The following is a 115,343-nucleotide window of genomic DNA, read 5'->3' as shown; positions in this document are numbered from 1 at the left end:
CGGTCGATCCGCATTGACGGACATTCGACGAGCATCCAGCTCGAGGTCACGTTCTGGGCCTTGCTCGACGAAATCGCCGAAAGCCAGAACCTGACGACGCCGAAATTCATCTCGAAGCTCTACGACGAAGCCATCGAGATCAACGGCGAGATCCCTAATTTCGCGTCGATGCTGCGCACCACTTGCGCACTCTATCTACGCGGCCACCGACCATCCATGGAGGAGGTGTTGAAGCGAGAGGCCGCCTAGCGCCCTTCCGTGGCGACTTCGAGCGCGAGCCGGCTCATGTCGGTGAAAAGCGCCTGGCGTTCGGAATAGTCGGTCTGTTCGCCGGTAAGCAGATTGTCGACGACGGTCAGCAGCGACAACGCCCTCGCGCCGAAATGGGCCGATATGCGATAGAGAGCGCTGGTTTCCATGTCTACCGCCAGCGCCCCGAGCGCCCTTGCGTCGGCATAACGGGCACGCGCTTCAGGATGGTAGAATATATCGGTGCAGGCTGTCAGGCCGGCGTGGTGGTCGATGCCAAGTGCGGCCGCCTTGGTCAATGCGCTAGCCAGCAGCGCCGGATCCGGGCCAACATCGGCTACGTAAAGGCCAAAAACTCGACCGCTCTCGGTATTTTCAGGCCGTGCCGATTGCGAGATCACAAGGCTGCGCAGCTTTGCCTCGGCGCTCAGGCTGCCGCAGGTACCGGTGCGGATCAGTGTTCGGACGCCATAAAAGTCAAGCAGTTCATGGGCGTAGATCAGGAAGGATGAAACGCCGATGCCCGTCGCCTGAATGCTGACAGGCTTGCCGCGAAACAAGCCGGTAAAGCCGAGAGCGCCGCGTCGGCGATTGACGCAGCGCGGCGCGTCCAGGAATGTCTGCGCCATCCACTCCGCGCGCTGCGGGTCGCCTGGCAACAAAACCGTGTCGGCGTAATCGCCCTTGCCTGCCTCGATGTGTGGCGTCAACAGCCGCTCCCCCAAGCCCGCCTGCTGTATTTTCAACAATCATGGCGTTGTTACGGCGTTGTGCAAGAGCGCGGCATTGGAAGCACCTAGGATTCAAGGACATCCTTGACGATCGTGGCCAGTTGCTTGAGCGAGAACGGCTTTGGCAGGAAGCCGAAATGCGCCTCCGCCGGCAGGTTCCTGGCGAAAGCGTCCTCGGCATAGCCGGAGACGAAAACGAACTTGATGTCCGGCTGGCGTTTGCGCAACTCTCCGAGCAGGGTCGGCCCGTCCATTTCCGGCATCACCACGTCGGAAACGACGATGTCGACCTTGCCGCCCAGCGCTTCGAACACTTCCAGCGCCTCGACGCCCGACGATGCCTCGTGAACGGTATAGCCGCGCGAAGTCAGTGCCCGCATGCCGCCCATGCGCACGGCATCCTCATCCTCGACCAGCAGGACCGTCGCCGACCCAGACAGATCCTTGGTGCTATCGGCCGGTTTGACTGCCGCTGCCGCCGGCGCTTCACCGGCTTCGGCTGCCGTTTTCGCTTCCACGATGTGACGCGGCAGGAAGATGCGGAAGGTGGACCCCTTGCCGACTTCGGAATCGCAGAAAATGAAACCGCCGGTCTGCTTGATGATGCCGTAGACCATGGACAGGCCAAGGCCCGTGCCCTTGCCGACCTCCTTGGTGGTGAAGAACGGCTCGAAGATCTTCTTCAGCACGTCGGGCGCGATGCCTGAGCCAGTATCCTCGACTTCGACCACCACATAGTCGGCGGCCGCGAGTTCGCGGTAGGGAAAGCTCTTGCATTCCTCGGCGGTCACGTTGCGGGTGCGCACGGTGAGATCGCCGCCCGCCGGCATCGCGTCGCGCGCGTTGACCGCCAGGTTGACCACCACTTGCTCGAACTGCCCGATATCGACCTTGACCGGCCACAGGTCGCGGCCGTGATCGACCTTGAGCTTGATGTCGTTGCCGACCAGCCGGGCAAGCAGCATCCTGAGATCGGCGAGCACGTCGGTGAGGTTCAGCACTTCCGGCCGCAGCGTCTGCTTGCGCGAGAAGGCCAGCAACTGCCTGACCAGGGAGGCCGCGCGATTGGCGTTCTGCTTGATGTTCATGATGTCGGGGAAGGACGGATCCGACGGCCGGTGATTGGTCAAAAGCAGGTCGGACGCCATGATGATGGCGGTCAGCACATTGTTGAAGTCGTGCGCGATGCCACCGGCGAGCTGGCCGACGGCCTGCATCTTCTGGCTTTGCGCCATCTGCCCTTCGAGCGCCTTCTGCTCGGTCGTCTCGACGGCGTAGACGATGGCCGCTTCCTCGGCCCCTTCGCCGCCGGTGCCATCGGCCACGGCGTTGACGTAGAAACGGATATGCCGCTCATCATTGCCGGGCAGCACGGTCTCGATCGGATCAATGTCGGCCTGCCGCTGCCGGGCTTTCTCGAAAGCCGCGGCAAAGGCCGGCCGGTCGCGGTCATGGATCACCGTGTCGAGCCGCACGCGGCGATCCACGGCATCGCGGTCGACGACCGAGGAAAACAGCGACAGGAACGGTGCGTTGGTGCGCAGGATGCGCCCGCTGGCATCGACACCGGCAATCGCCATCGGTGTCGAGTTGAAGAAGCGGGTGAAGCGCACTTCCGAGGCGCGCAGGTCGGCCGAGGCATCCTCGCCCTGTGTGCGGTTGAGCACGATGGTGCGGGTTGGCCCGCCGACGCCCTCACGGCTGGCCGAAACGCGATGCATGAAGCGCACCGGCAGCGCCTCGCCGGTCATCGTCGTCAAGTCGAGATCGATGACCGCATTGCGCGTCGTCCCGGGGTCCGCCTTGACGGAGCGCACCAGCGCCATGCCGTCGCCGGCAACAATATCGGGCAAGGCGACGGCGCCGGGGGTGAAGCTGGCGAGATCGATGCCCAGCCATCCGGCGAGCGTGGCGTTGATGTAGGTGACGCGGCCGTCCTGGTCGGCCGAAAAGAAGCCGGCCGGCGCGTGGTCGAGGTGGTCGATTGCCTTCTGCAGATCGAGGAAGAAACGCTCCTGCTCGGCCCGCTCTTGCGAAATGTCGGCGAGCTGCCAGGCCAGCATCGGCAGCCGCTGGCCCGGGACGCTGAACGCGCGGGCGCGTGCCCGGTACCAGCGCGCGCCCGGTTCGGCGCCGGGCCGGATCGATTGCGCGAGCCGGAACTCGCCGTCGCCCGGCTGCCCGTCACGCAAGCCGGACGCCAGCCGGTAAATGGTCACCGAGGCTTCGGGGACATCGGAGAGCAATCCTTCGACCGTCTTCAGGTCAGCGGCCGATGAGGCGCCGGTCATATCGGCATAGGCGCGGTTGGCGTAGACGACGCGACCCTTGGTGTCCGTGACCAGCAGGCCCTGCGACATCGAATCGACGAAGGCCTTGGACAGTTCGTCGCCCGTGGAGCGCGGTGTGATCTGCACGAAGCCGATCGCGGTCGCGAACAGAAAGCCGACACCGATCATCGCCAGTACGCCGAGCATGCCGAGCAGGAACGGATCGCCGAGGCGCTCGCGGAAAAGGCCGAAGACGATTGCGGCGCCCGTCAGGACGACGATGAAGATGATAAGCCGGGTGACCGCGCCCGGTCGCGTATTCTGGTCGACGATCGGTGCCGGATAGAAATCGCCGCGCGCTTCCTTGGCCATATGCCCCCTGCTCATGAAATCCGATGTTCCGACACCCGCCCCCAATGCATGTCGCCCAAAAATGACTTCGGTTTTGGGAAAACGACATGCATGAAAAACACGGACCTGAAACGCGTCGCATGAATCCGTTTCAGCGCGACGCGCTTTAGCCGGTTGAATCACATTCTCCTGGTCTGGAAAAGGCCCGGGCCGCAAATGTCGGATAAAAATGCTGTCGGCTGGCCTTCCCTGTGTTTCAAGCTGTTCACGATGAGTGAAGGCAACTTGCGGTAGCCAGTCGCAACGGTCTAGTGTCGCGTCCACTTTCCAAACCGATCGGGGGAAACCAATGCAGTGGCTGGATAGCGTGGCGGGTCCCGGTTATGCGGCGGCACTCCTGTGGACCTTCGCGGCGCTGATCCTGCTGGTCATCGTTCTCATCATCGTCAGGCTGGTGCGCAACCTGACCTTCGGCACGTTTGTCGCCGGCGGCCGCAACCGCAAGACGCGGCTCGCCGTCATGGACGCAACCGCCGTCGACAGCCATCGCCGACTGGTGCTGGTGCGACGCGACGACATCGAACATCTGCTTCTGATCGGCGGCCCGACCGACGTCGTTGTCGAACGCGACATCCGCCTCGCCGCGCCGCGCCGTCCGGCGTTGACCGGAGATGGCGGCCTGCAGCCTGTCCCGGCGGCCGCCACCCCGGCTGCGAAGCCTCGGTCGCCGCAGCCCGCTCCCGTGCCTCCGAGACAAGCACCCGCTCCGCAGCCGGTGGCCATGGCACAGCCTGCCCGCCAGCGTCCGGCGGCGCCACCACCGGCTCCGGCGCCCGCACCGAAACCAGCGGCGCAAACCTATCAATCGACCAATGTCACGCCGCTGCCTGCCTATGGCTCCGCCAACGTCAATGCCGCCAGGCACACGCCGCCACCGCCGACGCAGGACAGCATCGACGACACGCTGATGAAAGAACTCGAGGTTTCGCTCGACCAGCCCCGCTCCGGCGGCCCGGTGGGCAAACCGGCAGCCAAGGCGCCGCCCTCGCTCGACGATGAAATGACCAGGCTGTTGGGCGAACTTTCAAGCCAAAAGAGATGAACTGCGCCTAGGTCAAGAGATGAACTGTCGCCTGCCAGTGACTAGGCTGGCCGGCGTTCAAGCGTGTTCAAATCTATTGAAGGTGGCACGCATCGAACAAAAATGGCCGGATAACCGGCCATTTGGAAATCAATGCAAAGGCGGTCTATCAGTCGTCGCGATAGACTTTTTCACGGCGCTCATGCCGTTCTTGCGCTTCGATCGACAAGGTGGCGATCGGGCGCGCGTCGAGCCGCTTCAAGGCGATCGGCTCACCGGTTTCTTCGCAATAGCCGTAAGTGCCTTCATCGATGCGCTGCAGCGCCGAATCGATCTTTGAGATGAGTTTCCGCTGACGGTCGCGGGCCCTGAGCTCGATGGCGCGGTCGGTTTCCGAAGAGGCGCGGTCGGCGAGGTCGGGATGGTTGGCGTTTTCCTGCTGCAGGATTTCGAGGGTTTCGCGCGCCTCGCGCAAGATGTCATTTTTCCAGGTGACGAGCTTCTGGCGGAAGTAGGATTTCTGCCGTTCGTTCATGAACGGCTCGTCTTCGGAGGGTACGTAATCGGCGGTAACGATGTCGTTCATTCGACTCACCCAACAGCCCCAAATTTGGCGCCTATATATTCGCCACCAGACGCCTGCACAAGCGCAATCAGCCACCGACTCACGCAATTGTTAAAGTGCGTCTCCAGCCTTCTCCGGAGCGGCATAAATCTGTTTTGATGGCGAAAGTACGACGATCCTCGCCCATCGCCCTGCAAGTGATTCGCCGCGCTGAAGCACGCGCACCATTGTGCGTGCGGCTTTTCTCGTGGCTAATCGCGGCAGGACTTCAGCTCTCGGGCACCGTTGGAGGTTGGGTGAGCAGGCTTTATCTGTTGCGACACGCCAAGGCCGGTTGGGCCTTGCCAGGCATGCGTGATTTCGATCGTCCATTGGACGCATCCGGCCGCGCCGATGCCGAAAAAATGGGGACCGCGATGCGTTCCCGCTTCTATGTGCCGGACCTGACGCTGTGTTCCAACGCCAAACGCGCCAGGGAAACCCTCGAGGGTCTGGCCGGCCAGACCGACACAGGCAAGGTGCTGTTTTTCGATGCGCTCTACAGCGAGGACGCGGCCTGCTATCTCCGCCTCGTCCGGGATCATGGCGGGCCCGGTTCATTGCTGGTCATAGGGCACAACCCGATGACGGAGGATCTCGCCATGGCGGTTTCGGGCGATGGCGGCGAGGCGGAGCGGGCAATGCTCAATCACGGCTTTCCAACCTCGGGCCTTGCGGTCGTCCGTTTCCCCGGCGATCTGGCGAAAGCGACCCAGGGAGCGGGCTATCTCGAAGCGTTCCTGACACCGGCCGATCCCTGATGCCGATTTCCAGCGCCATTTCAAAGCCGGGTTCCAGCGCCTATATCGGGCGGACGCAAGCCCGAGAGATCATATTTTGGCATCATCGCTGACCACCTTCACCGACGAGGCAAGAATTGCCCTCGACACATTGTCGGGACGTGCCACCGGACTTTTTTCTCCATCGCTGCGTCTGGGTGTCACGGGTCTCTCCCGCGCCGGCAAGACCGTCTTCATCTCGGCCTTCGTCCACAATCTGATCCACGGTGGACGTCTGCCGCTGTTCGAGGCGCAGAAATCGGGGCGTATCGCGCGCGCCTTCCTCGAACAGCAGCCCGATGACGCCGTGCCGCGTTTTCAATACGAGGACCACATCGCCGCTTTGGTCAACGATCGCGTCTGGCCGGACTCGACCCGCGCCATTTCGGAACTGCGGCTGACGATCGAATATGAATCGGCTTCCGGCTGGAACCGCATGTTCTCGTCGGGCAAGCTGTCGGTCGACATCGTCGACTACCCCGGCGAATGGCTGCTCGACCTGCCGCTGCTCGGCAAATCCTTCGCCGATTTTTCGCGCGAAGCCCTCGAAATGGCCACGCTGCCGGTGCGCGAGGATCTTTCGCTGGCCTGGCGAGCGATCTCGGCGGAAATCGACCCGAATGCCGACGCCGAGGAAATGACGGCGCGCCGGCTGGCTGAAAGCTTCGCCGCCTATCTCAAGGCATGCAAGCTCGACGAACGGGCGCTTTCGACCTTGCCGCCCGGCCGTTTCCTGATGCCCGGCGATCTCGAAGGCTCGCCCGCGCTGACTTTCGCGCCGCTGGCCGGCCTGGGCGACAGGCGCGCGCGCAACGGCTCGTTGCACGCCATGATGGAACGGCGCTACGAGGCCTACAAGACGCATGTCGTCAAACCGTTCTTCCGCGAGCACATCACGCGCCTGGACCGCCAGATCGTGCTCATCGACGCCATGCAGGCGCTGAACGCCGGGCCTGGTGCCATGGCCGATCTGGAGCGCGCTGTCACCGAGATCCTCAGCTGTTTTCGCCCCGGCCGAGGCAGCTTCATAACCGACCTTTTCTCCCGGCGTATCGACCGCATCCTGGTCGCGGCGACCAAGGCCGATCATCTGCACCACGAAAGCCATGACCGGTTGCAGGCGATCGTGCGGCGCCTTGCCGACCGCGCCGTGGCGCGGGCGAATTTCACCGGCGCCGATGTCGACGTCGTCGCCATGGCGGCGGTGCGCGCCACCCGCGAAGGCACCGTCAAACAGGGGCGCGAGACATTGCCTGTTATCATCGGCACGCCGATCGCCGGCGAGAAGATCGATGGTGAAACATTCGACGGAAAGACGGAAACAGCTATATTTCCTGGTGATTTACCGGAGAACATTGACGCTGTTTTCGATCTTTCGGGGCCGGATCACAGGCAGGACTCCACGGACCCGGCAATCCGCTTCGTCCGGTTCCGTCCGCCGAAACTCGAACGCACGGCCGAAGGTGTCACGCTGTCGCTGCCGCATATCAGGCTCGACCGCGCCTTGCAGTTCCTGATCGGAGACCATCTGGCATGATCGCGCCCCGCAAACCGGCGGCATTCCGCATCGAGCCGGAAGCCGCGCCGAAACAAGACGCGCCACAGGCCCGCCAGGCCGAACCGTCGCGCAGACCGCGCTCCATGAAGGCCGATGTGGCGCTGGTCGTCCCGGCGGAGATCGACGTTTTCGACGAACCGGACGTTATTGCCGCCGAGCCGCCGCCATCGGTCGCCCCCAGAAGGCGCTCGGTTCTCGGCAGCATCTTCTTCGGCGCATTCGGCGTGCTGGTTTCGCTGGCTGTCGGCCTGTGGACCGACCAGTTGATACGCGATCTCTTTGCCCGCGCCGAATGGCTGGGCTGGCTGGCCGCCGGGATGGCGGCGATTGCGCTGCTGGCGCTGCTGGTAATCCTGATTCGCGAGTTCCTGGCCATCGCCCGCCTCGCCGAGGTCGAAAAGCTGCAGAAGCGCGCGCTCGATGCCATCGCGCGCGACGATCCGGAAGCGGCACGCGCGGTGGTCGACGAGTTGTCGGCCTTTGTCGGGGCCAAACCCGAGACCGCTGCCGGCCGGCGCGCGCTGGCTGAATTGCGCGGCGAGATTATCGACGGGGCCAATCTGGTGCGCCTGGCGGAGGCGGAAATCCTCGGCCCCCTTGATGTCAGGGCCAAGGTGATGATTCTCGAGGCCGCCAAGCGGGTCTCGCTGGTGACGGCGGTGAGCCCGCGCGCGCTGGTCGATGTCGCTTATGTCGTGTTTGAGGCCGGGCGCCTCATCCGCCGGCTGTCGGAACTCTATGGCGGACGGCCCGGAACGCTGGGTTTCTTCCGCCTGGCGCGCAGCGTACTGGCGCATCTGGCGGTCACCGGTTCGATCGCCATCGGCGACAGTTTCGTCCAGCAGATCGTCGGCCACGGCCTGGCGGCCCGCCTCTCGGCAAAGCTGGGCGAAGGCGTCGTCAACGGTATGATGACGGCGCGCATCGGTCTCGCCGCGATGGAGACGGCGCGCCCCCTGCCCTTCAGCGCTGCCAGGCGCCCGGGGCTGGGCGATTTCCTCGCAGCATTGACGTCGTTCGCAGCCAAGAAAGACGCCGAAACAGCCGGCTCCGGCAAATAGCGTCCAGCTCTTCGGGACGATGATCGGACTGCTGTTTCGAGGGCCCGCGGTGACGAAGCATTAACCAATCTTCTTCATGGTCGAACGGGTTTCAAACAGCCTCGTTGTTGCCGGGTGTCGTCGATGAAAAGCGTAATTCTGTCCAGCGTCCTGCCCCTGGCGACGGTGATCACAGCTGTCGTCGGCATTGCCTCGGCGGCCTCTGCCACGGAACCGGACAAGCAGTTTTTCCAGTCGGCCGAAGGCAAATGGGTTGGCCCGGGCGAAATCGTCGCCGGCAAGTACAAGGGCACGAAATTCAACTGCAGCTTCACCGGCTCCACGCCGGACGGCAAGATGGGCATGACACTGGACGGCGGTTGCCGGGTCGGCATGTTCACCCAGCCCATGTCGGCCAAGATCGAGCGCAAGGGCCGCGACTACAAGGGGTCCTTCATGGGTGGCGCTGCCGGCGCCGGCCTCGATATCATCGGCGGCAACGTCGTCGACGCCCACAAGGTGGTCTTCACCATCAACCGCAACCAATTGCGCGGTGTCATGCAGGCCCGCATTCCCGACGACAATTCCATGACCGTGACGGTTGCCGTGCGCGTTCAGGACCAGTTGGTGCCCGTCATCGGCATGAGCCTGAAGCGCGTCGATGCCGTCGAAGTCGGCTCCATCGCGCCGAACTGAGCGCACACCCTCGCCTCTATTTTTACGCTATTCCGGACGGAAAAACACTTTTCCTGGGATTTTCGAACCCCACAAAACAAAGAGGCGGCGGCCCATCGCCACCGCCTCCTTGGAAACGGACGAACCAGACGTCAGCCCTTGATCGCCTTGGTCAGCTCGTCATACGCCTTGCAGGCATCGGCCAGGGTCGTGGAACCCTGGTACTTGGTCGTCACCGCCTGAACCTTGGCGGTCAGGTCAGCCGCCTTGGACGGATCTTTGGTGATCGCCTCCTGCAGCGCGGCGGCCATGTCCTGCGCCTTCTTGGTCGCGATCTCGGTCGTGCATTCCGGCGCCTTCGAACAGGCCGAGCCGGCAAGCACCGCCAGCCCGGCGGCAACGAGCAAAAACTTCTTCATGTCAGTCATCTCCTCAAAAGGGTGCGACTTGATCGCCGCTCACCCCCAATGGCCGAAGCCGAGCGTGCTTAGCCTTCGATTGCGGCAACAAGCAACGCGCCCATGGCGTAAACTTGTGTAAAGAGCCTGCAACATTGCGGCGGTTCGAGTTCGATGTCAGCTGGAGCAAAGTTCAGCCGCGAGGCTGCAGCAGAGCGAGCACAGCTGTCGATGCAGCAAGGATGGCCGTAACGGTCAACGGCGCCGTGGCACCATAGGTGTCCACGACATAGCCACCGACAACCGCGCCGATCGTGATGGCAACCTGGAAAGAGACGACCATCAGGCTGCCCGCTGCTTCCAGCGCGTCAGGTGCCGCACGCGAGAGATTGGTTGGCAGCACCACCGGCCCCATGCCGAAGGCGAAGCCCCAAAGCGTGACGAATCCGAAGGCAACGCCAATGTGCACGCCCCAAAGCACCAAGGCCAGCGCCGCAACCGCCATTAGCGCCGCGGTGACCACGAGAGCCATGTGAATATTGGCATCGGCCATGCGGCCGCCGGCAATGTTGCCGATCACAGCGGCGATGCCAAACCCAAGCAGAGCCAGGGCAATTGGACCGGTTGCAAGCAGCGTGACGTGTTCGAGGAAGGGGCGCACATAGACAGAACCAGCAAAATGCCCCGTCATCAGCAAGACAATGGCCAGCATGCCGATCTGAATGCCGCGCCGCCGTGTAAGTCGAAACACGTCTGCAAGACTGTTGCTTGTTGTCGCCGGCAAGGTCGGCAGGCTGAGCAACTGCGCCAACATGGCCAATACGGCCAGCCCCGCTGTCATGGCCATGGCGCTGCGCCATCCCAGCCAGTCGCTGATCAACGCCCCCAAGGACGGCGCGGCAATGGTGGCGAGCGAGACGCCGAGAGTAACGATAGCCATGCCCCGGCCTGTCGCATTGGCGCCGACCAGCCTCGCCACGACGGCAACCGAAAGTGCCCAGAAAGCGCTGAGAGCGATCCCCAGCCCGGCCCGGCCCAACAACAACAGCCAGAAATTGGGTGCCAGCGCCGCAAGAATATTGGAAGCCACCGCCAAAGCCATGAGACCGACCAGCACCGTCTTGCGGTTCAGTCGGCCGATAAGAACATTGCTCAACATGGCCGTCACGGCGCCGACGGAAGCCGTGGCGGTGACGACCTGTCCGGCCGTTCCCTCACTGATACCGAGATCGCGCGCCATTGGCGTCAGCAGGCCTGCCGGCAGGAATTCGGCTGAGACCAGGGCAAAGCTGGTGGCCGCCAGTGAAATGACCGCAAACCAGGTGGCTACGCTCCACGCGGCTGGCGCGTCGGCATCAAGGCCAATCGCGGTGTCTTCAAGCTGTAATGTTGTGTCTGTCACGGAAAGATCTCCAAAGTTTGGAGATCTCCATAGACGACTCCCGTCGGATGATATGTATCTTAAAATCCGAAATTCATGTCTATTCGTCCGGGATTTGTGCGACGCACAATTCCCGGCGAGACATTGGTGATGCGCTTGAACGCGCGAGCGAAGGATGCCTCGGAATCATAGCCCAAACGAGTAGCGACCTCGGCAACCGACAAACCGCTCTGCCCCAACAACTCGCGGGCAAGCTGCATGCGCAGGCGAGCGAGATAGCGTGCGGCACCCTCGCCCAATACAGCGCTGAAACGCGCGGCGAAAATCGATCGCGATTGGCCTGCCACGCTTGCAAGGCTTCCCAGCGTCCAGTCGTGGCCGGGGTCTCGATGCATGGCTGCCAGTGCGCGGCCGATATGGGGATCGCGGATGGCTGCGAGCCAACCTGTGGTCGAGGCTCCGTTGCAATTGACCCAACAGCGGATGAGCCGGGCTGTCAGCAAATCCGCCATTCGCGACAAGATGGTGGCGCTGCCCATCTGCGGTTGCGCGGCCTCCGTCGTCATAGCCGCCAGCAAAGGACCAACGACCGGGTCATTGCCGGCCACGTCGCAACCCTTGATGACAGCCGGCATCAACGTGATCAATGGATGGAGCGCACAGGAGTCCAAGGCCATGGAGCCGCAGAAAAGGGTGCTTGTCGCGCCCGTTCCTTCCCGCACCACTTCGCAGACATTGCCCCCTAACTTGATCACCTGGCAGCCCTCGAGCGAGTCGCCCACCACGTCCGGCGCACTCGCCAGCCGATGGGCGATGCCCTGCGGCAGCAGCACCAGATCGCCATCGCGCAACTCTTGCCAGCCCTGCGCTTCGGTGTGAATCCAGCACGGACCCTGGCCGACAAAGTGAAAACGAAGCAGCGATTGTCGCGGAAATTCTATGCTCCATGGATGTCGGAGCTCGCAGCGGCCATAGTTGACGCCACTCAGGCGAAAATCTTGCAGGACCTCGCTGAGCGCATCCATCGGGATATGGGACGGCGAAGACGGCTGGGACGAACGGTCAAGCATGTAGCCGATATATACGCCGAACGTCCCGCAGACAAGGGGAGACCGTTGTTCCTCCGGGGGAGTCGCACCGACAGCACCCTACCTTTCCTGGCAGGCTTCCCGCCCTTGCCTCCCGCTCCCACTGCATGCAAGGAGTGCTATACGACAAAGGGACGGATCATGGCGGCAGAGGCAGCGGGCAGCGATCTCATTCAGGTGGTGGCATTGCTGGCGGCGGGCGTGGTGGCCGTCCCGATCTTCAAGCGCATGGGTCTCGGTTCGATTCTCGGTTACCTGGCCGCCGGCGTGGTGATCGGTCCGTTCGGCCTCGGCGTCTTTTCCGAATCGGGAGCCATCCTCCATGTCGCCGAACTCGGCGTGGTCATGTTCCTGTTCATCATCGGCCTGGAAATGCAGCCGTCGCGGCTTTGGGGCCTGCGCCGCGAGATCTTTGGGCTGGGCGCGCTTCAAGTCGGCGTCTGCGCGGTGCTCTTGACTGGTGTCGGCATGGCCGGAGGGTTTCCGATCGCGCAATCCTTCGTCGCCGGCGCCGGTTTCGTGCTGACCTCGACGGCCATCGTCATGCAGCTTCTGGAGGAGCGCGGCGAAATCGCCGCGCCCAAGGGCCAGCGCATCGTCTCCATCCTGCTGCTGGAGGACCTGGCCATCGTGCCGCTGCTCGCCTTGATCGCCTTCCTGGCGCCGGGCGGTGCCGGTACCAGCCTGTCGGAGCGGCTGACCGAGGTCGGCATCGGCCTCGCCGCGATCATCGGCCTAGTGGTAGCGGGACGCTACCTCCTCAACCCCTTCTTCCGCATCCTGGCGGATGCCCGTGCGCGCGAAGTGATGACGGCCGCGGCTCTGCTGGTCGTCCTCGGATCGGCGCTTGCCATGCAGCTCAGCGGCCTGTCAATGGCGATGGGCGCGTTCCTGGCCGGCGTGCTGCTCTCGGAATCGACCTTCCGCCATCAGCTTGAAGCCGACATCGAGCCGTTCCGCGGCATCCTGCTCGGCCTGTTCTTCCTGGCGGTCGGCATGTCGCTCGATCTGCATGTGGTGGCCGCGAACTGGAAGCTGATCGCCGTCTACGTCGTGGCCTACATGGTGATGAAGGCTTTCGGCATCTACATTGTCGCCCGCATCCTGAAATCAGGCCACCGCGAGGCACTGGAGCGCGCGGTCTTCATGGCGCAAGGCGGTGAATTCGCCTTTGTGCTCTATTCCGCGGCCGCCGCCGTCGGCATCATCGACGGCCAGGCAAACGCAACGCTGACCGCGATAGTCATCATCTCCATGGTGCTGACGCCGCTGGCGATCATCGCCTTGCGCTATTTCACGCCACGGGACGAGCAGTCGCTGGACGGCGTCGAAGTCGCCGACGGCCTGTCCGGCAGCGTGCTGATCATCGGCTTTGGCCGCTTCGGCCAGATCGCCAGCCAACCCCTGCTCTTGCGCGGCATCGACGTCTCGATCATCGACAACGATGTCGAGATGATCCAGGCGGCCGCCGATTTCGGCTTCAAGGTCTATTATGGCGACGGCACGCGGCTGGACATCCTGCACGCGGCCGGGGCCGGCCGGGCGCGGGCCGTGCTCATTTGTGTCGACAAGCCCGACGCTGCCATCCGCATCGCCGAACTTGTCAAGGCTGAGTTCCCCTTGCTTACGGTGCTGGCCCGTGCGTTCGACCGCGGCACGGCGCTGCAGCTCATCCGCGCCGGCGTCGATTATCAGCTGCGCGAAACCTTCGAATCGGCGCTCGTCTTTGGTGGCTCGACCCTCGAGGCGCTGGGCGTCGATCCCGAGGACGTCGCCGAAACGATCGAGGACGTCAGGCGCCGCGACACGGCCCGGTTCGAGACCCAGCTCGCCGAAGGCATCCGCTCGGGACAGCGTTTCCTGAAAGGCAATATCGGTACGCCGATCCCGACCCCACTCTCCACGCCCCGCCGTCCTGGCCAGGCGCTCAACGAGGAAACGGCCGGCGTCCTGCATAAATCCGAATCGGCGGATTGAGGGAGTTAGGCATGGAATTGGACAGCAGAGCCCTGTCGATCACCAAGTTCTGGCGCGACGCCGGCGAGGATGCCTGGTTCGAGAAGAACGACGCTTTCGATGCCGATTTCCGCGACCGCTTCCTCGATCTCCACTACGCCGCAGCGCGCCGTGAATGCGATGTCTGGTCAAGCCATGCCGAGGGCTCGCTGGCGCTGATGATCCTGCTCGACCAGTTCCCGCGCAATTGCTTTCGCGGCACCGGCCACATGTTTGCGACCGACCCACTGGCAAAGCATTTTGCGCAAAAAGCGGTCGATGCCGGCCACGATCTGGCATTGGAACCGGAAGTGCGTGTGTTCCTCTATTTGCCGTTCGAACATTCGGAAAATCTTGCGGACCAGGAGCGGTCGGTCGAACTTCATACCGCCAGGGCCGAGTTCAATCTGAAATACGCGCTGGAGCACCGCGACATCATCCAGCGCTTCGGCCGCTTTCCGCACCGCAACCGGATGCTTGGCCGCGAGACCACGGCCGAGGAAAAAGCATTCCTGGATGACGGTGGTTTCTCCGGCTGATCCGCGATTTAGCGCCGCCACCAGTCGCGGCCCGACGGCAGCCGCTCGATGCCGGCCGCATCGACCGCGCTCAGGCGATCAGCCACGCGTTTGCCGCCGACGGCAAGATCCGGCGCGATTTCGGCCAGCGGCGCCAGCACGAAGGCGCGCTCCAGCATGCGCGGGTGCGGCACTTCCAGGCCCGTTTCATGGATGATGCGGTCGCCGAACACCAGGATGTCGATGTCGATGAGGCGCGGCCCCCATCTCTCCTCACGCACACGTTTGAGCTTTCGCTCGGCATCGAGGCAGAGGTCGAGCAATGCCCGCGGCGACAGCCGCGTCGACAATTCGGCGGCCGCATTGAGGAAATCCGGCTGGTCGAGCTTGCCCCAGGGCGGCGTCCGGTAGAGCGAGGAGACGGCGGCCATGTCGGTATCGGGATCGGCGTCGAGCAGGCGCAACGCGGCTCCCATCGATGCCGCCGGATCGCCCAGATTGCCGCCGAGGCTCAGATAGACGGTGTTATTCGGGCCAGACAACGGTCACCTCGACATGATCGAGCACGCCAGGCACCGGCGCATTGGGCTTGCGAACGGTGACCTCGGCTTTCCGGATCTGGGGAAAGCGCCCGGTGAGAGCCTTCGCGACTTCCAGGGCCAGTGCCTCGATCAGGAAGCGCCGGTGTCCGGTGATGATCTCCTCGATGACGGTGAAGGCGACGCCGTAATTGACGGTTTCCCCGATGGCGTCATCGACGAGCGCGCGTCCCGGCTCGACGGTGAGCGAGGCATCGACATAGAAGCGCTGCCCCAGCGCTTCTTCCTCGTCCAGCACGCCGTGCCGGGCAAAGAAGGCGCAATTCTTCATGCGGATGACATACATGGCTCAGCGTTCCGATCCGGTTTCCCGCGCCAGCATAGCATCCGCCACCGCCAGCGCGTCCACGTTGATTGCGACATCATGGACGCGAAACAGATGCGCGCCCTTGAGCCGGAGAATGACGCTGGTCGCCGCCGTGCCGGCCGCCCGGTCGGCGGCGTCGCGGCCGGTGACGGTGCCGATGAAACGCTTTCGCGACGTACCGGCCATCAGCGGGAAGCCGAGCGCGCCAAGCTCGGCAAACCGTGCCATCAGATCGAGGTTTTCCTCCGCCGTCTCCTTGGCGAAGCCGAAGCCGGGGTCGAGCACGATATGGCCGTCGGCGACACCTTGCCCGCGCCCGATCTCAAGCGATTTTCCCAGGAACGCCAGTTGGTCGGCAATCACATCGGTCAGCTTGTCGCGATCCCGTCCAGTATGCATGATGACAAGCCCGGCGCCGGTTTCGGCCGCCATCCGCGCAATGTCGGGCTCACGCTGCAGACCCCAGACGTCGTTGACGATATGCGCACCGGCCTTGACGGCGAGCCGCGCGGTGTCGGCACGATAGGTGTCGACGGAAATCAGCACGTCGCCGACCTGCGCCAACGCCTCGATCACGGGCAGGATACGGGCCTGCTCCTCGCTGGCCGATATCGCGGCGGCGCCCGGGCGAGTCGATTCTCCGCCGACATCGATGACGGCAGCTCCTTCCCCGATCATGCGGCGCGCCTGGACGAGCGCGGGTTCAGGAGCATCAAACAAGCCGCCATCGGAGAAGCTGTCGGGTGTGACATTGAGGATGCCGACGACCACGGCCTTGCCGCCAAGCTCGAGATGGCGTCCATGCGCCAGTTGCCATCGCCCCGCCGTCATTGCGCTTCAACCATGGGCTCATCAACCAAGATGTCATCAACGATGTGTGATCCGCATTGGATCAATTCCGTTGCGCCGGCGAAGGCCGTAAAGCAAGGTGATTGAAGAGGCAACATGATGATACGATCCCTGCTCTGCGCACTGCTGCTTACCGCCGCCGTTCCGGCGAATGCGGCCAATCTGGTGAAGACATACAGCTATTTCGCCATTGGCGGCAGAACGCTGGAGGATATCGAGCAGCAACTTGCCAAACACGGGCCCCAGGTCAAAAGCACGGGGTCGCGCCACCCTGGCGCCACCCAGATGGCTTTCACGACACGCATCAGCTACGCCAGCCAGCCGGGCTCCTGCCGGATCGCCGACGCGGTCGTCACCGTCAAGGTCAAGGTGATCCTTCCGGAATGGCGCCGCCCGCGCAAAGCCGACGCCGATGTGCGGCTGTTCTGGGATACCTTGTCCGCCGACATCAAGCGCCATGAAGACCGCCATGTCGAGATCGCCCAGAACCACGGCCGCGCGCTGGAAGACGCCCTGAAGGCAGCTTATCCGCAGAAGGATTGCGATGCCGCAAAGGCCAAGGCCGCCGCGATCACTGCGGCCGAGCTTGCCAAACACGACAGGGACCAGGTGCGGTTCGACCGTGTCGAAGGCGCCAATTTCGAAAGCCGCATCCTGCGGCTGCTGCGTTACCGGATGGAGCGCATCGAGAGCGGCCAGTTGCGGCCGCCGGCCTGAATCTCCTCGCCGCCTCCGTTCGCCTGGATGCAAGCCAGCCGGGCGGAAGCGTAGTGCCAGCTTGGAGTTTTTTTCGAGCAACCGTCGAAATCGGCCTATACGGAACGACATATCCAGGGTTGCCAAGGGCACAATCCAGAAGCACGGGCATCACGATCGATCACGCCGCGGATGCACCAGACAAGCCCAATGGTGATGCGGCAGCGCAAAGCGCATGGACGAGAAGATTTATGGACCACGCTGTCGACAAGCAGGCCGTGGCGGCCGTGAGCGCGCCGCTGAGCGAAAGCGAAAAGAACGCCATTATTGGCGGCGTCCTCCTGTCGATGCTGCTGGCAGCCCTCGACCAGACCATCGTCGCGCCCGCCATGCCGACCATCGGGCGCTTGCTCGGCCATGCCGAATACCTGCCATGGATCGTCACCGGCTACCTCTTGACCGCAACCGCCGTGGCACCGCTCTACGGCAAGATTTCCGACGTCTATGGGCGTCGGCCAACCGTCTACGCGGCAATCCTCATCTTCCTTGCTGGATCGCTGGTCAGCGCACTGGCCCCCAACATGTTCGTCCTCATCCTGGGTCGCGCGATCCAGGGGGCCGGCGGCGGTGGTCTTTTCGCGCTGACGCAGACCGTGGTCGGAGACCTCGTCCCGCCGCGCGAGCGGGCGCGCTATGCGGCGTGGTTTTCCGGCACCTGGGCCGTTGCCAGCGTCGCCGGGCCGCTGCTGGGCGGCACCTTCGCTGAGCATCTGCACTGGTCTCTCATTTTCTGGATCAATATCCCGCTGGGCTTTCTTGCCATGGCGATCATCAACAAGCCGCTCAAGAAGCTGCCCATCGCGGCCAAGAACCACAGCATCGATGGCCTCGGCGCATTGCTGCTGATCGTGGCAACGGCGCTGTTGCTGCTGGCACTGAACTGGGGCGGCAGTGCCTATCCCTGGTTATCGCCGGAAGTCATCGGCGTCCTGGCGTGCTCCGCGCTGTTCTGGGGCGCCTTTGCCTTGCGGCTGATGCGGGCGGCCGAACCGCTCATCTCGCTCGAGGTGCTGGGCAACCCGATCGTCCTGGCCGGCACCCTGTCGATGTTCCTGCTCCAGGCCTCCAGCGTCGGCCTTGCCGTGTATCTGCCGGTCTATTTGCAGTCGATACTCGGCCTCACGGCCAGCGAGTCGGGCATTGCAATGCTTGGTCTTCTGCTTGGAACCGTGGGCGGCGCCGCTTCCAGCGGCCGCCTGATACCACGCTTCACCCACTACAAGCGCATCGCCATGGTCGGCGTCGTCTTCGCCATCCTGTGCACGGGCCTGCTGGCTTTTGTCGCCGGCCATGCATCGCTGCTTGTCGTCGAAGCCCTGACCATCTGTATCGGGCTGGGAACCGGCACGACATTTCCGGTAACCACCGTGTCCGTGCAGAACGCCGTCGACCGCATGCATCTTGGCGTAGCGACGGGGGTGCTTACCTTTCTGCGTTCGCTGGGCAGTGCATTGGGGGTGGCGATGCTCGGCGCGGTCGCCCTTGGCTTTGGGTTGCCGCTGGCCGGCGAAGGCGTTCAGGTGGCTGGACATGTCGTATCGGCCCAACCCTTCGTGATGATCTTTCTCGTCGCGGCCGGCACTCTGGGATTAGGCCTCGTCACGCTGACGCTGATGCCCGAGAAAGAACTTCGGGGCTACGTCGATGATCCGGCGCCGATCCTGGCGGAATAACTAGCCGGAAACGCCGAGCTTCTTTTGCAGGCTGGTGGACGAGGTCGTGTACTGGAACACGATACGCTCGCCGGGGCTGACGATGCGCTTGGCGGCCTGCGCCATCAGCGCCACCTCGTGAAAGCCCGACAGGATCAGCTTCAGCTTGCCCGGGTACCAGTTGATGTCGCCCACCGCGAAGATGCCGGGCACCGAGGTCTGGAACTTCTCGGTATCGACCGGTATCAGGTTCTCGTGGAGATTGAGCCCCCATTCCGCGATCGGGCCGAGCTTCATGGTCAGTCCGAAGAACGGCAGCATGCGGGTGCAAGGCACCTCGATGTCGCCATCCGGGCCGCCCTTGATGGTGGCCGATGACAACTGGCCATCGGCTCCGGTGAGCCCGGTCACCTGACCGACCCTGAATTCCAGCTGCTTCATCTCCTGCATGGCGTACATCTTGTTGACGCTGTCGGGCGCCGCGCGAAACTCGGCCCGCCGGTGAACCAGTGTCACGCTCTTTGCCATCGACTGCAGGTTCAGCGTCCAGTCGAGCGCCGAGTCGCCGCCGCCGACGATGACAAGGTCATGGCCGCGGAAATCCTCCATCCGGCGCACCGAATAGAAGACGCTCTTGCCCTCATAGGGTTCGATGCCCGGGATCGGCGGGCGCTTCGGCTGGAATGAGCCGCCGCCGGCGGCGATGACCACCACCTTGGCCTCGAATACCTCGTTCTCGTCCGTGGTGACGCGAAAGCCGCCGTCTTCCAGCTTCTCAAGGCTGGAGACCATGCGGTTATAGGTGAATTCAGGCTGGAACGGCGCGACCTGCTCGAGCAGCTTGTCGACGAGCCCTTGCGCCGAGATCGAGGGCCAGCCGGGAATGTCGTAGATCGGCTTTTCCGGATAGAGTTCCGCGCATTGGCCGCCGGGCTTGTCGAGGATGTCGATCAGGTGGCATTTCAGGTCCAACAGGCCGAGCTCGAACACGGCGAACAGGCCGACCGGCCCTGCCCCGACAATGAGGACGTCTGTGCTGATGATGCCGGTCATGATGCGCCTCGCTGCGAAAGTCCGGGCGAGACTGCATGACCAGCGGCCCGCTGCCAAGCGTCAGCGGCAAAAATCGCCCGTGCTGGCTTCAGCCCTGACGCTCGGGCACCCGGACGATCAGGCCGTCGAGCGCGTCGCGTACCTTGATCTGGCAGGACAGGCGCGAGTTCGGCTGGACGTCGTAGGCGAAGTCCAGCATGTCTTCCTCCATCGCCTCGGGCTCGCCGACTTCGGCCGTCCATGCCTCATCGACATAGACATGGCAGGTCGCGCAGGCGCAGGCGCCGCCGCACTCCGCCTCGATGCCCGGGACAGCGTTGCGGATGGCGTTCTCCATGACCGTCGAGCCGTTTTCGGCGTCCACGTCGAAATGTGTGCCGTCATGGGCGATGAAGGTCAGTTTGGTCATTTGTCACCTGAAGGGAGTTTCGCCCCGGACGAAGGGAGTTCGCCCGAGGGGAAGCGAGTTTCGCCCGAGATAATCACTCCGGCAAACAAGTCAACTGCCGTGCGAAAGCGGCGCTCCGTGACGTTTTTGTCGCAAACCTGGATCAGCGATTGATGGCGGCGATGAAGTCGCGCACTTCGTCGATCAGCCTGCCGAGCCGCTTGAGCGTCTGGGCGTCCTCCGGGCGATGCTCGATATCGGTGACGCAATCGGCGATGGCGAAGGCACCCACGCCACGGGCCGACCCTTTCAAACCATGAGCCAGCAGGAGCCGGTCCTTGATGTCGGCATCGACTATTTTGTCGCGTACCGACAGTGCCTGCTGTACAAACAGCGCCAGCACCTCTTGCTCGAGGGCGCGGTCGCCCATCGTTTGCCGGGCAAGGTGTGCCAAATCGACCGGTCGGGACTGCCTCGTTCCCGATACGTCGCCCCCCGGCATTGAGAAGGCAATGCCGCTTTCGCCACGCATGAACTCGAACTCCATTTTCTTCGGTCGCCTGAAAACCTAGGCGAATCCAGTGGACAACGGGTTAATGGATGGCCCGGAAAAATGTTGCGAAAGCGGCGCCCAAATCACGCTTCCGTTAACCTTATATTTAAAGTTTTACGTATCCCGCGGAATGCATGTTTTCTTTACCCCCCTGTGTCATTACGATACGAGGGTCCATTTTCAGCCTCCTGCGCGGGGGTAAGACAAGCACAATTATAAGCCCCCGCGGCAGCTAGTACAGGGTAGCGAAGGCATGGCGAAGAAACCAACAACGACCAGAACTCTCGACAGCGACGTAGCCAGGGAACTCGAAAAAGCGCTCGATCTCGACCTGAGCGGCGATACCGATAGCGGCGACCTCGATATCGCGGCCTCGATGGAAGATCTGGAAGCGCAGATATCACAGGCCGCCGACGAACTGGCACGCGAGGGACGCAATCAGCAGCCGGCGCCCGTCGTCAATCAGCCCCAGGCCGCGAAGCCCGCGCCAAACGCCAAGCCGGCCGAACTTCGCCCGGTCGAGACGCGCAATGGTGGCCAGCCCGCCGGCTTCGCGCCAGCCAACGACGATCGTCAGAAAAATTACAAGACCCTTCTGCACAGCCTGAACAGGCGCGCCTCCAACACCATTTACTGGGTCATCGCCTTTGTCTCGCTTGCCTGGATCGCGGGCGCCGGCGGACTGGCGAACCTGCTTTTTGGACCGAGCATCTGGCGGATCCGCACGCTGGACCAGTTCTTCGCCCGCCCCGAACTGATCGGCCTTGCCGTCGCGGCTATCGTGCCTGTCATCCTGTTCTGGGCCTTCGCGACGATGATTCGCCGCGCTCAGGACATGCGCATCGCCGCGCAATCGATGACGGAAGTGGCCTTCCGCCTGACCGAGCCGGAAAACATGGCCCAGGATCGCGTCATGATGATCGGCCAGGCCGTCCGCCGCGAGGTGGCTGCCATGGGCGAAGGCATCGAACGCACCCTTGCCCGTGCCGTCGAACTGGAGACGCTGGTCCACAGCGAGGTCAACCAGATCGAGCGCTCCTATTCGGAAAACGAAACCCGCATCAGGTCGCTGGTCGACGGATTGGGCAGCGAACGCGAAGCAGTGGTCACCCATGCCGAACGCGTCCGCGCCTCGATCTCCGGCGCGCACGAGACGCTGCGCGATGAAATCGGCGCGGCAAGCGACATCATCCGTGACAGCATCCTCAACGCGTCGACCAAACTGTCGATGACGATCACCAATTCCGGCGACACGCTGATCGACCGCATCAACGAAAGTTCGATGTCGATCTTCGATTCGGTGGAGGGCCGGCTCGACAACATTACCGACAGGCTTTCAACCTCCGGCGAGGCTTTCGCCAGCCTGCTCGACACCCGTATCGCCAAGCTGACGGACACCACGGACGGCTTGACCCGTTCGTTGACGGACCTGCTCGACGATCGCACCACCGGCATGGTGTCGCTGCTCGGCGGCGCCGCGCGCACCCTCAATTCCGAGTTCGAGGCCAGCCTCAACGGCATCGAACGCACCTTGGCCGAACGCGGCCAGGCGCTGATCAGTGAATTTCAGACCCGCGCCGAAGCGCTGGACACCGGCACCCAGAAGCTCAATGCCGCGCTGGAAGCCCGCGCCCGCCAGATCAACGAAACGCTAGTCGAGCGCGCGCGCGAAATCGCCCACACCTTCGCCGAGAGCAAGGACACGCTGTCGGCCATGATCGATCAGGGCAAGACCCAGATCGGCGCCGACATGGCCGACATCGTCACCTCGACTTCTTCCATGCTCGAAGCGCGCGCCAGCGATTTCGCCGGCCGCATGGAGGCAGCCCGCCACGTCGTGTCGCGCTCCTTCGACGCCGACATCCAGCGGCTCGCCGACGCGCGCGTCGGTATCGAAGAAGCCGTCGAAAACCATAGCCGCAAGCTCTCCGAGAGCCGCGAGCGCATGGCGGCAGCCATGCAGGCGGACCTGGAGAAATTCGACGAAGGCCGCGCCGGCATCGATGCGGCGGTGACCAACCAGGTGCAGAGGCTGGCCGAAGGCCGCAGCCTGATAGCGCGTGCGCTCGAAGAAGACCTGCGCAAGGTCAACGAATCGCGTGCGGCCATCGATGCGTCGCTCGGCAGCCACCTCGAAAGGCTGGAAGAAGGCCGCAACCGGCTCTCACTGGCTCTCAACGAAGACTCCGGAAAATTGGTGCAAGCTCGTACCATCATTGATGAAATGGTGGCCGGGCATGTTGGAAAACTGGCCGAAGGCCGCAACATTTTGTCGCGCGCCTTGGAGGCCGATCTCGGCAAATTGTCCGAGAGCCGCGCCGACATTGACGGCCTTGTCGCCGGCCAGGTCGAGAAAATCGCCGAGGGCCGCGCGGTGCTCGCCAAGGCGCTGGAAAACGACATTGCTGGTATCAAGAACCTCATCGAGGCGCATTCGGCGAAACTGGCCGAGGACCGCACGCAGCTTGGCCGTTCGCTCGAAAGCGACCTGTCGGGGATACGCGGGCTGATCGACAGCCATTCGGGACGCTTGGCGGAAGACCGCAGCCTGCTGTCGCAGACGCTGGAAGCCGACCTCGCCAAGCTGGCCGAAAGCCGCTCCAGCATCGACGGTCTGGTCGCCGGCCAGGTCGAGAAGCTCGCCGAGGGCCGCGACATCCTCAAGCGTGCGCTGGAATCCGACCTCAATACGATCAAGAACGTCATATCGAGCCAGTCGGACAGGCTGGCCGAGGATCGCGGGCAGCTCTCACGTGTTCTGGAAGCCGATCTGCAGAATGTGAACAGCGTCATCGCCGACCACATGAACAGGCTGGTTCAGGATCGCTCGACCTTGTCGAAGGCGCTGGAGGACGATCTCGCCAAGCTGGCCGAAAGCCGCTCCGGCATCGACGGTCTGGTCGCCGGCCAGGTCGAGAAGCTCGCCGAAGGGCGCGATATCCTGCGCCGCGCATTGGAAGCCGACCTCAGCACGGTCAGAAACACCGTTGCCGACCAGTCCCAGAAGCTGGTCGACGACCGCGCCCAGTTCGCCCGCGCGCTGGAGGCCGATCTCGAAACTGTCAACAGCCTTGTCAACAGCCACTCGGACCGACTTGCCCAAGAGCGATCGACACTGTCAAAGGCGCTTGAGGCCGATCTCGAGGCTGTCGGCAGCCACGTCAGCAGTCACGCGGAACGGCTTGTGCAGGAGCGTTCGACCTTGTCGAAGGCACTTGAGGCCGACCTTGAGACTGTCGGCACCCACGTCAACAATCATGCGGAACGGCTTGTGCAGGAGCGTTCGACCTTGTCGAAGGCTCTCGAGGACGATCTTGCCAAGCTGGCCGAAAGCCGCTCCAGCATCGACGGTCTGGTCGCCGGCCAGGTCGAGAAGCTTGCCGAAGGCCGCGATGTCCTCAAGCGTGCGCTGGAGGCAGACCTTGCCAAGCTGGCCGAAAGCCGCTCCAGCATCGACGGTCTGGTCGCCGGCCAGGTCGAGAAGCTCGCCGAAGGCCGCGACATTCTCAAGCGTGCTCTCGAAGCCGACCTGCAGAAGCTGACCGAAAGCCGCGGCGATATCGACGATATCATCGCCGGACATGTCGGCAAGTTGTCCGAAGGCCGCAACATGCTCAGCCGCGCGCTGGAAGATGATCTCGGCAAGCTCGCCGAGAGCCGCAAGGAGGTCGATCGTTCGCTGTCCGGCCACATCGACCAGATCGCGGCCAGGAGCACGGACATTTCCGCCGCGATCGCCGCCGATGTCGACAAGATCGAGCAGGCGTTCAGCCGCCAGACCGGCATCATCGAGGAACGCGCCGGCACCATGGAGCGCGCGCTCTCGACTGGTGTCGACAACGTCCGCAACGTGCTCGAGAAGAGCGCTGTCTTCGTCGCCGGCGCATTGCGCGAAAAGGTGTTGGAAGTCACCAGCACGCTGCACGAACAGGCCGGTGCGGCTTTCAGCGACGCCGATCGCAAGATCGCCGAGCGCGCCGAGCAGACGTCCGCCGCCCTGCTGGCCCGGGCCGAAGACATCGCCCGCACCTTCGAGGAGGCCGATCGTCGCCTCCACGCCCGTGCGGAGGATACGTCGAACGCCCTGCTCGCCCGCGCCGATGACACCTCCAGCTCGCTGCTGGCCCGTGCCCACGAAACCGCCGATCAACTCGCTGCCCGCGCCGGCGAGATCGCCGGCACCTTCGACATGGCCGACCAGAAGCTTGCCGCCCGCGCCCAGGAAACCGCCGATCAGCTGGCCGCCCGCGCAAGCGAGATTGCCGGCACGTTCGACGCGGCCGACCAGAAGCTGGTCGCCCGTGCCGTGGAAACGGCGCAGTCGCTGGCCGCCCGCGCCGGCGACATCCTGCGGAACTTCGAAAGCGCCGACCAGCGGCTCGGCATGCGCATCGGCGAATCCGCCGAGGCGCTCGCCGCCCGCGCGTCGGACCTCGGTCGTATCTTCGATGCCGCCGACCAGCATTTGGTCTCGCGCATCGCCGAGGGTTCGGACGCGCTGTCCAGCCGGGCATCCGAAATCGCCCGCATCTTCGACGACGCCGACCAGCGCCTGGTTTCGCGCATCGCCGACAGCACCTCGACGATCGGCGAGCATGCGCAGACCATTGTCGGCGCCTTTGCAAGCACCGAGCAGCGGGTCGCCGATCGCGCCCGCCAGACCGGTCAGGAGCTGGCCGTGCACGCCCGCGAAATCGAGCAGGCACTTGCTGGCGCCGACGAGCGTCTTGCATCGAGCGCGGCGGCAGCGGCCGCCCGTGTCGAAGAACAGATCGCTGGGGTCGAAAACCGGCTCGCCTACACCACCGAGACGATGGGCCAGAAGCTCAACGAGCAGGTGTCGAGTGCCGAGGCACAACTCGTATCGCGTGCCAATGTGATCGCGGAAACCTTTACCGCGGTCGGACAACATATCGGCCAGAGCACCAATGACGCGGCCAAGACGATCGGCGCCAACACCCGCGAGCTCAACACCATGCTCGCGGCGCGGTCGGCCGAGATGTCGAAGATCCTCGACGAAACCGCGCGGCCTTTGGTCGAGCGCTTCGCCCAGGGCGGCTCGGAACTGCAGAAGAGCATGGAAGAGGTCACGGAACGCGCGACCGAGAAGCTGCGCAGCGAGAATGCAGCCCTGGTCAACGCACTGGCCAGCCGCACCGCCGAAACCTTGTCGGCGGTCGAAGGCGCCCGCTCGTCGCTGTCCGACAGCGTCGCCGATCTGATCGGCCGCATGACCAAGTCCAGCTCGCAGCTCGGTCAGCTGATCGAGCAGGCCGCGGTCAACCTCGGCGAGGTCGACGAACGTCTGACCGGCAGCACGCAAAGCTTCGCGGCGACCACCGAAAAGGCGGCGCAGACCTTTGCCAGCTCGGCGCGTCTGGTCGATTCGAACACGACGAGGCTGACGGAACTGTCGTCGTCGACCTTGCGCGAAGTCGCCTCGATCGCCACTAAGTTCGATGAACACAGCCGCTTGCTGGCCAGCGCCTCGGACCTGTTGAGCTCGGCCCAGAGCAACCTCGAACACACGCTGGAAAGGCAGTCCTCACTTGAGGACCTCGCCGTCGGCCTGGTCAAGAAGTCGGAAGATCTCGAACGGGTCATGCGCTCGTTCGAAAATCTCGTCGGCCAGACCCTGCAGAACGCCGAGGGCAAGACGATGGAGTCCGCCGACAAGATCCGCAACGCCATCACCGACGTCGTCGATTCGGCAACCAAGCGTTTCGCCGATGCGACCGAGGAGATGCGGCGCACCGCGGGCTCGATCAAGAGTGAACTCGACCTCACCCGCGCCGAGCTCAAGAAGGGCGTCATCGAGATGCCGGAAGAGGCAAAGGAGTCGACATCGGCCATCCGCCGCGCGGTTTCCGAGCAGATCAACGCCTTGAAGGAGCTTTCGGACATCGTGGCGAAGTCCGGTCGTGGCGGCGACACTTCAGAACCGCGCCCCTTGCGTCCTGCGCCGCAGGCGCCGGCCGCACGCGCCGCCGAGCCGCCCCGTCGCGCCCCGGCACCGCAGGCGGACCTGCGCCCGCCACAGGCCCCACTGGGCGGCGCGGGACTGCGCGGCACGCTCGATCTGGAGCGCCCGGCTGAGGCAGCACCGCGCCAGCGTGCCACCGACGCCACTGCCCGCGCGCCGCAAGGCGGCTGGGTGCGCGATCTCTTGACCGCGGCGTCGAACGATGCCGAGCTCAGGCCGGCGGCTCCCCAGGCGCCAGCGGAAGCCCCGCGCGCGGCCCCTGCCCAGCGTTCGCCGGCACATGTCGTGGAATCGCTGAACTCGCTGTCCGTCGATATCGCGCGGGCCATCGACCACGATGCCTCGATCGAGCTGTGGAACCGCTACCGCCGCGGCGAGCGTGACGTGTTCACGCGCAGGCTCTACACGCTCAAGGGCCAGCAGACGTTCGACGAAATCCGCCGCAAGTACCAAGCGGAGGCCGAATTCCGCACCGCCGTCGACCGCTATTGCGACGATTTCGAGAAGCTGCTGAAAGATGTCTCGCGCAACGACCGTGACAACATCATGGCGCAGACCTATCTCACGTCGGACACCGGCAAGGTCTACACCATGCTGGCCCATGCCAGTGGCCGCCTGCATTAGGCGGTCGGTAAGATCAAAGACGAAGTGAAAGGCGGGAGGTTTCCCGCCTTTTTCAACCATCACATTGCGTAGCTGCCACGCGGCGGTAGTGAGAGCCCGCAATCAACGGCCGTGTTCGGAAGCCGCTTCGGGATGCGAATCACGGGTTAAATTGGCTAGGGGCAATCCAAGGCCTCGCTGGTCGAGCCACGAAACTTGGCGTCCGTTTTCGCGAGCTGACAACAGTTCGGCATGCGCCATTTGCATCGCGAGCAACAGCGCCTGCACCTCATCAATCCCGTAGGCTTTCCGGGAGCGCAGACCTTCCGTCCACCCTATTTCATATCGGCATTGGAAGTCGCCACCCTGCTCGGGTTCTGGCCGGAAGAAACAGCACGGTACCTCCCTACCGTCTACCAGGAACAGTCTTCGGACAAAATCGACAGCAGCCATGCCATAAACTCCTCAGAACAGCGGCGGCTTTTCTGGGGCGTCGCGCCTGGCGCTCAGATCACCGAATCGGTCCAGCGAACGATCTGCTTGGCCGCATCGCCGAAGGCCGCGTCGAGCGCGCCGACATAGGCCGGGTTGCCGCTGCCCGAAACGGGTGCCGATGCGGTGAAGCTCTTCGACGCCTTAACTTCGCCGTTGCGGTCGTTGAGCAAGCGCACGAACAGGTTGACCTCGGCATGTTCGCCGCCATTGACGCGCACTTCGAAGGAGCGAACCTCGACGATCACCTGATAGTCGATCGCCAGCCCCTCGCCCGGCTTGCCGACGCCGGCAAAGCTGCCCGAGCGCTGGAACGTCTCGGCCAGCCGCGCCTGCACGATCAGCGGCAGGCGGTCGGCCCATTGCGCGCCCTTCAGATACTGGATCGAGCCGTCGGAGGGTTTGATGACGATGTTCTGGCTGTCCAGTGCCTTCAGCGCCGAAGGCTGGGCGATCAGGATTTGCTTGCGGCTGTGGCCATGCGCGTCGACCGAGGGCGCCGACAATTCGAACGTGTCGAGCGGTGCCGGCTTGCCGCCGAGCGCCGCGCAGCCGGCAACCGCCAGGACAAGCAGCGCCGCAGCCGATTTCAACCCGCCCGTTCCAAGCCTACTCAATCTCACGCGTGATCCCCGTTATCCCCTGATCGCAAGATCAACCCGCATTCACGAGCACTGTTCTTGCGGCGGGCCGATGCCGAAGTCAACGCCGCGCCCTGCCGTCGAACTGCCGAACCTCGCCGTCGCCGCCCGAAAGGATGCGCTGCGGATTGCGGCTGAGATCGGTCACCGCCTCCTCGATGCGGTTGATCGAGCGGCGGCTATCCTGCACCAGCGCCTCGACATTCTGCAGTCCCTGGCCCGAGAAGCGCGCCAGATTGTCGGTGATGACCCCAAGCCGGGCATTCAGCGTATCGGCGACCTGCTTGAACGATTTCAGCGTATCCCTGGCGTCGGCCATCACGCCGTCGGCCTGGCCCGAGCCGAGCAGCTTGTCGACCTTGGCGAGAATGCCGTCGACCCGCACCGAGGCGTCGTTGAGCCGTTGCGCCAGCTGCCTGGCGTCCTTGATCGTCTGGTCGATGTCGTCAGCCCGATTGGCGATCTTGCCGGTCACCTCCGCGATATCGGCAGCCGCCTTGTTGGCGCTGTCGCTGGCCTTCTGGATGTTGGCGAGCGCTTGGCGCACCTGCGCCGGATCGATGCCGTCGAGCACGCCGTCCACCTTGGCCAGCGTGCCTTGCGTCTGCTTGGCGAAATCGTTGACCGATCCCACCGCCGTATCGACGTTCCTGATCACACCGTCCAGCTGCTGCGAGGTTTCCTTGAGGTTCCCCGTTACCGCATCGACATTGGCAACGATGCTCTTGATCTTGTCCTTGTCGACGGCATTGAGCAGGCCTTCCGCTGCCTTCAACGTGCCGTCGAGCTTGCCTGAAACGCCTTTCAGCTCATCGGACAGCGCGCTGACGGCGGACAGGAATTTGTCGATGCCGTCGGAATTCCTGGCCAATGCATCGGAAAACGTCTGCACGTTGTGCACGGTCTGCGTCAGCGGCCCGCGTACGTCCTTGGTGAAGCCTTCCAGCTCCGACAGCACCTTGTCGGCGCGGGTGAAGATGTTTTGCGCCGTCTGCAGCAGATTGGTCACGGCGGAAGGATTGGCGACGATCTCGGCGACCTTGCCTTCCTTCTCGGCCTGGTCGAGCAGCTTGACTTCCTTGGGGTCGGCGCCCTTGAGTTCGATATTGGCCTGCCCGGTGAGGCCGGCGAGGCCGATATCGGCCTGCGTCGACTTGGTGATCGGCGTCATCCGGTCGATCTCGGTGTCGGCGATGGCGACAGTCGGATTGTCGACGTCGATATAGACGCGCTTGACGTCGCCGACCTTGACGCCGTTGAACAGCACGAAGCTGCCGCGGCCGAGACCAGAGGCCGAGCCCGGAATGCGCACCCGCAGCAGCGTCGTCTCGCCCCTGTCGCCGATCGCCGCCGTCCAATAGACGAAGGCGAACGCCGCCAGGATCGCAACCAGCGTGAAAATGCCGACAATGACGTAGTTGGCTCTGGTTTCCATTGCTTCACTTATGGCTATGCACGTGCGGCAAGATCAAGTTGCCGTGCGCGTTTTCCGCGGAAATAGGATTTTACCCACGGCTCCTCGCTCTTCAGCATGTCGTCGATCGTGCCTTCGACCAGCACCTTTTTCTTGCCGAGCACCGCCACGTGGTCGCAGGCGGTAAACAGCGTGTCGAGGTCGTGGGTCACCATGTAGACGGTCAGGTCCATGGTGTCGCGCAGCTTGACCACCAGTTCGTCGAACTCGGCCGCGCTGATCGGATCGAGACCTGACGTCGGCTCGTCGAGAAAAACGATGTCGGGATCGAGCGCCAGGGCGCGGGCAAGTGCCGCACGCTTGATCATGCCGCCGGAGAGTTCGGAGGGAAACTTCTGCGCCGCATCCGGCGGCAGTCCGACCAGCTCGATTTTCAGCAGCGCCAGTTCGTCCATCAGCTTTCTTGGCAGATCGAGATATTCGCGCATCGGCACCTGCACGTTCTCCATCACGGTCAGCGCCGAAAACAGCGCCCCATGCTGGAACAGAACGCCAAGACGCATGTCGATGCGCAGCCGCTCGAGATCGCTTGCCTTGTCGACGTCGACGCCAAACAGTTTGATTGTTCCCGACTGCTTGGGCATCAGTCCGAGAATGGTTCGCAACAGCACGGACTTGCCGGCGCCCGAGGCACCGACGAACCCCAGTATCTCGCCGCGCTTGATGTCGAGCGACAGTTTGTCGAGGATCAGCTTGTCGTCGATGGCAACGGTGACGTCGTGCACCGAAAGCACGATTTCGCTCTCGTGCGGCGCCTCAGTCGTGATTCCGTTTCCCTTTGCCATGTTACTAGAACTGGATCGCTGCGTAGAACATGGCGAAAAGTCCGTCGAGAATGATGACGACGAAGATCGACTTCACCACCGAAGCGGTCACGTGCTGCCCGAGCGATTCGGCACTGCCGCCGACCTTCATGCCCTCGACTGAAGCGATCGTGCCGATGATCATGGCCATGAACGGCGCCTTGATCAGCCCGGCGAAAATCGTGCTGAGATCGATTGCGACACGCAACCGGTCGATGAAGGCAGCGGGGGGGATATCGGAGTAGAGCCAGGCCGCGACAATGCCGCCGCCGAGCGCGGCGAAATTAGCGATGATCGTCAGACAGGGCAAGGCGATCACCAGGGCAACCAGACGTGGAAAGACCAGGACGCCGATCGGATTGAGGCCGATGACCTTCAGCGCGTCGACCTCCTCGCGCATCTTCATCGAGCCGATTTCGGCGGTGATCGCGCTGCCGGAGCGGCCGGCGATCATGATTGCCGTCATCAGCACGCCGAGTTCGCGCAGGATCAGCACGCCGACCAGGTCGACGACGAAGATGTCGGCGCCGAAATAGCTGAGCTGATAGGCACCCTGCTGGGCGACGATGGCGCCGACGATCGCCGACATAAGGACCACCACGGGGATAGCGCCGACGCCCATGCGATCGATCTGGTTGAAAATCGCCGCCGGGTTCACGGCATGGCCACGGCCGAGCTTCATCTGCGCGCCGCGGATGGTGGCGCCCAATATGTTCATCGAGGCGAGGAAATCGTCGCGCATCTCGTAGACGCGCCGGCCCACCGCCTCCAGTGCCCGAATGACAATGTTGGGCGGTCCCGCCGGTCCGGCTTCGGGTTCGCGCCGGACGGCCTCGCTCACCGCTTCGAGCAGGATGGAAGCGACGTCACTTTGGCCTTGCAGCCTTACCTCGACATTCTTCTTCTCGAAGACGCTGACCAAGCGGTCGATCAGCCAGGCGCCGGCGGTGTCGATCTTCTCGATTTTCGAAAGATCGAGCGCCAACATTTTGAAACCGCTTCGTTTCTCGATCTTGCGCATCTCGGCGTCGATCAGCGCCACCGTCCGCGTCGTCCAGATCCCGGAGAACGCACAGCCGAGGACCCTATCCTCCTCGCCGACCGCGACGCGCGGGTCGTGGTCAGCCCCCGAGGCGGTCGTGCCGCTTGCGTCGCGTTTGCCGATGGTCAACATGGCGTCCTGTTTAGCCTGATGGGTCCGACCTTGTCGATTTGCCGACAACCCTTCTCGCATAGCCGGAGCAGAAAAATATGGCGCGTGTCATTTCGGTCGAGGCCGAACGTTTTCCGATCGCCGGGACCTTCACCATTTCGCGCGGCTCCAAGACTGAGGCCGAGGTCATCACCTGCACGATCAGCGACAACGGCCATGTCGGTCGCGGCGAATGCGTTCCCTACAAGCGCTATGGCGAGACCATGGACGGCGTGAGCGGCGCGATCGCGGCGATGCGCGACCGGATCGCCGGCGGGATGGACCGTGCCGCCCTGCTCGACGCAATGCCTGCCGGAGCGGCGCGTAACGCTGTAGACTGTGCCCTGTGGGACCTTGAAGCCAAGATCAGCGGCAATCCGGTGGCGAACGCAATCTGGCCGGCCCCTTTGCATCAGCTCGAAACCGCCTACACGCTGTCGCTCGGCGAACCGGAGGCGATGGCTGCGCAGGCCCGCGCCAATGCCGGCAGGCCGCTGCTGAAGGTCAAGATCGGCGGCGACAACGACGCCGCCCGCATCCAGGCGGTGAGGCAGGCGGCGCCCGGGAGCCGATTGATCCTCGATGCGAATGAAGGCTGGACCGACGACAACATCGTCGCGAATCTCGCTTTTGCCGCGAAGCAAGATATCGCCTTGATCGAGCAGCCGCTGCCGGCGGGCCGTGACGGCATCCTGCGCCACATAGCCCATCCGGTGCCGATCTGCGCTGACGAGAGCGTCCATGAAGCAGGAAACCTCGAGGCGCTTGTCGGCCTCTACGACGCTGTCAACATCAAGCTCGACAAGTCCGGCGGGCTGACGGCGGCGCTCACCTTGCGCGACCGCGCCCGTGAGCTGGGTTTTGGCATCATGGTCGGCTGCATGGTCGGCACGTCGCTGGCAATGGCGCCGGCGGTGCTGCTCGCGCAAGGAGCGGATTTCGTCGACCTCGACGGCCCGCTGCTGCTTGCCCGGGATCGTGTGCCGGGTCTCGTTTACCAGGGATCGCTCGTCTCACCCCCGGACCCGGCTCTGTGGGGCTGAGCGCGCGGCAAACCCGATCAGCATAAGGCCGACGATCGCGATCGGGATCATCGCCAGGAATCCATCGACACCGAGACGGTCATAGAGCGGGCCGGAAACAAGCGTAACCGCGGCCATGAAGAAGCCGTTGAAGAAATAGGCGATGCCTTGCGCGGCACCCGTGCGCTCTTCGGAGACGGTCTCGCCGATCATTTTCTGCAGGCCGATCAGCACCATTGCGACAGACACCGAATGCAGCGACTGCACGGCAAAGAAGCCGGCGATGCCAAGGCCGAGCGGCCATATCAGTGGAAAGATGATCCAGCGCACGACGGAGCCGACGCCAGCAATCACCATCACCTTGACGACAGACACGGAGGCGAAAATGCGATTGAAAAACAAAAACATGCAGACTTCCGACACCACGCCCCACGCCCACAGCAGGCCGACAACGGAATCGCTGATGCCGATTGATTTCCAGTAAATGGAAACGAAACCGTAGAGGAAGGCGTGGCTGGCTGTAATGATGCCGACGCCAAGGGTGAAGGAGAGGAAATAAGCGTTGAACAGGCTTGGCGCCGCATGCTGGATTTCCACTGCCGACAGCGGCGAGGCCTTTCGCGGCCGTCCCATGCGCGGTGCCAGCAGGCCTGCGATGAGTGCCGCGCCAAGGGCAAGGAATATGATCACCGGGACGGCTCCAGGGCCACTGGCCGCCAGGATGAAACCGCCGGCGACATTGGCCAGGAGATAACAGATCGACCCCCATTTGCGCATGCTCGCATAATTGGCCCCGAAGCGGCGCACGCCCGAGAGCGCCAGCGAATCGGCGATCGGCGAATGTGGCGTCCAGACAATGGTCAGCACCAGCGACACCGCCAGCACCGTCGCGTATGTCGGGGTCAGGAAGTATCCCGCGGACAGCAGCAGCGATGCGGCGACGAGCACGACATAGACATCGGCGCGGTCCCTGGCTCGATCGGCAAGTGTGGTCAGCAGCGGCGTCGTTACGACGCGCAGGAACATCGGCGCCGCCAGGATGACGGCGATCTGCTCGGCATGAAACCCCTTGGCCTGCAACCAAAGCGGGAAATAGGGCAAATGGGTGCCAAGCGATATGAACAACGTGCCGAAGATCAGGCTCATGCGCAGTTCAAAACGGCTCGGCTTCACGAGTTGTTCGGGTGAAAGCGGTGGCAGCGGCATGAATCGATCCAATGACGCTGCGCTCAACGACCGGCGAGCAGCGCAAGCCGATCCTTAACATGAGCAAAAACCGGACGAAACCGGCTGGACCAGTCGATTAACACCAGAAATTGCAGGGCCGGCTTCCGCCTCAGGCCGCCTGCACCACCCTGTCCTCGATCAGCAGCGGGATGAAGGGCTCGTCAAGCGCTTCAGGCAATACATGCGCCCAGGTCAGGATTTCCATGCGGCCGTCGAAATGCTCGACCACGGCGGTGCAGCTCTCCACCCAGTCGCCGGTGTTGATATATTGTACGTCGCCATAGCTTTCGATGGCGGCATGGTGGATATGCCCGCAGATGACGCCGTCGACATGCGAGCGTCGCGCTTCCTCGCTGAGCACTGTCTGGAACGAGCCGATGAAGTTCACCGCCTTCTTGACCTTGACCTTGGCCCAGGACGAAAACGACCAGTAAGGCAGGCCGAGCAGCTGGCGCAACCGCGTGATCACCCGGTTGACTTGCATGGCGGCGTCATAAGCATGGTCGCCGAGATAAGCGAGCCAACGCTGGTTGTGGACTACGGTGTCGAACTGGTCGCCATGGATGACCAGCAGCCGCCGGCCATCGGCGGTTTCATGGATGGCGCGGTCGGCAACGACGATGCCGCCGAAATGCACGCCCTGGAACTGGCGGGCGAATTCGTCGTGATTGCCGGCGATATAGGTGATCGAGGCGCCCTTGCGCGCCTTGCGCAGCAGTTTCTGCACGACGTCATTGTGGCTTTGCGGCCAATGCCAGCTGCGCCTCAGGCGCCAGCCGTCGACGATATCGCCGACCAGATAGATGATGTCGGCATCGTGGTGGCGCAGGAAGTCGATCAGGAAATCGGCCTTCGCCGCCTTCGAGCCCAGATGGACATCGGAAATGAACATGCTGCGGAAAGTGCGGGGCTCTTGGCCTGACATCGCGGATTCACCCTTGCTTTCGAGCAGCCTATGCCCCGATTCATGCAACAACCGTATGACGGTTGCGATTGGTCCAGCGCTGGCGCTAGCCTGCCGGGCAAATCAAAGGAGAAAATCGTCATGGATCTCGGTATCCGCGGAAAGAAGGCCATCGTCTGCGCTTCGAGCAAGGGGCTTGGCCGTGGCTGCGCCATGGCGCTGGCCGAGGCGGGCTGCGACATCGTCGTCAATGGGCGCAATGCGGAGCTGGTCGCGAAAACCGCCGCGGAACTGCGCCAGCGCCATGGCGTGACGGTGACGGAAGTGGTCGGCGACGTTTCTAAGCCGGAGATACAGAAAGCGCTGCTCGCCGCCTGTCCGGAACCCGACATCCTCGTCAACAACAATGGCGGACCGCCATTGCGCGATTTCCGCGAACTCGATCGCGGAAAAATCCTCGAAGGCGTGACCCAGAACATGGTGACGCCGATCGAACTGGTTCAGGCGGTCATTGACGGCATGGCTGCGCGCGGCTTCGGGCGCATCGTCAACATCACCTCGCTATCGGTCTACGTCCCCATACCCGGCCTCGACCTGTCATCGGGCGCGCGCGCCGGCCTGACCTCGTTTCTCGCCGGCGTGGCGCGCACGGTGATCGAGCGCAACGTGACCATCAACAGTCTCTTGCCCGGCAAGCTCGACACTGACCGACTGCGCGGCCCGCATGAGGCTGGCACGCCAGAGGATCCCAAGGCGGCCGCGGCGCGCAAGACCCGCATCAGTGCCGACGTGCCGGCCAAACGGCTCGGCACGCCGGAGGAATTCGGCCAGATCTGCGCCTTCCTCTGCTCGGTCCATGCCGGCTACCTGACCGGGCAGAATATACCCGTCGATGGCGGTCTCTACGTCAGCGCTTTCTGACCGAAATGTCGGCAAAGCGGCGGGAAACATCCGGCATGCAACAGCCGTAAGTGCCTGACATCTAGAGATCTTCGACGCGCTGGCGCTTAAAGCTGCCGGCGCGTCAATTAGCGTCGCGAAAAACCTTGGCCTCATGCTAAAAGGACTCCCGAAGCAGGTTTCGAGGAGCGGCCGCATGGAAGGCGAGAACAAGAAAACGGCACGTTCGGACCTCGACGAAGCCGCGCTCTATTTCCACAAGCACCCGACGCCGGGAAAGCTCGAGATCCAGGCGACCAAGCCGCTCGGCAACCAGCGCGACCTGGCGCTCGCTTATTCGCCCGGCGTGGCGGCGCCTTGTCTTGAGATCCGCGACAATCCGGCAACCGCCGCCGACTACACGGCGCGCGCCAACCTCGTCGGTGTCGTATCGAACGGCTCGGCCGTGCTCGGCCTCGGCAATATCGGGCCCCTCGCCTCCAAGCCGGTGATGGAGGGCAAGGCGGTCCTGTTCAAGAAGTTCGCCGGCATCGACGTCTTCGACATCGAGATCGACGCGCCGGAAATCGAGCGCATGGTCGAAACCGTTGCCGCTCTGGAGCCGACCTTCGGCGGCATCAACCTCGAGGACATCAAGGCGCCGGAGTGTTTCGAGGTCGAGGAACGCCTGAAGGCTCGCATGAGCATACCGGTGTTCCATGACGATCAGCACGGGACCGCCATCATCGTCGCTGCCGCCGTGCTCAACGGGCTGGAATTCGCCGGCAAGACCATTTCGGACATCAAGGTCGTCACCTCCGGCGCGGGTGCTGCCGCACTAGCCTGTCTCAATCTTCTCGTTTCCCTCGGCGTGCGCGTCGAAAACATCTGGGTCACCGACCGGTTCGGCGTCGCTTACAAGGGCCGTGTCGACGAGATGGACCGTTGGAAAGACCCTTATGTGAAGGACACCGACGCGCGCACCCTGGCCGACGTCATAACGGGCGCCGATGTTTTCCTCGGTCTCTCCGCCGCCGGCGTGCTGAAGCCGGAACTGCTGCAACACATGGCACCGAAGCCGCTGATCCTGGCGCTGGCCAATCCCAATCCGGAGATCATGCCGGAAGTGGCGCGCGCGGCCCGTCCGGACGCTATGATCTGCACCGGACGGTCCGATTTTCCCAATCAGGTCAACAACGTGCTTTGCTTCCCCTACATCTTCAGGGGTGCGCTCGACTGCGGCGCCAGCGCCATCAACGAGGAGATGAAGATGGCGGCGGTGCGGGCCATCGCCGCCCTTGCCCGCGAAGAGCCTTCCGATGTCGCCGCGCGCGCCTATTCCAGCGAGACGCCGGTCTTCGGACCCGAATTCCTGATCCCCTCGCCCTTCGATCCGCGCCTCATCCTGCGCATTGCGCCGGCGGTGGCCAAGGCAGCCTGCGACACCGGTGTGGCGACACGGCCGATCACCGACTTCGCCGCCTATATCGACAAGCTCAACCGCTTCGTCTTCCGCTCCGGCCTGGTGATGAAGCCGGTGTTCTCTTCCGCCAAGGCCTCCAGCGCCAAGCGCGTCATCTACGCCGACGGCGAGGACGAGCGCGTACTGCGTGCCGCCCAGGTTGTGCTTGAGGAAGGCATCGCCGAGCCGATCCTGATCGGCCGGCCGCACGTCATCGAGGTCAGGCTGAAGCGCTATGGCCTGCGTATCAAGCCCGGGGTCGATTTCGGCCTGATCAACCCGGAGGACGATCCGCGCTACCGCCACTATGTCGACCTCCTGATCGAACTCGCCGGCCGCCGCGGCGTGACGACGGAGGCCGCACGCACCATGGTGCGCACCGACAACACGGTGATCGCCGCACTTGCGCTGAAGCGCGGCGATGCCGACGCCATGGTCTGCGGCCTCGAAGGCCGTTTCGAGCGGCATCTGCGCAATGTGACGCTGATCATTGGGCCGCGCACCGGCATCAAGGACCGAGACCTGTCGACGCTATCCATGCTGATCTCGCAACGCGGCATCATCTTCCTCACCGACACCCACGTCTCCGTCGACCCGACGGCCGACGAGATCGCCGAGATGACCGTGCTGGCGGCGGAAGAAATCCAGCGTTTCGGCATCGAGCCGAAGGCGGCGCTCTTGTCGCATTCGGATTTCGGCTCGCGCGATTCGCCGAGCGCCCTGAAGATGCGTCAGGCCGCGGCGATCCTGGCGCGCATCGCGCCGGAGCTGCAATGCGACGGCGAAATGCACGCCGATTCCGCTTTGTCGGAGCATCTGCGCCAGCGCGTCTATCCGCATTCGCGCCTGAAGGGCGAAGCCAATCTCCTGGTGTTCCCGAACCTCGATTCGGCCAACATCACGCTGACGGCGCTGCGGGCCATGATGGATGCCTTGCATGTCGGCCCCATCCTGCTCGGCACCGACAAGCCGGCGCACATATTGACTCCCTCGGTGACCTCGCGCGGTGTGGTCAACATGACGGCGCTGGCGGTGGTCGAAGCCGCGCATAAGGCCCAGGCGATCGCCAATCTGGACTGAACCGGCGGTCGCGATCGGATTGATCCGGCCCCGATTGAGGTGTGGTGGCGACGCGCCACGGACCGCATTGGCGGGATCGAGTGTTGCGAACCGACAACTCTTAACCGAGTAATCCGGCATCGGACGAATGCGGATTTCTCGGACCGGGTCAATTTGATATGGTCACACCGTCTGATCGGGCGGTGAAAATGTCATGAGAGCCCTGTTGCTCGCTTCGGCAATGCTGACTGTGATTGGCGGACAGGCGTTCGCCGCCGACGCCGTCGGGCTGGAGTCGGCCGCGCATGACTGGTCCGGCGTGTATGTCGGCGGGCATCTTGGCTATGGTTTTGGCAGCACCGACGCGACTTACAACGTGCCAAACACGCCAGCGATCCGGGGCACGCAGGACTACGACGTCGACGGCTTTCTGGGCGGTGTCCAGATCGGCTACGATTACCAGGTCAATTCCGCGGTTCTGGGGATCGAGGCCGATATTTCGGGCGCAGACATCAAGGGGCATTCCGACGAGGTCAATGTCGGCGGAGGCGATGTCTACGACACCAAGGTGGATTGGTTCGGATCGATGCGCGCCAGGGCAGGCTATGCGTTCGGCAGCACCCTTGTCTACGGGACCGGGGGCCTCGCTATCGGAGGTGTCGAGAACCAGTATCTCGATGGCCCGGCCGACAGCTATTCCGAAAAGAACACCAAAATTGGCTGGACGATTGGCGCCGGGCTGGAGCAGGCAATCACCGATCATTGGTCGGCAAATGCCGAATACCGATATGTCGACCTGCGGGATCAGACGATCAATTACGCGCCCAACTCCAATACGACTTTCGACAACACGTTCAGTACGGTCAGGATCGGGATGAACTACAAGTTCTGATGGCCCACCCTGCCATTGCCGGACTGATTGGCACATAGAATGCGCGCGGCTTTCAGCCGGCAACTAAGCAACTTCCGAAATGGACGATTAACCGCGAACGGGGTAGCCTTGGCGACCACAGGCAAGCGGGATCGAGGCGGATGGCGAGCGGAGGTTTGAAGCAGGCGCATGCTGCCGTGCTGCTTGGCCTTCTGCTGTCCGGCGCCGTGGTCAGCGAGCCGCAGGCCGCTTCGCGGGTCTGCCGTCAACTGGAGGCCGAGCTCGCCGCGGCTTCGCGTGGCGGCGGCGGTCCGGCAATGATCCGCAAATACGATGCGGCCATCGACCGGCAGCGCGAACAGATCTCCAAGGCCCGCAGCCAGGCGGACAATGCCGGTTGCGGGTTTTCACTATTTTCCCGCAACATCAACCGGTGTGCCGGGCTCAACGCCACCATCGAGCGCATGAGCGCCAATCTCAACAGTCTGCAGGCCAAGCGCGCCCAACTCGCCGGCGGCAGTTCACGCCGCGACCGGGGCCGTATCCTGGCGGCGCTCGATGCCAATGACTGTCGTGACGATGCGGTTGCGCCGCGCCGCGAGCCTCCGCTGGAAGCGAATCGTGAAGATGGAGGCAATGCCAATCTCTTCGACCAGCTTTTCGGCGGCGACGACCGCCAGATCGATACATTGGACCAGCCTGACGATTCCGGGGAGGAACGCGATGTCGGCCGCGTCCTGAACCAGCCCGGCAGTCCGGACGTTGCGAGCAGCGGCGGCGAGTTCCACACCAGTTGCGTGCGCACTTGCGACGGCTATTTCTTCCCCATGTCGAATGCCGCCTCGGCCGGCGATTTCGAGCGCGACCAGAAGAATTGCGAATCGGCCTGCCCCGGCACCGAGATGCAGGTCTTCTATTCGCGCGGCATGGACGATGATTCGGCATCGATGATGTCATCGGCCACCGGCAGGCCCTACGGCGAATTGCCGACCGCCTATCTCTACAAGCAGCCCGACATGTCGCGGCCGCCCGCGTGCGGCTGCAACGCCGCGCAGAATTTCCAGATCATTGGCGGCAACTCGCCAAGCCCCCAACAGTCACAGCCCGAACCGGAAGCGGCACCGCTCGTTCCGGTGCCGGCCTTAAAGCCCGATCCGGGTGCCGACCCGGAGACCCTGGCCAACAGGGACGGCGGGCTCGACCGTGAGGCCATCAAGCGCCTCTCGGCCAAGCCTGTGACATCGCCGGTTTCTGCCGTGCCTCCGGACCAGCGCAAGGTCAGGGTCGTCGGGCCAACGTTCCTTCCCGACCCATCAGGGGCAATAGATCTGCAAGCTCCGGCCCCGAAGGCAGTCCAGTAAGGGCAAGCCTGAGCGGCATGAACAGCGCCTTGCCCTTGCGGCCGGTCGCTTCCCTGATCTTGCCGGTCCAATCCTTCCAGATCGTCCCGTTCCACGGCTCCTCAGGCAGGAGATCGAGCGCCTGGTGCAGAAAATCGCGGTCGTCGTCGGAAAAGTCGGGCTTCTCCCGCGGCCCTTCGCGCAGAACGCGCCACCAGGCAACCGCATCCGCCAGCCGGTCAAGATTGCCGCGCACCGCCAGCCAGAATGGTTCGGCCTGTTCGCCGGAAATACCCAGCACCATCAGCCGGTCCCGCGCCTCGTCGAACGGCATGTGATGCAGCAGCACCCGGTTGAGCACGAACAATTCGGCCGGATCGAACTTGGAGGACGATTTCGAGGTCGCGGCCGGGTCGAAATGGCCGGCGAGTTCGGTCAGGTCATGCGCGGCCGCGACATTCTCCGACGTGCCGACCAGTACGGCCAGCGAAGCGACGGCCATCGGCTCGATGCCGTCTTCACGCAGGCTCTCGATGGAAAGTGCGCCGGTGCGCTTCGACAGCCCCTCGCCCGAGACGGTGGTCAGGAGATTGTGGTGGCCGAAGACGGGCGGCTCGGCACCCAGCGCCTTGAACAGGGCGATTTGCACGCCGGTGTTCGTGACATGATCGTCGCCGCGGATGACATGGCTGACACCCATCTCCATGTCATCGACGACGGAGGGCAGCGTGTAGAGATAGGTGCCGTCCTCACGCACCAGCACCGGATCGGACAGCGAGGCCAGATCCACCATCTCCTCGCCACGCACCAAATCGTCCCAGCTGATCTCGGTGCGCTCCGGCTGCAGCGGATCGCCGGAGAAATTGGGCAGCAGGAAACGCCAGTGGGGCCGGCGTCCATCGGCCTGATATTCGGCCACCTGCTCTGTCGTCAGCGCCAATGCCTCGCGGCCATAGACCGGCGGCAGGCCCCGCGTGCGGCGCACCTTGCGCCTGAGATCGAGTTCTTCCGGCGTTTCGTAGCAGGCGTAAAGAACGCCCGCCGTCTTCAGCCGCTCCACCGCCGCGTCATAGATTTCGAAGCGCCGCGACTGATACTCGGTGGCATCCGGGAAAATGCCCAGCCAGTGCAGGTCGTAAAGGATGGCGTCGGCGAATTCCTGCTTCGAGCGGGCGATGTCGGTGTCGTCGAAGCGCTGGATGAAGCGGCCCTTGTTGTTGAGGGCAAACAGCCAGTTGAACAGAGCGGTGCGCGCATTGCCGATGTGGATGCGGCCGGTCGGTGACGGGGCGAAACGAACGGTAACTGTCATGAGCGGGGCGTACCGGATGCCTTTATGATTGACAAGATGCGCCCCCGCGCTGTGCCGCAGACATAGAACATGGCGGCTGGAATGAAAAGACCGGGCCGGCACGCCTCAGCTGGCGCAAGACCCCGCCGTGAGAGGGCAAGCGGCCAGCGGAGCCGACGAACAGGTGGTTGACGACGATCAGCGGCCGAAGTCGTCTGAACTCAGGCGGGTCCAGCGGTCGCCCATCAAGCCGCCGATAGCGATGTCGCCGGAGCGGACCGCTTGCGTGACCTCGGCGATTCGCGAGCGGACCATCGTTCCGCCGGCATAGCGGAAGAAGACATTCCTGTAGCCGAAGAGGTGAGGCATGAACTTGTCCTGGGTCTGCCCGGTGATGCCTGCGCAGCCCATATCCCGCGCTGCCGCGACGAGGCCGTCCAGCGTCGCGCCCCAGTGGTGTCCGGAAGCCTGGATTTGCAGCAGGACCGCCATGTCTCCGACTCGGCCGTAAAAGGCATAGCAACCGAGCATTTTGCCTGTCTCATCGTAAGTCCCGCCGAAATGAAGTGGTCCGTCGGCCCGCTTCTCGGCCGCCAGCGCGAGCAGCCGCGGCAGTTCGCCGTCCTTCCAACTCGGCCGAAGAGCGTAATCGGAGAGAAGGGTCGGCAGCCGCTCGGCAAACTGCGCGGCATTGATCGGCTCGGCATGGACCCGATGCGACGATGAAGGCTGGAAAGGCGATCCGAACCTTCGCTTCGCGACAGCGTCGAATGCTCTCGCGCAGGGATCGAGTGCCAAGCGAGGCAGGCCGGGCCATTTACGGTGCAGCGCGGCGGCGGCCATCGCGGCTGGCCGCAAGATGCAGGTCCATCCCAGGCAGTGGACCGGCAGGAGCTGGTATTTCATCGGTCGCGCGAAGGCCAGGGAGACCCGGTTGGCCGAATCCGTCAGTTGCAGATCGAATTCGCCTTGGTGCAAGGCGCGCAGCAATTGCGGTCCTGCCGAGCCATCGTCGGCGCCGGTGTCGGCCATGAACGGACCGACGATCGCCGCATTCAATCCAGCGCCGTTGAACTCGTAACGGGCTTTCAGGACGCCGAGGAACCCGCCCAGATCCCCCTGCCGGTTGATCTGGACAAGAGCGCTGCTCGCACCGGACAGGCCGGCGGGGTCAAGATAGATCTTTCTCATGTATTCGGCCGTCTCCTCGATAGCGCGATCGAGGAGGTGACGGCGGCGGCGGCGAAACTTCGTCAGGAAGAGTGCCGCGACGCGCTCGAGATCTTCGGCGGCGAGTGGCCGAACCGAGCCGTGCTGGGAGTCCAGCACCGACGGGGCCGTCACCTTTTGCGCGCCGGCATTTGCGGAAACGAGATGCATCGTAAACACCGAACAGGTTGCTTTTACAGAGTACAGCAACCAAAAGTGGAAACAACGAATCTCGGCCGGTAACGTAAACAGACGTCCGCACTTGGGACTTTGGCTTCGCGCTGCGATTGCGAGCGCCACATGGCTCGCCGGCTTATGGCAACCGATAGAGGTGGCCCCCGGCAGCCGGAGGCCACCTCGGATCACATCACGAGGCCCTTGGTAAGTTCCAGCGCCTGGCGCTCGAACAGGCGGCGGTAGATGCCGCCCTTCAGCCGGATCAACTCGTCATGCGAGCCTTCCTCGACGATCTTGCCGCGATCGAAGACCAGCAGTCTGTCGAGCGCCCGCACCGTCGAAAGCCGATGCGCGATGACCAGTGTCGTGCGGCCGACCATCAGCCGTTCCATCGCCTGCTGGATGAGCACCTCCGATTCCGAATCGAGGCTCGACGTCGCCTCGTCCAGGATCAGGATGCGCGCATCGGCCAGGAAAGCGCGGGCGATCGCCACGCGCTGGCGCTCGCCGCCCGACAGTTTCACGCCACGTTCGCCGACCAGCGTCCCATAGCCCTTCGGCAGGCTGGTGATGAAGTCATGCGCGCTCGCCAGCCTGGCGGCATGCTCGATCTCCCCCTGCGTCGCGCTTGGCCTGGCATAGGCGATATTTTCGGCCAGCGACCGGTGGAACAGGATCGGTTCCTGCTGAACGATGGCGATCTGGCCGCGCAGCGACGCCTGGGCGACCTGTGAGATATCCTGGCCATCGATCACGATCTTTCCCGCATTCACGTCATAGAGCCGCTGGATGAGCTTGACGAATGTGGTCTTGCCCGAACCCGAGTGACCGACGAGGCCGACACGCTCGCCCGGCGCGATATCCACCGAAAAGTCACGGTAGAGCGGCGACCGGTGATTGCCGTAGTGAAAGGTGACGTTGTCGAAGGCGATGTGGCCCTGCGTGATGGCAATCGGTTCGGCGCCGGGCCTGTCTTCGATGCCGAGCGGTTCGGACTGGAAATCGACCAGTTCCTCCATGTCGTTGATCGAACGCTGCAAATTGCGGATATGCGTGCCGATATCGCGCAAATAGCCTTGCAGCACGAAGAACGAGGTCAGCACGAAAGCGACATCGCCGGCGCTCGCCTGCCCCCACGACCACAGCATCAGCGCCAGGCCGATCACGGCGGCCCGCATGACCAGCAGCAGCGCCCCTTGGGTGGTGCCGTTGATGGTGCCGCGCACCCAGGTGCGCCGCGTGCGCTCGCGCCATTTGGCGACCACCCTGGCGAGGCGGCGCTCTTCGCGCGTCTCGGCGCCAAAGCCCTTGACCACGGCATTGCAGCTGACCGCGTCGGCCAGCGAGCCGCCGAGGCGCGTGTCCCAGGTGTTCGCAAGCCTTGCCGCGGGCGCGACATAGCCAAGCGACAACATGGCCGTCACCGTGATGAACAGCAGGGAGCCGGCCGCGACGACCACGCCCATCAGCGGCCAGAACCAGCCGAGCAGCAGCGTCGAGCCGGCGAGCATGACCACCGACGGCAGCAGCGCGATCAGGATCGTGTCGTTGAGCAGGTCGAGCGCCCACATGCCGCGCGTCACCTTGCGCACCGTCGAGCCGGCAAACGAGTTGGCATGCCAGTCGGTCGAAAAGCGCTGAACGCGATGGAAGGCGTCGGCCGCGATGTCGGCCATCATCTTGAGTGTCAGCTCCACGATGCCCATGAAGGCAAGATTGCGCAACACGACGCCAGTCAGCGCCAGCGCCATCAAGAAGAAAAATGCCGTCATGGCGGCGTTCCAGGCAATGGCATCCGCTCCGGCGCTGCTGGCGACAGCATCGACCAGCCGACCGGAGTAGAGCGGCGTCAGCACGTCGGCCAGCGTCGACAGCAGGAAACCGCCAATAATGAGCGAGAGCCGCCAAGGCTGACGCCGCCAATGGGTAAGTGTGAAGCCAAGAACGCTGCGAAAGGCGCTCGCGCGCAAATCGATCTTGAAACGAGCCATGATGTCATTCGGGCGCAAAACGAGCCCGATCCCAAATAAAGGTCGAAGGTTGAAAAACCGCGCCGGGGCGAATTGCCCATGAATGCGGAGGTTCGGCTATGGTTGGTCGCCTGCCCAGGGGCGGCGACTGGCAGCGGCAAATGCCTTTTCTACGCCCGGTATGGTTCCGATACTTCGGAACACCGGCGCAGACCTAGGCCTCGCGGCCTCGCATAACGATGTCAAATCCTAGCATTCGGTCCTCCCTGAAGGGAATCGCGGAAAGGCTCTTATAGGGGTGCTTCGATTGCGCGCCAAGGCAAGCCATGGCCAAAAGCATCTCTGGCCCAGCCGATGAGGCGATTTTGCAACAGTCGCTATCCCCGCCTATCGCCGTCGCCCGTCGTTCACCCGGCATGCGGCGCACGATCGAGGCGCATGTATCGCCCATCCATCGATGCCTTGAAACCCAGCTTTTCATAGACCCCATGCGCGTCGCTGGTCGACAGGCTCCAATGCGAGACGGTGCTGAGTTCAGCATGGTCGATGAGTGTCCGCACCAGCCGCAAGCCGACGCCCTGCCCGCGATGCTCGGGCCAGACGATGATATCCGCGAGATAGGCGAATACCGTGCGGTCGGTGATCGCCCTGCCGAAACCGACCTGTTTGCCGGCGATGTAGGCGGCGGCGCAGAACGAGTTGGCAAAGGCCCGGCGATGGAACTCGTCGCTGCGTCCAGCTCCCCAGTAGCTTTCCATCAACAGGTCGGAGGTCGCACGAAAGTCGATCCGTGAGAGGTCGAAGCTGATTTCACAGTCAGGCATGCTGGTATCCCTATCCCGCCATGCCGCGTATTTTCGCCCAGCAGACGAACTGCGCTTCAGCCACGATCCCTGAAACGATTGGTGATGGGATAGCGGCGGTCGCGGCCAAAATTCTTCCTGGTGATCTTCACACCCGGTGCCGCCTGCCTGCGCTTGTACTCGGCGATGTAGAGCAGATGTTCGATGCGCGCCACCGTCGCCCGGTCATGGCCGCGCGAGACGATGTCGTCGACGCCCATCTCGTTCTCGACCAGGCATTCGAGGATGTCGTCCAGCACCGGATAGGGCGGCAGCGAATCCTGGTCGGTCTGGTTCTCGCGCAATTCGGCCGATGGCGCCTTGTCGATGATGTTCTTCGGGATCACCTCGCCCGAAGGCCCGAGCGCACCCGGCGGCACATGGCTGTTGCGCCAGCGCGAGAGCGCGTAGACCTGCATCTTGTAAAGGTCCTTGATCGGATTGAAGCCGCCATTCATGTCGCCGTAGAGCGTGGCGTAGCCGACCGACATCTCGCTCTTGTTGCCCGTAGTGACGACCATCGAGCCGAATTTGTTGGAGATCGCCATCAGGATGGTGCCGCGCGCGCGGCTCTGCAAATTCTCCTCGGTGATGCCTTCCTTGGTGCCTTCGAACAATTGCGTCAGCGCATGCAAAAAGCCTTCGACGGGCTCGAAGATCGGCACGATGTCATAGCGGCAGCCGAGGGCGCGGGCGCAGTCCTCGGCGTCCTTGAGGGAATCCTTCGAAGTGTAGCGATAAGGCATCATGACGGCACGCAGCCGTTCCTCGCCCAGCGCATCGACGGCCAATGCGGCACAGATCGCGGAATCGATGCCGCCGGAAAGGCCAAGCACCACATTCTTGAAGCCGTTCTTGTTGACGTAATCGCGCAGGCCGAGCATGCAGGCGCGGTAGTCGGCCTCCTCCTTGTCCGGGATTTTCGACATCGGTCCTTCCGAACAGACCCAGCCATCATCGGTACGTTTCCAGGTGGTGACGTCGACCGCATCCTCGAACTGACTCATCTGGAAGGCGAGCGTCTTGTCCGCCCCGATGGCGAAGGAGGCGCCGTCGAAGATCAGCTCGTCCTGGCCGCCGAGCTGGTTGGCATAGATCATCGGCAGGCCGCATTCGATGACTTGCTTGATCACGACCTGGTGGCGAACGTCGATCTTGGCGCGATAATAGGGCGACCCGTTCGGCACCAGCAGGATTTCCGCGCCGCTTTCGGCCAGCGTCTCGCAGACCGCGACGTCGCCCCAGATGTCCTCGCAGATCGGTATGCCGATGCGCACGCCGCGGAAGTTGACCGGTCCCTGGATCTCGGGCCCGGCCTGGAAGACGCGCTTCTCGTCGAATTCGCCGTAATTGGGCAGGTCGAGCTTGTAGCGTTCGGCGATGATCTTGCCGCCATCGGCGAAGACGATGGAATTATGCGTGCCGCTCTTGCGCTTCAGCGGCGTGCCGATGATGACGCCGGGACCGCCATCGGCGGTGTCCGCGGCAAAATCCTGTGCTGCCCGCTCGCATGCCTTGAGGAAGGCCGGCTTGAGCACCAGATCCTCCGGCGGATAGCCGGCGAGGAAAAGCTCGGTATAGAGCACGAGATCGGCGCCCTGGCGGGCGGCATCCGCCCTCGCCTCGCGCGCCTTGGCGAGGTTGCCGGCGACGTCGCCGACAGTCGGGTTGAGCTGGGCGATGGCGATACGCAGTATGTCGAGCTTCTTGGTCATGCTGCTGACTTAGCGCGGCGGAATTCACCTCGCAATGGCGTTCGTTTGGACCAATTCAGCCCGTCAATCGTCGCCCATATACTCGCGCAGCGATTGCGGAGAGTGGTTTTCGCCGATCGACATGGCCAGGATGCGCGAGAGATGCCGGCGCGGCAGCCCTGTCTCATCGGCCCATCGGTTGATCTGGACCTGGATCTTGTCGAGGTCCTTCTTCGATGTCGGGTTGTCCGCGATGTCGAGGCCCGCGTCGCGAAGGGCTGCCGCCATGTCGGCCGAAATGACGAAAGCATCCCAGCCCAGCCAGCGCAAGAAATACTGGCCGGTGTTGCCGCCGAGCCGGCTGCCATGCTTGCCGAGATAGGCCATCAGCCCGACCTGGTCATCGGCGGGCCATTCGGCGAGAAAATTGCCGAAGCCGCCATGTTCCCGGGACACGCGCTCGACGAAGGCGGCGTTGTCGCGAACGGACCTGATCTTCTGCGGATTGCGCACGATGCGCTGGTCCGAGGCCAGGTCGTGCCAGAAATCGTCGGGCTGGAACAAAAGCCGCTTCGGCTCGAAGCGCAGGAACGCTTCCTCGAAACCGGGCCATTTCTGCTCGATGACGCGCCAGACGAAACCGGCGGCGAAGACGCGCTCGGCCATGGTCGAGAGGATACGGTCGTCGGTGACGTTGGCCACCGCCGCATTGTCGGGTATCGGACCCAACAGCGAGGTCAGTTCCGCCTCACCGCCCTTGCGATTTGCCGCGCGAGCCCGAATTTTCTTGAAGTCGGCCATCGGTCCCCCTCGGTTCGCCTCAATCTAGCACTTCCCGCCCGGGCCGGCAGCCTCTACCTCTAATGCATGTCGCCCAAAAGTGACCTCGGTTTTGGGAAGACGACATGCATAAAAGCAAAAACCTAAAGCGCGTCGCCTCAATCCGCTTCGACGCGACGCGCTTTAGCGCAGCAAAGCGCTTGGAGACGGCCATGAACAAGACCATCGACGACCTGGCGAACCGTTGGCTGAAGCGGAAGCCGGATGGGCTGAGCCAGTTGGAAAACCGGGTGCTGCAAAGCACCATCGAGCGTACCACCGTCACCAGGGACACCAACAAGGCCGTCGCTTTCCACCAGACTTTTGGCGACCGCCTTGCCGATACGATCGCCCGCATCGGCGGCTCCTGGTCGTTCATCCTGACCTTCATCGCCTTCCTGATCGTGTGGACATCAGCCAATGTCTGGCTGTTGTCGCGCGATGCATTCGACCCCTACCCCTTCATCTTCCTCAACCTCGTCCTGTCGATGGTCGCCGCATTGCAGGCGCCGGTGATCATGATGGCGCAGAACCGCCAGACCGAACGCGACCGCATCGATGCCGCCCATGATTACGAGGTCAATCTGAAGGCCGAGATCGAGATCATGGCGCTGCATGAGAAGCTGGACGAACTGCGCCACAGCCAGATCATCGGCATGCGCGACGAAATCGTGCGGCTGGCCGAACTGGTCAAGCGGATCGACGAAAGACTGTCACAGCAGTCGGCCTCATGACCGAAGCGATCCACCATTTCATCGAGCAATACGGGTTGCTGGCGGTTTTTCTAGGCTGCGTGGCCGAAGGCGAAAGTGCCGCGATCCTGGGAGGCTTCTTCGCCCACCAGCATGTTTTCGTGCTGTGGCATGCCTTCGTCGCGGCAGCGCTGGGCGCCTTCGCTGGCGACACCTTTTTCTTCATCCTCGGCAGAAGTTTCGCCGACAATCGCCATGTCGTCAGGCTGCGCCGGCGGCCTGGCTTTCGCCGCGCCTACCGCCTGCTCAACACCCATCCCAACATCTTCGTGCTGTCGAACCGCTATGTCTACGGCATGCGCCTGGTCGGCGGCATCGCGGCCGGCCTTTCGACCATAGCGGCGCCGCGCTTCGTCATCCTCAACGCCATTTCCTCGGTCATCTGGGCGGTCCTGTTCAGCACGATCGGCTATGTCTTCGGATTGGGAGCCGAGCAGTTGATTGGCCAGGCGGTGATCCAGCACGAGCGGCTGTTCGTCGGGCTCGGCATCGGCCTTGCCGTGGCCGTGCTTGCCTGGTTTGTCGCCCGCCATGTCGCCAAGCGGGAGCGCGACAAGGAGTTTTGACCGTCAGTCGATGCCGAGCGCCTGGTCCCCCCGATCGAGGATGAGCGGGATGATCAGGTCCTCCTCATCGGCCAAATGCCGGGTCAGCATCGCGATCAGACGGTTGTTTTCGTCGGCATAGGCATCGGCGGCGAAGCGCTGCTTGTCCTCACTCTCCTGAAGTGTGCGGATGAAGGCGTTCGCCGCCTCGGCGTTGCGCTCCAATCCTTCATGGATGGTGTGGTGGTCGGCATCGAGAATCTCGAAACCGCGCTTCAGACGGGGCTCCGCCTTGGTGAAGGCCGGGAAATACTGGTAGTCCTCGACATTGTGGTGGCCGTCGAGATGCCCGAGAAAATGGTTGAGGCGCGGCGCGAACCAGCGCGCGAAATCGGGGGCCGTCAGTCTGCCTTCGCGATAGTTGCCAATGCCGCCGGTGAGCATGCCGCCGAGTTCGCGGAACATGTCGTGCCGCTGCAGCCACATATTGGCCATGCCGTGAATGTTGGCGTGAGCCTGCCAGTTTTCGCGGGGATATTTGTCGGCCAGCCAGCGCAGGTCGTCCGGCAGGCCCAGGCGTTCGAGAAGCGATGAATTCGTGACCTCTGCCATGACGGTCTCCTTTGGTGACCGTCATATAGGCATCAAAGCTTCAGATCGGCACCCCCGTTATGCGCTCGATGAGAGCGATGCCCCAGACGCCGCCGGCAATCACCACAGAAATCAGCACCGCCAGCGAGCCGCAATCCTTGGCGAGCTGGATATCGATATGGAATTCACGAGAAATTGCGTCGCACGCCGCCTCGATGCCCGTGTTCAGCACTTCGACCATGATCAAGAGGAGCACCGCGCCGATCAGCAGCGCGTAACCGCGCCAAGACACCGAAACGAACCAGCCAGCGGGCAAGGCCAGCACCAGCAGCATCAGTTCCTGCTGGAAAGCCTTCTCGCTAACCGCAAGCTTGCGAAATGCCCGCACCGAATTGATAAAAGCATCGATCAGCCGCTGCATGCCAAGGCCCCTCTCGGAATCACCGGCCCGGGATAAAGCAATGCCCCGATCAATGGAATAAGGCGGATCGTCCAAATTTCATTCGGCTACCGGTATGGCCGGTGTCGACTTTTCAAACTGCGGCAGCCCATCGTCGATCGAATAATAGTCGCCCTTGTCGCCGACGAAGATATGACATTCGCCCTCGAGCGCTGTCGGCTTGTCGAACGATCCCGCCATGACCGAGATATGGTCTTGGTCCATTGCCTTCCAGAACAGCAGCGACCCGCATGTCTTGCAAAAGCCGCGCTTGGCGAACCCGGACGCTTCATACCAAGTGATGCTTTCCGTGCCTTCGATCACGATGTCGGTATCGGCAACATTGGTCGCGGCATAGAAATGCCCGCTCTGTTTGCGGCATTGCGAACAATGGCAGTAGACGACGCCACGCAGTGCCCCACTTGTCCGGAAGCGGACCGCTCCGCACAGGCATGATCCCTGGTGACTCTCCCGCACTGGGTTTCTCCCCTAAACTGTAGTCTGACGAAGGCACCAGCATTCCAGCTTTGCGGCCGTCATGCGTAAGCAATTGCGACATCTGTTGTTGTGGAAAATCCGAAGTTCAGTTTCGCTCAGCCGCGAATTTGCATGCAACGCCGCCAATCAGCGCTGCCTGGAGGTTGATAGTCTGGTTGGACGCATGCAGCCTGATGTAGCGAAAAGGCGTGAGTTCTGCCGATTAAGGAAACTTTAGCGCTACTGCATCTATGGTGATCTCCATCGAAGGTCGCGTGTGGGGACGCGCCTTTTCGTGTGTCGGCTTCGAATGGGTGGCGTCCCCGCGTCAGCGATGATGGATATGCGCCAAGTTCAGGCGCGTTCCCAAGGGAAGAGCGAACAACCATGCAGCCGGCGGCCACCCAGACCGAACGAAACACTGAGATCGCAAGCACAGTCGTGGCCACCATGCGCCAGCTTGGCGTGCTCGGCCTGCCGCGCAACTACGAGATCTTCTATGAGGCCCTGAGCGGCACCAACCGCGAGCTCGGTCTTGCCGTCTTGTCGCTGAGCAGCCGGCCGACGCAGGATGAGCTGGATCAGATCGGGCGCGCTTTCTTTGCCCATAATCATGGCCCCGGCATCATCGAGCATGCCCGGGACGTCATCGCCAAGGAGCTTGAGGAGGTCGCGTCGCTTCTGCGCAGCGAGCGCAGCCATATCGAAAAATACGGCAGGATCCTCGACGAGACATCCAGTGGCCTGAGCAACCGCAGCCTTCTCTCCCAGGATCTTCTGCAAAAGATCGCCAACGCAATGACGATCGCAACCAATTCGACGATCGATCACGGCCGGCAGGTCGCCTCGACGCTTAGCGACAAGACGGCGGAGCTTGAGAGCGTCAAGTCGAAGCTCGAGGAATACAAGCGGCTGGCCGATACGGATCCGTTGACCCAGATCTGGAATCGTCGCGCTTTCGACAAGGAAATCACCAGGATCTACAACAGCAACAAGGGTATTCTGTTCAATGCCCTTGTCCTTGTCGACATCGACCGGTTCAAGGACATTAATGACCGCTATGGCCATCCTGTCGGCGACAAGATCATCCAGATCATCGCCGAGATTTTGCAGACCAGCATCCGCGGCGACATGTTCGTCGCCCGAACCGGCGGCGAGGAGTTCGCGCTGATCATCGAGGGCGCCAGCGAGGACGCAACCTACGAGATCGCGGAACGCATTCGCGCCCTGGTCGAGCAGACGCCGTTCACCAGCAGCCAGACCGGCATGAATTACGGCACCGTGACGGTATCGATGGGCATCTGCATGGCATCAGAGGCCGAAGGCCCCGAAGACCTCTACACCAAGGCGGATCGGGCGCTCTACCGCTCCAAGGTCAGCGGGCGCAACCGCGTCACCAGGCATTCAGCCATGGCAGGGCGCGCCAGCAAAAGCTGGCTGCTTTACAAGAAAGACTGAGGCTTTCGCTTTTGCCGGTTGCGCCGACACGGTCGGAAGCACAAACCGAAGTTGCAATAAAAAAGGCGCCGGTTTCCCAGGCGCCTTTCCTTTATCGGTTCCAATTGGCCGAGATCAGCCGTTGACCGCTTGCTTGTGCTGCACCGGATGGCTCTTCTTCAAGAGGTCCGAGACCAGGAAGGCCAGTTCGATCGCCTGGTCGGCGTTGAGACGCGGATCGCAATGGGTGTGATAGCGGTCCTGCAACTCCTCGGCGGTGATGGCACGGGCGCCACCGGTGCATTCGGTGACGTTCTTGCCGGTCATCTCGACATGGATGCCGCCCGGATGCGTGCCTTCGGCGCGGTGCACCTCGAAGAAGGTCTGCACCTCCTTCAGGATGCGGTCGAAGGGCCGTGTCTTGTAGCCGGCCGCCTCGATCGTGTTGCCATGCATCGGATCCGACGACCAGACCACGCTGCGGCCCTCCTTCTGCACAGCGCGCACCAGCTTCGGCAAATGGTCGGCAACCTTGTCCGAACCGAAGCGGGCGATCAGCGTCAGCCGCCCCGGCTCGTTCTCGGGGTTCAGCAGGTCGATCAGTTCCAGGAGGCCGTCCGGCGTCAGCGACGGACCGCATTTCAGGCCGAGCGGGTTCTTGATGCCGCGGCAATATTCGACATGGGCGTGGTCGGGTTGACGCGTGCGGTCGCCGATCCAGATCATGTGACCCGACGTGGCGTACCAGTCGCCCGAGGTCGAATCGACACGGGTCAGCGCCTCCTCGTAGCCGAGCAGCAGGGCCTCGTGGCTGGTGTAGAAGTCGGTTTCGCGCAGCGCGAAATTGGTTTCGGACGTAATGCCGACCGCGCGCATGAAATCCATCGTCTCGGTGATGCGGTTGGCAAGCGACTCGTATTTCTCGCCCTGCGGGCTGTCGGAGACGAAGCCGAGCATCCAGCGATGCACATTCTCCAGGCTGGCATAACCGCCCTGCGCGAAGGCACGCAGGAGGTTGAGCGTGGCCGCCGACTGGCGGTAGGCCATTTCCTGGCGGGCGGGATCGGGAATGCGCGACTTCTGGTCGAACTCGATGCCGTTGATGATGTCGCCGCGATAGCTCGGCAGCGTCACCTCGCCCTTGGTCTCGTTGTCGGACGAGCGCGGCTTGGCGAACTGGCCGGCGACACGGCCAACCTTCACCACGGGCTGCGCACCGGCGAAGGTCAGCACCACGGACATCTGCAGGAAGACGCGGAAGAAGTCGCGTATGTTGTCGGCGCCATGCTCGGCAAAACTCTCCGCGCAATCACCACCCTGGAGCAGGAAGGCTTCGCCGGCGGCAACCGCCGCCAACTGCTTCTTCAGCTTGCGCGCCTCGCCGGCAAAGACCAGCGGCGGGAAGGTGGCGAGTTGGGCTTCCGTGTTCTTCAGCGCGGCAAGGTCCGGATAGGCGGGAACTTGCTTGATCGGCTTTGCTCTCCACGAATTCGGCGACCATTTCATCATCGTTGCACCCAAACGCTCTTTCCAGCGGACACCCTCGCCCGCCATTTCCCGCCCCAAACTGGGGTGGCGGCTCCATACACGAAGCCGATTTCCTATTCTAGACCGGAATTTCGGTGCTGGCGAATGGCTGACGCGCCCTGGACGGCCCGAAAGGCGAGATCAGGCTGCCTTCTCCACCAGTCGCGCCAGCTGCGTCATGACCACGGCCGAGCCCGCCAGACGCTTCTCCGCCGTCGGCCAGTCGCGGATGAAGACCACGCTATGGTCGGCCCTGATCTTGGCCAGCGAACCCTGCTCGCCAATATACTTGACCAGCCCGACCGGGTTCGAGAACTCGCGCTTGCGGAAATGGATGACGATACCCTTCGGCCCGGCATCGAGCTTCTCGACATTGGCCTTGCGGCACAGCGCCTTGATGAAGACGATCTTGAGGAGATGTTTCACTTCCTCCGGCAACGGGCCGAAACGGTCGATCAGTTCGGCGCCGAAGGCGTCGATCTCCTCGGTGTTTTCGAGATCGCCGAGACGGCGGTAAAGCGCCAGCCTGAGCTGTAGGTCCGGCACGTAGCCTTCCGGGATCATCACCGCCGTGCCGACGGCGATCTGCGGCGACCATCCGCCATCCTGCACCTCGCCGGAATCCTTCACCTCGGCGACCGCTTCCTCCAGCATCTGCTGGTAGAGCTCGAAACCGACCTCCTTGATGTGCCCGGACTGTTCCTCCCCCAGCAGGTTGCCGGCGCCCCTGATATCCAGGTCATGGCTGGCGAGCTGGAAACCGGCGCCGAGCGTGTCGAGCGACTGCAGTACCTTCAGACGGCGCTCGGCAGTGTCGGTGAGCTTGCGGTTGGCCGGCAGGGTGAACAGCGCATAGGCGCGCACCTTCGAGCGCCCGACGCGGCCGCGCAACTGATAGAGCTGCGACAGGCCGAACATGTCGGCGCGGTGGATGATCAGCGTGTTTGCGGTCGGGATGTCGAGTCCGGATTCGACGATGGTCGTCGACAAAAGCACATCGTACTGGCCGTCGTAGAACGCGTTCATGATGTCGTCGAGTTCGCCCGGTGGCATCTGCCCATGCGCCACCGCTACCTTCAGCTCAGGAACAGATTCCTTCAGGAAATCATGGATTTCCGCCAGATCGCTGATACGCGGAACGACATAGAAGGAATGGCCCCCTCGGTAGCGCTCGCGCAACAACGTCTCGCGAATGACCAGCGGGTCGAAGGGCGAGATGAAGGTGCGCACCGCCATGCGGTCGACCGGTGGCGTGGCGATCAGCGACAGTTCGCGCACGCCCGTCAGCGCCAGTTGCAGCGTGCGCGGGATCGGCGTCGCCGACAGGGTCAGAACATGGACGTCGGTCTTCAGGTCCTTCAGCCGTTCCTTATGCTTGACGCCAAAATGCTGCTCCTCGTCGATGATCAGCAGGCCGAGATTCTTGAACGAAATCGCGGAGCCCAGCAGCGCATGGGTGCCGATAACGATATCGACCTGCCCTTCGGCAATGCCCTTCTTGGTCTCCGCTAATTCCTTTGAGCCCACCAGCCGTGACGCCTGGGCGACACGGATGGGAAGCCCTGAGAAACGCTGCGAGAATGTCTTGAAATGCTGACGCGACAACAGGGTCGTCGGCACCACCACCGCGACCTGAAACCCTTCCATCGCCGCGATAAAGGCGGCGCGCAGCGCCACTTCGGTCTTGCCGAAGCCGACATCGCCGCAGATCAGCCGGTCCATCGGCCTGCCCGCGCCGAGATCGTCACGTACCGAGTCGATGGCCGTCTGCTGGTCGTCGGTTTCCTCGTAAGGGAACCGGGCGGCGAACTCGTCATAGAGGCCTTCGGCCGGCACCAGGGCCGGTGCGGCCCGCATCTGCCGCTCGGCGGCGATGCGGATCAGTTGTCCGGCCATGTCGAGCAGGCGCCGCTTCAGCTTCGCCTTGCGCGACTGCCAGGCGCCGCCGCCCAGCTTGTCCAGCGTCGCTTCGGCCGTGTCGGAGCCATAGCGCGACAGCAGCTCGATGTTTTCCACCGGCAGGAACAGCCGGTCGTCGCCGGCATAGTGGATTTCCAGGCAGTCATGCGGCGCGCCAACCGCCTCAATGGTGCGCAGGCCGATGAAACGACCAATGCCATGGTCGGCATGGACGACAATATCGCCGGCCGACAAGGCCGAGGCTTCGGCAATGAAGTCGGACGCGCGCTTCTTGCGCTTCGAACGCCGGATCAGCCGGTCGCCCAGAATGTCCTGTTCGGCGACGACAACCAGCTTTTCAGTCTCGAAGCCGGATTCCAGTGGCAAAACCGCCAATGCGGCCTGTCCGGGCTCGAGCTGTTCGGCCTCCGCCAGCGTCTCGACCTGCTTAAGATTGCCGAGATGGTGCTCGGCCAGGATCTGGCCAAGGCGGTCGAGCGAGCCCTCGGTCCAGCCAGCGATAATGACGCGGCGGCGCGCCGCGCGCTCGTCGGCTATGTGCCGGACGACGACATCGAAGACATTGACGTTCGGATCGGCTCGCTCCTCGACGAAGCTGCGGCCATGGCGCGAGCCGGCGTGGAAGACTTTCTTGCTCCCCAGGTCCGGCGCGTCGAACACGCTAAAGTCGATGTCTTCGCGCTCGCCAAGCGAAGCCTTCAAATTCTCCGGCGAGAGATAGAGCAGATCCGGCGCCACCGGCTTGTAGGGGACCGCATCCTTGAGCGCCGCGTCAGCCTGCTTTTTGCGCGCCTCGTAGTGATCGAGGATCAGCGTATGGCGCTCGGCCAGCGCCTCATGTGCCAGATGGTCGAAAACCACGGGTGCGTCGTGCAGGTAATCGAACACCGTCTCCAGTCGCTCGTAGAAGAACGGCAGCCAATGCTCCATGCCCGCGAAGCGCCGGCCCTCGCTGACCGCCGCATAGAGGCCGTCGTCACGCTGGGGCGCGCCGAAAGCCTCGATATAAGAGCGGCGGAAGCGGCTGATGGTTTCGGGCGTCAGCGCCACCTCGCTCATCGCCTGAAGCGCCATCGACTTGCGCTGGCCGGTGGTGCGCTGCGTGGCGGCATCGAAGACGCGGATCGATTCCAGCGTGTCGCCGAAGAAATCAAGCCTCAGCGCCTCGCTCCAGCCGGGCGCAAAGAGGTCGAGAATGCCGCCGCGCACCGCGAATTCGCCGATGCCGCGCACGGTCGGCACCCGCTCGAATCCCGACGTCTCCAGCCGCGCGATCAGCGCATTCATGTCGATCTGGTTGCCGGGCCTGGCGTGGAAGGTTTGGGCCTCGACAAGCTCCGCGGGCGGAATGCGCTGCAGCAGCGCATTGGCGGTGGTGAGAATTACGGCACGGTGCGGTTTCTTCGCCAGTGCGATCATGGCGGTCAGCGCATCGAGGCGCTTGGCGGCGGCATCCGAACCGGGCGAGACACGGTCGTATGGCAGGCAGTCCCAGGCAGGCAGTTCTAGCACAGGCAGGCCCGGCGCGACGAAGGACAGCGCCTCGATGATCGAAGGCAGGCGCTGGCCGTCGCGGGCCACGAACAGCACCGGCTTGTCGGGCGCGATCTCGAGCGCCGTCTGCACCAGCGCGAAAGCCTCGTAGCCGTCCGCGACACCGTCGACGATGAACTGGCCGGCGCGGCCCTTCGGCAAGCCAATGGTGGGAATGAGAGCCATCAAATCACGGTCTTGTTTGTCGCAATTCCCATGGGAAAACCGCTGCGCACTTTTCCTGGAATTGCTTGTGTTCAGAAAGTCATGGTCCGGCGGGACGCCAGGATTTTTTGCAGGACGGCACAGTCGATCTCCGCCGGCACCGGGCGTTCGCCCGTAACCAGCGGCAGGAATTCCGTGTCGGCAATATCGAGGAGCCTCTCATATTGGTCGATTTCCTCGGTGGTCAAGGTGCCGATCTCGGCATCGGCGAAGGTGCCGAGGATGAGGTCCATCTCGCGCATGCCGCGATGCCAGGAACGGAACAACAGCTTGCGGCGATGGGCGTCCAGCCCCTCGCTTGATCGTTTCGTTCCGGTCATTGTGCCGCATCCTCGCTTCAAGCGGCGCATATAGCGTGGATAGTGGGCGCTGTCAGCCTTGCGCTGCGGCCGTCGCGACATAAGCTGACATCATGCGTCCTTCCATCCTCGATCCCCTGTTTGTCCCGATCACCTCGCTTGCCGGCGTCGGGCCGAAGGTTGGCGCGCTGATCGAGAAGGTCGTTGCCGCCGATCTCGGCGACCGCGCCGCACGCGCCGGCGACCTCCTGTTCGTGCTGCCGCACACCGTCATCGACCGCCGAAACCGGCCGGGCATCGCACTCGCGGCCGAAGGCGCCATCGTCACGCTTGAGCTGCGCATAGACCGTCACCAGCCGCCACCGCGCGGCAACAGGTCGGTGCCCTACCGGGTATACGCCCATGACGACACGGGCGAAATCGGCCTGACCTTCTTCCATGCCCATGCCGCTTATCTCGAAAAGGCAATGCCTGTGGGCGAGCATGTCGTGGTGTCAGGCCGGATGGAATGGTTCAACGGCCGCCCGACCATGGTCCACCCCGACCATATCGCGCTCGCCAGCGAAGCGGAAAACCTGCCGCTGGTCGAACCGGTCTATCCGCTGACCGCCGGCCTCTCGGGCAAGGTGCTGCGCCGGGCGATCGGCCAGGCGCTCGGCCGCCTGCCGGAGCTGCCGGAATGGCAGGATGATGCCTTCATTCGCCGCCAGAGCTTTGCGTCCTTCGGCGACGCGCTGACCCGCATCCATTATCCCGCTGATCCGATCGATGTCGCGGTCGAAGGGGCTGCATGGCGCCGCCTCGCCTATGATGAATTGCTCGCCGGCCAGGTCTCGCTGGCCCTGGTGCGGGCAAAGGTGCGGCGCCTGTCAGGCCGCCCTCTCGTTGGCGATGGGCGCATCGTCGAGAAGCTGCGTACAGCCCTTCCCTATTCGCTTACGCCCTCGCAGGAATTCGCGCTCGCCGAAATCAACGCTGATCTCGCCGATCCGGAGCGCATGCTGCGGCTGCTGCAAGGTGACGTCGGCTCGGGCAAGACGGTGGTGGCGCTGCTTGCCATGGCACGCGCTGTCGAGGCCGGCGGCCAGGCGGCGCTGATGGCGCCGACCGAAATCCTCGCGCGCCAGCATCTGGCGACGATCACCCCGCTTGCCGCCAAGGTCGGCTTGCGCATCGCCATCCTGACCGGCCGTGAAAAGGGTCGCGAGCGAGCCGAAACGCTGGCGGGTCTTGCCAGCGGCGAGATCGACATCGTCGTCGGCACCCATGCGCTGTTTCAGGAAACAGTCAGCTTCCACGACCTGGTCCTGGCCGTCATCGATGAGCAGCATCGCTTCGGCGTCCACCAGCGGCTTGCCATCACCGCCAAGGGCGACGCGCCCGACATGCTGGTCATGACCGCGACCCCCATCCCGCGCACGCTGGTGCTGACCGCCTTCGGCGACATGGACGTGTCGAAGCTGACGGAAAAACCCGCCGGCCGCCAGCCGATCCGCACCGTCACGCTGCCGCTGGAGCGGCTCGACGAGCTGGTCGGCCGCATGCTCGATGCCGTCGCGGATGGCCAGAAGATCTACTGGATTTGCCCGCTGGTCGAGGAATCCGAAGAAATAAAACTGATGTCGGCCGAGGATCGCTTTGCCTCGCTGAAGCCGCTGTTCGGCGATCGCATCGGCCTTGTCCACGGCCGCATGAAGGGTGTCGAGAAGGACGAGGCGATGCGCGCCTTCAAGCAAGGCGAGACGCGCATCCTGATCGCCACCACGGTGATCGAGGTCGGCGTCGACGTTCCTGACGCCACGATCATGGTCATCGAGCATGCCGAACGCTTCGGCCTCGCTCAGTTGCACCAGCTGCGCGGCCGGGTCGGACGCGGCGACAAGCCCTCGTCCTGCGTGCTGCTGTACAAGGATCCGCTTGGCGAGACCGCAAAACGCCGGCTGTCGGTGATGCGCGAGACCGAGGACGGTTTCCTGATCGCCGAGGAGGACCTGAAATTGCGCGGCGAAGGCGAACTGCTGGGCACCCGCCAGTCCGGCACGCCGGGTTTCCAGGTGGCGCGCATCGAGGTGCATGCCGACCTACTGGAGGCCGCCCGTGACGACGCCAGGCTGATCCTGTCGCGCGACCCAGAACTGCAATCGGACCGCGGCGAGGCGCTGCGGCTCCTGCTCTACTTGTTCGGCCGCGACGAGGCCGTGCGGCTCCTGCGCGCCGGGTGAGGCCCTAGCGGCGGATTGGCCAGGGTTCCGTTGATCGGCTCGCCGTTCAGCGTCACCAGTTTCGTCTTCACCTCGGGAGCCACCAACCCGGCTGATACGATCAGCTTGGCGCCGTCCTCGATCGTCATGTCGAGCGGCACGATGTCCGACTTCAGCACATACATCAGGAAACCGGTCGTCGGGTTCGGCGTGCACGGCATGAACACGGCAATCAGCGGATCACCTTCCTGGTCGAGCTTCTGGTTGATCTCGGTTTCCTTTTCGCTGGCGACGAACACCAGCGACCACACGCCCTTGCGTGGATATTCGACCAGCCCAACCTGGCGGAACATGTCGCCCTTGTTCGACAGCACGGTCTCGAAAATCTGCTTCAGCGAGCCGTATATGCCGCGCACCAGGGGCATGCGGCCAAGCAAGCGCTCGCCAAAGCCGACTATGGCGCGGCCGACAATGTTGGCGGTGAGAAAACCGATCAGCGTGATCAGGATGAGCGCAACGATGAGCCCGAACCCTGGAACCGGAAACGGCAGATAGGTGTCGGGGCTGTAGCGCGCCGGAATATACGGTTTCACCCAGGAATCGACCCAGCCGATGAACGACCAGGCGATATAGGCGGTGATCGCCAGCGGCGCGCAGACGATGAAGCCCGTGAGGAAATAGTTCCTCAGCCGTGTCATGCCGGAAGTCTTGGGAGCGTCTGACATGGTTCACCGGAGGCGCTATTTGCGATGCGACATTAGTGAACCGGAAGGCGCTTTGGAACTGCGAAGTTTTTAAGGCGCCTGTTTACAAGCGCCTATTCCACCGTCACCGACTTCGCCAGATTGCGCGGCTGGTCGACGTCGGTGCCCATGAACACGGCGGCGAAATAGGCGAGCATCTGGATCGGCAGCGCATAGATGATCGGCGAGATGATTTCCGGCACATCCGGCAGCACGATCGTCTCCATTGTCTTCAGGCTCACCTGTGCCGCGCCCTTGGCGTCGGTGATCAGGATGATCTTGCCGCCACGCGCCGCCACTTCCTGCATGTTGGACACGGTCTTTTCGAAGATGCGGTCGTGCGGCGCGATCACGATCACCGGCATGTTCTCGTCGATCAGCGCGATCGGCCCATGCTTCAGCTCTCCGGCGGCATAGCCTTCGGCGTGGATGTAGGAAATCTCCTTCAGCTTCAGCGCGCCTTCCATGGCGAGCGGGAAATTGGTGTCCCGTCCGAGATAGAGCACGTCCTTGTAACGCGACAGTTCCCGCGCGATCCGTTCGATCTGCTCTTCGAGCTTCAGCACCTGGTTGGCGTAGCGCGGCGCTTCCGAAAGCGCTCGCACCAGCGTTTTCTCTTGCTCCTTCGAGATCGCTCCGCGCGCCACGCCTGCGCGCACGGCAAGCGACGCGAGCACGGACAACTGGCATGTGAAAGCCTTGGTCGAAGCGACGCCAATCTCTGGCCCGGCCAGCGTCGGCAGCACGACGTCGGATTCGCGCGCCATGGTCGATTCCCGCACGTTGACGACGGCGCCGATCTTCATCCCGGCTTTGCGGCAATAGCGCAAAGAGGCCAGTGTATCGGCGGTCTCGCCCGATTGCGAGATGAAGAAGGCGGCGTCGTTGGCCGACAACGGCATCTCGCGGTAGCGGAATTCCGACGCGACATCGATATCGACCGGGAGCCGCGCATAGCGCTCGAACCAGTATTTGCCGATCAGGCCGGCGAGATAGGCGGTGCCACAGGCGGAGATCGCCAGCCGGCCGATCTTGGCGAAGTCGAATGGCAGATCGAGCGGCTTGGAGACGCCGGAGACGAAATCCACATAATGAGCCAGCGTGTGCGAGATCACCTCGGGCTGCTCATGGATCTCCTTCTCCATGAAATGGCGGCGGTTGCCCTTGTCGACCATGAAGCTGGTCGAGAGCGACTGCTGGCGCTTGCGGTCGACCTTTTTGCCGTCGATGTCGAAGATGGCGACGCCGTCGCGGCGCACCACCGCCCAGTCGCCGTCCTCGAGATAGGTGATCGAATTGGTGAACGGAGCGAGCGCGATGGCGTCGGACCCCAAAAACATCTCGCCGTCGCCATGGCCAACGGCCAAAGGCGGGCCATTGCGCGCGCCGACGATCAGGTCCTCGTCACCCTTGAACATGATGGCTAGCGCAAAGGCGCCTTCCAGCCGCTTCAGCGCCTGATGCGCGGCCTCGACCGGCTTCAGCCCCCTGGCGAGTTCTCGCGCCACCAGGTGTGCCACGACCTCGGTGTCGGTCTGCGACGAGAAGGAATAGCCGTCGCGGATCAGCTCCTCGCGCAGTTCGGCGAAATTCTCGATGATGCCGTTGTGGACGATGGCGACGCCGTCCGAAAAATGCGGGTGCGCATTGGTCTCGTTGGGCACGCCGTGGGTTGCCCAGCGCGTATGGCCGATACCGATCCTGCCGTCGAGCGGCTCATCCTTGAGCCGGCGTTCGAGGTTGACCAGCTTGCCCTCGGCACGGCGGCGGCCGAGCTCGCCCTTCTCGATGGTGGCGACGCCGGCGGAGTCATAGCCGCGATATTCGAGCCGCTTCAGTGCGTCGACGATGAGCGGCGCAACCTGCGAGTGGCCGACGATTCCAACGATACCGCACATGCAGACAGTCCCCGATTGCCCACGGAAAACCAGCGATATTTAGGCGTGGCCGGCCTGCCGCGAAAGTCACATTGCATTTCGTCCGCTGTAACGGACGCTTCAGCAGGCATGCACCATGACAGCCCGCTCTTGCAATCCGGTTACGGCAATCGTTCGGTTTTTTCGATTGCTTCGGCGAGAAAGCAGACCGTCGACCCAATCGCTAATGGTCGGCGCCAGCCGCTTTCTTCTTCGCGGCCGCCGCGGAAGCAAAGCGTTCGCGCAATTCCTTGCCCTTGCCGGGGATCGTCTTTTGGCGGGCGCGGCCGAAGGCCAGCGCATCGTCGGGCACGCTTTCGGTGATGACGCTGCCCGAGGCGATATAGCCGCCATTGCCGATGGTGACCGGGGCCACGAGCGAGGAATTGGAGCCGATGAAGGCGCCCTCGCCGATGTCCGTGAAGAACTTTGAGTAGCCGTCGTAGTTGCAGGTGATGGTGCCCGCCCCGATATTGGCGCCCGCGCCGACACGCGCGTCGCCAATATAGGTCAAATGGTTGACCTTGGCGCCGTCCTCGATAACGGCTTGCTTGACCTCGCAGAAATTGCCGACCTTGGCCTTGTTCCTGAGATCGGCGCCTGGCCGCAGCCGTGCGAACGGCCCGACATCGCAATTGGAAGCGATGGTGGCGCCCTCGATGTGGCTGAAGGCGTGGATTTTGGCGCCGCTGGCGATCCTCACGCCCGGACCAAACCAGACGTTGGGTTCGACGATGGTGTCGGCGCCGATTTCGGTGTCGTGCGAGAAAAACACGGTTTCCGGGGCGATCAGAGTCACGCCCGACAGCATCGCGTCATAGCGCCGGCGCTGTTGCCAGATGGCTTCGGCTTGCGCCAGTTCGACGCGATTGTTGATGCCGAGCGCGCTTTCGAAGCTGGCTTCGGTGGCAACGACATCGAGATTTTGTGCACTGGCGATCTCGACGATATCGGTCAGATAATACTCGCCCTTGGCATTCTTGTTGCCGACCGCGTCGAGCAGTTTCAACGCGTGCGCGCCGGCCACCGCCATCATGCCGGCATTGCAGAAGCCGATTTTCTTCTCCTCTTCGGAGCAGTCTTTTTCCTCGCGGATAGCTGTGAGCTTGCCATCCTTTTCGATCAACCGGCCATAGCCGGCCGGATTGGGTGGGCGGAATCCGATCACCACGACGGCAGCACCTTCCGCCAATCTCCGCCGCGCCACCGTGAGCGCATCCGCATCGATCAGTGGCGTGTCGCCAAACATAACGAGGACGTCGTCATAACCCCTTGATATCGCTGCGCGGGCAGCGATAACGGCATGCGCCGTACCCAAGCGCTTTTCCTGCTCGAAGGTTTCCGCCTTCGGTGCAAACCTGGCCGCCGCCTTGCGCATCTCGTCGGCCCCATGGCCGATCACCAGCGCCAGCCCGCTCGCACCCGCGGCTTCGGCCGCCTTGACCACATGGGCCACCATCGGCAACCCGGCGACCTGGTGCAGCACCTTCGGCAGCGCGCTCTTCATGCGCGTGCCTTCGCCGGCGGCGAGGATGACGGACAGGCAGGATCTCTGGCTCATGGACGGGCAACCGTATGAAAGGGTTGGGAATCAAAGCAGGATAGCAGTGGCGCCATGCTGCACCAATGCGGTTAAATTCCGGTGAGATGGCAGAGCAGCTGACTCTTAATCAGCGGGTCCACAGTTCAATCCCTTGCCTCACCCCAAGTTGACAAGCGTCAGCCCAGCCGCCCCAGCACCGGAAAATTCTCCAGCAGCCAGTAGGACACCGTCTGCACGCCGCCGGTGAGGAAAAACACGCCGGCGACCACCAGCAGCGCGCCGATCGCCTTTTCGACGCGGCCGAGATGGACGCGGAATTTGCCGAGGAAGCGCATGAAAGCGCCGGAGAACAGCGCCGCGATCAGGAACGGGATACCGAGGCCGAGCGAATAGGCGGCGAGCAGAAGGGCCCCCTCGCCGACCGTCTCGCGGCCACCGGCCAGCGTCAGGATCGGCCCCAGCACCGGGCCGATGCAGGGCGTCCAGCCGAAGGCGAAGGCAAGGCCCATGACATAGGCGGCGACGGCACTGGCTGGCTTGCCCTGCGACTGGAAGCGCGCCTCGCGTGACAGGAGCGGGATACGCAGGATGCCCAAAAAGTTCAGGCCCATCAGGATGATCAGCACGCCGGCGCCCATCGCCAGCGGCTCCTGCCAGACGCGCAGCAGCCGGCCGATGGTCGACGCGCCGGCGCCCAGCGCGACGAACACGGTGGAAAAACCGAGCACGAAGGCGATCGAGGAATAGAGCAGCGCGCAGCGCGCGCCCTCGCGTGCCGTCGCACCTGCATTGCCGCGGAAATCGTCGACGGAGACGCCGGCCATGTAGCAGAGATAAGGCGGCACCAGCGGCAGCACGCATGGCGAAAGGAACGAGATGGCCCCCGCCCCGACCGCGCTGACATAGCCGATATCCGATGCCATTCCAAAACTCCAACCTTTGGCGTCCGATATAGCGGCACGCCGGTTCGTCCGCCAATCACCATCGTGTGGCAAGTCATCGCGGGCGGGGAAGAAAGCATCCGCGCAGGGCGTTGACACGACGAGGCCGCGATTTCCCGCGCGCCTTCGAATATCAGCCACGGAGATTTCCATGAAAACGATAACCGCGGCGCTGGCCGCGCTCCTGCTCAGCACCGCCGCATCCTTTGCCGCCGAAGCGTGGAAGGAAGCCGAGGTCAATGGCACCAAGATCTACACCGACGCCAATGGCATGACGCTCTACACCTATGACAAGGACGAGAAGGGCAAGACCAACTGCTACGACAAGTGCGCCACCAACTGGCCGCCGCTGAAGGCCGAGGCGGGCGCCAAGGCGGACGATGAATGGAGCGTCGTCGACCGTACCGACGGCACCAAGATGTGGGCCTATGACGGCAAGCCGGTCTACACCTTCATCAAGGACAAGAAGGCCGGCGACGTGACCGGTGATGGCGTCGCCGGCGTCTGGCACGTCGTCAAGGCGGACTGATTTCCCCATCGGGAGGTCCGCCAAACGGGACTTCTCACCGGCCGCCGGGCATCCCTCCAAGTCCGGCGGCCGGGCCGTCGCGGACTCGACCTGACCCATTCCAGGCCGGTTGGACCAGCAACAAATTGAACCTCTCCCAATCTTCCGAGGCTTGCGCCCACTCATTCTAAAATATGTGATGTTCTCCATACACTCTTAGAGTGTATTGCTGTCGGCGGCCCCGCAATTTGGGCGCTTGCCCTTGACCGGATGCAAAAGCGCGGCCATGTGAGCGACGAACAGAACCGAGATTTCGTCGCGCGCAGCGGAATTCTTCTGCCGCATCACAGCTGATATGAGACCTCATGGACGTCGTCGTCGTCGAATCGCCGGCCAAGGCAAAAACAATCAACAAATATCTGGGCAGGAACTACAAGGTTCTGGCCTCGTTCGGCCATGTCCGCGATTTGCCGGCCAAGGATGGCTCGGTGCGCCCGGATGAGGATTTTGCCATGTCCTGGGCGGTCGACACCGCCTCCGGCAAGCGGCTCGCCGACATCGCCAAGGCAGTCAAGGACGCCGACGGCCTGATCCTCGCCACCGACCCGGATCGCGAAGGTGAAGCCATCTCCTGGCACGTTCTGGAAGTGCTCAAGCAGAAGCGCGCGCTGAAGGACAAGCCGGTCAGCCGCGTCGTCTTCAACGCCATCACCAAATCGTCGGTGCTGGAGGCGATGGCCAATCCGCGCCAGATCGATGCGCCGCTGGTCGACGCTTATCTGGCCCGCCGCGCGCTCGACTATCTCGTCGGCTTCACCCTGTCGCCTGTCCTGTGGCGCAAATTGCCGGGCGCCCGCTCCGCCGGCCGCGTCCAGTCGGTGGCGCTGCGCCTGGTCTGCGACCGCGAATCCGAGATCGAGCGCTTCATCCGCGAGGAATATTGGCAGATATCAGCTCTCCTCGGCACACCGCGCAACGAGACCTTCGAAGCCCGCCTCACCGCCTTCGAGCGCAAGAAGCTGCAAAAGCTCGACATTGCCAACAAGGCACAGGCCGACGACATCAAGGCGATGCTCGAAGGCGCCACCTTCAAGGCGCTGTCCGTCGAAGCCAAGCCAACCAAGCGCAACCCCGGTCCGCCCTTCACCACCTCGACATTGCAGCAGGCCGCCTCATCGGGCCTCGGCTTCTCGGCCACGCGCACCATGCAGGTGGCCCAGCGGCTCTATGAGGGCATGGAGATCGGCGGCGAGACCACTGGCCTGATCACCTATATGCGAACCGACGGCGTGCAGATGGCCCCCGAGGCGATCGACGCCGCGCGCGATGCCATCGCCAAGGAATTCGGCCCGAAGTACCTGCCGGAGAAACCACGCCAGTACACCGCCAAGGCCAAGAACGCGCAGGAAGCGCACGAGGCCATCCGGCCGACGGATTTCATGCGCACCCCCGCATCGGTCAGGCAATATCTCGATTCCGATCAGATGCGGCTTTATGAACTGATCTGGAAGCGCGCCATCGCCAGCCAGATGCAGTCGGCCGAGATCGAGCGCACCACTGTCGAGATCGAGGCGCTGAATGGAGCCCGCACCGCTGAACTTCGCGCTGTCGGCTCGGTCGTTCGCTTCGACGGCTTCATCGCCGCCTACACCGATCAGAAGGACGACGACGCCGAAGACGAGGAAAACCGCCGTCTGCCGGAGATCCGCTCCGGCGAGCAGCTTGCCCGCCGCGCGATCAATGCCACCCAGCACACGACCGAGCCGCCGCCGCGCTACTCCGAGGCGTCGCTGATCAAGAAGCTGGAAGAACTCGGCATCGGCCGCCCCTCGACCTACACCGCGATCCTGAAGACGCTCGAGGACCGAGACTACGTCACCATCGACAAGCGCCGGCTGGTGCCGCAGGCCAAGGGCCGCCTGCTGTCGGCCTTCCTGGAAAGCTTCTTCGAGCGCTATGTAGAGTATGACTTCACGGCATCGCTGGAAGAAAAGCTCGACGAGATCTCCGACGGAAAGCTCGCCTGGAAGGACGTGCTGCGTGATTTCTGGAAGGATTTTTCGGGCGCCGTCGCCGACATCAAGGAGCTGCGCGTCACCGATGTGCTCGATGCGCTGAACGAGGAACTGGCGCCGCTGGTTTTTCCCGCCCGCGAGGACGGTTCCAACCCGCGCATCTGCCCGAAATGCGGCACCGGTAATCTGTCGCTGAAGCTCGGCAAGTTCGGCGCTTTCGTCGGCTGCTCGAATTATCCCGAATGCTCCTTCACCCGCCAGCTCGGCGACGCCGCCAATCCCAATGGCGAGAATGGCGGCGGCGAGGACGGCACCAAGGTGCTGGGCAAGGATCCTTATACGGCCGAGGAAATCACGCTGCGCTCGGGCCGCTTCGGCCCCTACATCCAGCGCGGCGACGGCAAGGAGGCAAAGCGTTCGAGCCTGCCCAAGGGCTGGACGCCTGATTCCATCGACCATGAGAAGGCGCTCGCCTTGCTGGGGCTGCCGCGCGACGTGGGCAAACATCCCGAATCCGGCAAGATGATCTCGGCCGGCCTCGGCCGTTACGGGCCGTTCGTGCTGCACGATGGCACCTACGCCAATCTCGACAGCATCGAGGATGTGTTTTCCATTGGCCTCAACCGTGCCGTCACGGTGATTGCCGAGAAGCAGTCCAAGGGCAAGGGTGGCCGCAATGGTGGCACGGCTGCGGCTCTGAAGGAGCTTGGCGACCATCCGGATGGCGGCGGCAAGATCGTCGTGCGCGACGGCAAGTACGGCCCCTACGTCAATTTCGGCAAGGTCAACGCCACGCTGCCCAAGGGCAAGGATCCGCAATCGGTGACGATCGAGGATGCGCTGGCGCTGATCGCCGAAAAGGAAGCTAAGGGCGGCGGTGGCAAGAAGCCGTTCCGCAAGGCGGCGGCAACCAAAGCCCCCGCCGCCAAGAAAACAGCGGCCAAGAAGCCAGCCGCGAAGAAAAAAGGGTAGAACGGCGTGGCGCGCAGGATCACCGGAAGAAGTCACGGCGATCCCCGCACCGCCGACACCCGGGCCAAGGTCAAGGACGATTATCGGCCCTCGCGCGACGAAATCCTGCGCTATATCGCCGAAAACCCAGATCGCGCCGGAAAGCGCGACATCGCCAAGGCGTTCGCGCTGCGCGGCGACGACCGCATCTGGCTGAAGGATCTCCTGCGCGACCTGCAGGACGAAGGCGTTCTGACCAAGGAGCGCAAGCGGTTAGCCCGGGTCGGCGCCCTACCCCATGTCGCCGTGCTTGACATCTTTGGCCGCGACGGCGATGGCATCTTGCTGGCGCACCCGGCCGAGGCAGTCGGTCCGGGCGAGCCTCCCGTGGTCTCGATCCGCGTTTCGCGCAGCGGCAACGGTCCCGCGCCAGGCATCGGCGACCGCGTGCTGGCCAAAACCTTCCCGACCGACGATCCGTCAGGGCCTGCCTATACCGGCCGGGTGATCAAGATCTTCGAGAAGCGCACGGACGCTGTCCTCGGCGTCTTTCGCGTGCTTCAGGACGGCAGCTTCCGCATCGAGCCGGTGGAACGGCGCCAGCCCGAGCTGATCGTCGACAAGGAATTCCAGAACGGCGCCAAAAACGGCGATCTTGTCGAAGTCGAGCCAGCGCGAGCCTCCCGCTTTGGGTTGCCCCGCGCCAAGGTGCTGAATGTGCTGGGTTCGCTGACCAGCGAAAAGGCGGTTTCGATGATCGCCATCCACGCGCACGACATTCCCCACATTTTCCCGGCCGACGTCATTGCCGAATCCGAGGCGGTGAAGCCCGCGACGCTTGACCATCGCGAGGACTGGCGCGACCTGCCGCTGGTTACCATCGATCCGGCCGACGCCAAGGACCATGACGACGCGGTCTTCGCCACCCCTGATCTCGACGAGAAGAACCCCGGCGGCGTCATCGCGACGGTCGCCATCGCGGATGTCGCGGCCTATGTCCGCCATGGCACGGCGCTCGACCGCGAAGCGCTGAAGCGCGGCAATTCGGTTTATTTCCCAGATCGCGTCGTGCCGATGCTGCCCGAGCGCATCTCCAACGATCTCTGTTCGCTGCGCGAGGGTCAGGATCGCCCGGCACTCGCGGTGCGCATGACTTTCTCCGCCGAGGGCAGAAAGATCAGGCACTCCTTCCACCGCGTCATGATGAAGTCGGCGGCCAAGCTGGCCTATAGCCAGACCCAGGCCGCGATCGACGGTGTTCCGGACGACAAGACCGGCCCGATCCTCGACACTGTGCTGAGGCCGCTGTGGGAGGCCTATGCGATCCTCAAGCGCGGCCGCGACGGCCGCCAGCCGCTGGAACTCGACCTGCCGGAGCGCAAGATCCTGCTCAAGCCGGATGGCACGGTCGACCGCGTCATCGTGCCGGAGCGGCTCGACGCCCACAAGTTGATCGAAGAGTTCATGATCCAGGCCAATGTCGCCGCGGCCGAAACGCTGGAAGGCAAGAAGCAGGCGCTGGTCTATCGCGTCCATGACGCGCCGTCGCTGGCCAAGCAGGAATCGCTGCGCGAATTCCTGCAGACGCTTAGCCTGTCATTGGCACGCGGCGCCCAGATGCGGCCCAGCCAGTTCAACGGCATTCTTGAGCGTGTGCGCGGCGCCGACAATGAGGCGCTGGTCAACGAAGTGGTGCTGCGCTCGCAGAGCCAGGCCGAATATTCACCCAAGAACATCGGCCATTTCGGGCTCAACCTCAGCCGTTACGCTCATTTCACCTCGCCGATCCGCCGCTACGCCGACCTGATCGTGCATCGCGGACTTATTGCCGCGCTCGGTCTCGGCCCCGGCGGGCTGACGCAGGATGAGGAGGCCCGCCTCGAAGATGTTGCGGTGCTGATCTCCGGCACCGAGCGGCGCGCGATGGCTGCCGAGCGCGACACGGTCGACCGGCTGATCTCGGCCTACCTCGCCGAGCGCATCGACGACCGCTTCGACGCCCGCATCTCCGGCGTCACCAAATCAGGACTTTTTGTCCAATTGCCGCAATATGGCGCCGATGGTTTCATCCCGGTGTCAACTTTGGGCGGCGATTACTATATATACGATGAAACGGCCCGCTCCCTGTTCGGAGAACGCTCGGGCAAAGGCTACCAGCTCGCGGACCGCGTCGAGGTCCGGCTCGTCGAGGTGGCGCCAATGGCCGGCGCGATGCGCTTCGAGATGTTGACCGACCCAAAGCCCCTGCCAGGCTCCAGCAGGTCGTTTCACAAGGCTAAGGGCCGCGCCCGTGCGTCGCAATCGCGACCGGGGTCGCGCGGCAGGAGACGATGATGGAACAACAGGTTTTTGGTGGCGAACATCACTCTGGCCGGGTTGCCCGCCCCTTGTGGACGGCGATGAAGCGGGGCTTCTTGGGCCGCTGCCCGAACTGTGGCGAAGGCAAGCTGTTCCGCGGCTTCACCAAGACTGTCGAAACCTGCAGCGTCTGCGGCGAGGAGATCCATCACCATCGCGCCGACGATCTGCCGGCCTACCTGGTCATCGTCATCGTCGGCCATATCGTTCTCGGTGCCTTCATGGGCGTGGAAGCGACCTCGACGCTCTCCACCTGGCAGCACATTGCAATATGGGTGCCCTTGACCATCCTGCTCTCCATCGCGCTGCTGCAACCGGTCAAGGGTGCCGTCATCGGACTGCAATGGGCGTTCTATATGCACGGGTTCGGTGGCCAAAAGGATGGGACGGAGTCCCACCACGGCGCCTAAGGCGCCGCTGGCGCAACACGCCAATCGGTAAGGCCACTTTCGCATGCAAGAAGTTTCCGCTAGGTCCCTGCGCATGGAAGCATTGACCAAGGCGGATGCCGACAAGCTCGACAAGGGTCTTGCCACGCATGGCGGCGGGCGCCTGCGTCCGCGTGACGCCGCGACGCTCATCCTGCTCGACCGCAAGGGCGACGACGTCCTGGTGTTGATGGGGCGCCGCCACGCCGCACACGCTTTCATGCCAGGCAAGTTCGTGTTCCCCGGCGGCCGAACCGACCCTGCCGACAGCCGCATACCGACAGCGACGGCACTTGACCAGCACGAAGAAGCCAAGCTGACGGCCGGCCCCGGCCGCACCAGCCGCGCCCGCGCCCGCGCCATTGCCTTGTCGGCGGTCCGCGAGACCTACGAGGAAGCCGGCCTGCTGATCGGCCGCAAAGGCGCCTTTGCCACGACCAGGCGCGATTGGCAGGGTTTCGTCGAACATGGCGTGGCACCGTCGCTGGAAGCATTGCGCTTCGTCGCGCGCGCCATCACGCCGCCGAACCGGGTACGCCGCTTCGATACCCGCTTCTTCAGCGCCTGGCGTGGCGATGTCGCCGTCGAACTGCCCGATGGCGGCCCGACCAATGAATTGGAGGAACTGGTCTGGCTGCCGCTCGCCAAGGCCAAGCAGGCCGACATACCCGACATCACTCGAATGATCCTGGACGAGCTGGAAAAGCGGCTCGCCGACGATCCGCTGCTGCGTCCGGGCGGACCTGTCCCTTTCTACCGGCTTGTCCGCAACCACTTCACCCGCGAACTTCTCTAAGCAATTCCAGGAACACTGTGCCGCGGTTTCCCACGGGAATTGCGCAAGATCAAAAAGACAGAGTATTCAGCATCCCATGACGGTCGATACCCAACCACAGGGCGACGAACGCGTACACTGGCTGCCGATGGTGGCGGCGATTTCGTCGATCAGCGTCGTCGGCATCGCCATTGGCCTCGGCATGCCCTTGCTCAGCGTCATCCTGGAAACACGCGGTCATTCGGCCTCGATGATCGGCCTGAACACGGCTGTCGCCGGCGTGGCCTCGATCGCCGGGGCGCCGCTGGCCACGCCGCTCGCCATGCGCTTCGGCGTCGCCTGGACCATGATCGCCATGATTGCCACCGGCGCGCTCGCCTTCGTCGGTTTCCATTTCGCGCCCGATTTCTGGATGTGGTTTCCGCTGCGCGTCGTTCTGCACATCGCGCTGACCGTGCTGTTCATCCTGTCGGAATTCTGGATCAGCACGTCGGCGCCGCCACACCGGCGCGGCCTTGTGCTTGGCATCTATGCCACCGTCCTGTCGCTCGGCTTTGCCGCCGGGCCGTGGCTGTTCGCCCATCTCGGCAGCTCCGGCTTCAGGCCGTTCGGCGTCATCATTGCCCTGGTGACGCTGGCTGCCATACCGGTGCTCGCCGCGCGCAACGAAAGCCCGACCATCGTGGCCGACAGCGAAACCAGCCACTTCCTGCGTTATATCTGGCTGGTGCCGACCGCGACTTTCGCCGTGCTCGTGTTCGGCGCGGTTGAGACAGGCGGCTTCGCGCTGTTCCCGGTCTACGGCAACCGCATCGGTTATTCCGAGGCCGACGCGGCGCTGCTGCTGACCATGATCGGCCTCGGCAATGTGCTGTTGCAGATTCCGATCGGCATGATCAGCGACCGCGTCTCCGACCGGCGTTATCTCTTGCTCGCCTGCGCCACGGTCGGCCTCGTCGGCACGATATTCATGCCGTTCTTTGCCGCGAACTGGCATTTGATGGCCGCGCTACTCTTCGTCTGGGGCGGTGTCGTCGCCGCCATGTACACGATCGGCCTCGCCCATCTCGGCTCGCAGCTCTCCGGCCACGAACTGGCCTCCGCCAACGCCGCCTTCGTGCTCTGCTACGGCGTCGGCATGGTGCTTGGCCCGCAGGCGATCGGTATCGGAATGGACAGTTTCGGGCCTTCCGGATTCGGCTGGTCGCTCGGCCTGTTCTTCGGCGCCTACATCGCCCTGGTCTGCTTCAGGCTCGTGCGCAAGCTCCTGCTGTAACACTGCGCCGTCGAGTGCCCTTATCCGCCGCGCCGCGGCGGATGCTGACAGAACCGTGTCAGCAGCGTCCGGTTAGAAGAGTGTCCCCTGATATCCGAAGTTGAGGACACTGCCATGATCGACAGCGGCTTTGAGACCACATCACTGCGAATGACGCTTCTGCTGCTTGTAACCTTCCAGGCTCCAGCCGCCGATGTTGACCGCATCATGGACGCGGTTGTCGCGATCGCACCGCTCGCCATGGGCAAATATGACCGCAACGCGTATCAGTCGGCACACGGCATCGAGCGCTACAGGCCGCTTGAAGGGGCCGCGGCCGGCGCCGAGACCGAATTTGCGCCGCCGCCCGGGCACGGTCGAGGTTTCGTTCGAACTGCCCGACGACCAGACGCTGGCGGCCCGCGTCGTCGAAGCGATCTTCCAGGCGCATTCCTATCAGGAACCGGTGATCCGCATCCAGCCGATCCTTGCCAGCCGCTCCAAGGGGCTGGACGACCGTGCCAATCCGAATCGCTGGTGGAACATGACCGGAGACTGGAAGAAGGTTGCGGTATCCGAGGCGGAAACCGCCTGATTTATGCATTCTGGGCAGCTTGGGCGAGCCACATCAGGCCAGCCGGGCTTGACTTTCCAGGCACGTTCTTTATGTGTCGCGCCAAGTTTCCCGCGTCCGGGTGTTTTCCCGTGCTCCAGCGGCCAAAACCCCACGAACATAACGGACTGAGATCATGGCCAAAGCCGCAAACATCAAGATCAAGCTTCTGTCGACCGCCGACACCGGTTTCTTCTACGTCACCAGCAAGAACAGCCGTACCAAGACCGACAAGCTGTCGTTCCGCAAGTACGACCCGGTCGCCAAGAAGCACGTCGAATTCAAGGAAACCAAGATCAAGTAATCTGGTTTTTCCTCTGGAATGCCAAACGCCGCCCATCGGGCGGCGTTTTTCGTTTGGGCGGGCGGGCGAAGTCCGTCAGCCCGGCTGAGCGCCTTAGAGCCGGATGATTTCAGGTCGAGTCGACCTGAAATCTGAATCCGTCTCTAAATCAAAGAGATAGAGTATGATGTCGTCCGAAAACCGCTTCACACTTTTCGGCATCATGCTCTAGCCGATGCGGTCGCCGCTCTTCTCGTCGAACAAATGCAGCGATGCCGGATCGGCCGACAGGCGCACCATGTCGCCGGGCTTCACGGCCGCGCGGCCCATCGCAAAGACGCAAAGCTGCTGGCCGGCCAGCTTGACGTAGAACTGCGTCGACAGGCCGAGCGGCTCCACCACTCCCACTTCGCCTTGCAGCGCGCCGTCATCAGCCAACCGGATATGCTCGGGCCGCAGACCGACGGTGATGACGTCACCGTCCCTGAGCGGCAGGCCGTCCGGCAGCCGAAGCTTCTGGCCATCGGACAACACGGCGTCCACCTTGCCGCCCTTCTCCACCGTCGCCGACAGGAAATTCATCCCAGGCGAGCCAATGAAACCGGCGACGAACATATTGGCCGGCCGGTCATAGAGATCGAGCGGCGCCCCCACCTGCTGGATCAGCCCGTCATGCATGACGACGATGCGGTCGGCCATGGTCATCGCCTCGATCTGGTCGTGGGTGACGTAAACCGAAGTGGTCTTCAACTGCTGGTGCAGCGCCTTGATCTCGGCGCGCATATGAACGCGCAGCTTGGCATCGAGGTTCGACAGCGGCTCGTCGAAAAGAAAGACCTTGGGATCGCGCACGATGGCGCGGCCCATGGCGACACGCTGGCGCTGGCCGCCGGACAATTGCCTGGGCAGGCGTTGCAGGAACGTATCGAGCCCCAGCCGCTTGGCGGCACCATCGACGCGCGCATCGATCGCCGGCTTCTCGGCCTTTCGCAGCATCAGGCTGAAGCCCATGTTCTTCGAGACGTCCATATGCGGATAGAGCGCATAGGACTGGAACACCATGGCGATGTCGCGGTCCTTGGGCGCCACGTCATTGACCAGCCGCTCGCCGATGCGGATCTCGCCGCCCGAGGCTTCCTCGAGCCCGGCGATCATGCGCAACAGCGTGGACTTGCCGCAGCCGGACGGTCCGACCAGCACGACGAACTCGCCATCGGCGATTTCGAGATCGACCGCGTGCAGGACGCGCACGGCGCCATAATCCTTGCGGACCTTTTCGAGCGTGACAGAGGCCATCGGTCTATCCTTTGACGGCGCCGGCGGTCAGGCCGGTGACGAGATAGCGTTGCAGGAAAGCGAAGAAGATGCAGACCGGGATCAGCGCCAGGATCGACGCCGCCATCATCTGTCCCCAGTCAACGGCGAACTTGCCGATGAAGGTGAGCAGGCCGACGGCGAAGGTTTTCTGGTCGTCGCTGGAAATCAGCATCAGCGCGAACAGCAGCTCGCTCCAGGCGGCGGTAAAGACGAAGCCCAGCGTCGCGCCCATGCCGGGCAGCGTCAGCGGCACGATCACCTTGCGCATCGCCTGCGCGCGCGTGCAGCCGTCGATCATCGCCGCCTCCTCCAGGTCCTTGGGGATGCCGTCAAAGAAGGACTGCATCAGGAAGGTGGCGAAGGCGGTGTTGAAGGCGGTGTAGATGATGATCAGCCCGGTCAGGCTGTTGATCAGGCCGATCTGCCCCATCACGCGGTAGATAGGCGGAATGACCATCACCAGCGGAAAGGTCTGGGTCAGCAGCAACATGAGAGCCAGTGCAGCCTTGCCGCGAAAGGTGAAGCGGGACATGGCGTAGCCGGCGAGCGTGGCGATGACCGTGACCAGTGCCGCCGTCGACACCGAGACGATGACGCTGTTGAGGAAATAGCGCGGGAAATCGGTGGCTTCGAGCACGGTCACGAAATTCTGCAACGTCATGTGCGACGGCCAGAAGGTGATGCCTTCGGAATAGAGCAGCCGCTCCGGCGTGACCGAGATCTTCAGCGTCCAGTAAATCGGGAACAGAGCGAAGACGACGTAGGCGGCGATCGCGGCGTAGAGGCCGATGCCACCGAAGAAGCGCTGTGATGCTGAGCGTCCGGCAATCATCAGACGTGCCTCACAAGCGAGCGGCGGATGGCGATGAGCACGATCGCGTAGGCGATGAGCAGCACCAGCAGCAGCACGGCCACGGCCGAGGCATAGCCCTTGTCCAGCGACTTGAAGGCGCTGACATAGATGTAGACCGGCACCGTGTTGGTCGAGCCGGCCGGTCCGCCCTCGGTCATGACGAAGATCAGGTCGGCGAAAGTGGCGATCCAGATGGTGCGCAACATCACCGTGATGGCGATGGTTGGGGCCAGGAAAGGCAGCGTCACCTTGGTGAAACGTTGCCACGGCGAAGCGCCGTCGATCGCCGCCGCCTCATGCAGTTCCGAGGGAATAGACTTCAGCGCCGCCAGCAGCGTTATGGCGAAGAACGGAATGCCGAACCAGACATTGGCTATGATCGGCCCCCACATGGCGGTGGAGGGATCGGACAGGACGTTGGTCGGTTCGGCCTTCAGCCCCAAGGCGAACAGCCAGTGCGGCAGCGGACCGACGATCGGGTTGAACAGCCAGGCCCAGGTCAGGCCCGACAGGAAGGACGGCACCGCCCAGGGCAGGAAGACCAGTGCCTGCACCGCCTTGCGGCCTGGGAAAGGCTTGTCGAGCAGCAACGCCAGGCCAAGGCCGAGGAAGAACTGGAAGAACAGGCTGGCCGCCGTCCACCACAACGTGTTGATCAGCGCCTGGCCCAGCACCTGGTCCGACAGCATCGCCTGATACTGCCCGAGCCCGACATACTCGGACTTGAAGGCCGAAAATTTGCGGAAGGAATAGCTGATGCCGATGACCAGCGGCACGAGCAGCACCACGACCAGCAGGATGATCGCCGGGCTGAGGTAGAGCCAAGGCTCGATCGTCGCGTAGGAGAGCCGCTTTTTTCGCGGCGCCGCTGCGGACCGAATTTCGGATACGGCATAGGTCATTTGGCTGAGAAATGGCTCCCTGGAGCGGCGGGATGGACAATGAGCGTCCTTCTCCCCGTTCACGGGGAGAAGATGCCGGCAGGCAGATGAGGGGCGGCGCCAGCTTTTCAGAACTTGGCGCAGCCCCTCATCCGGCCCTATCGGGCCACCTTCTCCCCGTGAACGGGGAGAAGGGAAGAAAAGCTACTTCTTGTTCTTCGCCAGCCAGTCCTGCTGTTCCTTGGTCAGGAAGGCAGCCCACTGGTCGGCGACCTCCTTGGCCGTCTTCTGGCCGAGCAGCACTTCCTGGAAGTTCTTGATCGCGACCTGGTCGACGAAATTGCCGAGGTTTTCCAGATGCGTCGGCGGCGTCACCATTTCATATTTGGAGCTGTCGCTGAGTTCCGTGAACCAGCCCTTGAACTGCTCGGTCTTGAAATGGGGATCCTGGTCGGCACCGTTGTGGATCGGCACGACGCCGACTTCCTTGGCCCATTCCAGATTGTCCTTCGGCGACAGAAGCGTCGCCATCAGCTTCCAGGCATCATCCTTGTGCTGCGAGTTGGCGAACATCGCCCAGCCGGCATAGCCGAGCGTCGGATAGGACTTTCCGCTTGGTCCGACCGGCAGCGGCGCCACGGCGAAGTCGTCGGCGCTCATCTTGTCGGCGATGCCGAGAAGCGCGTCCGGATCCTGATTGAGCATGGCGCAAGTGCCGGAGTAGAAACCGGTGACGGTTTCGTTGAAGCCCCAGCTTACGGAATCCTTCGGCGCGAGACCATTCTTGTACATGTCGGCCAGCATCTGCAGGCCCTTGACCGAGCCCTCTTCATTGATGGTCGAGGTGCCGTCCTCGTTGAAATAGCCGCCCTTGCCCTGAGCGATGTTCATGAACATGTGCATGCCGTTGAAGGCGCCCGGCCCGCCGCGCAGGCAGTAGCCGTATTTTCCGGGAATGGCCGAGATCTTCTTGGAATCGGCGACAAACTCGTCGAGCGTCGCTGGCGGGCCGTCAAGACCAGCCTCCTTGAACAGCTTCTTGTTCCAGAACAGCGCGTTCACATAGTAGCCATAGGGGATCATGAACTGGGTGTTGTTGACCGTCGAGCCGAACTGTTTGGCGCGGTCGCCGAGCGTCTTGGCGTCGTCCCACTTGGCCATATAGGGGCCGAGATCCTCGAGCTGGGCATTGTTGGCGTAAAGCCCCATCCAGCGTTCCGGCATCTCGACCACATCGGGCGTGTCACCGGCCTGCACCATGGTCAGGAATTTCTCGAAAGCCTGGCCCCAGGGCAGCGAGACCAGTTCGACCTTGACGCCTGGATTGGCCGCCTCGAACTCGGCGATCTGCTTCTTGAGGAATTCGGTGCGTGGCGGGCTGGTGATCACCTCGACCATTTTCAGGGTTGAATCGGCGAGCGCGCCACCGGCGGAAATCGCCAGCCCCGCGACGGTGGCAAGCATGACGGTCAGTTTTTTCATGTTCAAGACTCCCATTTTGAACCCGCTTGTTATTTTCTGGCTTTTTCGAGGGCCTGGGCGACATCCGCCCAGAGATCCTCGACACTTTCCAATCCGACATTGAAGCGGATGGTTCGGGGGCTGACGCCGAAGCGCGCCATCGAATTCAGTCCCGGCGTCTGCTCCAGCGACGCCTTGGCCGGTACGACCAGGCTCTCATGCCCACCCCAGCTGACGCCGATGCGGAAATATTTCAGCGCGTCGACGAAGACGGGAATGTCGATGTCCTCGGTAACCTCGAACGAGAACAACCCGCCATAGCCGGCAAGCGTCGCCTTGCCCGGATGGTTCGAATAGGCTGGATGGTTCACCCGCTCGACATCGCCATGCGCCTTCAGCCGCTCGGCGATGGCAAGCCCGCTCTTCATATGGTGCGGCAGGCGCAGCGGCAGCGTGCGCAGGCCGCGCAGCAAAAGCCAGGCCTCGAACGGCGACAGCTTGCCGCCGAGATAGGAATAGGTCTGCTCGTTGATCTGCTTGATATGCGCTGCCGAGCCAGCCACCACGCCGGCGACCGTGTCGCTGTGGCCGCCGAGATATTTCGAGGCTGAGTGCAGCACGAGGTCGACGCCGTGCGAGATCGGCTTCTGGAACACCGGCGTCGCCCAGGAATTGTCGATGGTGGTGACGATGCCCTGCTCTTTTGCCAGCCGGGTCAGATGCGGCAGGTCCTGGAGCTCGAACACCATCGAGGTCGGGCTTTCCAGATAGAGCAGCTTGGCGCCGGGAAGCGCCGCCGCGACCGCGTCCGGGTCGGAACCGTCGACATAGTCGACCTTGATGTTGAGCCGCGGCAGGAGCCGCTCGAACAGCCGGTAGGCATCGCCATAGCAGTTGCGTACAGCAACGATGCGCTCGCCCGCCCCGACGAAGGCAAGCACGGTGGCGCTGATCGCCGCCATGCCGCTGGAGAAGCCGCGTGCGGCCTCTGCACCCTCGAGCGCGGCGACACGAGCCTCGAACTCCATGACCGTCGGATTGTCGCCGCGGGAATAGATCGGCTGCTTTCGTTTGCCGGCAAAGGTATCGGCCATTTCCGCATAATTGGCGAAAGTGAACAACGAGGTCTGGTAGATCGGCGGCACGACGGCGCCGCCGGGAAACGGTTCGTCATGCGCCAAAAGCGTCGCCGCCTCGGCGAGATAATCGTGGTCGAAACCGTCTGGATGCCCGTTCATTTCAGGTCCGAAAGTTTGAGTTTGGCCGCACCGCGCTTGAGGTCGTCCTCGACGGTGGCGATGAGCTTGAGCGCCTCGTCGCGGGCGCCCTGCGGATCCCGCGCGGCGATACGTTCGTAGATGGTGCGGTGATAGGGAAAGCTGGCATGGCCGAAATCGCGCACACCGAGCGGATGCTCCCAGAAGCGATGGAACAGTTCGTGCATGGCCGCGATGATCTGTTCGAACAGTGGATTGCCGGAGACCCGGTAGATCGCCTGGTGGAATTCCCAGTCCTCTTCCGACGACATGCCATCAAGGGTGCGAAACGCCTGCTCCATGATATCGAGCTTGCCCTCGATCTCGGCAATGTCGGCCGGGCTTGCCCGCTCGGCGCACAGTGCCGCTGCTTCCGCCTCCAGCGCGCGGCGTATTTCCAGCGTCTGCATCAGGCTGGTGAAGTCATTGCCGCCCGCCAGCGTCAGCGGCAAATGCAGCATGTCGGGCGAGACGGCGGCCTTGAGAAAAGTGCCGCTGCCTTGCCGGCGTTCGACCAGGCCCAATCCTTCCCACCGCGTCAGCGCCTCGCGCACCGTGTTGCGGCTGACCTTGAGCCGTTCGGCTAGAATGCGCTCGGTCGGCAGTCGCTCGCCAGGCCGCAAGGCCTCGGCGCGGACGAAGCCCACCAATGCCTTCAGCACGGCGTCGTCACGCGCCGTCGTCTGGATGGGTGGCAGGCTGTTCTGGTCCACATTTCCTCCAAGTGGTCCAATGGTCCAACCAATTTCTGCACGGATGGAGCCTCCTGTCAATTGCTTGTCAGGAGACAGCTGGCCATCAGCCTGTGGAAGATGACGCGCTGCGTTCGGAGGGGCGCCCGGCTCCGGCATCCGGTCCGAACCATCTGGTCAGCGCATCGGCCAATCCCTGTCCATCCTCAACGCCAACCCAGGCTACGTATCCATCGGGCCGGATCAAGACCGCGTCGGGTGCGGCGACCGTTCCGAGTACGGGAAGCTCCCAGGCACCGGCATACGATGCGTCGATCTGCCGGATCCGGTCGGCCCAAGGCGCAATGTCCAGCCTGCCTGGCTCACCGAAATTGAGGAGCAGCGGCCGCGCGTCGTGGAGCAACGTGAACAGTCGCAACGGCCCATCAGCGGTGGAGAGATCGAGGTCGGGTATTCGTCGCCCAAGCAGCGCGTGCCCCTCCCCGAGATCGTAGTGGACATCCAGGCCAGACATCTCCGCGGCGATCCGTTTGCGTGGCCCATCCATGGCGAGCAGTTCGGCGAATGTGTCGCTCAAGGCCTTGGTGCGAGCATCCATCCGGCGAAGCGCGACCTGCGCCATCGCGTTGCGCAGCACGCGGGCGGCGACCGGATAGCGTTCGGCATGGTAGCTGTCGAGCAGGCCTTCCAGTGACAGCCGCTTGACCACCTGGGCCAGCTTCCACCCCAGGTTCACCGCGTCCTGCACGCCGATATTGAGGCCCTGTCCGCCCATTGGGGGATGGATATGCGCGGCGTCACCGGCCAGCAGAACACGTCTGTCGCGGTAAGCGGCAGCCTGCCGCGTCATGTCGGTGAACCGGGAAATCCAGGTCGGACTGTGGACCCCGTAATCGGTGCCGTAGACACCGACAAGCGCCTCGCTGAGATCGCGCAGTGTCGGTTCGCCACCAATGGTCAGTTGTCGCTCGGTCAGCACGATACCCACCCGGCCGTCTTCCTCAATCTTGCCGATCGCATGGATACCATGGGCGTCACTGCGAAAGCCCAATGCTGGTTCCTCCGCCGTCTCCACCTCGGCGATTATCCAGCTCATCGTCGGATCCCATCCATCGAACGCGATCCCCGCGGCCTTGCGGATCATGCTGCGCCCTCCGTCGCAGCCGACGAGATACTGCGTCCGCAACCGCTGGCCGCCAGACAGATCGATGTCGACGCCACCATTATCCTGTGCGAAGCCCGTGACGTCCTGCCGGCGAGATCGGCACGCCGAACTCGCTGATCCAGTCGGCCAATATCCGCTCGATGTGGTTTTGCCGCAGTGCCAGCAGATAGTTGTGCCGCGTGGGAAAGTCGCTGATGTCCAATCGGATCATGTGGAAGCCCACCGACGGCGATGTCTGTCCCTGCGAGAGGAACCGGTCGGCAATTCCGCGCTGGTCGAGCACCTCGATGGTGCGTGCGTGCAGGCCGCCCGCGCGCAAACCGACGAGTTCCTGGTTTGGCCGCCGCTCGACAACGGCCACATCGACGCCCGCCAATGCGAGTTCGCCAGCCAGCATCAACCCGGTCGGACCGCCTCCGGCGATCACCACCGCATGATCCCGACGCACTCGGCCACCTGGCAACAATTCCGGCATTTCGCCACTCCCGTTTCCGTTAACCTGGGTCGTGGTTCTACGGGAACAGCCGGGTCTTGCCGCAAGCCCCTTGCGCGCCATATGTATGAAATGGAGGGGGCTGGCTCCTCTTCTTCCCCTTATGCATATGGCGGCGAAAAAGTCGCGGTGTTGCCAAGCAATAGCACGCGAGGGTGCAACCGAAGCCGTTACAGTCCAGAAAAGCGGGATCTGCCGCAAAAAAGCCCCGGTTCTTCCGGGGCTTGACGCAGATTCCTGATGTCATATCGGGCAAAGGGGGCCGGTCGGCGTTTGGCAGCGGTACGAGGAGGCCACTATGTGCCAGCGCCGGCCGGCCGACCCCACGGACCCAGGAGATGCGGCGGACCTGAGCATCATGGGGTATTCGAGGATCGAGCCGGCTGTCTACCTCGTGCCGGCTTCGTCTTGGCCTTCACATTTGCGCAAGAGCTTATGGAAATCAACAGTTTCTTAACCAAGGCTCGCGAATCGCTTGGATTAAGGTAAATGGGTAACCCTGTTGGGGTTGACCGGATAATCGGGCCCGGAGCGTCAGGCTGCCTTGGCAACGACGCGGTTGCGGCCGCCGCTCTTGGCTTCGTAGAGCGCGAGATCGGCGCGTTTCATCAGTGCCGCCACCGTGTCCACGCCCTTCAGCACCGATGACACGCCAACACTGACGGTGACCTCGATCGTCTTGCCCTCGGCGCCGATGGCGAACGGCATCTGGGCGATTTCGGCACGAATGCGCTCGGCCACCTTCTCGGCCACTGCGCCGTCGGTATCGGGCATTACCACCACGAACTCCTCGCCGCCGAACCGGCAGGCAAGGTCGATACCCCGGACGTTCTTGCGCAGCCGCCGCGCGAATTCGCGCAGCACCTCGTCGCCGCCGTCATGCCCATGCGCATCATTGATGGACTTGAAGCGGTCGAGATCGGTGATCATCACCGACAGCGGCCGGCGCCGCGCCACGGCGCGATCGAACAGCGTCTGCAGATGGCTGTCTAGATAGCGGCGATTGTGCAGCCCGGTGAGGCCGTCGGTCACGGCCATTTCGATGGTCTGGGTGACACTGGCGCGCAATTGGTCATTGTAGCGCTTGCGGCGCACCTGGGTACGCAGCCGCGCCGTCAGTTCCTGCTGGTCGATCGGCCGCATCAGATAGTCGTTGATGCCGAGTTCGAGCCCTCGGATGATGCGCTCCTCCTCGCCCTCCTCCGCCAGCAGGATGATCGGCACGAAACGGGTGCGGTCGAGCGAGCGCAGTTGCGAGCAGAGCCTGAGCGGATCGAAATCGGCGAAGGCCGTCGAGATCATCACGCATTCATAGGGCGTCTCCGCGGCCTGGAAGAACCCGGCATGCGGATCGCCCGTGACGTCGAGGTCGGCACGATCGCGCAGCATCTTCTGGATGCGCTCGACCGACGATTTGCGCTCGTCGATCAAAAGCACCTTCGGCGTCGTGTCCTCGGACGCGAAATTGCGGCTCAAAAGTTCTTCGATGCCGATGTTGCGCGTGGTCGAGGCGCGCAGCCGAAGCTCGTCGGTCAACGACTTCAGGCGGACCAGGCTCTTGACGCGCGTCATCAGCTGCAAGTCGTTGACCGGCTTGGTCAGGAAATCGTCGGCACCGGCCTCGAGCCCGCGCACGCGGTCGGTGACCTGATCGAGCGCGGTGATCATCACCACCGGAATGTGCGACGTCGCCGGATCGCTCTTCAATCGCCGGCAGACCTCGAACCCGTCCATGTCGGGCATCATTACGTCGAGCAGCACGACATCGACCTTGCCGTTCTCGCAGGTCTCGATCGCATCAGCCCCATTGGTGGCGGTCAGAACCTCGAAATACTCGGCCAGCAGCCGGACTTCCAGCAGCCTCACATTGGCAGGGATGTCGTCGACGACGAGGATCCGCGCAGTCATTTCACAACGCTCCGGCTCGGCTGGAAGGGTACATCAGGCATCGCCCAGATAAGATTTGATGGTTTCGATGAAACGCGGCACCGAGATCGGCTTCGAAATATACGCCTCGCAGCCGCCTTGGCGGATGCGTTCCTCGTCGCCTTTCATCGCGAAGGCAGTCACCGCAATCACCGGGATGACGTGCAGATCGTCGTCCTCTTTCAGCCATTTGGTCACTTCCAGTCCCGACACTTCGGGCAGTTGGATGTCCATCAGGATGAGGTCCGGCCGGTGCTGGCGCGCCAGGTCGAGCGCCTCCAGACCGTTGCGGGTGCGCACCGTCTCGTAACCGCTTGCTTCGATGAGGTCCCGAAAGAGCTTCATATTGAGCTCATTGTCCTCGACGATCATCACCTTCTTAGGCATCGACATCCCGTCCCGGCCGTCCTCCGCCCGGAGGTGGCCGTCATGCGCTCTTTCCTTGAACGCACCAAACCCTGCTGCACTATACGGCAATATGATTGACGAAACGGAAACCCGAAGCCTGCAAAGCAGCACGAATTCCGCCTCGCCTCCCTGCGCGTCCAAAAGGCGCGCCACACGCTAATGGCTTGCCGCAAGCAATTCTTGCCATTACTGCGGGAGAGACTCATTCCACGCACCGAAGGTAGTGATGGCAAACGCAGCGTCAATGCGCGAAGAGGCGGAAACCATTGCCGTCAAGGCACTGGGCTTCGTTGCCGCCGATCCGGAGCTTTTACCGCGCTTTCTGGCAATCACGGGAATAGAGGCGCATTCGATCCGCCGGGCGGCCGGCGAGCCGGGTTTCCTGGCCGGCGTCCTGCAGTTCATTCTTGCCCACGAGCCGACCTTGATGCGCTTCGCCGAGGAAACCGGCACGCCACCAGCGGCTGTCGGCAAGGCGTTGCGCGCCTTGCCGCTTGGCGATGACAATCACGAGCACTCCACATGAGCGATGATCCCGAAACCGCGCGCCAAATCGAGGAACTGGCGGCTGACGACCGACCGCTGCTGGTGCTCGATGTCGACGACGTGGTGCTCGAATTCATCCGGCCCTTCCCGCATTTCCTCAAGGCGCGCGGCTATGGCCTGACGCTGGCCTCCTTCCGGCTGACCGGCAACATTGCCGAGACAGCCAGCGGCCGCCTGATCGAACAACCCGAAGTCACCGCACTCCTCGGCGATTTCTTCGACGCGCAAGCCGATTGGCAAAGCATCACCGATGGCGCCGCGGAAGCCCTGACCGGGCTTGGAGACCGTGCCGAAATCATATTGCTGACAGCCATGCCGCACCGGCATCGCGCCGTGCGACGCGCCCATCTCGATGCACTGGGGCTAGCCTATCCGCTGCTGACCACCGAAATGGCCAAGGGCCCGGCGGTAGCCAAACTGCGCGGCAAGAGCGGCAGGCCGGTGGTCTTCGTCGACGATCAGCCAGCCAATCTGGCGTCGGTGCGTGACTCGGTCGCCGACGCAAACCTATTCCATCTGATGGCCGACAATTCGCTGCGTACGTTCCTGCCATCGGTCCCGGACGATGTCATCGTCGTCCAGGATTGGCACGAAGCCGCGCCTAAGATCGCTGGCGCGCTGGGGTTCTAATCCAGGCGTTTTGGTGCGATCCCGGACGAAAAAACCGGTTCGCACTGTTCCGGATTTGCTCAAGGGCAGAACACTCAAGGATTGAGCTTCGCCCCTGCCCCGCCGTTAGCGCCGCCGCCATTATCGCTACCGCCATTTTCGCCGCCGCTCTCATCGTCCGAACCGTCACCGTCGTCGACGCTATCGTCCACCGCCGGGTCGGCGGGCTTCAGCATGACGCCGTTGACGGTGACCGAGCCGTCGGCCTTGGTGTTGATAGCCCATTCCAGCTTGCCGTCCGGCAGCGTCTTGGCAAAACCCTTCGCCATGAGAGCGACAGGCACGTACTGCCCGACTTCCGGCTCCGCCTTCGCCGCTTCCTGCAGATGCTCCATGATCTTGTCGAAGCCAGCGACGTCGACAGTGAGATTTGCGTCGGGTTTCTGGCCGAAGCTTGTCATCTCACCTTCCAGCGCGATCTCCATGTCCTTGTTCTTTACGGTACTGTGGCCGATGACGACCTTCGGCGTCTTGGCCAGGAATTCGGCTTTGAGCTGGTCGCCGAACTCGGCCGGCAGCGGCGGATCCTGGTTGAGATCAAAGGCTTCGATGGCCTTCTTCGCCATGTTGTCGAGATCGATGTTGGCGCCGCCGAAATTCAGGTCGATATCGGTGGGCAGCAGCGCCACGCTCCAGCTCGGCAAAAGCTGCTGCGGCACGGTCAGCCCCGAAGCCTTGATGCCATAGCTGACCTTTCCGTTCTGGGCGACGCCGTCGGAACCGAACGCTATGCCGAACTGGGTTGCTCCGAACGTGCCGATCGGGCTGTCGACCGCGAAGTCCTTGAAACCATAGGTTCCGTCGATACGCTCCCACACCGGAAGCGCTGCAAGCAGAAGCGACTTGAGCTGCGCCTGGTTTGCCTTCAGCGTCTTCTCGTCCTCATTGGCCACGGCAAACGCCAGGAGATCGAGCAGAGGCTTGGTCTGCACGCCCTTGCCGCTGGCCTCCACGGAAAATTCCGGCGACTTCACGGTGACGGGAAAATTCAGCCCGCTCTCGGCATCGTTGAATTTTATCGCTTCGACGAAGTTCGAAATCTTTTGCGACGTCGTGAAATCAACGCCGCCATTGGTCGCCTTGGTCGCGGAAAGCGTCACGGTGCCGGCACCGGCGGTCACATCCATCTTTTGCTTGGCGTCCTGCGACGACATCGTCATTCCGGCCATCGAGCTCGTGGCGCTGGTGAAGGCCGCCAGCTTGGGATCGTAGACGCCGTTGCCCTTGCCGTCCTTGATCGAGAACTGCGTGCTCTGCTTTCCCTGAGGGCCGTTGAATTCAAAGGAGGCGCTCTGCGAAAAATCCATCGAGACATCCCAGGACCCGTCGCTGCGCGGCTTGACCAGCAGGGCGTAGGGCGCGAAGTCGAATTTCACCAGCTTCTGGTCGGGAAAGCTGCTGGCCAGCGCCTTGAAATCAACCAGGATCTTGTAGGCGCCGCCTTCGGCCGAAACCTTCAGGATGCCCTTGTCGAGCGCCTGTTTGCCGACATAGCGCGACAGATCATCGGACAATTGCTTGGCGCCCTGACTGTCGACGGTCTGGCCGAAAGCAGGCGCGCTCAGCAGGAACGCGGTAAAGGCAATAGGCAGCATACGGTTCACGGGAATTCTCCGTTCGGTCGAAAAGGCAAAAATGGTTTCGTATCTCTGGTAGGGAAATACCATCGCGACTGCAAGACGATGACAGTCAGGCAATCGGCTTCAACACCAGCCGCATCAGTGGCCGACCGGCCTTGCGCTCCACAAGCCTTTCGAACCCGGCTTTCTCGAACACTCCCGATGACCCGACAAACAGGCCGATCGAACGCGAATCGCGCGACAGGTCGATCGGGCAGGCCTCTACGAGCCGCGCCCCGTTCCTGCGGGCGAACTCGATGCCGCCTTCGACGAGGCGGTGGGTGATGCCCCTGCCGCGCGCCTTGGCGCGGATGAAAAAGCACGAGATCGCCCAAACGGCCGGATCGGACGCGTCGGCGGGATCGATCGGCGCCGAGCCCCTGCCCTTGTTGTTCCACTCGGGCACGTCGGCGCGTGGCCCGATCTGCATCCAGCCGACCGCCTTATCCTCCTCGAAAGCCAGCAGGCCGGGCGGCGGGCCGGCCTCGATGCGCGCCTTGATGTGATCCTTGTTGCGTTCACGACTGCTCTCGCGCCGCGCCGCCGGCGCCAGCCGGAAATGGGTACACCAGCAGCCGTAGCAGGCGCCCTGCTTGCCGAAAAGGTCCTCGAATTCAGGCCAGAGCTCTGGCGCCAGCGGCACAACGGTCGTGCTCATGCGTTCTCCCCAGGCCAGGCTTGTCGCTGGCCTTGCGCTGTCGTACCATTGGTTTTGTTCTCTTTATGTTCGCAGCGATGGCGACCCCTGTCAACAATCCCGACCACGGTTTTTGTCGTGACTGCCTGACCTTTCAGCGCAGTGAAACGCGCCGTTGCGAACGCTGCGGCAGCCCTCGCCTTGCCCGCCATCCCGAGCTTTACCGGCTGCACCTCGCCCATATCGATTGCGACGCCTTCTACGCGGCCATCGAGAAGCGCGACAACCCTGCGCTCAAGGACAAGCCGCTGATCATCGGCGGCGGCAAGCGCGGTGTCGTCTCCACCGCCTGCTACATCGCTCGCATCCGCGGCGTGCGCTCCGCCATGCCGATGTTCAAGGCGCTCGAGGCCTGCCCAGAGGCGGTCGTGATCGCGCCCAACATGGAAAAGTACGTGGCCGTCGGCCGCGAGGTGCGCGCCATGATGCAGGCTTTGACACCGCTGGTCGAGCCGTTGTCGATCGATGAGGCCTTCCTCGACCTCGCCGGCACCGAGCGCCTGCACGGACTGCCACCGGCCGTGGTGCTGGCGCGCTTTTCGCTGGCGGTGGAGAAGGAGATCGGCATCACCGTTTCATCAGGCCTGTCCTATTGCAAATTCCTCGCCAAGATAGCGTCCGATTTCCGCAAACCGCGCGGCTTTTCCGTCATCGGCGAGGCGGAGGCGGTCGGCTTTCTGGCCCCGCAGCCGGTGACCATGATCTGGGGCGTCGGCAAGGCGTTCAACGCCACGCTGGAACAGGATGGCATCCGCACGATCGGCCAGCTCCAGAAGATGGAGCGTGGCGACCTGATGCGCCGCTATGGGGTGATGGGCGAACGGCTCTACCGGCTTTCGCGCGGTGAGGATGTCCGCCGCGTCGACCCAGACCAGGACGCCAAGAGCGTATCGGCCGAAACCACTTTCGACACCGATATCGCCTCACTGGACGAGCTTGTCTCGGTGCTGAGGGGCCTTTCGGAAAAAGTCTCGGCGAGGCTGAAGAAATCAGGCATCGCCGGGCGCACCGTGGTGCTGAAGCTGAAGACCCAGGACTTCAGGCTGCGCACGCGCAACCGTCAGCTCGGCGACCCGACCCGGCTCGCCGACCGCATCTTTTCGACCGGCGTGGAACTTCTTCGCAAGGAGACCGACGGAACGAAATTCCGATTGCTCGGCATCGGCGTCAGCGACCTCTCCGACGATGATAAGGCCGATCCGCCGGATTTGGTCGATGTGCAGTCGCGCAAGCGCGCCATGGCCGAAGGCGCCATCGATGCACTACGCGACAAGTTCGGCCGCAAGGCGGTGCAAACCGGCTACACCTTCGGCAAGGGCCGCGACGCCCATCCGCCGGAGCCGCTGGAAGATTGAACCCGATCAGCTGCGTCGAAGATCGATGCGGCTGGTCACCACGCTCTTGCCGGTCTTGGGATCGCGGTCGACCACGGTCAAGACTATGCCGTCCGCACCGTTTTTCTGCACGGTAAGCTGCGCGGCGCGGTCGCCATTGACCTCCTTGGCCCAGCGGATGGCGAGGTTTATCGCATTGCCGGAACGGCTTCCGTTCAACTGCGCCGGTCCGGTGCGCGATCCCACATAGACACCGCTGTATTTGGCGCCGCTGGTCTTCAGGCGAGCACTGATGGCGCGTGTCACCAGGATCAGGCCGCGGCAGTTGCCGTCGAGGGACAGCGAAGACGATGTCGCATTCGATTTGAACGTGCAGGAAACGCTGACCGTTGGCGCCTGCGTCGTCACCTGAACGGTTCCCTTGCCGGCGAAATTGCCCTTGAAGGATTGGAGAAATTTGCTCTCGTCCGCATGCGCGGCTGTGGCCGCGACGGCCAGGCACCCGGCAAGCACAAACCGCGTGAGTAATGTCATCGAAGGTCTCCTTGTGACGGGTGGAACGGCGATCGGTGATGCTCAAGCGGACATCGCGACTCAACGCGGCTTGCCATGTCAGGTTCCGCCCGCGACAGGGCTGTTTTGCAACGTCGCGCCAATATCTCTGGCCCAGTCAAATGCGGCGGCTAGTGGTTGCGGCAAAAACCCCGGCTTGCGAGATAGCTGACATGGCACCTACCCCCTCGATCCCCAAGGCCGCTTTCTGGATGGCGCTGTCGATCGCCTCGTTCCTGGCGATGTCGGTCGCCGGCCGCGCCACGACCGCCGAGCTCAACGTCTTCCAGGTGCTGGAACTGCGCTCGGTCATCGGGTTCTTCATTCTGCTGCCGCTGGTGATGATGAGCGGCGGCTTCGCGGCGATGCGCACGCAGCGGCCCGTCGCTCATATCGCCAGAAACGTCATCCACTATACCGGGCAGGCGGCATGGCTCTACGCATTGACCTTGATTCCGTTGGCCGTGCTGATTTCGATCGAATTCACCACACCGATCTGGACGGCTATCCTGGCGGTGACCTTTCTTGGTGAAAGGTTGTCCCGGCCAAAGCTTGCCGCGATCGTGCTGGGCCTGATCGGGGTGGTGATCATCGTTCGCCCCGGTGTGGGCTCGGTCGATCCGGGCCATCTCATCGTGCTCGGCGCCGCGGTTTGCTTCGGCATCTCGGTGGTCCTGGTCAAGTCGCTGACGCGGACGGACAGCGTCGTGCGCATTATCTTCTGGATGCTGATCATCCAGTCGGTGGTCGGCCTCGTTCCAGCCCTTTACGAGTGGCGCAACCCGCCGCTGGAACTGTGGCCATGGATCGTGCTGATCGCCTTCACCGGCATGTCGTCGCATTTTTGCATGGCCCGTGCGCTTGGCTATGCCGACGCCACCGTCATTTCGCCGATGGATTTCCTGCGTGTACCGTTGTCGGCGCTCATCGGCTGGCTGCTTTACAGCGAGCAGATCGACGCCTTCACCGCTGGCGGTGCATTGCTGATCCTGATGGGCAATCTGCTCAACTTGCAGCGCAAGGCAGTCAAGCCAGCAGAAGTCGCGGCGTCATAGCGTTGCCGGTCAGTTCCCTTCGTCTGGAATGTTGAGCACGTGTCCGCACGCCTTGCAGTGTACGGCGTCCGGCTCGTGACGCTGCAACCCGCATTGCGGACAGGGGAAGAACACCTTGGCCGGCCGAAAGATCGCCTGCGCCAGCCTGACGAACAGCGATATGCCGATGATCATGGTTACGATCGCCGTCAGCTTGCCGGCGATGCCCGGCAGCACGATGTCGCCGAAGCCTGTCGTCGTCACGGTCGCGACGGTGAAGTAAAGCGCGTCGATGTAGTTTTCCAGTCCGGCTCCGTTGCGAAAAAAGAACGTGTAGACGAAGCCCGTGATGACAAAGAGAAAGGTCAAAAGGTTGATCACCGCGTGGCTTGCCTCGCGCCAGGGCCGCAGGCCACGCATCTCGAAATGCCGCCAGATCGAACCGCTGCGCGACAGCGACCATAGCCGCAGGATGCGCAGAAAGCCGAGGCTCGCGAGAGCTGTCGGCATCAGCAGCGTCAGAAGGATGAAGGCATCCACCCAGAAGGTCGGCTGCTTCGTCAGGCGCAGCATGTCGTTGGAGGCGAGCAGCCTGGCAATCAGATCGGCGGCGACGAGAGCCGCCACGGCATAGTCCAGCCACAGAAACGAGGGCGACTGCTGGATGACCGGGGTGGCGATGAAAAAAGCGATGATGGCGAGGTCGATGATGACAGCCACCAGTTGGAACCGGAACGCGGCCGGCGAGCGTCCGTGATAGAGCCTGCGCAGCCTGTCGCGTAATCGCGCCGTCGCGGAAAGGTTCTGCGATGGGCGCCTCTCCTTGGCCTTCATGCTGGCATGAGCAGCCGGTGCCGGCCCGCGGAGTGCCGCCTGGTAAGCGCGCAGATCACACCAGTTCCACTTCAATCACGCCCGGCACGGCGCGCATTGCCGAGGCGATCTGTGGCGAGACGCGATAGCCGCCTTGCAGAGCGATCTCGACCTCGCCCTGCGCCTCTTCCTTGATCACGATGATGCTCACCTGGCTTTCACCCCGCTGCGTGAGTTGGGATTGGATCATCGAGGCAGGTCCATCGTTCCTGACGAAGATGCGCAGCGCCTTCTGGATGCGGCTTGCCTCGTCCTCCAGCGATTGCACGGAGTTGATGCGCAGGTTGACGCCCTCGGGCCTGTCCTCCGCCGCGACAGTGATGACAACCGAGCGGCCGGCTTCGAGGAGGTCGCGATACTGGGCCAAACCTTCTGAAAACAATACGGCCTCGTATTGGCCGGAGGTGTCCGAAAAGGCCACCACGCCCATCTTGTTGCCGGTGCGCGTCTTGCGCTCCTGCTTGCTGGTAACGGTGCCGGCAAGCCGGCCGGCGGAAGCACCGCGCTTGACGGCGGCGGAGAACTCCGCCCAGTTCTGCACCCGCATCTTCTGCAGCGCCGCCTTGTACTCGTCGAGCGGATGCGCCGAGAGATAGAAGCCGACGACCTGGAACTCGCGGTGCAGGCGGTCGGCAGCGAGCCACGGATCGGTCGCCGGCAGATTGAGCGCCTGCGACTGTGCGCCGAGCGAGGCGCCGAAGATGTCGGCCTGACCCGAAACGGCGTTCTGCTGGGCGAGCGACGCCAGCCCCATCATCCGCTCGACGCCGGCCAACATCTGGGCGCGGTCGTGGCCGAAGCAGTCGAGCGCGCCGGCCATGATCAGGCTTTCGAAAACCCGTTTGCCGACGATCTTCGGGTCGACCCTCTCGCAGAAATCGGCCAGGCTCTTGAACGGCTTTTCGCCGCGAACGGCGACGATGTGCTCCACCGCGGCATCGCCGACGCCCTTCAGCGCGGCCATCGAATAATAGATCCGGTTCTCCCCGACCTCGAAGGCACGGAAACTCGTCATCACTGACGGCGCCAGGACTTCGATGCCAAGGCGCAGCGCATCCTGGCGGAAGTCGGCGAGCTTGTCGGTGTTACCCATGTCTAGCGTCATCGACGCTGCCAGGAACTCGACCGGATAATGCGCCTTGAGATAGGCAGTCTGGTAGGAGACGACAGCGTAGGCGGCCGCATGAGACTTGTTGAAACCGTAGTCGGCGAACTTTGCCAGCAGGTCGAAAATGAAGTCGGCTTGCGGCTTTGCGACGCCGCGCTCGACCGCGCCGGAGACAAAGCGCTCGCGCTGCTTGTCCATCTCGGCCCGGATTTTCTTGCCCATGGCGCGCCGCAGAAGGTCGGCTTCGCCAAGCGAATAGCCGGACAACTCCTGCGCGATCTGCATCACCTGTTCCTGGTAGACGATGACGCCCTGCGTCTCCTTCACCAGATGGTCGATCTTGGGATGGATCGAGGCCATCTCCTCCTCGCCATGCTTTCTGGCGTTGTAGGTCGGGATGTTCTCCATCGGTCCCGGCCGGTAGAGGGCAACCAGCGCGATGATGTCCTCGATGCAGTCGGGCCGCATACCGATCAGCGCCTTGCGCATGCCGGCACTTTCCACCTGGAACACGCCGACCACCTCGCCGCGCGACAGCATCGCATAGGTCTCGGGATCGTCGAGCGGGATGGTCGCCAGGTCGATATCGATGCCGCGCCGGCGGATCAACTTGACGGCCGTCTCCAGCACCGTCAGCGTCTTCAGGCCGAGGAAGTCGAACTTCACCAACCCCGCCTGCTCGACATATTTCATGTTGAACTGGGTGACAGGCATGTCCGAGCGCGGATCGCGGTACATCGGCACCAGTTCCGACAACGGTCGGTCGCCAATGACGATGCCGGCGGCGTGCGTCGAGGCGTGGCGGTAGAGGCCCTCCAGCTTCTGCGCCATGTCGAGCAGCGTCTGCACGATCGGCTCTTTCTCGGCCTCCTCGGCAAAGCGCGGCTCGTTGGCGATGGCGTCGGCGAGCTTGACCGGATTGGCCGGGTTCTGCGGCACCATTTTCGACAGCTTGTCGACCTGGCCGTACGGCATCTGCAGCACGCGGCCGACGTCGCGCAGCACGGCGCGCGCCTGCAGCGTACCGAAAGTGATGATCTGGCCGACCTGGTCGCGGCCGTATTTCTGCTGGACGTAGCGGATCACCTCTTCGCGACGGTCCTGGCAGAAATCGATGTCGAAATCGGGCATCGAAACGCGGTCCGGATTGAGGAAGCGTTCGAACAGCAGCGAGAAACGCAGCGGATCGATGTCGGTGATGGTGGTCGAATAGGCAACCAGCGAACCAGCGCCCGAACCACGCCCCGGCCCGACCGGAATGCCTTGCGCCTTGGCCCATTTGATGAAGTCGGCAACGATCAGGAAGTAGCCGGGAAATTTCATCTTCTCGATGATGCCAAGCTCGAATTCGAGCCGCTCACGATACTGCTCGACCGTGTAGCCCGGTGTCGGTCCGTGCAAGGCGAGCCGGGCATCGAGCCCCTCGCGCGCCTGACGGGCCAGTTCCTCGGCCTCGGCCTTTTCGGCGGCGTCCTTGTCGGAGGCATCGCCGCCCGTGAAACGCGGCAGGATCGGACTGCGGGTTTTTGGATAGTAGGAGCAGCGCAGCGCGATCTCGACAGTGTTGTCGATGGCTTCAGGCAGGTCGGCGAACAATTTCGCCATATCGGCCTGACTGCGCAGGAAATTGTCCGGCGACAGCCGGCGGCGGGTGTCGACGGCGACAACCGACCCCTCGGCGATGGCGATCAACGCATCATGCGCCTCATACTCGTCGCGCGACGAGAAGAACGCCTCGTTGGTGGCAACCAGCGGCAATTCATGGGCATAGGCGAGATCGATCGAGGATTTCTCGATCATCCGGTCGTAGCCCGAAACCCGGTCCAGCTCGACATAGAGCCGGTCGCCGAACATCGCCTTGAGCGTTACCAGCCGCGCTTCGGCAAGATCGCGGCGATCTTCCTTCAGGGCCATGCCGATCGGGCCGCGCGGCCCGCCACTAAGACAAATCAGGCCGTCACATTGGCCGTCCATCATTTCGGTGGTCAGGTGCACCGCTTCGCCGGGCGGTGTTTCAAGGTAAACGCGGCTGACCAGCCGGACGAGATTGGAATAGCCGGTTTCGGTCGCCGCGATCAGCACGACCGGCCGCATATCGGGACCTTGCCGACGACGGTCACGCTGGCCGTCGCTGTTTTCGCCGGAAAAGGCAAGCGCGATCTGGCAGCCGATGATCGGCTGGATGCCATCCTTCACCGCCTTCTGGGCGAACTCCAAGGCGCCGAACAAATTGTTGGTGTCGGTCACCGCGATCGCTGGCGCTTCGTCCTTGACGGCATGGCCGACGATCTTGCCGAGTTGCAGCGCGCCTTCCAGCAGCGAATAGGCCGAGTGCACGCGCAGATGGACGAACGGCCGCGCCGGCACCTCCGGCCGCGCGGCCGCGATCGCGGCCTCGCGCTTCAGGGGATCGCGTGGAAGTCTCTCATCCGCCATGGTTTCTCGCGCTGTCCGTAAGACTTGAGTCGATGGAGATGTATTGTCCGGGACCGGGCGATACCAGTCCAGCACAAACGACTACCGACCCACAGGCTTCCAGCCGTTCAGGCGAATTCCATGATCACCGCGTCGACGGCCAGGCTGTCGCCCGGCTTGGCGTTGAGTTTCGAGACGACGAGGTCGCGCTCGGCGCGCAGAACGTTTTCCATCTTCATCGCCTCGACCACGGCCAGCGTCTCGCCCGCCTTGACCTCCTGGCCTTCGACAACGGCGATCGACACGACGAGGCCCGGCATCGGGCAGAGCAGCAGTTTCGACGTGTCCGGCGCTATTTTCTCCGGCATCAGCCTTTCCAATTCGGCGGTGCGCGGCAGCATGGCGCGCGCGGTCACCGACATGCCTTTCCAGGCGATGCGGAGGCCATTGGCGACAGGACGGATCTGGGCGGCAACCCTGCGCTTGCCGACAGTGCCGCGCCAGATGAGATCGCCGGGCCGCCAATCGGACGAAACGGTCAGCGCCTTGCCGCCATCGATGGACAGGTCCATTTCCATCGGGATGGAAATCATGCCTTCGAGGATCGACGCCGACAAATACTCTTCGCCGATCTTCACCACCCAGTCGCGCTTGAGCGCTCCCGAATGCGGCGCCAGCCGCCCGCCCAGCCGGTCGAGACGGTCGCGGCGCAGCAGTTCCACGGCCGTGACGATCGATGCCAGAACGGCTTTTTCCTCGCTGTTCGGCACGACGGGGGCAAAACCGTCGGGATATTCCTCCGCGATGAAGCCGGTCGATATCGCCCCTTCCCGCCAGCGTGGATGCTGCATCAGCGCCGCCAGGAACGGTATGTTGTGCTCGATGCCGTCGACGACAAAGCTGTCCAGCGCTTCCGACATGGCGTCGATGGCCTCGAGCCGCGTCGGCGCCCAGGTGCACAGCTTGGCCAGCATCGGATCGTAGAACATGGAGATTTCCGAGCCTTCGGTGACGCCGGTGTCGTTGCGGATGACGACATCGCCGAAGCGGCCTTCCTCGGGTGGCCGGTAGCGTGTCAGCCGGCCGATCGAGGGCAGGAAATTGCGATAGGGATCCTCGGCGTAGAGCCGGCTTTCCACCGCCCAGCCGTTCAGCTTGATGTCGCTCTGCTTGATGGCGAGCTCTTCGCCGGCGGCGACGCGGATCATCTGCTCGACCAGATCGATGCCGGTGACGAGTTCGGTCACCGGATGCTCAACCTGCAATCGCGTATTCATTTCAAGGAAATAGAAGTTCTTGTCCTTGTCTACGATGAACTCGACGGTGCCGGCGCTCTGGTAGTCGACAGCCCTGGCCAACGCCACCGACTGCTCGCCCATCGCCTTGCGCGTCTTGGCATCGAGGAAAGGCGATGGCGCCTCTTCCGCCACCTTCTGGTTGCGGCGCTGGATCGAGCATTCGCGTTCGCCAAGATAGAGCGCGTTGCCATGCCCGTCGGCCAGCACCTGGATTTCGATGTGACGCGGGTCGACCACGAACTTTTCGATGAAGACACGGTCGTCGCCGAACGAACTCTTGGCTTCCGAGCGCGCCCGGTCGAATCCGTCACGTACTTCCGATTGGTCCCAGGCGATGCGCATGCCTTTGCCGCCGCCACCGGCCGAGGCCTTGATCATCACGGGATAGCCGATCTCGCCGGCGATCTTTTCGGCGTGATCGGCATTCTCGATGACGCCGAGCCAACCCGGAACCGTCGAAACCTCGGCGGCGTTGGCGAATTTCTTCGACTCGATCTTGTCGCCCATCGCCTTGATTGCCCTGGGTTTCGGCCCGATGAAGACGATGCCTTCCGCTTCCAGGGCTTCGCAGAACGCGGCTCGCTCGGACAGGAAGCCATAGCCGGGGTGCACGGCCTGAGCGCCCGTCGCCTTGCAGGCCGCGATGATCTTTTCAGGAACGAGGTAGCTCTGCGCGGCAGGCGACGGCCCGATATGCACCGCCTCGTCGGCCATTTCGACATGCACGGCATCGCGATCGGCGTCGGAATAGACGGCGACCGTGGCAATGCCCATCTTGCGCGCCGTCCTGATGACGCGGCAGGCGATCTCGCCACGATTGGCGATCAGGATCTTGGTGAACATGCGGGCAGAATTCCCCTCCGGCAGATGGTTCAGTTCTATGGACTATGTCGCCAGGTCTCAAGTGCCGCAGCGGACGACATGACGGGCGTCCCTCCCAATGCTTCCGTCGCACTCCCCTGCCGAGCCGGGCTGGTTGTCGACGGTGTGCTATCTGCGTCAAGAAAGCCAAGATTTCGTCTCATCTGAGAGTTGATGAGCAGCTCAAAACCTGAAACCTTGGCTCAAAATCGCCTTTGGAGGAATTGCCCGATGAAAACCCGCGCCGCTGTCGCTGTCGCCGCCGGAAAGCCGCTGGAGATCATGGAGGTCGACCTTGATGGACCGCGCGATGGCGAGGTGCTGGTCGAGATCAAGGCGACCGGCATCTGCCACACCGACGAATTCACGCTGTCGGGCGCCGATCCCGAAGGCCTGTTTCCCGCCATTCTCGGCCATGAGGGCGCCGGCGTGGTGGTCGATGTCGGCAAGGGCGTCACTTCGGTCAAGAAGGGCGATCATGTCATCCCGCTCTATACGCCCGAATGCCGTCAGTGCCCGTCGTGTTTGTCGAGGAAGACCAATCTGTGCACCGCCATCCGTGCCACCCAGGGGCAAGGGTTGATGCCGGACGGCTCGTCGCGCTTTTCGATCGGCAAGGACAAGATCTTCCACTACATGGGCTGCTCGACCTTCTCCAACTTCACCGTGCTGCCGGAGATCGCGGTGGCCAAGGTCAACCCCGACGCGCCCTTCGACAAGATCTGCTACATCGGCTGCGGCGTCACCACCGGTATTGGTGCGGTCATCAACACCGCCAAGGTCGAGCAAGGCGCGACAGCGGTGGTCTTCGGCCTCGGCGGCATCGGCCTCAACGTCATCCAGGGCCTGAAGCTTGCCGGCGCCGACATGATCATCGGTGTCGACCTGAACAACGACAAGAAGGAATGGGGCGAGCGCTTCGGCATGACGCATTTCGTCAATCCGAAGGAGATCGACGGCGACATCGTGCCTTATCTCGTCAACATGACCAAGCGCGGTGCCGACCAGATCGGCGGCGCCGACTACACATTCGACTGCACCGGCAACACCAAGGTCATGCGCCAGGCGCTGGAGGCCTCGCATCGCGGCTGGGGCAAGTCGGTCGTCATCGGCGTCGCCGGCGCCGGCCAGGAGATCTCGACCCGGCCGTTCCAGCTGGTCACCGGACGCAGCTGGATGGGCACCGCCTTCGGCGGTGCGCGCGGCCGCACCGACGTGCCGAGAATCGTCGACTGGTACATGGACGGCAAGATCCAGATCGACCCGATGATCACCCACACGCTCAAGCTCGAGGACATCAACAAGGGATTCGATCTCATGCATGAGGGCAAGTCGATCCGGAGTGTCGTGGTTTACTAAAAGACAGCCACACGCCGCCGGCCATCCGGCCGGCGACCCCTGTGGTGAAACATGGGAGGAGAGAAACAATGGCGGAGAAACTGCACCCAAAGATCGACAATGGGCTGCCCAGGGAGAGCGCCGGCTTTGCCGGCGGCACGCTGGTCTGCGCCTGCACCAGCAAGCCGGTCAAGGTGAAGGTCAAGGGCCAGATCGCCCACAACCACGCCTGTGGCTGCACCAAATGCTGGAAACCCGACGGTGCTGTATTCTCGGTGGTTGCGGTAGCCGGCACCGGCGATGTCACCGTCACAGAGAACGGCGACAAGCTCAAGGTGGTCGACCCCTCGGCGCTGATCCAGCGTCATGCCTGCACTCAATGCGGCGTCCACATGCACGGGCCGGTCGAGCGCGACCATCCGTTCAAGGGCCTGTCCTTCATCCATCCCGAGCGCTTCGAGGAAGACGGCTGGTCGCCTCCGGGCTTCACCGCCTTCGTCTCCTCGATCATCGAATCGGGTGTCGACCCAAGCCGCATGGACGGCATTCGCGGCAGGCTGAGGACGATCGGGCTGGAACCCTATGACTGCCTCAATCCGGGCCTGATGGACTATATCGCCACCTGGACGGCGAAGAAATCCGGCGCCCTGCCGGCCTGACGACCGAGAGATTTCAGGCAGGGGCCGGATATGTTTCCGGCCCCTGCTCGTTTCCGGAGAGACAATGCCCGCACCCGCCATCTACGTCGACGCCGACGCCTGCCCGGTCAAGGCGGAGGTAGAAAAGGTCGCCGAGCGCCATGGCGTCGTCGTCACCTATGTTTCCAATGGCGGTCTGCGCCCCTCCCGCGACCCGATGATCCGCAATGTCGTGGTCTCCAAGAGTGCCGATGCCGCCGACGACTGGATCGTCGAGAACACCAAGCCCAACGACATCGTGGTGACGGCGGACATTCCGCTCGCCGCCCGCACGGTGGCGCTCGGCGCGCATGTGCTTGGACCGACCGGGCGGCCGTTCACGCCCGAGACGATCGGCATGGCGGTGGCGATGCGGGACCTCAAACAGCATTTGCGCGAAACCGGCGAGAGCAAGGGCTACAATGCCAGCTTCGCGCCGCAGGATCGTTCCCGGTTCCTGGGTGAACTTGACCGCATCTTGCGGCGCGCGCTGAAATCCGCCACACCGGGCTAGCAACAAAGCGCCATCCAGCTAGAGACCGCCATGGCCGCCGAAACCCCGATCAAGAAACCGATGCAGCGCCACATGCTGTTCGCGGTGTCGGCCTGTATCGGTGCGTTTGCGCTGCTTGTGGCGCTGCTGCTGCACGCCCCACTCGCCTATTCGATCGGCGCCAACATATTTTTTGCCGCTTACGTCCTTCTTGTCGTCAGCCAGATGCCCAAATTCACCGGCAAGTATCTGAGCAAGAATGCACGCGCCACCGATCAGCCGGTGCTGGTGATCTTCGCGGTCACGCTCGTTGTCGTCGGCGTTGCCCTTGTCTCCCTGTTCCTGCTGATCAATCGCAAGGATGGGGATCACCCGATCGAACTCGGCTTCGCACTGCTGTCGATCCCGCTCGGCTGGTTCACCATCCATGCCATGGCTGCGCTCCACTATGCCCATGTCTACTGGATGGACGGCGACGCGGTCGACGCCGGCACCAATAAGAAGATTCCGGTCGGCGGCCTGCTGTTCCCGGGCGACAAACGCCCCGAGGGCTGGGATTTCCTCTATTTCTCGACCGTCATCGGCATGACGGCGCAGACCGCCGACACCAACATCTCGACGACGCACATGCGCTGCGTCGTGCTTGTCCACTCGGTCCTGTCGTTCTTCTTCAACACGGTCATCGTCGCCGCCGCCGTCAATCTCGCCGTCAGCCTGGGCGGTCCGTAATAAATCCGTGATCGCATGAAACATCGGTTTGGATCGCGACGTATCAAGAGGACAATGAACGCTTAGGACAAGCCGCAAGGCCGGGAGACCAGACAAGATGGAATCGGTTGCCAGAAGCCAATCCGAAATTGGACCGGGCGTCCCCGCGTCAAAAGAGAAAACATTGATCTACCGGCAGTCGCGCTGGACGCGGCTGACACACTGGCTATGGGCTATCTCGTTGTTTTTCATGCTGCTGTCCGGCCTGCAGATCTTCAATGCCCGCCCGCAGCTCTACATCGGCAAGCAATCCGGCTTTGACTACAACAACACCATTTTCGCCATAGGCGCCGAAAACACCAATGCCGGGCCGCGCGGCTACACCGAAATCTTCGGGCACCGCTTCGACACGACAGGCGTCCTCGGCTGGTCGGGCCCGGCCGGTAACGAGACGGCGCGCGGTTTCCCGTCCTGGGCGACGATCCCGTCCTACTATGACCTCGGTACCGCCCGCGTGATCCATTTCTTCTTCGCCTGGATATTGACGACGACGTTGATCGTCTGGCTCGTCGCCAGCCTGATCAACGGCCACATCCGCCGCGATCTGGCGCCTCGCCTGGATGACCTCAAACGCTTGCCACGGGACATCGCGAACCACGCCAGGCTGAAATTCCACCACACGCGCGAATACAACACGCTGCAGAAGATGGCCTATGGCGGCGTGCTGTTTGTGCTCTTGCCGCTGATGATCATCACCGGCCTTGCAATGTCGCCGAGCATGAATTCGGTGCTGCCCTTCCTCAATGAATTGACCGGTGGCCGGCAGACGGCACGCACCATCCATTTCACCGTCATGGTGCTGCTGGTCGCCTTCTTCGTCATTCACATCCTGATGATCCTCGCCGCCGGCCCGATCAACGAACTGCGCTCGATCATCACCGGCTGGTACCGCACCGATCCTCCCGTGCATGACGACAAGACGTCCGAGAGGAGTGCCTGAGATGGCGAAATTTGAGATCAGCCGCCGAAAGTTCCTCACCGCCGCCAGCCTCGGCGCGTCCGGCATCATGCTGTCGGGCTGCGACGCCTTCGACAGCCAGCTCAGCATCGGCAGCGGCCTGCGCAGTTTCCTCGAAAACGCCAATGGCCTGACCCACAAGGCACAACGGTTGCTCGGCGGCGGCAATTCGCTGGCGCCCGAATTCACCGAGGCTGACATCCGTCAGCCAATGCGGCCGAACGGCGTGACCGCGCCGGACGACGACGCTTACAAGGCCCTGCTCGCCAACAACTTCACCGATTGGCGCCTGGAAGTATCAGGACTCGTCGAAAAGCCGCTGTCGCTCACCCGCGAGCAGCTCATGAACATGCCGAGCCGCACCCAGATCACCCGACACGATTGCGTCGAAGGCTGGAGCTGCATCGCCAAATGGACCGGCACGCCACTGGCGCTGCTGCTCGACCAGGCGGTGGTCAAGCCACAGGCCCGCTATGTCATGTTCCATTGCCTCGACACGATCGACCGCAGCCTGTCAGGCGACATCAAATATTACGGCACGATCGACCTCATCGATGCCCGCCATCCGCAAACGATCCTTGCCTACGGCCTGAACGGCAAGCCGCTGCCGGTCGAGAACGGCGCGCCGCTGCGTGTCCGCGTCGAGCGCCAGCTCGGCTACAAAATGCCGAAATATCTCTACAAGATCGAACTGGTCGACGGCTTCGCCACTATCGGCGGCGGCCGGGGCGGCTATTGGGAAGACAACGGCTATGACTGGTATGGCGGGATTTGATGGTCCCTCGCATACGGGCCGAGCACGATTTGTCCCCCATGGAATTGAGTTCGCTCGAGGATCGTCTCAACCGCGATAACCGACGTATGATCGACCGCGACGATGACCGAGGGCTGACCTTTGTCGTCCGCGATGGCGCGGGACACGCGGTCGGAGTAGCCGCCGGCTACTCCTGGGCGGGCACGTCCGAACTGACCTTGATGTGGATAGACGAGGCTCACCGAGGTCGCGGCTACGCAAGGCAGTTGCTCGACGCCTTTGTCGCGGAGGCCGCCGATCGCGGTGTCAGGAAAATCTGGGTCTCCAGCCACGACTTCCAGGCACCAGATCTCTATGAAAAGGCTGGCTTCGAGCGTATGGCCGAATTCTCGGGATGGCCCGAAGGCCGTTCCAATATCATTCTTTGCAAAACAATAGCAGCGGACGGCGGGGCTTAGGCAACCTTGTCGAGCAACGGCTTCAGCGCCGGATGAATTTCCGGCGAGGCATGCTTGATCAGGGTCAGCAGTGCGCGCTCATTCTCGTACAGGGGCCGGTTCACCCCGATATGTCCCACCAGCCACTTTGCCTCACCGGCATCGATCGTCTCGGCACGGCGGGCCAGCGCCTCGGCGGCCCTGTTCTTGGCCTCCCATTCGGTCTCTATGTCGTCAGGAGAGCGGTAGGCCTCGATGATACCGGCAAGACCACCGGAGATCATGCGGCTGAAGAAGCCGCCGATTTCCGGATCGGCATGATCGAGGAAAGTCTCCTGGCGCAGCGCCACCTCGCGGGTGGGCGCCTCATAACCGGCCGAGCACATGACGAAATTGGCGACCGCCTTGACGAACAGGTCGTTCCAGGACGGATCGTTATTGGCCTGGGCGGTCCGCTCGTTGATCCTGAACAGCACCTCGGCCTCGGCTTGGGTGATGGCGATGTTGCCGTCGCCACCATGGGCATGCAGGATGCGGCGCAAAAGCTCGACTTCGGCCCTGGCGATCAGTCCGGGCACCAGCGCGCCGCCAAGCGTCAGCGGTCCCTTACCGTCGACGACGGCGTGGGCGACCTGCTCCAGCGCGTAGACGCAAAGCCGGCTCGGCGAGGATTTCGCCTCTTCCAGCACATGGACCAGCAATTCGAGTTCGGTCCGGCTGTCGACCATGCCGTCGCGCGAAATCGTGCGGACCAGCCAGTCGGCATTCTCCCCCGAAATGTAGCCCAAGGGCTTTTCCTGATGGACGATGTAGTCGGTGACCGCCTCGACGAAGAACGGCGCCCATTCAGCGCATTTGTCCCGCGCCGTGTGGTCGAGCGCGAACAAGGCCTCGGCTTCGCCCCGGCTCACCACGCCGTCGGCGAACACGTCGCGGCGCAGCATCACGACATCCTCTGAAGCAATGCGGTTATTCGAAGTCAGCCCCGCCACCGGAGCACTCATGATCAACTCGCCCATCTGTCGTCCCCGTCCGCCCCAAAGCGTCACATCGGTCAGCTTTATCAGGAGTGTCTTGAAAAACCGGCAAACGGCGTGGTTAGCGAAGACTTGTCAGAACAATGTCGCTGGGAGGTGACAAGGTGTCGTCGACGGGCTATGGATGGCGCGTCGAGGGCTCAGGGTTCTGAGTCCTACCTGTTTGCGGGAGAGAGCAGCGAGAGCTGCCGCCGAAGGGGAAATCGCCCGAAATCTCTCAGGCAAAAGAACCGTAGACGGGAAAGACACTCTGGAAAGTCGGGGCTTGCCCCCGCGCCGAAGGTGTAAGCGCCGCTGACAGAGTTCCGGCTGCGCGAGTCTCTCAGGCTTCAGACAGAGGGGCACGGACTGGTCGCCATCAGCGGCCGATTGCGTGCGACTCTGGAGGCGACATGACGGGCGACGACGACAAACACCTTCCCCTCGAAGATATTCATGCGGCTGCCGGAGCGCGCTTCGGCGCCTTTGCCGGCTGGTCGATGCCACTGACCTATCCGGCCGGCGTCATGAAAGAGCATCTTCACACCCGCGAGCATGCGGGGTTGTTCGACATCTCGCATATGAAACTGTTCGAGGTCAGTGGCCCGGAAGCGGTTGCGCTGTTGAACCGCGCCTGCCCGCTGGACGCCGGCGCGCTCGAAATCTCGCAGTCAAAGCTATCCTTTTTCCTGAACGAAGCAGGCGGCATTCTCGACGACCTGATCGTCACCCGACTCGGCGACACCAGGTTCATGGTGGTCGCCAATGCCGGCAATGCCGTCGCCGACGAAAAGCATTTGCGCGCCCTGGCGACCGATTTCGAGGTGAAGGTCGAGCCGCTCGACCGCGTCTTCCTGGCGATCCAGGGTCCCGAAGCCTGGGCTGCACTCTCCCGCGCCGGCATCGAGACCGGCTCGCTGCTGTTCATGCATGGGGTCGAGCCGCGAAAAAACTGGTTCATGAGCCGGTCCGGCTACACCGGCGAGGACGGTTTCGAGATCGGCCTGCCGGAAGCCGATGCGCGTGACCTTGTCACCAAGCTGCTGGAGGATGAACGCGTGCTTTGGATCGGCCTTGCCGCGCGCGACAGCCTGCGGCTGGAGGCCGGCCTCTGCCTGCATGGCCAGGACATCACGCCCGAGACCGACCCGGCCGCGGCGGCGCTGATGTGGGCGATCCCGAAAGAAATCCGTGCCTCCGGCACCTTCATTGGCGCCGACGCCTTGCGCGCCGCGGTGGAACGTGGTCCGGCGCAGAAGCGCGTCGGGCTGAAACCGGAGGGTCGCCAGCCGGTGCGCGCCGGTGCCGCGCTGTTCGAAGCCGACGGCAATCCTGCCGGCCATGTCACATCGGGCGGCTTCGGCCCTTCCGCCGGCCATCCGGTCGCCATGGGTTATGTCTCCACGCCGCTGGCAAAGCCCGGAACGCGGATTTTCGCCGACGTGCGCGGCACGAAGATCCCAGTCGATGTCAGTTCTCTGCCCTTCACCCCTCATCGCTACCGCAAAGGATGAATTCCATGGCAACAACCTATTTCACATCGGATCACGAGTGGCTCAGCGTCGAGGGCGGCATCGCCACCGTCGGCATCACCGATTACGCGCAGGAGCAGCTCGGCGACCTCGTCTTCGTGGAACTGCCGGAAACGGGAAAGAAGCTCGCCAAGGGCGACACCGCCGTCGTGGTCGAGTCCGTCAAGGCAGCCTCGGACGTTTATGCGCCGGTCGATGGCGAAATCACCGAAGCCAATGGCACGCTGTCGTCCGACCCCTCGCTGGTCAACTCGGCGGCAACCGGGGCCGGATGGCTGTGGAAGATGAAGCTCGTCGACGAAAGTCAGCTCGCCAGCCTCATGGATGAGGCCGCCTACAAAGCCCATATCGCCTGACATCGGGACGTATTGACATGACCGCCGCTCCCTACCCCTTCTCGGCCCGCCACATTGGACCCGGCCTTGCCGACGTCAGAGCCATGCTCGCCGTCATCGGTGTTCCCTCGGTCGAGACACTGATCAGCCAGGCCGTGCCGAGATCGATCCGCCTCGACCAGCCGCTGGACCTCCCCGCGCCGGCCAGCGAAGCCGAAGCTCTCGCCGAATTGTCGGTGATCATGGCAAGAAATACGGTGCTGAAAAGCTTTATCGGCGCCGGTTACCACGGCGTCCACGTGCCGCCGGTCATCCAGCGCAATCTGTTCGAGAATCCGGCCTGGTACACCGCCTACACGCCCTATCAGGCCGAGATCAGCCAGGGCCGGCTCGAAATGCTGTTCAACTTCCAGACGCTGGTCACCGAACTGACCGGCCTGCCGGTGGCATCGGCTTCACTGCTCGACGAGGCGACCGCCGTCGCCGAAGCGGTTGGCATTGCGCTGCGCCACCACCGCGACAAGCGCACCAAGGTGGCGCTTGCGGGCACGCCGCACCCGCAGACGCTGGACGTCGTGCGCACCCGCGCCGAGCCGCTCGGCATCGAGATCGACGGCGAGACGATCGACGACAACACCGCCGCCCTGCTCGTCTCCTGGCCTGACACCTTTGGCGTCTATGGCGACCACAAGGCGGCGATCGAAAAAGCGCGCGCCACTGGCGCCATTGTCGTCTTCATCGCCGACCCGCTTGGTCTGACGCTGACCGACGCGCCGGCGAAACTCGGCGCCGACATCGCGGTCGGCCCGATGCAGCGCTTTGGAGTGCCGATGGGCTTTGGCGGCCCGCATGCGGCCTATTGCGCGGTCTCCGACAAGCTGACGCGACTGATGCCCGGCCGCCTGGTCGGTCAGTCGACCGACAGCAAGGGCCGTCCCGGCTACCGCCTCGCCTTGCAGACGCGCGAGCAGCATATCCGCCGCGACAAGGCGACGTCCAACATCTGCACCGCACAGGCCCTGCTTGCCAATATGGCCACCGCCTACGCCATCTGGCACGGCCCGGTCGGCCTGCAGGCGATCGCCGGGCGCATACACGCGCTGGCCAACCGCTTGGCAAGCGGCCTCGAGGCGGCGGGCGTATCGGTGCTCGGCTCCAGCCGCTTCGACACGGTGACGGTGGAGACCAACGGCAAGGCCGCCCAGATCGCGGTCGCCGCCGAAAAGACCGGCCGGCTGCTGCGTGTGCTCGATGCCGACCATGTCGGCATCAGTTTCGACGAGACCTCGACCGACACCGATCTCGACGCGATCGCGGCCTTGTTCGATGCCAAGGCTGCCGCTTCCGCCGACAGCACGTTGCCCGGCAAGCCGCGTGGCAAGGAGTTTTTGACCCAGCCGGTCTTTCACGAGAACAAGTCGGAAACCGAGATGATGCGCTTTCTGCGCCGGCTGGCCGACAAGGACCTGGCGCTCGACCGCGCCATGATCCCGCTGGGCTCCTGTACCATGAAGCTCAACGCCGCGGCGGAAATGATGCCGGTGAGTTGGCCAAGCATCGCCAATTTGCATCCCTTCGCGCCGGCAAGCCATTCGGCCGGCTACCGCGCCATGATCGGCGAACTGGAAGGCTGGCTGTCGGAGATCACCGGCTTCGACGCCGTGACCTTGCAGCCCAATGCCGGCAGCCAGGGCGAATATGCCGGGCTGCTCGCCATTCGCGCCTATCACCGTTCGCGCGGCGAGGGCCATCGTACCGTCTGCCTGATCCCGTCTTCCGCGCATGGCACCAATCCGGCGAGTGCCGCGATGGCCGGTATGAGCGTCGTCGTCGTGCGCTGCCTGGAAGACGGCAACATCGACATGGACGATATGCGCGCCAAGGCCAACGAGCATTCCAAGAATCTCGCGGCGCTGATGTTCACCTATCCCTCTACCCACGGCGTCTACGAGGAAGGCGCCCGCCACCTCTGCGCCCTCATCCATGAGCATGGCGGCCAGGTCTATTTCGATGGCGCCAACCTCAACGCGCTGGTCGGCCTTGCTCGGCCAGGCGACATCGGCGCCGACGTCTGTCACATGAACCTGCACAAGACCTTCTGCATCCCGCATGGCGGCGGTGGCCCGGGTGTCGGTCCGATCGGTGTCAGGGCGCATCTGAAGCCCTATCTGCCCGGCCATGTCAGCGAAGGCTCGGCTCATGCCGTGGCCGCCGCTCCCTTCGGCAGCGCTTCCATCCTGCCGATCACCTGGATGTACATCCGCATGATGGGCGCTTCCGGCCTGAAGCAGGCGACCGAGACAGCGATCGTTTCGGCCAACTATGTGGCGACGCGGCTCGCCCCGCATTTCCCGCTGCTTTACAAGGGCAGGAGCGATCGCGTCGCCCACGAATGCATCCTCGACACCCGCGTGCTCAAGGAGAGCGCCGGCATCAGTGTCGAGGACATCGCCAAGCGCCTGATCGATTATGGTTTCCACGCGCCGACGATGTCGTTTCCGGTCGCCGGCACGCTGATGGTGGAGCCGACCGAGTCCGAACCCAAGCGCGAGTTGGATCGCTTCTGCGAGGCCATGATCGCCATTGCCGGCGAAGCGGCGAAAGTGGCCAAAGGCGAATGGCCCTTGGCCGACAATCCGCTGGTCAACGCACCGCACACATCGGCCGAGGCGCTGGCCGGTCAATGGACCCATCCGTATTCGCGTCTGGAGGCGGCCTATCCCGCCGGCGATGCCGACACGGCGACGAAGTACTGGCCGCCGGTGTCGCGCATCGACAATGTCGCCGGCGACCGTAATCTGGTCTGCTCCTGCCCGCCGCTGTCGGATTACCTCGGCGCGGCCGAATAGCTACGCGGAACGCAAGGCCGGCTCGACCACGTCGGCCCTGCCCGTCTTTTTGCGGCCGATGACGCAATTTCGCCCCGCACGCTTGGCGGCATAGAGCGTGGCGTCGGCCCTGGCCAGCACCTCATCGAGGGTGCTGCCGTCGGCCTCGCCGAAGCCAATCCCGCCGCTGACCGTGCTGCGCAAGGGCCCGAGCGCGGTGGGCACGACTTCCGTGCCGAAAGCGACGCCGATCTTGCTGGCGAGGTCATAGGCCCGCTCTTCCGTCACGCGCGACATGACGATTGCGAACTCCTCGCCGCCCAGGCGAAAGGCGTCGACCCCGGTTCTGGCATATCTCCTGATGACGGCGGCGAAGCGGCACAGGACCTGGTCCCCGACCGGGTGTCCATAGATGTCGTTCGTCCGCTTGAAATGATCGAGATCGAACATGACGATCGCCATGAACGGGCCGAAGGTGCGCTCGCCATAAAGCGACGCCAGCCCCCGACGGTTCATCAGTCCGGTCAACGGGTCGGTCATGGTCTCGGCCTTGAGCTCGATCTGCGCCTGCAGATGGTGGAGCGAAAGCGTCAACGCGCCAAGGCCTGTCATACAGGCCACCGCCACGACCGAGTTAAGGCGTTCGGCCCAATTGTCGGGCGCGACGCCGAGCGTCCACTGGCCTTTGGCCATCAGAACCACGCCGCAAAGGGCAAACGACAGCGCACAGGTGCCGCTCAGGAACGATACCACCAGGAGAATACGGCGATCGTGACTGCCATTGATCCAGAACATGGCCCCGATCGTCGAGAGCAGCGCGGTAACCGTCGCGTAGGTGATCACGAAGCCGACCCCGTCAAGGCCCATGAAAGTCACGGCCGCGCAGACAGCCATGGCGGCAAATGTCGGCGCGATCGCACGCCTGTGCTCGCGCACGCCGAGATACTGCATGGCCGAAATGCAGATGATGAGAAAACCCAGGCTGAGTAGCGCCAGCGCGATCTGGCAAAGCAGCGGATCGGGCTCCCTGGTATAGCGCCAGAACAGGATCACATGCGCGACGAGCACGATAATGCCGCACGCCACTGTCAGCACGAAGCCCGCCCGCGGCGCCGTGAGCCAGATCGCAACCATGGTAGCGGCTAGACAGGTACCCGACAGCGCGGCTGCGAGCAGGAGCGAACTGAAATCCAGCATATCGGGCGGAGGCCTCTCGAGCGTCGGCGGTTGCGCCGCATTCTAGGTCAGCGGCAGCCCTCGGATATGATTTTCGGGCGATCTCTCGGCCCAAGCTGCGAATAGGGTTTACAAAGCGTCGATGCCACCTGTGCCAAAATCGCCCCCCTGGACGGCGCGACCATCAACCGGCATCAGCCCTTGTTCAGCAAGGCGAGGTTGGCGTCGACAACGGTGGGATCGGTCATGCCGGCCTTCGCCTCGAGCAGCAGCGCCCGGGCCTTCTTCTTGTTGCCGCGCAACAGTTGCGAATAACCCATATTGTTGACGATCTGCGGCTTGCGGCCGGCAACCTTCAGGAGCTGGCCGTAGGCGCGGTCGGCGAAGTCGAAGCGGCCAAGTTCGTCATAGGAAGCCGCGAGCCCCATCCAGGCCTCGGCATTGTCGGCCTTCAGCTCGACGGCCTTGCGGAAATGCGCTTCGGCAAGACCATAATTGGCATCGCGAAACTGTGCCTTGCCTTCCGCCAGGTCGGATGTGGCGACATCCTTCCCTTCAGGCTGGATCGCAGTGGTCTTGGTCGTGTCGACGTTATTGTTCGTCGTACACCCGCTGATCATTAGGACGGCTGCCATCATGGCCATCGCCGCAAATTTTATCTGACGCATGCCCTGCCCCGTCGCCCGATTTGCCGGGTCGTTCTTCGGGAAAGAGACTACAGAAGAGCGATTAAGCTTCGGTGCCGAAATGCAGCTAACTTTCAGTTTCCGGAATAGCAATCATTAACCACCGGCGCGTGCCCCTCAAATCTCCGCGGACGCGAGCGGCGCCGCAGCGAGGCCCAGCAAGAGGGTGCGCAACAATATTTGCATGGACTTCTCGCTCATTTAGGCCGAAGCGGGTCCGATTTACCTGCCGTACCCAATAACTTTCTTGCAATCGCCTCGGCGGACTTTTGCGGTGAACACCATCACCTCGCCCGCACTCCAAAATACAGCTAATGGGCCGTCATTTTGACGATGATGGGAATGACCGCGATCATCAGCACCACCGGCAGGATGCAGACCACGACCGGCACCGACATCTTGGCCGGCAAGGCATGGGCCTTCTCCTCGGCCAGCGACATGCGCTTGTGGCGCATTTCGTCTGAAAACACCCTGAGCGCGCCCGACAGGCTGGTGCCGAGTTCCTTCGACTGCTGCAGGAGCGTGGCGAAGGAGCGTACCTCGTCCAGGCTGAGACGATCGGCGAGCGCCTTCAGCGCGTCGTCCAGGCTGCGCCCCGCCCGAAGTTCCAAGCACACGAGCTGCAGGTTCTGGCTGAGCGACGGATAGCTCTTGGCGAGTTCTTTCGAAACGCGCTCGACGCCGGCTTCCATGCTCATGCCGGCGTCCGAACAGACGATCATCAGGTCCATGAAATCGGGGAAGCCGTTGCGGTATTCGCGCATCTTCTCGCGCACCTTCTGGGTCAGCACGAGACCCGGCAAAAAATAGCCGGCGGCCCCCGACAGGATGATGAAGGTCCACCGGCTGGTCATGGTCGCGTCGGGACTGGCCATCCACCGGTTGAGCACGAAGACCGCGAACGTCGTGCCGATCATTGCCGTGAACCGGATGAGGAAGAACATGCCGACGGCGCGCGGCTCCATGTAGCCCGCCTGGATGAGCTTCAGGCGCAGGCGAGCGACATTTTCCGGGTCGCTCTTGGCATAGAATTCCTGCGCCCTCTTCACCGCTTGCTCGCGCACGACGCCGCTATTCTTCTTCTGCACAGGTTCGGGTCTGGCGGCCACCGGACCCTGGTCGACCTTGAGCCGGCGCTTGACGTCGTTGCGGTCGCCCTTCGCCACCAGCATCGGCCAGGCGACAGCGGCCGCTCCCGCGGCAAGCAGGAGGACGGCCACCGGCATCAGCGAGGTCGGCGCGAGGGAAGCGAGGAATTCAATGACGCTTTGCATGTCAGAACTTAAAATTCGACATTTTGAACATGATCAGATTGCCCAGCATCAGCCAGCTGACCGAGCCGCCGATCATGTACCATGTCTTCGGCACGCCCCAGACGTCGCTGTAATATCCCGGCATCATGGCCATGATGGCGGTGAACAGCAGCGCCGGTACGGCCGTCAAAATGTAGGCCGAGAGGCGCCCTTCCGTCGAAATGGCGCGCACCTTGCGTCGCAGCTTGCCGCGTTCGCGGATCGTCGTCGACAACCCATCAAGGATCTCGCGCAGATTGCCGCCCGAACTGGTCTGGATCGACACGGCGGTGATGAACAGCGGCAGATCCTCGTGGCCGACCCGGTCGAACAGTGCATTCAGCGCCGTGACTAGGTCGGAACCATAAGTGACTTCGTCGGCAATGACGCCGAATTCCGTGCCGATCGGATCGGGCATCTCGCGCGACACCATGGCGATGGCCACCGGCACCGGATGACCGGCCTTGAGGCCGCGCGTGATCAGCTCCAGCGCTTCCGGCAGTTGCATGCCGAAACGCTTCAGCCGGCGCTTGCGCATGGAGCGCATCGCCATGACCGGCAGCAACGGCACCAGCACGACGAACAGGATGAGCCCCATCAGCAGCGGCAGCCCGCGCCAGATCGCGGCCAGGGCAACGGCCGTCGCCACACCGCAGGTGATCGTCAGGAATTTCGAAAGCGGCATCACCATGCCCGACTGCGTGCGCAGGGCACGGAACCGGTCGGGAGAAAACAGCGACGTTCCCGCGTCGAGACCCCGCTCCTTGCGCAGCTGAACCAGCACCTGCTCCTGGCTGATCTTGTTTTCCTGCAGTTTCATGCGCCGGTTGATTGCGGTGCGCTTGTCGCTGCGTCCGGCATAGAGCAGGTAGATCGCCTCGGCCACCATGATGCCGGTCAGTGCGGCTCCGGCATAGACGACGTATATCGCGCTGAACCCGTCGAACACGCCGGCTACTCCTGCGGCCGGCCGGGTTCGAAATAACGTCCGGGAAAGTCGATGCCCATGGCGCGCAGGTCTTCCAGGAAACGCGGCCGAATGCCGGTCGCCTCGTAGTAGCCAAGGATCTTGCCATCGGCCTCCATGCCGGTGCGCACGAAGCGGAAGATCTCCTGCATCTGGATGACATCACCTTCCATGCCGGTCACCTCGGCGACGCTCGTCACCTTGCGCTTGCCGTCGGAAAGTCGGGTCAGCTGGACGATGATGTCGATGGCGCTGGCGATCTGGCTGCGGATCGACTGCACCGTCATCGGCATGCCGGTCATGCCCAGCATCTGCTCGAGGCGCGAAATGCAGTCGCGCGGCGTATTGGCGTGGATGGTCGCCATCGAGCCTTCGTGGCCGGTGTTCATGGCCTGCAGCATGTCGAAGGCTTCCTCGCCGCGGCACTCGCCAAGGATGACGCGGTCGGGACGCATGCGCAGCGCGTTCTTGACCAGGTCGCGCTGTTTGAGCTCGCCATGGCCTTCGATGTTGGCGGGACGCGTCTCCATGCGTGCGACGTGCGGCTGCTGCAATTGAAGTTCCGCCGCGTCCTCGATGGTGATCAGCCGCTCGTCTTCTGGAATGAACGCCGACAGCGCGTTGAGCATCGTCGTCTTGCCTGTGCCGGTGCCGCCCGAAATGATCGTCGTCTTGCGGGCGTGGACGGCCGCGGCCAGCACTTCGGCCATGTTCTGTGTGATGGCGCCGAATTCGACGAGCCTGTGCAGGCCAAGCTTGTTCTTGGAGAACTTGCGGATCGACACCAGCGGGCCGTCGACGGCCACCGGGCGGATGGCTGCGTTGAACCGCGAGCCGTCCAGCATGCGAGCGTCGACCATCGGTTGCGATTCATCGACGCGGCGGCCGACGGCGGCCACGATCTTGTTGACGATTCTGAGCAGATGCGCCTCGTCCTTGAACGGGATATGGACCTGCTGCAGCTTGCCCTTCTTTTCGACGAAGCAGTTCTGATGGCCGTTGATCAGGATATCGTTGATATCGGGATCCTTGAGCAGCGGCTCGAGCGGGCCGAGGCCGACCATCTCGTCGACGATGTCGTCAACCAGCGCGTCGAGTTCGGCGGTGTTGATCGCCATCCGCTCCTGGCGGGTCTTTTCCGATACGAAATCATGCACTTGCCGGCGCATCTCCTCCTTGGGCAAGCGCTCCAGCGCGACGAGATTGATCTCCTCGAGCAGCATCCGGTGGATGCGCACGCGGGCATCGAGCACCTTGTTGGCATTCTTTGCCGGCGCCGCCTCCGCCTTCGCCGGCAAAGCCTTCCGGCTGGTCGGGATGACGACTGCATGATGCGCGACCGGCGCCGATTCTGCCGGGCGGGGACGCGCGTCACGGTTCTGCAGGGTGGAAAAACGGCTGGTCATCCAGCTTTCCTTTTCAAGAGGCCCCTGCCGAAGCCGAACAGCGACTTCGACTTGCTCGCGGTTGCCACCGCCTCTTCCGGAAGAATGATCTTCTTCAGGTCGTTGACGACATTGGCGT

General features: G+C 63.2%; 97 protein-coding genes, 2 pseudogenes and 1 riboswitch (2 of these 100 only partly in view). Of the genes and pseudogenes, 42 read left to right on the top strand and 57 right to left on the bottom strand.

The features are described 5' to 3' along the window. Positions 1–249 carry the 3' portion of a ribbon-helix-helix domain-containing protein gene (locus FJW04_RS22715; RefSeq protein WP_015317692.1) on the top strand. The gene continues 51 nt to the left of window position 1, outside the view, so only the last 249 of its 300 coding nucleotides appear in the window; its start codon lies off the left edge, out of view; the stop codon is at positions 247–249. On the opposite strand, the gene FJW04_RS22710 is transcribed toward FJW04_RS22715, so the two are convergent. Together FJW04_RS22710 and FJW04_RS22705 are read right to left on the bottom strand one after the other, a co-directional pair. Next, a complete protein-coding gene (locus FJW04_RS22710) occupies positions 246–959 on the bottom strand; it encodes a DeoD-type purine-nucleoside phosphorylase (RefSeq protein WP_140716854.1) in 714 nt (237 codons plus the stop codon). The two genes, FJW04_RS22715 and FJW04_RS22710, sit on opposite strands and share 4 nt — an antisense overlap. A gap of 86 nt (positions 960–1,045) precedes the next feature. Beyond that, positions 1,046–3,622: an ATP-binding protein gene (locus FJW04_RS22705; protein WP_140716916.1), complete on the bottom strand. Its 2,577-nt coding sequence runs from the start codon at positions 3,620–3,622 to the stop codon at positions 1,046–1,048. Positions 3,623–3,950: 328 nt separating this feature from the next. Between FJW04_RS22705 and FJW04_RS22700 the strand changes: the two genes are divergently transcribed. After that, positions 3,951–4,703, top strand: coding sequence for a flagellar biosynthetic protein FliO (locus tag FJW04_RS22700; RefSeq protein ID WP_140716852.1), 753 nt, complete (start codon positions 3,951–3,953; stop codon positions 4,701–4,703). Positions 4,704–4,851: 148 nt separating this feature from the next. Here the strand turns inward: FJW04_RS22700 and dksA are convergent, their stop codons facing one another. Beyond that, a complete protein-coding gene (dksA, locus tag FJW04_RS22695) occupies positions 4,852–5,268 on the bottom strand; it encodes an RNA polymerase-binding protein DksA (protein WP_015317688.1) in 417 nt (138 codons plus the stop codon). A gap of 275 nt (positions 5,269–5,543) precedes the next feature. Between dksA and FJW04_RS22690 the strand changes: the two genes are divergently transcribed. From FJW04_RS22690 to FJW04_RS22675, 4 genes are all read left to right on the top strand, one after another. After that, positions 5,544–6,047: a histidine phosphatase family protein gene (locus tag FJW04_RS22690; protein ID WP_140716850.1), complete on the top strand. Its 504-nt coding sequence runs from the start codon at positions 5,544–5,546 to the stop codon at positions 6,045–6,047. 76 nt (positions 6,048–6,123) lie between these two features. Beyond that, on the top strand, positions 6,124–7,602 hold the full coding sequence (locus tag FJW04_RS22685) for a YcjX family protein (RefSeq protein WP_015317686.1): 1,479 nt from the start codon (positions 6,124–6,126) through the stop codon (positions 7,600–7,602). Further along, complete coding sequence (locus FJW04_RS22680) at positions 7,599–8,684, top strand: TIGR01620 family protein (protein WP_140716848.1); 1,086 nt, start codon at positions 7,599–7,601, stop codon at positions 8,682–8,684. The genes FJW04_RS22685 and FJW04_RS22680 overlap by 4 nt, the downstream gene beginning before the upstream one ends. 123 nt (positions 8,685–8,807) lie before the next feature. Continuing rightward, positions 8,808–9,359, top strand: coding sequence for a hypothetical protein (locus FJW04_RS22675; protein WP_140716846.1), 552 nt, complete (start codon positions 8,808–8,810; stop codon positions 9,357–9,359). A 131-nt stretch (positions 9,360–9,490) separates the two neighbouring features. Here FJW04_RS22675 and FJW04_RS22670 read toward each other — a convergent pair whose 3' ends face one another. The 3 genes from FJW04_RS22670 to FJW04_RS22660 all read right to left on the bottom strand — a co-directional run bounded on the left by FJW04_RS22670 (position 9,491) and on the right by FJW04_RS22660 (position 12,187). Continuing rightward, positions 9,491–9,757: a hypothetical protein gene (locus FJW04_RS22670; RefSeq protein ID WP_015317683.1), complete on the bottom strand. Its 267-nt coding sequence runs from the start codon at positions 9,755–9,757 to the stop codon at positions 9,491–9,493. 172 nt (positions 9,758–9,929) lie between these two features. Further along, positions 9,930–11,138, bottom strand: coding sequence for an MFS transporter (locus FJW04_RS22665; protein WP_140716844.1), 1,209 nt, complete (start codon positions 11,136–11,138; stop codon positions 9,930–9,932). 59 nt (positions 11,139–11,197) lie between these two features. Beyond that, entirely contained in the window at positions 11,198–12,187 is a 990-nt protein-coding gene (locus FJW04_RS22660) for an AraC family transcriptional regulator (RefSeq protein ID WP_181173028.1), read from the bottom strand. Between the two features lie 159 nt (positions 12,188–12,346). Between FJW04_RS22660 and FJW04_RS22655 the strand changes: the two genes are divergently transcribed. Beyond that, a complete protein-coding gene (locus tag FJW04_RS22655) occupies positions 12,347–14,182 on the top strand; it encodes a monovalent cation:proton antiporter-2 (CPA2) family protein (protein WP_015317680.1) in 1,836 nt (611 codons plus the stop codon). 11 nt (positions 14,183–14,193) lie between these two features. Continuing rightward, complete coding sequence (locus FJW04_RS22650; RefSeq protein ID WP_140716840.1) at positions 14,194–14,739, top strand: DUF924 family protein; 546 nt, start codon at positions 14,194–14,196, stop codon at positions 14,737–14,739. Between the two features lie 8 nt (positions 14,740–14,747). Here the strand turns inward: FJW04_RS22650 and folK are convergent, their stop codons facing one another. Genes folK through folP form a run of 3 tightly spaced genes read right to left on the bottom strand, consistent with a single transcriptional unit; the run spans position 14,748 to position 16,455 of the window. Then, complete coding sequence (gene folK, locus FJW04_RS22645; protein ID WP_015317678.1) at positions 14,748–15,260, bottom strand: 2-amino-4-hydroxy-6-hydroxymethyldihydropteridine diphosphokinase; 513 nt, start codon at positions 15,258–15,260, stop codon at positions 14,748–14,750. Continuing rightward, on the bottom strand, positions 15,244–15,603 hold the full coding sequence (gene folB, locus FJW04_RS22640) for a dihydroneopterin aldolase (RefSeq protein WP_140716838.1): 360 nt from the start codon (positions 15,601–15,603) through the stop codon (positions 15,244–15,246). The genes folK and folB overlap by 17 nt, the downstream gene beginning before the upstream one ends. 3 nt (positions 15,604–15,606) lie before the next feature. After that, on the bottom strand, positions 15,607–16,455 hold the full coding sequence (gene folP, locus FJW04_RS22635) for a dihydropteroate synthase (RefSeq protein WP_140716836.1): 849 nt from the start codon (positions 16,453–16,455) through the stop codon (positions 15,607–15,609). A 114-nt stretch (positions 16,456–16,569) separates the two neighbouring features. Here folP and FJW04_RS22630 point away from each other — a divergent pair, with 114 nt between their 5' ends. Then, positions 16,570–17,190 (top strand): DUF922 domain-containing protein, encoded by a 621-nt coding sequence (locus tag FJW04_RS22630; RefSeq protein ID WP_140616268.1) that lies wholly within the window; start codon positions 16,570–16,572, stop codon positions 17,188–17,190. Positions 17,191–17,420: 230 nt separating this feature from the next. Beyond that, a complete protein-coding gene (locus tag FJW04_RS22625; protein WP_140716834.1) occupies positions 17,421–18,902 on the top strand; it encodes an MDR family MFS transporter in 1,482 nt (493 codons plus the stop codon). Here FJW04_RS22625 and FJW04_RS22620 read toward each other — a convergent pair whose 3' ends face one another. From FJW04_RS22620 to FJW04_RS22610, 3 genes are all read right to left on the bottom strand, one after another. Beyond that, complete coding sequence (locus FJW04_RS22620) at positions 18,903–19,934, bottom strand: NAD(P)/FAD-dependent oxidoreductase (RefSeq protein ID WP_140616266.1); 1,032 nt, start codon at positions 19,932–19,934, stop codon at positions 18,903–18,905. 88 nt (positions 19,935–20,022) lie between these two features. Further along, positions 20,023–20,343, bottom strand: coding sequence for a 2Fe-2S iron-sulfur cluster-binding protein (locus FJW04_RS22615; RefSeq protein WP_015317672.1), 321 nt, complete (start codon positions 20,341–20,343; stop codon positions 20,023–20,025). Between the two features lie 142 nt (positions 20,344–20,485). Beyond that, positions 20,486–20,854 (bottom strand): Hpt domain-containing protein, encoded by a 369-nt coding sequence (locus FJW04_RS22610; protein WP_015317671.1) that lies wholly within the window; start codon positions 20,852–20,854, stop codon positions 20,486–20,488. 274 nt (positions 20,855–21,128) lie between these two features. On the opposite strand from FJW04_RS22610, the gene FJW04_RS22605 reads away from it, so the two are divergent. Beyond that, positions 21,129–27,482: a kinesin gene (locus FJW04_RS22605; RefSeq protein WP_140716832.1), complete on the top strand. Its 6,354-nt coding sequence runs from the start codon at positions 21,129–21,131 to the stop codon at positions 27,480–27,482. Positions 27,483–27,584: 102 nt separating this feature from the next. Here the strand turns inward: FJW04_RS22605 and FJW04_RS22600 are convergent, their stop codons facing one another. From FJW04_RS22600 to FJW04_RS22580, 5 genes are all read right to left on the bottom strand, one after another. Then, entirely contained in the window at positions 27,585–27,914 is a 330-nt protein-coding gene (locus FJW04_RS22600) for a hypothetical protein (protein ID WP_140716830.1), read from the bottom strand. 53 nt (positions 27,915–27,967) lie between these two features. Next, entirely contained in the window at positions 27,968–28,546 is a 579-nt protein-coding gene (locus FJW04_RS22595) for an ABC-type transport auxiliary lipoprotein family protein (RefSeq protein ID WP_181166274.1), read from the bottom strand. Between the two features lie 109 nt (positions 28,547–28,655). Further along, positions 28,656–30,029, bottom strand: a complete 1,374-nt coding sequence (locus tag FJW04_RS22590) for an MlaD family protein (RefSeq protein WP_140716826.1) — start codon at positions 30,027–30,029, stop codon at positions 28,656–28,658. A 14-nt stretch (positions 30,030–30,043) separates the two neighbouring features. Then, positions 30,044–30,853, bottom strand: a complete 810-nt coding sequence (locus tag FJW04_RS22585; RefSeq protein WP_015317666.1) for an ABC transporter ATP-binding protein — start codon at positions 30,851–30,853, stop codon at positions 30,044–30,046. A 4-nt stretch (positions 30,854–30,857) separates the two neighbouring features. Further along, positions 30,858–32,045 (bottom strand): ABC transporter permease, encoded by a 1,188-nt coding sequence (locus FJW04_RS22580; RefSeq protein WP_140716824.1) that lies wholly within the window; start codon positions 32,043–32,045, stop codon positions 30,858–30,860. 77 nt (positions 32,046–32,122) lie between these two features. On the opposite strand from FJW04_RS22580, the gene dgcA reads away from it, so the two are divergent. Next, the gene (gene dgcA, locus FJW04_RS22575; protein ID WP_140716822.1) at positions 32,123–33,106 is read left to right on the top strand and encodes an N-acetyl-D-Glu racemase DgcA; all 984 of its coding nucleotides are present in this window, start codon (positions 32,123–32,125) and stop codon (positions 33,104–33,106) included. Here the strand turns inward: dgcA and FJW04_RS22570 are convergent. Together FJW04_RS22570 and FJW04_RS22565 are read right to left on the bottom strand one after the other, a co-directional pair. Continuing rightward, positions 33,077–34,291 carry an MFS transporter gene (locus tag FJW04_RS22570; RefSeq protein ID WP_140716820.1) on the bottom strand — a complete coding sequence of 405 codons (1,215 nt, stop codon included), beginning with the start codon at positions 34,289–34,291 and terminating at the stop codon, positions 33,077–33,079. The two genes, dgcA and FJW04_RS22570, sit on opposite strands and share 30 nt — an antisense overlap. Before the next feature lie 130 nt (positions 34,292–34,421). Further along, complete coding sequence (locus FJW04_RS22565) at positions 34,422–35,237, bottom strand: UDP-2,3-diacylglucosamine diphosphatase (RefSeq protein WP_140716818.1); 816 nt, start codon at positions 35,235–35,237, stop codon at positions 34,422–34,424. Between the two features lie 120 nt (positions 35,238–35,357). Here FJW04_RS22565 and FJW04_RS22560 point away from each other — a divergent pair, with 120 nt between their 5' ends. The 4 genes from FJW04_RS22560 (at position 35,358) to FJW04_RS22545 (ending at position 40,848) form a co-directional block, all read left to right on the top strand. Continuing rightward, on the top strand, positions 35,358–36,137 hold the full coding sequence (locus FJW04_RS22560; protein ID WP_140664287.1) for an SDR family oxidoreductase: 780 nt from the start codon (positions 35,358–35,360) through the stop codon (positions 36,135–36,137). Positions 36,138–36,312: 175 nt separating this feature from the next. Further along, positions 36,313–38,637, top strand: a complete 2,325-nt coding sequence (locus tag FJW04_RS22555) for an NADP-dependent malic enzyme (RefSeq protein WP_015317660.1) — start codon at positions 36,313–36,315, stop codon at positions 38,635–38,637. 193 nt (positions 38,638–38,830) lie between these two features. Next, complete coding sequence (locus tag FJW04_RS22550) at positions 38,831–39,508, top strand: outer membrane protein (RefSeq protein ID WP_140716816.1); 678 nt, start codon at positions 38,831–38,833, stop codon at positions 39,506–39,508. A 140-nt stretch (positions 39,509–39,648) separates the two neighbouring features. Next, positions 39,649–40,848: a DUF2865 domain-containing protein gene (locus FJW04_RS22545; RefSeq protein ID WP_140716814.1), complete on the top strand. Its 1,200-nt coding sequence runs from the start codon at positions 39,649–39,651 to the stop codon at positions 40,846–40,848. On the opposite strand, the gene gltX is transcribed toward FJW04_RS22545, so the two are convergent. The 6 genes from gltX to FJW04_RS22515 form a co-directional block, all read right to left on the bottom strand. After that, positions 40,766–42,139, bottom strand: coding sequence for a glutamate--tRNA ligase (gltX, locus tag FJW04_RS22540; RefSeq protein WP_140716812.1), 1,374 nt, complete (start codon positions 42,137–42,139; stop codon positions 40,766–40,768). The genes FJW04_RS22545 and gltX overlap by 83 nt on opposite strands. A 177-nt stretch (positions 42,140–42,316) precedes the next feature. After that, entirely contained in the window at positions 42,317–43,627 is a 1,311-nt protein-coding gene (locus tag FJW04_RS22535; RefSeq protein WP_246673963.1) for a hypothetical protein, read from the bottom strand. 62 nt (positions 43,628–43,689) lie between these two features. Continuing rightward, the gene (locus tag FJW04_RS22530; RefSeq protein WP_140716810.1) at positions 43,690–45,495 is read right to left on the bottom strand and encodes an ABC transporter ATP-binding protein; all 1,806 of its coding nucleotides are present in this window, start codon (positions 45,493–45,495) and stop codon (positions 43,690–43,692) included. A 386-nt stretch (positions 45,496–45,881) separates the two neighbouring features. After that, positions 45,882–46,298: a GNAT family N-acetyltransferase gene (locus FJW04_RS22525; protein ID WP_140716808.1), complete on the bottom strand. Its 417-nt coding sequence runs from the start codon at positions 46,296–46,298 to the stop codon at positions 45,882–45,884. Between the two features lie 56 nt (positions 46,299–46,354). Beyond that, the gene (locus FJW04_RS22520) at positions 46,355–48,031 is read right to left on the bottom strand and encodes an NAD+ synthase (protein WP_015317653.1); all 1,677 of its coding nucleotides are present in this window, start codon (positions 48,029–48,031) and stop codon (positions 46,355–46,357) included. A 63-nt stretch (positions 48,032–48,094) separates the two neighbouring features. Then, positions 48,095–48,811 (bottom strand): DNA-3-methyladenine glycosylase I, encoded by a 717-nt coding sequence (locus FJW04_RS22515; RefSeq protein WP_140716806.1) that lies wholly within the window; start codon positions 48,809–48,811, stop codon positions 48,095–48,097. 191 nt (positions 48,812–49,002) lie between these two features. Between FJW04_RS22515 and FJW04_RS22510 the strand changes: the two genes are divergently transcribed. Together FJW04_RS22510 and FJW04_RS22505 are read left to right on the top strand one after the other, a co-directional pair. Continuing rightward, positions 49,003–49,563, top strand: a complete 561-nt coding sequence (locus tag FJW04_RS22510) for a DUF1003 domain-containing protein (RefSeq protein WP_140716804.1) — start codon at positions 49,003–49,005, stop codon at positions 49,561–49,563. Further along, complete coding sequence (locus FJW04_RS22505; RefSeq protein WP_140716802.1) at positions 49,560–50,147, top strand: DedA family protein; 588 nt, start codon at positions 49,560–49,562, stop codon at positions 50,145–50,147. Before FJW04_RS22510 ends, FJW04_RS22505 begins: the two co-directional genes overlap by 4 nt. Before the next feature lie 3 nt (positions 50,148–50,150). Here the strand turns inward: FJW04_RS22505 and FJW04_RS22500 are convergent, their stop codons facing one another. The 3 genes from FJW04_RS22500 to FJW04_RS22490 all read right to left on the bottom strand — a co-directional run bounded on the left by FJW04_RS22500 (position 50,151) and on the right by FJW04_RS22490 (position 51,633). Next, positions 50,151–50,738 (bottom strand): hemerythrin domain-containing protein, encoded by a 588-nt coding sequence (locus FJW04_RS22500; RefSeq protein ID WP_140716800.1) that lies wholly within the window; start codon positions 50,736–50,738, stop codon positions 50,151–50,153. A gap of 40 nt (positions 50,739–50,778) precedes the next feature. After that, positions 50,779–51,138: a diacylglycerol kinase gene (locus FJW04_RS22495; protein WP_015317648.1), complete on the bottom strand. Its 360-nt coding sequence runs from the start codon at positions 51,136–51,138 to the stop codon at positions 50,779–50,781. Between the two features lie 78 nt (positions 51,139–51,216). Further along, complete coding sequence (locus FJW04_RS22490; RefSeq protein WP_140716798.1) at positions 51,217–51,633, bottom strand: GFA family protein; 417 nt, start codon at positions 51,631–51,633, stop codon at positions 51,217–51,219. Between the two features lie 387 nt (positions 51,634–52,020). Here FJW04_RS22490 and FJW04_RS22485 point away from each other — a divergent pair, with 387 nt between their 5' ends. Beyond that, entirely contained in the window at positions 52,021–53,091 is a 1,071-nt protein-coding gene (locus tag FJW04_RS22485) for a diguanylate cyclase (RefSeq protein WP_140716796.1), read from the top strand. Between the two features lie 114 nt (positions 53,092–53,205). Here the strand turns inward: FJW04_RS22485 and FJW04_RS22480 are convergent, their stop codons facing one another. The 3 genes from FJW04_RS22480 to FJW04_RS22470 form a co-directional block, all read right to left on the bottom strand. After that, entirely contained in the window at positions 53,206–54,579 is a 1,374-nt protein-coding gene (locus tag FJW04_RS22480) for a 3-deoxy-7-phosphoheptulonate synthase class II (protein WP_140716794.1), read from the bottom strand. Between the two features lie 159 nt (positions 54,580–54,738). Next, entirely contained in the window at positions 54,739–58,236 is a 3,498-nt protein-coding gene (mfd, locus tag FJW04_RS22475; protein ID WP_140716792.1) for a transcription-repair coupling factor, read from the bottom strand. A 71-nt stretch (positions 58,237–58,307) separates the two neighbouring features. Then, the gene (locus FJW04_RS22470; RefSeq protein WP_140616224.1) at positions 58,308–58,595 is read right to left on the bottom strand and encodes a succinate dehydrogenase assembly factor 2; all 288 of its coding nucleotides are present in this window, start codon (positions 58,593–58,595) and stop codon (positions 58,308–58,310) included. A gap of 92 nt (positions 58,596–58,687) precedes the next feature. Here FJW04_RS22470 and recG point away from each other — a divergent pair, with 92 nt between their 5' ends. Further along, positions 58,688–60,796: an ATP-dependent DNA helicase RecG gene (recG, locus tag FJW04_RS22465; protein WP_140716790.1), complete on the top strand. Its 2,109-nt coding sequence runs from the start codon at positions 58,688–58,690 to the stop codon at positions 60,794–60,796. Here recG and FJW04_RS22460 read toward each other — a convergent pair. The 4 genes from FJW04_RS22460 to FJW04_RS22445 all read right to left on the bottom strand — a co-directional run bounded on the left by FJW04_RS22460 (position 60,748) and on the right by FJW04_RS22445 (position 65,900). After that, positions 60,748–61,500, bottom strand: coding sequence for a DUF502 domain-containing protein (locus FJW04_RS22460; RefSeq protein WP_031240956.1), 753 nt, complete (start codon positions 61,498–61,500; stop codon positions 60,748–60,750). The genes recG and FJW04_RS22460 overlap by 49 nt on opposite strands. Before the next feature lie 92 nt (positions 61,501–61,592). Further along, positions 61,593–63,416 carry a glutamine--fructose-6-phosphate transaminase (isomerizing) gene (gene glmS, locus FJW04_RS22455; RefSeq protein WP_140664309.1) on the bottom strand — a complete coding sequence of 608 codons (1,824 nt, stop codon included), beginning with the start codon at positions 63,414–63,416 and terminating at the stop codon, positions 61,593–61,595. A 202-nt stretch (positions 63,417–63,618) separates the two neighbouring features. After that, complete coding sequence (gene glmU, locus FJW04_RS22450; RefSeq protein ID WP_140716788.1) at positions 63,619–64,995, bottom strand: bifunctional UDP-N-acetylglucosamine diphosphorylase/glucosamine-1-phosphate N-acetyltransferase GlmU; 1,377 nt, start codon at positions 64,993–64,995, stop codon at positions 63,619–63,621. 158 nt (positions 64,996–65,153) lie between these two features. After that, on the bottom strand, positions 65,154–65,900 hold the full coding sequence (locus tag FJW04_RS22445; RefSeq protein WP_140716786.1) for a cytochrome c biogenesis CcdA family protein: 747 nt from the start codon (positions 65,898–65,900) through the stop codon (positions 65,154–65,156). Positions 65,901–66,069: 169 nt separating this feature from the next. Between FJW04_RS22445 and FJW04_RS22440 the strand changes: the two genes are divergently transcribed. From FJW04_RS22440 to rpmG, 8 genes and pseudogenes are all read left to right on the top strand, one after another. Beyond that, the gene (locus FJW04_RS22440) at positions 66,070–66,447 is read left to right on the top strand and encodes a hypothetical protein (protein WP_140716784.1); all 378 of its coding nucleotides are present in this window, start codon (positions 66,070–66,072) and stop codon (positions 66,445–66,447) included. A 344-nt stretch (positions 66,448–66,791) separates the two neighbouring features. Further along, positions 66,792–69,413, top strand: coding sequence for a type I DNA topoisomerase (topA, locus tag FJW04_RS22435; RefSeq protein ID WP_140716782.1), 2,622 nt, complete (start codon positions 66,792–66,794; stop codon positions 69,411–69,413). A 6-nt stretch (positions 69,414–69,419) separates the two neighbouring features. Continuing rightward, a complete protein-coding gene (gene rnr, locus FJW04_RS22430) occupies positions 69,420–71,726 on the top strand; it encodes a ribonuclease R (protein WP_140716780.1) in 2,307 nt (768 codons plus the stop codon). Beyond that, positions 71,726–72,160, top strand: coding sequence for a DUF983 domain-containing protein (locus FJW04_RS22425; RefSeq protein ID WP_015317634.1), 435 nt, complete (start codon positions 71,726–71,728; stop codon positions 72,158–72,160). The genes rnr and FJW04_RS22425 overlap by 1 nt, the downstream gene beginning before the upstream one ends. A 73-nt stretch (positions 72,161–72,233) precedes the next feature. Then, positions 72,234–72,974, top strand: a complete 741-nt coding sequence (locus tag FJW04_RS22420) for an NUDIX hydrolase (RefSeq protein ID WP_140616207.1) — start codon at positions 72,234–72,236, stop codon at positions 72,972–72,974. A 76-nt stretch (positions 72,975–73,050) separates the two neighbouring features. Further along, positions 73,051–74,229 (top strand): MFS transporter, encoded by a 1,179-nt coding sequence (locus FJW04_RS22415; protein WP_140661183.1) that lies wholly within the window; start codon positions 73,051–73,053, stop codon positions 74,227–74,229. A 114-nt stretch (positions 74,230–74,343) separates the two neighbouring features. Next, positions 74,344–74,803: pseudogene (locus FJW04_RS22410) on the top strand (hypothetical protein). Between the two features lie 154 nt (positions 74,804–74,957). Then, the gene (gene rpmG / locus FJW04_RS22405; RefSeq protein WP_006201775.1) at positions 74,958–75,125 is read left to right on the top strand and encodes a 50S ribosomal protein L33; all 168 of its coding nucleotides are present in this window, start codon (positions 74,958–74,960) and stop codon (positions 75,123–75,125) included. A gap of 207 nt (positions 75,126–75,332) precedes the next feature. On the opposite strand, the gene ugpC is transcribed toward rpmG, so the two are convergent. From ugpC to FJW04_RS22350, 9 genes and pseudogenes are all read right to left on the bottom strand, one after another. Continuing rightward, a complete protein-coding gene (gene ugpC, locus FJW04_RS22400; protein WP_140716778.1) occupies positions 75,333–76,400 on the bottom strand; it encodes a sn-glycerol-3-phosphate ABC transporter ATP-binding protein UgpC in 1,068 nt (355 codons plus the stop codon). Positions 76,401–76,404: 4 nt separating this feature from the next. Further along, positions 76,405–77,253: a carbohydrate ABC transporter permease gene (locus FJW04_RS22395; RefSeq protein WP_015317628.1), complete on the bottom strand. Its 849-nt coding sequence runs from the start codon at positions 77,251–77,253 to the stop codon at positions 76,405–76,407. Beyond that, positions 77,253–78,176, bottom strand: coding sequence for a sugar ABC transporter permease (locus tag FJW04_RS22390; RefSeq protein WP_015317627.1), 924 nt, complete (start codon positions 78,174–78,176; stop codon positions 77,253–77,255). Before FJW04_RS22390 ends, FJW04_RS22395 begins: the two co-directional genes overlap by 1 nt. Before the next feature lie 183 nt (positions 78,177–78,359). Continuing rightward, entirely contained in the window at positions 78,360–79,637 is a 1,278-nt protein-coding gene (locus FJW04_RS22385) for a sugar ABC transporter substrate-binding protein (protein WP_140716776.1), read from the bottom strand. A gap of 29 nt (positions 79,638–79,666) precedes the next feature. Then, positions 79,667–80,854: a PLP-dependent transferase gene (locus FJW04_RS22380; RefSeq protein ID WP_140716774.1), complete on the bottom strand. Its 1,188-nt coding sequence runs from the start codon at positions 80,852–80,854 to the stop codon at positions 79,667–79,669. Continuing rightward, positions 80,851–81,585: a FadR/GntR family transcriptional regulator gene (locus FJW04_RS22375; protein ID WP_140661178.1), complete on the bottom strand. Its 735-nt coding sequence runs from the start codon at positions 81,583–81,585 to the stop codon at positions 80,851–80,853. Before FJW04_RS22375 ends, FJW04_RS22380 begins: the two co-directional genes overlap by 4 nt. Before the next feature lie 85 nt (positions 81,586–81,670). After that, positions 81,671–83,204, bottom strand: a pseudogene (locus tag FJW04_RS22370) (FAD-dependent monooxygenase). A gap of 552 nt (positions 83,205–83,756) precedes the next feature. Beyond that, positions 83,757–85,130 carry a PleD family two-component system response regulator gene (locus FJW04_RS22355; RefSeq protein ID WP_015317622.1) on the bottom strand — a complete coding sequence of 458 codons (1,374 nt, stop codon included), beginning with the start codon at positions 85,128–85,130 and terminating at the stop codon, positions 83,757–83,759. Between the two features lie 33 nt (positions 85,131–85,163). Then, positions 85,164–85,535: a response regulator gene (locus FJW04_RS22350; protein WP_006334976.1), complete on the bottom strand. Its 372-nt coding sequence runs from the start codon at positions 85,533–85,535 to the stop codon at positions 85,164–85,166. Between the two features lie 247 nt (positions 85,536–85,782). Here FJW04_RS22350 and FJW04_RS22345 point away from each other — a divergent pair, with 247 nt between their 5' ends. Together FJW04_RS22345 and FJW04_RS22340 are read left to right on the top strand one after the other, a co-directional pair. Then, positions 85,783–86,082: a DUF3572 domain-containing protein gene (locus FJW04_RS22345; RefSeq protein WP_140616189.1), complete on the top strand. Its 300-nt coding sequence runs from the start codon at positions 85,783–85,785 to the stop codon at positions 86,080–86,082. Next, positions 86,079–86,732 carry a hypothetical protein gene (locus tag FJW04_RS22340; protein ID WP_015317619.1) on the top strand — a complete coding sequence of 218 codons (654 nt, stop codon included), beginning with the start codon at positions 86,079–86,081 and terminating at the stop codon, positions 86,730–86,732. Before FJW04_RS22345 ends, FJW04_RS22340 begins: the two co-directional genes overlap by 4 nt. Positions 86,733–86,806: 74 nt before the next feature. Here the strand turns inward: FJW04_RS22340 and FJW04_RS22335 are convergent, their stop codons facing one another. Both FJW04_RS22335 and FJW04_RS22330 read right to left on the bottom strand, forming a co-directional pair. Then, entirely contained in the window at positions 86,807–88,366 is a 1,560-nt protein-coding gene (locus FJW04_RS22335) for a hypothetical protein (protein WP_140716912.1), read from the bottom strand. A 94-nt stretch (positions 88,367–88,460) separates the two neighbouring features. Continuing rightward, positions 88,461–89,048 (bottom strand): GNAT family N-acetyltransferase, encoded by a 588-nt coding sequence (locus tag FJW04_RS22330; protein WP_140716772.1) that lies wholly within the window; start codon positions 89,046–89,048, stop codon positions 88,461–88,463. Between the two features lie 65 nt (positions 89,049–89,113). Here FJW04_RS22330 and FJW04_RS22325 point away from each other — a divergent pair, with 65 nt between their 5' ends. Continuing rightward, complete coding sequence (locus tag FJW04_RS22325) at positions 89,114–90,442, top strand: DNA polymerase IV (RefSeq protein WP_140716770.1); 1,329 nt, start codon at positions 89,114–89,116, stop codon at positions 90,440–90,442. Between the two features lie 6 nt (positions 90,443–90,448). Here the strand turns inward: FJW04_RS22325 and FJW04_RS22320 are convergent, their stop codons facing one another. Then, a complete protein-coding gene (locus FJW04_RS22320) occupies positions 90,449–90,955 on the bottom strand; it encodes a hypothetical protein (protein ID WP_015317615.1) in 507 nt (168 codons plus the stop codon). Positions 90,956–91,146: 191 nt separating this feature from the next. On the opposite strand from FJW04_RS22320, the gene FJW04_RS22315 reads away from it, so the two are divergent. After that, positions 91,147–92,028: a DMT family transporter gene (locus FJW04_RS22315; protein WP_140661175.1), complete on the top strand. Its 882-nt coding sequence runs from the start codon at positions 91,147–91,149 to the stop codon at positions 92,026–92,028. Between the two features lie 9 nt (positions 92,029–92,037). Here FJW04_RS22315 and FJW04_RS22310 read toward each other — a convergent pair whose 3' ends face one another. From FJW04_RS22310 to FJW04_RS22300, 3 genes are all read right to left on the bottom strand, one after another. Next, positions 92,038–92,841, bottom strand: coding sequence for a potassium channel family protein (locus tag FJW04_RS22310; RefSeq protein ID WP_140661174.1), 804 nt, complete (start codon positions 92,839–92,841; stop codon positions 92,038–92,040). A 55-nt stretch (positions 92,842–92,896) separates the two neighbouring features. Next, the gene (dnaE, locus tag FJW04_RS22305) at positions 92,897–96,424 is read right to left on the bottom strand and encodes a DNA polymerase III subunit alpha (RefSeq protein ID WP_140616181.1); all 3,528 of its coding nucleotides are present in this window, start codon (positions 96,422–96,424) and stop codon (positions 92,897–92,899) included. A gap of 107 nt (positions 96,425–96,531) precedes the next feature. After that, on the bottom strand, positions 96,532–98,544 hold the full coding sequence (locus tag FJW04_RS22300) for an acetyl/propionyl/methylcrotonyl-CoA carboxylase subunit alpha (RefSeq protein ID WP_140716768.1): 2,013 nt from the start codon (positions 98,542–98,544) through the stop codon (positions 96,532–96,534). 249 nt (positions 98,545–98,793) lie between these two features. On the opposite strand from FJW04_RS22300, the gene FJW04_RS22295 reads away from it, so the two are divergent. The 7 genes from FJW04_RS22295 (at position 98,794) to FJW04_RS22265 (ending at position 104,008) form a co-directional block, all read left to right on the top strand. Further along, complete coding sequence (locus FJW04_RS22295; protein WP_140716766.1) at positions 98,794–99,921, top strand: S-(hydroxymethyl)glutathione dehydrogenase/class III alcohol dehydrogenase; 1,128 nt, start codon at positions 98,794–98,796, stop codon at positions 99,919–99,921. A gap of 68 nt (positions 99,922–99,989) precedes the next feature. Further along, entirely contained in the window at positions 99,990–100,559 is a 570-nt protein-coding gene (gene gfa / locus FJW04_RS22290) for an S-(hydroxymethyl)glutathione synthase (RefSeq protein ID WP_140716764.1), read from the top strand. A gap of 64 nt (positions 100,560–100,623) precedes the next feature. Further along, a complete protein-coding gene (locus tag FJW04_RS22285) occupies positions 100,624–101,091 on the top strand; it encodes a YaiI/YqxD family protein (RefSeq protein WP_015317609.1) in 468 nt (155 codons plus the stop codon). Positions 101,092–101,121: 30 nt separating this feature from the next. Next, entirely contained in the window at positions 101,122–101,799 is a 678-nt protein-coding gene (locus tag FJW04_RS22280; RefSeq protein WP_015317608.1) for a DUF1345 domain-containing protein, read from the top strand. A 97-nt stretch (positions 101,800–101,896) separates the two neighbouring features. Continuing rightward, a complete protein-coding gene (locus FJW04_RS22275) occupies positions 101,897–102,778 on the top strand; it encodes a cytochrome b/b6 domain-containing protein (protein WP_140716762.1) in 882 nt (293 codons plus the stop codon). Between the two features lies 1 nt (position 102,779). Next, on the top strand, positions 102,780–103,571 hold the full coding sequence (locus tag FJW04_RS22270; protein ID WP_140716760.1) for a molybdopterin-binding protein: 792 nt from the start codon (positions 102,780–102,782) through the stop codon (positions 103,569–103,571). 38 nt (positions 103,572–103,609) lie between these two features. Then, positions 103,610–104,008: a GNAT family N-acetyltransferase gene (locus tag FJW04_RS22265; RefSeq protein ID WP_140716758.1), complete on the top strand. Its 399-nt coding sequence runs from the start codon at positions 103,610–103,612 to the stop codon at positions 104,006–104,008. Here FJW04_RS22265 and FJW04_RS22260 read toward each other — a convergent pair. Continuing rightward, positions 104,005–105,006 (bottom strand): hypothetical protein, encoded by a 1,002-nt coding sequence (locus tag FJW04_RS22260; protein ID WP_140716756.1) that lies wholly within the window; start codon positions 105,004–105,006, stop codon positions 104,005–104,007. The genes FJW04_RS22265 and FJW04_RS22260 overlap by 4 nt on opposite strands. A 174-nt stretch (positions 105,007–105,180) precedes the next feature. Continuing rightward, positions 105,181–105,267, top strand: a riboswitch (glycine riboswitch). A 149-nt stretch (positions 105,268–105,416) separates the two neighbouring features. Between FJW04_RS22260 and gcvT the strand changes: the two genes are divergently transcribed. From gcvT to gcvP, 3 genes are read left to right on the top strand one after another with little or no spacing between them, the layout of a single operon-like run. Then, positions 105,417–106,517, top strand: a complete 1,101-nt coding sequence (gene gcvT / locus FJW04_RS22255; protein WP_140716754.1) for a glycine cleavage system aminomethyltransferase GcvT — start codon at positions 105,417–105,419, stop codon at positions 106,515–106,517. Positions 106,518–106,522: 5 nt separating this feature from the next. Next, the gene (gene gcvH / locus FJW04_RS22250; RefSeq protein ID WP_140716752.1) at positions 106,523–106,891 is read left to right on the top strand and encodes a glycine cleavage system protein GcvH; all 369 of its coding nucleotides are present in this window, start codon (positions 106,523–106,525) and stop codon (positions 106,889–106,891) included. 17 nt (positions 106,892–106,908) lie between these two features. Continuing rightward, positions 106,909–109,719: an aminomethyl-transferring glycine dehydrogenase gene (gene gcvP, locus FJW04_RS22245; protein ID WP_140716750.1), complete on the top strand. Its 2,811-nt coding sequence runs from the start codon at positions 106,909–106,911 to the stop codon at positions 109,717–109,719. On the opposite strand, the gene FJW04_RS22240 is transcribed toward gcvP, so the two are convergent. The 6 genes from FJW04_RS22240 to FJW04_RS22215 all read right to left on the bottom strand — a co-directional run. Continuing rightward, on the bottom strand, positions 109,720–110,895 hold the full coding sequence (locus tag FJW04_RS22240) for a GGDEF domain-containing protein (protein ID WP_015317600.1): 1,176 nt from the start codon (positions 110,893–110,895) through the stop codon (positions 109,720–109,722). It abuts the gene before it with no gap. A 173-nt stretch (positions 110,896–111,068) separates the two neighbouring features. Beyond that, on the bottom strand, positions 111,069–111,542 hold the full coding sequence (locus FJW04_RS22235; protein WP_015317599.1) for a tetratricopeptide repeat protein: 474 nt from the start codon (positions 111,540–111,542) through the stop codon (positions 111,069–111,071). A 329-nt stretch (positions 111,543–111,871) separates the two neighbouring features. Continuing rightward, positions 111,872–112,834: a type II secretion system F family protein gene (locus FJW04_RS22230; protein WP_140616159.1), complete on the bottom strand. Its 963-nt coding sequence runs from the start codon at positions 112,832–112,834 to the stop codon at positions 111,872–111,874. A gap of 1 nt (position 112,835) precedes the next feature. Beyond that, positions 112,836–113,801, bottom strand: a complete 966-nt coding sequence (locus FJW04_RS22225) for a type II secretion system F family protein (protein ID WP_140716748.1) — start codon at positions 113,799–113,801, stop codon at positions 112,836–112,838. Positions 113,802–113,806: 5 nt separating this feature from the next. Further along, positions 113,807–115,225 (bottom strand): CpaF family protein, encoded by a 1,419-nt coding sequence (locus FJW04_RS22220; RefSeq protein WP_140716746.1) that lies wholly within the window; start codon positions 115,223–115,225, stop codon positions 113,807–113,809. After that, positions 115,222–115,343: the 3' end of a response regulator gene (locus FJW04_RS22215; protein ID WP_140716744.1), read on the bottom strand. Its footprint extends 1,087 nt past the window's final position; only the last 122 of its 1,209 coding nucleotides appear in the window; its start codon lies off the right edge, out of view; it ends in the stop codon at positions 115,222–115,224. The genes FJW04_RS22220 and FJW04_RS22215 overlap by 4 nt, the downstream gene beginning before the upstream one ends.

The organism is Mesorhizobium sp. B2-7-3 (assembly GCF_006440715.1).
Classification (GTDB): Bacteria; Pseudomonadota; Alphaproteobacteria; order Rhizobiales; family Rhizobiaceae; genus Mesorhizobium; species Mesorhizobium australicum.
This window is presented reverse-complemented; position numbering and strand designations above follow the sequence as displayed.

Coding starts and splice junctions, on each gene's coding strand:
- FJW04_RS22705 (WP_140716916.1), bottom strand. CDS start 3,622: ATGGCCAAGGAAGCGCGCGGCGATTTCTATCCGGCACCGATCGTCGAC.
- FJW04_RS22700 (WP_140716852.1), top strand. CDS start 3,951: ATGCAGTGGCTGGATAGCGTGGCGGGTCCCGGTTATGCGGCGGCACTC.
- dksA (WP_015317688.1), bottom strand. CDS start 5,268: ATGAACGACATCGTTACCGCCGATTACGTACCCTCCGAAGACGAGCCG.
- FJW04_RS22680 (WP_140716848.1), top strand. CDS start 7,599: ATGATCGCGCCCCGCAAACCGGCGGCATTCCGCATCGAGCCGGAAGCC.
- FJW04_RS22675 (WP_140716846.1), top strand. CDS start 8,808: ATGAAAAGCGTAATTCTGTCCAGCGTCCTGCCCCTGGCGACGGTGATC.
- FJW04_RS22670 (WP_015317683.1), bottom strand. CDS start 9,757: ATGAAGAAGTTTTTGCTCGTTGCCGCCGGGCTGGCGGTGCTTGCCGGC.
- FJW04_RS22660 (WP_181173028.1), bottom strand. CDS start 12,187: ATGCTTGACCGTTCGTCCCAGCCGTCTTCGCCGTCCCATATCCCGATG.
- FJW04_RS22655 (WP_015317680.1), top strand. CDS start 12,347: ATGGCGGCAGAGGCAGCGGGCAGCGATCTCATTCAGGTGGTGGCATTG.
- FJW04_RS22650 (WP_140716840.1), top strand. CDS start 14,194: ATGGAATTGGACAGCAGAGCCCTGTCGATCACCAAGTTCTGGCGCGAC.
- folB (WP_140716838.1), bottom strand. CDS start 15,603: ATGTATGTCATCCGCATGAAGAATTGCGCCTTCTTTGCCCGGCACGGC.
- folP (WP_140716836.1), bottom strand. CDS start 16,455: ATGACGGCGGGGCGATGGCAACTGGCGCATGGACGCCATCTCGAGCTT.
- FJW04_RS22630 (WP_140616268.1), top strand. CDS start 16,570: ATGATGATACGATCCCTGCTCTGCGCACTGCTGCTTACCGCCGCCGTT.
- FJW04_RS22625 (WP_140716834.1), top strand. CDS start 17,421: ATGGACCACGCTGTCGACAAGCAGGCCGTGGCGGCCGTGAGCGCGCCG.
- FJW04_RS22620 (WP_140616266.1), bottom strand. CDS start 19,934: ATGACCGGCATCATCAGCACAGACGTCCTCATTGTCGGGGCAGGGCCG.
- FJW04_RS22615 (WP_015317672.1), bottom strand. CDS start 20,343: ATGACCAAACTGACCTTCATCGCCCATGACGGCACACATTTCGACGTG.
- FJW04_RS22610 (WP_015317671.1), bottom strand. CDS start 20,854: ATGCGTGGCGAAAGCGGCATTGCCTTCTCAATGCCGGGGGGCGACGTA.
- FJW04_RS22605 (WP_140716832.1), top strand. CDS start 21,129: ATGGCGAAGAAACCAACAACGACCAGAACTCTCGACAGCGACGTAGCC.
- FJW04_RS22600 (WP_140716830.1), bottom strand. CDS start 27,914: ATGGCTGCTGTCGATTTTGTCCGAAGACTGTTCCTGGTAGACGGTAGG.
- FJW04_RS22590 (WP_140716826.1), bottom strand. CDS start 30,029: ATGGAAACCAGAGCCAACTACGTCATTGTCGGCATTTTCACGCTGGTT.
- FJW04_RS22585 (WP_015317666.1), bottom strand. CDS start 30,853: ATGGCAAAGGGAAACGGAATCACGACTGAGGCGCCGCACGAGAGCGAA.
- FJW04_RS22580 (WP_140716824.1), bottom strand. CDS start 32,045: ATGTTGACCATCGGCAAACGCGACGCAAGCGGCACGACCGCCTCGGGG.
- dgcA (WP_140716822.1), top strand. CDS start 32,123: ATGGCGCGTGTCATTTCGGTCGAGGCCGAACGTTTTCCGATCGCCGGG.
- FJW04_RS22570 (WP_140716820.1), bottom strand. CDS start 34,291: ATGCCGCTGCCACCGCTTTCACCCGAACAACTCGTGAAGCCGAGCCGT.
- FJW04_RS22565 (WP_140716818.1), bottom strand. CDS start 35,237: ATGTCAGGCCAAGAGCCCCGCACTTTCCGCAGCATGTTCATTTCCGAT.
- FJW04_RS22560 (WP_140664287.1), top strand. CDS start 35,358: ATGGATCTCGGTATCCGCGGAAAGAAGGCCATCGTCTGCGCTTCGAGC.
- FJW04_RS22555 (WP_015317660.1), top strand. CDS start 36,313: ATGGAAGGCGAGAACAAGAAAACGGCACGTTCGGACCTCGACGAAGCC.
- FJW04_RS22550 (WP_140716816.1), top strand. CDS start 38,831: ATGAGAGCCCTGTTGCTCGCTTCGGCAATGCTGACTGTGATTGGCGGA.
- FJW04_RS22545 (WP_140716814.1), top strand. CDS start 39,649: ATGGCGAGCGGAGGTTTGAAGCAGGCGCATGCTGCCGTGCTGCTTGGC.
- gltX (WP_140716812.1), bottom strand. CDS start 42,139: ATGACAGTTACCGTTCGTTTCGCCCCGTCACCGACCGGCCGCATCCAC.
- FJW04_RS22530 (WP_140716810.1), bottom strand. CDS start 45,495: ATGGCTCGTTTCAAGATCGATTTGCGCGCGAGCGCCTTTCGCAGCGTT.
- FJW04_RS22525 (WP_140716808.1), bottom strand. CDS start 46,298: ATGCCTGACTGTGAAATCAGCTTCGACCTCTCACGGATCGACTTTCGT.
- FJW04_RS22520 (WP_015317653.1), bottom strand. CDS start 48,031: ATGACCAAGAAGCTCGACATACTGCGTATCGCCATCGCCCAGCTCAAC.
- FJW04_RS22515 (WP_140716806.1), bottom strand. CDS start 48,811: ATGGCCGACTTCAAGAAAATTCGGGCTCGCGCGGCAAATCGCAAGGGC.
- FJW04_RS22510 (WP_140716804.1), top strand. CDS start 49,003: ATGAACAAGACCATCGACGACCTGGCGAACCGTTGGCTGAAGCGGAAG.
- FJW04_RS22505 (WP_140716802.1), top strand. CDS start 49,560: ATGACCGAAGCGATCCACCATTTCATCGAGCAATACGGGTTGCTGGCG.
- FJW04_RS22500 (WP_140716800.1), bottom strand. CDS start 50,738: ATGGCAGAGGTCACGAATTCATCGCTTCTCGAACGCCTGGGCCTGCCG.
- FJW04_RS22495 (WP_015317648.1), bottom strand. CDS start 51,138: ATGCAGCGGCTGATCGATGCTTTTATCAATTCGGTGCGGGCATTTCGC.
- FJW04_RS22485 (WP_140716796.1), top strand. CDS start 52,021: ATGCAGCCGGCGGCCACCCAGACCGAACGAAACACTGAGATCGCAAGC.
- FJW04_RS22480 (WP_140716794.1), bottom strand. CDS start 54,579: ATGATGAAATGGTCGCCGAATTCGTGGAGAGCAAAGCCGATCAAGCAA.
- mfd (WP_140716792.1), bottom strand. CDS start 58,236: ATGGCTCTCATTCCCACCATTGGCTTGCCGAAGGGCCGCGCCGGCCAG.
- FJW04_RS22470 (WP_140616224.1), bottom strand. CDS start 58,595: ATGACCGGAACGAAACGATCAAGCGAGGGGCTGGACGCCCATCGCCGC.
- recG (WP_140716790.1), top strand. CDS start 58,688: ATGCGTCCTTCCATCCTCGATCCCCTGTTTGTCCCGATCACCTCGCTT.
- FJW04_RS22460 (WP_031240956.1), bottom strand. CDS start 61,500: ATGTCAGACGCTCCCAAGACTTCCGGCATGACACGGCTGAGGAACTAT.
- glmS (WP_140664309.1), bottom strand. CDS start 63,416: ATGTGCGGTATCGTTGGAATCGTCGGCCACTCGCAGGTTGCGCCGCTC.
- glmU (WP_140716788.1), bottom strand. CDS start 64,995: ATGAGCCAGAGATCCTGCCTGTCCGTCATCCTCGCCGCCGGCGAAGGC.
- FJW04_RS22445 (WP_140716786.1), bottom strand. CDS start 65,900: ATGGCATCGGATATCGGCTATGTCAGCGCGGTCGGGGCGGGGGCCATC.
- FJW04_RS22440 (WP_140716784.1), top strand. CDS start 66,070: ATGAAAACGATAACCGCGGCGCTGGCCGCGCTCCTGCTCAGCACCGCC.
- topA (WP_140716782.1), top strand. CDS start 66,792: ATGGACGTCGTCGTCGTCGAATCGCCGGCCAAGGCAAAAACAATCAAC.
- FJW04_RS22425 (WP_015317634.1), top strand. CDS start 71,726: ATGGAACAACAGGTTTTTGGTGGCGAACATCACTCTGGCCGGGTTGCC.
- FJW04_RS22420 (WP_140616207.1), top strand. CDS start 72,234: ATGGAAGCATTGACCAAGGCGGATGCCGACAAGCTCGACAAGGGTCTT.
- FJW04_RS22415 (WP_140661183.1), top strand. CDS start 73,051: ATGACGGTCGATACCCAACCACAGGGCGACGAACGCGTACACTGGCTG.
- rpmG (WP_006201775.1), top strand. CDS start 74,958: ATGGCCAAAGCCGCAAACATCAAGATCAAGCTTCTGTCGACCGCCGAC.
- ugpC (WP_140716778.1), bottom strand. CDS start 76,400: ATGGCCTCTGTCACGCTCGAAAAGGTCCGCAAGGATTATGGCGCCGTG.
- FJW04_RS22395 (WP_015317628.1), bottom strand. CDS start 77,253: ATGATTGCCGGACGCTCAGCATCACAGCGCTTCTTCGGTGGCATCGGC.
- FJW04_RS22390 (WP_015317627.1), bottom strand. CDS start 78,176: ATGACCTATGCCGTATCCGAAATTCGGTCCGCAGCGGCGCCGCGAAAA.
- FJW04_RS22385 (WP_140716776.1), bottom strand. CDS start 79,637: ATGAAAAAACTGACCGTCATGCTTGCCACCGTCGCGGGGCTGGCGATT.
- FJW04_RS22380 (WP_140716774.1), bottom strand. CDS start 80,854: ATGAACGGGCATCCAGACGGTTTCGACCACGATTATCTCGCCGAGGCG.
- FJW04_RS22355 (WP_015317622.1), bottom strand. CDS start 85,130: ATGACTGCGCGGATCCTCGTCGTCGACGACATCCCTGCCAATGTGAGG.
- FJW04_RS22350 (WP_006334976.1), bottom strand. CDS start 85,535: ATGCCTAAGAAGGTGATGATCGTCGAGGACAATGAGCTCAATATGAAG.
- FJW04_RS22345 (WP_140616189.1), top strand. CDS start 85,783: ATGGCAAACGCAGCGTCAATGCGCGAAGAGGCGGAAACCATTGCCGTC.
- FJW04_RS22340 (WP_015317619.1), top strand. CDS start 86,079: ATGAGCGATGATCCCGAAACCGCGCGCCAAATCGAGGAACTGGCGGCT.
- FJW04_RS22335 (WP_140716912.1), bottom strand. CDS start 88,366: ATGCTGCCTATTGCCTTTACCGCGTTCCTGCTGAGCGCGCCTGCTTTC.
- FJW04_RS22330 (WP_140716772.1), bottom strand. CDS start 89,048: ATGAGCACGACCGTTGTGCCGCTGGCGCCAGAGCTCTGGCCTGAATTC.
- FJW04_RS22325 (WP_140716770.1), top strand. CDS start 89,114: ATGTTCGCAGCGATGGCGACCCCTGTCAACAATCCCGACCACGGTTTT.
- FJW04_RS22320 (WP_015317615.1), bottom strand. CDS start 90,955: ATGACATTACTCACGCGGTTTGTGCTTGCCGGGTGCCTGGCCGTCGCG.
- FJW04_RS22315 (WP_140661175.1), top strand. CDS start 91,147: ATGGCACCTACCCCCTCGATCCCCAAGGCCGCTTTCTGGATGGCGCTG.
- FJW04_RS22310 (WP_140661174.1), bottom strand. CDS start 92,841: ATGAAGGCCAAGGAGAGGCGCCCATCGCAGAACCTTTCCGCGACGGCG.
- dnaE (WP_140616181.1), bottom strand. CDS start 96,424: ATGGCGGATGAGAGACTTCCACGCGATCCCCTGAAGCGCGAGGCCGCG.
- FJW04_RS22300 (WP_140716768.1), bottom strand. CDS start 98,544: ATGTTCACCAAGATCCTGATCGCCAATCGTGGCGAGATCGCCTGCCGC.
- FJW04_RS22295 (WP_140716766.1), top strand. CDS start 98,794: ATGAAAACCCGCGCCGCTGTCGCTGTCGCCGCCGGAAAGCCGCTGGAG.
- gfa (WP_140716764.1), top strand. CDS start 99,990: ATGGCGGAGAAACTGCACCCAAAGATCGACAATGGGCTGCCCAGGGAG.
- FJW04_RS22285 (WP_015317609.1), top strand. CDS start 100,624: ATGCCCGCACCCGCCATCTACGTCGACGCCGACGCCTGCCCGGTCAAG.
- FJW04_RS22280 (WP_015317608.1), top strand. CDS start 101,122: ATGGCCGCCGAAACCCCGATCAAGAAACCGATGCAGCGCCACATGCTG.
- FJW04_RS22275 (WP_140716762.1), top strand. CDS start 101,897: ATGGAATCGGTTGCCAGAAGCCAATCCGAAATTGGACCGGGCGTCCCC.
- FJW04_RS22270 (WP_140716760.1), top strand. CDS start 102,780: ATGGCGAAATTTGAGATCAGCCGCCGAAAGTTCCTCACCGCCGCCAGC.
- FJW04_RS22265 (WP_140716758.1), top strand. CDS start 103,610: ATGGAATTGAGTTCGCTCGAGGATCGTCTCAACCGCGATAACCGACGT.
- FJW04_RS22260 (WP_140716756.1), bottom strand. CDS start 105,006: ATGGGCGAGTTGATCATGAGTGCTCCGGTGGCGGGGCTGACTTCGAAT.
- gcvT (WP_140716754.1), top strand. CDS start 105,417: ATGACGGGCGACGACGACAAACACCTTCCCCTCGAAGATATTCATGCG.
- gcvH (WP_140716752.1), top strand. CDS start 106,523: ATGGCAACAACCTATTTCACATCGGATCACGAGTGGCTCAGCGTCGAG.
- gcvP (WP_140716750.1), top strand. CDS start 106,909: ATGACCGCCGCTCCCTACCCCTTCTCGGCCCGCCACATTGGACCCGGC.
- FJW04_RS22240 (WP_015317600.1), bottom strand. CDS start 110,895: ATGCTGGATTTCAGTTCGCTCCTGCTCGCAGCCGCGCTGTCGGGTACC.
- FJW04_RS22235 (WP_015317599.1), bottom strand. CDS start 111,542: ATGCGTCAGATAAAATTTGCGGCGATGGCCATGATGGCAGCCGTCCTA.
- FJW04_RS22230 (WP_140616159.1), bottom strand. CDS start 112,834: ATGCAAAGCGTCATTGAATTCCTCGCTTCCCTCGCGCCGACCTCGCTG.
- FJW04_RS22220 (WP_140716746.1), bottom strand. CDS start 115,225: ATGACCAGCCGTTTTTCCACCCTGCAGAACCGTGACGCGCGTCCCCGC.